The 114959-nt window shown below is 40.2% G+C and carries 130 protein-coding genes, 1 pseudogene, 2 riboswitches and 1 other annotated feature (2 of these 134 running past the window's edge); of the genes and pseudogenes, 31 read left to right on the top strand and 100 right to left on the bottom strand.

The window, feature by feature from the left end; translation table 11 throughout:
• The 4 genes in view from R6U77_RS16450 to comGA are tightly spaced (at most 19 nt apart) and all read right to left on the bottom strand, a layout consistent with a single transcriptional unit that may run on beyond the window.
• Positions 1-362, bottom strand: partial view of a type II secretion system protein gene (locus R6U77_RS16450; protein WP_293920099.1) — the 5' portion only. Its footprint begins 73 nt before the window's first position; only the first 362 of its 435 coding nucleotides appear in the window; it begins with the start codon at positions 360-362; its stop codon lies off the left edge, out of view.
• On the bottom strand, positions 359-676 hold the full coding sequence (gene comGC / locus R6U77_RS16455) for a competence type IV pilus major pilin ComGC (RefSeq protein ID WP_319836486.1): 318 nt from the start codon (positions 674-676) through the stop codon (positions 359-361). The genes R6U77_RS16450 and comGC overlap by 4 nt, the downstream gene beginning before the upstream one ends.
• Positions 677-695: 19 nt before the next feature.
• Positions 696-1766: a competence type IV pilus assembly protein ComGB gene (gene comGB / locus R6U77_RS16460; RefSeq protein WP_319836487.1), complete on the bottom strand. Its 1071-nt coding sequence runs from the start codon at positions 1764-1766 to the stop codon at positions 696-698.
• Positions 1744-2757: a competence type IV pilus ATPase ComGA gene (gene comGA / locus R6U77_RS16465; protein ID WP_319836488.1), complete on the bottom strand. Its 1014-nt coding sequence runs from the start codon at positions 2755-2757 to the stop codon at positions 1744-1746. Before comGA ends, comGB begins: the two co-directional genes overlap by 23 nt.
• Before the next feature lie 356 nt (positions 2758-3113).
• On the opposite strand from comGA, the gene R6U77_RS16470 reads away from it, so the two are divergent.
• Positions 3114-3356 (top strand): DUF2626 family protein, encoded by a 243-nt coding sequence (locus R6U77_RS16470; protein WP_293920104.1) that lies wholly within the window; start codon positions 3114-3116, stop codon positions 3354-3356.
• Positions 3357-3438: 82 nt separating this feature from the next.
• Here the strand turns inward: R6U77_RS16470 and R6U77_RS16475 are convergent, their stop codons facing one another.
• Positions 3439-4086 (bottom strand): MBL fold metallo-hydrolase, encoded by a 648-nt coding sequence (locus R6U77_RS16475; RefSeq protein WP_319836489.1) that lies wholly within the window; start codon positions 4084-4086, stop codon positions 3439-3441.
• A 156-nt stretch (positions 4087-4242) separates the two neighbouring features.
• Here R6U77_RS16475 and R6U77_RS16480 point away from each other — a divergent pair, with 156 nt between their 5' ends.
• Positions 4243-4419 carry a DUF2759 domain-containing protein gene (locus tag R6U77_RS16480; RefSeq protein ID WP_293920107.1) on the top strand — a complete coding sequence of 59 codons (177 nt, stop codon included), beginning with the start codon at positions 4243-4245 and terminating at the stop codon, positions 4417-4419.
• A 102-nt stretch (positions 4420-4521) separates the two neighbouring features.
• Here the strand turns inward: R6U77_RS16480 and R6U77_RS16485 are convergent, their stop codons facing one another.
• The 4 genes and pseudogenes from R6U77_RS16485 to rpmG all read right to left on the bottom strand — a co-directional run bounded on the left by R6U77_RS16485 (position 4522) and on the right by rpmG (position 7664).
• Positions 4522-6420, bottom strand: a complete 1899-nt coding sequence (locus R6U77_RS16485; RefSeq protein ID WP_293920109.1) for an LTA synthase family protein — start codon at positions 6418-6420, stop codon at positions 4522-4524.
• 241 nt (positions 6421-6661) lie between these two features.
• Positions 6662-6868, bottom strand: a complete 207-nt coding sequence (locus tag R6U77_RS16490; RefSeq protein WP_293920111.1) for a YqgQ family protein — start codon at positions 6866-6868, stop codon at positions 6662-6664.
• Positions 6868-7454: pseudogene (locus R6U77_RS16500) on the bottom strand (5-formyltetrahydrofolate cyclo-ligase). Before R6U77_RS16500 ends, R6U77_RS16490 begins: the two are co-directional and overlap by 1 nt.
• Positions 7455-7514: 60 nt before the next feature.
• The gene (gene rpmG, locus R6U77_RS16505) at positions 7515-7664 is read right to left on the bottom strand and encodes a 50S ribosomal protein L33 (RefSeq protein WP_008408521.1); all 150 of its coding nucleotides are present in this window, start codon (positions 7662-7664) and stop codon (positions 7515-7517) included.
• Positions 7665-7825: 161 nt separating this feature from the next.
• Here rpmG and R6U77_RS16510 point away from each other — a divergent pair, with 161 nt between their 5' ends.
• The 5 genes from R6U77_RS16510 to R6U77_RS16530 all read left to right on the top strand — a co-directional run bounded on the left by R6U77_RS16510 (position 7826) and on the right by R6U77_RS16530 (position 10517).
• Positions 7826-8197 carry a hypothetical protein gene (locus R6U77_RS16510; RefSeq protein WP_319836492.1) on the top strand — a complete coding sequence of 124 codons (372 nt, stop codon included), beginning with the start codon at positions 7826-7828 and terminating at the stop codon, positions 8195-8197.
• The gene (locus tag R6U77_RS16515) at positions 8194-8682 is read left to right on the top strand and encodes a hypothetical protein (RefSeq protein WP_319836493.1); all 489 of its coding nucleotides are present in this window, start codon (positions 8194-8196) and stop codon (positions 8680-8682) included. The genes R6U77_RS16510 and R6U77_RS16515 overlap by 4 nt, the downstream gene beginning before the upstream one ends.
• A 16-nt stretch (positions 8683-8698) precedes the next feature.
• Positions 8699-9169, top strand: a complete 471-nt coding sequence (locus R6U77_RS16520) for a glutathione peroxidase (RefSeq protein ID WP_319836494.1) — start codon at positions 8699-8701, stop codon at positions 9167-9169.
• A gap of 222 nt (positions 9170-9391) precedes the next feature.
• Positions 9392-10258, top strand: a complete 867-nt coding sequence (locus R6U77_RS16525; RefSeq protein WP_319836495.1) for a helix-turn-helix domain-containing protein — start codon at positions 9392-9394, stop codon at positions 10256-10258.
• Between the two features lie 82 nt (positions 10259-10340).
• Entirely contained in the window at positions 10341-10517 is a 177-nt protein-coding gene (locus tag R6U77_RS16530) for a hypothetical protein (protein ID WP_319836496.1), read from the top strand.
• A gap of 50 nt (positions 10518-10567) precedes the next feature.
• Here R6U77_RS16530 and R6U77_RS16535 read toward each other — a convergent pair whose 3' ends face one another.
• The 4 genes from R6U77_RS16535 to R6U77_RS16550 form a co-directional block, all read right to left on the bottom strand.
• On the bottom strand, positions 10568-10993 hold the full coding sequence (locus tag R6U77_RS16535; RefSeq protein ID WP_293920178.1) for a universal stress protein: 426 nt from the start codon (positions 10991-10993) through the stop codon (positions 10568-10570).
• A gap of 59 nt (positions 10994-11052) precedes the next feature.
• A complete protein-coding gene (locus tag R6U77_RS16540) occupies positions 11053-11631 on the bottom strand; it encodes an anthranilate synthase component II (protein WP_319836497.1) in 579 nt (192 codons plus the stop codon).
• On the bottom strand, positions 11628-12983 hold the full coding sequence (gene trpE / locus R6U77_RS16545) for an anthranilate synthase component I (RefSeq protein WP_319836498.1): 1356 nt from the start codon (positions 12981-12983) through the stop codon (positions 11628-11630). Before trpE ends, R6U77_RS16540 begins: the two co-directional genes overlap by 4 nt.
• Positions 12984-13035: 52 nt before the next feature.
• Positions 13036-13239 (bottom strand) — a binding site (T-box leader).
• 38 nt (positions 13240-13277) lie between these two features.
• Positions 13278-13820 (bottom strand): biotin transporter BioY, encoded by a 543-nt coding sequence (locus tag R6U77_RS16550; RefSeq protein WP_319836499.1) that lies wholly within the window; start codon positions 13818-13820, stop codon positions 13278-13280.
• Between the two features lie 142 nt (positions 13821-13962).
• Here R6U77_RS16550 and R6U77_RS16555 point away from each other — a divergent pair, with 142 nt between their 5' ends.
• Complete coding sequence (locus R6U77_RS16555) at positions 13963-15510, top strand: amidohydrolase (RefSeq protein WP_319836500.1); 1548 nt, start codon at positions 13963-13965, stop codon at positions 15508-15510.
• 150 nt (positions 15511-15660) lie between these two features.
• Here R6U77_RS16555 and phoU read toward each other — a convergent pair whose 3' ends face one another.
• From phoU to R6U77_RS16605, 10 genes are all read right to left on the bottom strand, one after another.
• The gene (gene phoU, locus R6U77_RS16560) at positions 15661-16320 is read right to left on the bottom strand and encodes a phosphate signaling complex protein PhoU (protein ID WP_293920342.1); all 660 of its coding nucleotides are present in this window, start codon (positions 16318-16320) and stop codon (positions 15661-15663) included.
• Positions 16321-16338: 18 nt separating this feature from the next.
• Positions 16339-17106, bottom strand: coding sequence for a phosphate ABC transporter ATP-binding protein PstB (gene pstB, locus R6U77_RS16565; protein WP_293920344.1), 768 nt, complete (start codon positions 17104-17106; stop codon positions 16339-16341).
• Positions 17107-17172: 66 nt separating this feature from the next.
• Positions 17173-18051, bottom strand: a complete 879-nt coding sequence (gene pstA, locus R6U77_RS16570) for a phosphate ABC transporter permease PstA (protein ID WP_319836501.1) — start codon at positions 18049-18051, stop codon at positions 17173-17175.
• 1 nt (position 18052) lies between these two features.
• Positions 18053-18994 carry a phosphate ABC transporter permease subunit PstC gene (pstC, locus tag R6U77_RS16575; RefSeq protein WP_293920186.1) on the bottom strand — a complete coding sequence of 314 codons (942 nt, stop codon included), beginning with the start codon at positions 18992-18994 and terminating at the stop codon, positions 18053-18055.
• 68 nt (positions 18995-19062) lie between these two features.
• The gene (locus tag R6U77_RS16580; RefSeq protein WP_293920188.1) at positions 19063-20046 is read right to left on the bottom strand and encodes a PstS family phosphate ABC transporter substrate-binding protein; all 984 of its coding nucleotides are present in this window, start codon (positions 20044-20046) and stop codon (positions 19063-19065) included.
• 230 nt (positions 20047-20276) lie between these two features.
• Positions 20277-21116, bottom strand: a complete 840-nt coding sequence (locus tag R6U77_RS16585; RefSeq protein ID WP_319838390.1) for an alpha/beta hydrolase — start codon at positions 21114-21116, stop codon at positions 20277-20279.
• A 138-nt stretch (positions 21117-21254) separates the two neighbouring features.
• Positions 21255-21668, bottom strand: a complete 414-nt coding sequence (locus tag R6U77_RS16590; RefSeq protein ID WP_319836502.1) for a response regulator — start codon at positions 21666-21668, stop codon at positions 21255-21257.
• Positions 21669-21744: 76 nt separating this feature from the next.
• Entirely contained in the window at positions 21745-23961 is a 2217-nt protein-coding gene (locus tag R6U77_RS16595) for a peptidoglycan D,D-transpeptidase FtsI family protein (RefSeq protein ID WP_319836503.1), read from the bottom strand.
• A 159-nt stretch (positions 23962-24120) separates the two neighbouring features.
• The gene (locus tag R6U77_RS16600) at positions 24121-24516 is read right to left on the bottom strand and encodes a VOC family protein (RefSeq protein WP_319836504.1); all 396 of its coding nucleotides are present in this window, start codon (positions 24514-24516) and stop codon (positions 24121-24123) included.
• A gap of 42 nt (positions 24517-24558) precedes the next feature.
• Positions 24559-25830 (bottom strand): MFS transporter, encoded by a 1272-nt coding sequence (locus R6U77_RS16605; protein WP_319836505.1) that lies wholly within the window; start codon positions 25828-25830, stop codon positions 24559-24561.
• A 110-nt stretch (positions 25831-25940) separates the two neighbouring features.
• Here R6U77_RS16605 and R6U77_RS16610 point away from each other — a divergent pair, with 110 nt between their 5' ends.
• Positions 25941-26561 (top strand): FMN-binding negative transcriptional regulator, encoded by a 621-nt coding sequence (locus R6U77_RS16610; protein ID WP_319836506.1) that lies wholly within the window; start codon positions 25941-25943, stop codon positions 26559-26561.
• A gap of 225 nt (positions 26562-26786) precedes the next feature.
• Here the strand turns inward: R6U77_RS16610 and R6U77_RS16615 are convergent, their stop codons facing one another.
• Positions 26787-27392, bottom strand: a complete 606-nt coding sequence (locus R6U77_RS16615) for a superoxide dismutase (protein ID WP_293920195.1) — start codon at positions 27390-27392, stop codon at positions 26787-26789.
• A 115-nt stretch (positions 27393-27507) separates the two neighbouring features.
• Positions 27508-27984 carry a DUF456 domain-containing protein gene (locus R6U77_RS16620; RefSeq protein ID WP_319836507.1) on the bottom strand — a complete coding sequence of 159 codons (477 nt, stop codon included), beginning with the start codon at positions 27982-27984 and terminating at the stop codon, positions 27508-27510.
• A 107-nt stretch (positions 27985-28091) separates the two neighbouring features.
• On the opposite strand from R6U77_RS16620, the gene R6U77_RS16625 reads away from it, so the two are divergent.
• A complete protein-coding gene (locus R6U77_RS16625) occupies positions 28092-28604 on the top strand; it encodes a DUF1189 family protein (protein ID WP_319836508.1) in 513 nt (170 codons plus the stop codon).
• A 32-nt stretch (positions 28605-28636) separates the two neighbouring features.
• Here R6U77_RS16625 and glsA read toward each other — a convergent pair whose 3' ends face one another.
• Positions 28637-29572, bottom strand: a complete 936-nt coding sequence (gene glsA / locus R6U77_RS16630; protein ID WP_319836509.1) for a glutaminase A — start codon at positions 29570-29572, stop codon at positions 28637-28639.
• A 102-nt stretch (positions 29573-29674) separates the two neighbouring features.
• Here glsA and R6U77_RS16635 point away from each other — a divergent pair, with 102 nt between their 5' ends.
• The 3 genes from R6U77_RS16635 to R6U77_RS16645 all read left to right on the top strand — a co-directional run bounded on the left by R6U77_RS16635 (position 29675) and on the right by R6U77_RS16645 (position 31834).
• On the top strand, positions 29675-30004 hold the full coding sequence (locus tag R6U77_RS16635) for a hypothetical protein (RefSeq protein ID WP_293920201.1): 330 nt from the start codon (positions 29675-29677) through the stop codon (positions 30002-30004).
• Between the two features lie 142 nt (positions 30005-30146).
• Entirely contained in the window at positions 30147-31259 is a 1113-nt protein-coding gene (ispG, locus tag R6U77_RS16640) for a flavodoxin-dependent (E)-4-hydroxy-3-methylbut-2-enyl-diphosphate synthase (protein WP_293920203.1), read from the top strand.
• Positions 31256-31834, top strand: coding sequence for a hypothetical protein (locus tag R6U77_RS16645; RefSeq protein ID WP_319836510.1), 579 nt, complete (start codon positions 31256-31258; stop codon positions 31832-31834). The genes ispG and R6U77_RS16645 overlap by 4 nt, the downstream gene beginning before the upstream one ends.
• Positions 31835-31869: 35 nt before the next feature.
• Here R6U77_RS16645 and R6U77_RS16650 read toward each other — a convergent pair whose 3' ends face one another.
• The 6 genes from R6U77_RS16650 to R6U77_RS16675 form a co-directional block, all read right to left on the bottom strand.
• Positions 31870-31998: a hypothetical protein gene (locus R6U77_RS16650; RefSeq protein WP_268807852.1), complete on the bottom strand. Its 129-nt coding sequence runs from the start codon at positions 31996-31998 to the stop codon at positions 31870-31872.
• Between the two features lie 77 nt (positions 31999-32075).
• A complete protein-coding gene (locus R6U77_RS16655) occupies positions 32076-32729 on the bottom strand; it encodes a hypothetical protein (protein WP_319836511.1) in 654 nt (217 codons plus the stop codon).
• Between the two features lie 176 nt (positions 32730-32905).
• A complete protein-coding gene (locus R6U77_RS16660; protein WP_319836512.1) occupies positions 32906-33328 on the bottom strand; it encodes an HIT family protein in 423 nt (140 codons plus the stop codon).
• Complete coding sequence (locus R6U77_RS16665) at positions 33325-33945, bottom strand: alpha/beta hydrolase (protein ID WP_319836513.1); 621 nt, start codon at positions 33943-33945, stop codon at positions 33325-33327. Before R6U77_RS16665 ends, R6U77_RS16660 begins: the two co-directional genes overlap by 4 nt.
• Before the next feature lie 12 nt (positions 33946-33957).
• A complete protein-coding gene (locus R6U77_RS16670; protein WP_319836514.1) occupies positions 33958-34518 on the bottom strand; it encodes a DNA helicase in 561 nt (186 codons plus the stop codon).
• A gap of 21 nt (positions 34519-34539) precedes the next feature.
• Positions 34540-35226, bottom strand: coding sequence for a tetratricopeptide repeat protein (locus tag R6U77_RS16675; protein WP_319836515.1), 687 nt, complete (start codon positions 35224-35226; stop codon positions 34540-34542).
• Between the two features lie 138 nt (positions 35227-35364).
• Here R6U77_RS16675 and R6U77_RS16680 point away from each other — a divergent pair, with 138 nt between their 5' ends.
• The 5 genes from R6U77_RS16680 (at position 35365) to R6U77_RS16700 (ending at position 40443) form a co-directional block, all read left to right on the top strand.
• The gene (locus R6U77_RS16680) at positions 35365-36756 is read left to right on the top strand and encodes an L-cystine transporter (protein ID WP_293920224.1); all 1392 of its coding nucleotides are present in this window, start codon (positions 35365-35367) and stop codon (positions 36754-36756) included.
• Between the two features lie 252 nt (positions 36757-37008).
• The gene (locus tag R6U77_RS16685; protein ID WP_319836516.1) at positions 37009-37611 is read left to right on the top strand and encodes a hypothetical protein; all 603 of its coding nucleotides are present in this window, start codon (positions 37009-37011) and stop codon (positions 37609-37611) included.
• A 640-nt stretch (positions 37612-38251) separates the two neighbouring features.
• Entirely contained in the window at positions 38252-39001 is a 750-nt protein-coding gene (pgeF, locus tag R6U77_RS16690; protein WP_319836517.1) for a peptidoglycan editing factor PgeF, read from the top strand.
• 111 nt (positions 39002-39112) lie between these two features.
• Positions 39113-39451, top strand: a complete 339-nt coding sequence (locus tag R6U77_RS16695) for a PadR family transcriptional regulator (protein WP_293920232.1) — start codon at positions 39113-39115, stop codon at positions 39449-39451.
• A complete protein-coding gene (locus R6U77_RS16700; RefSeq protein WP_319836518.1) occupies positions 39448-40443 on the top strand; it encodes a hypothetical protein in 996 nt (331 codons plus the stop codon). Before R6U77_RS16695 ends, R6U77_RS16700 begins: the two co-directional genes overlap by 4 nt.
• Here R6U77_RS16700 and R6U77_RS16705 read toward each other — a convergent pair.
• The 11 genes from R6U77_RS16705 to R6U77_RS16755 all read right to left on the bottom strand — a co-directional run bounded on the left by R6U77_RS16705 (position 40440) and on the right by R6U77_RS16755 (position 47723).
• Positions 40440-41060, bottom strand: coding sequence for a DUF3298 and DUF4163 domain-containing protein (locus R6U77_RS16705; protein WP_319836519.1), 621 nt, complete (start codon positions 41058-41060; stop codon positions 40440-40442). The two genes, R6U77_RS16700 and R6U77_RS16705, sit on opposite strands and share 4 nt — an antisense overlap.
• A gap of 171 nt (positions 41061-41231) precedes the next feature.
• Positions 41232-41897, bottom strand: coding sequence for a hypothetical protein (locus R6U77_RS16710; protein ID WP_319836520.1), 666 nt, complete (start codon positions 41895-41897; stop codon positions 41232-41234).
• Positions 41898-41901: 4 nt separating this feature from the next.
• The gene (locus tag R6U77_RS16715) at positions 41902-42384 is read right to left on the bottom strand and encodes an ECF transporter S component (protein WP_319836521.1); all 483 of its coding nucleotides are present in this window, start codon (positions 42382-42384) and stop codon (positions 41902-41904) included.
• Position 42385: 1 nt separating this feature from the next.
• Positions 42386-42790, bottom strand: a complete 405-nt coding sequence (locus tag R6U77_RS16720; protein ID WP_319836522.1) for a bifunctional adenosylcobinamide kinase/adenosylcobinamide-phosphate guanylyltransferase — start codon at positions 42788-42790, stop codon at positions 42386-42388.
• A complete protein-coding gene (locus R6U77_RS16725; RefSeq protein WP_319836523.1) occupies positions 42742-43332 on the bottom strand; it encodes a histidine phosphatase family protein in 591 nt (196 codons plus the stop codon). Before R6U77_RS16725 ends, R6U77_RS16720 begins: the two co-directional genes overlap by 49 nt.
• Positions 43305-44072 carry an adenosylcobinamide-GDP ribazoletransferase gene (gene cobS / locus R6U77_RS16730; RefSeq protein ID WP_319836524.1) on the bottom strand — a complete coding sequence of 256 codons (768 nt, stop codon included), beginning with the start codon at positions 44070-44072 and terminating at the stop codon, positions 43305-43307. The genes R6U77_RS16725 and cobS overlap by 28 nt, the downstream gene beginning before the upstream one ends.
• Positions 44073-44085: 13 nt before the next feature.
• The gene (locus R6U77_RS16735; protein WP_319836525.1) at positions 44086-44619 is read right to left on the bottom strand and encodes a bifunctional adenosylcobinamide kinase/adenosylcobinamide-phosphate guanylyltransferase; all 534 of its coding nucleotides are present in this window, start codon (positions 44617-44619) and stop codon (positions 44086-44088) included.
• A 171-nt stretch (positions 44620-44790) separates the two neighbouring features.
• Positions 44791-45345, bottom strand: coding sequence for a hypothetical protein (locus R6U77_RS16740; protein ID WP_319836526.1), 555 nt, complete (start codon positions 45343-45345; stop codon positions 44791-44793).
• Between the two features lie 137 nt (positions 45346-45482).
• Positions 45483-45663, bottom strand: a riboswitch (cobalamin riboswitch).
• Positions 45664-45701: 38 nt separating this feature from the next.
• Entirely contained in the window at positions 45702-46121 is a 420-nt protein-coding gene (locus R6U77_RS16745; RefSeq protein ID WP_319836527.1) for a Fur family transcriptional regulator, read from the bottom strand.
• Complete coding sequence (locus tag R6U77_RS16750) at positions 46118-46963, bottom strand: metal ABC transporter permease (RefSeq protein WP_293920261.1); 846 nt, start codon at positions 46961-46963, stop codon at positions 46118-46120. The genes R6U77_RS16745 and R6U77_RS16750 overlap by 4 nt, the downstream gene beginning before the upstream one ends.
• A 13-nt stretch (positions 46964-46976) precedes the next feature.
• Positions 46977-47723 (bottom strand): metal ABC transporter ATP-binding protein, encoded by a 747-nt coding sequence (locus R6U77_RS16755; protein ID WP_293920263.1) that lies wholly within the window; start codon positions 47721-47723, stop codon positions 46977-46979.
• Between the two features lie 105 nt (positions 47724-47828).
• Between R6U77_RS16755 and R6U77_RS16760 the strand changes: the two genes are divergently transcribed.
• Positions 47829-48068 carry an isopropylmalate synthase gene (locus tag R6U77_RS16760; RefSeq protein ID WP_293920265.1) on the top strand — a complete coding sequence of 80 codons (240 nt, stop codon included), beginning with the start codon at positions 47829-47831 and terminating at the stop codon, positions 48066-48068.
• Positions 48069-48153: 85 nt separating this feature from the next.
• On the opposite strand, the gene dacB is transcribed toward R6U77_RS16760, so the two are convergent.
• The 3 genes from dacB to R6U77_RS16775 form a co-directional block, all read right to left on the bottom strand.
• Positions 48154-49575, bottom strand: a complete 1422-nt coding sequence (gene dacB / locus R6U77_RS16765) for a D-alanyl-D-alanine carboxypeptidase/D-alanyl-D-alanine endopeptidase (protein ID WP_319836528.1) — start codon at positions 49573-49575, stop codon at positions 48154-48156.
• 162 nt (positions 49576-49737) lie between these two features.
• Positions 49738-50625: a deoxyribonuclease IV gene (locus tag R6U77_RS16770; protein ID WP_319836529.1), complete on the bottom strand. Its 888-nt coding sequence runs from the start codon at positions 50623-50625 to the stop codon at positions 49738-49740.
• Positions 50626-50639: 14 nt separating this feature from the next.
• On the bottom strand, positions 50640-51941 hold the full coding sequence (locus tag R6U77_RS16775; protein ID WP_293920274.1) for a DEAD/DEAH box helicase: 1302 nt from the start codon (positions 51939-51941) through the stop codon (positions 50640-50642).
• A 151-nt stretch (positions 51942-52092) separates the two neighbouring features.
• Here R6U77_RS16775 and vrrA point away from each other — a divergent pair, with 151 nt between their 5' ends.
• The 3 genes from vrrA to R6U77_RS16790 all read left to right on the top strand — a co-directional run bounded on the left by vrrA (position 52093) and on the right by R6U77_RS16790 (position 54037).
• Positions 52093-52536, top strand: coding sequence for a VrrA/YqfQ family protein (gene vrrA, locus R6U77_RS16780; RefSeq protein ID WP_319836530.1), 444 nt, complete (start codon positions 52093-52095; stop codon positions 52534-52536).
• A 143-nt stretch (positions 52537-52679) separates the two neighbouring features.
• Entirely contained in the window at positions 52680-53648 is a 969-nt protein-coding gene (locus R6U77_RS16785) for a 4-hydroxy-3-methylbut-2-enyl diphosphate reductase (RefSeq protein WP_293920280.1), read from the top strand.
• A gap of 230 nt (positions 53649-53878) precedes the next feature.
• Positions 53879-54037 (top strand): aspartyl-phosphate phosphatase Spo0E family protein, encoded by a 159-nt coding sequence (locus R6U77_RS16790; RefSeq protein WP_293920282.1) that lies wholly within the window; start codon positions 53879-53881, stop codon positions 54035-54037.
• Between the two features lie 10 nt (positions 54038-54047).
• On the opposite strand, the gene R6U77_RS16795 is transcribed toward R6U77_RS16790, so the two are convergent.
• From R6U77_RS16795 to R6U77_RS16810, 4 genes are all read right to left on the bottom strand, one after another.
• On the bottom strand, positions 54048-54245 hold the full coding sequence (locus R6U77_RS16795; RefSeq protein ID WP_293920285.1) for a hypothetical protein: 198 nt from the start codon (positions 54243-54245) through the stop codon (positions 54048-54050).
• Positions 54246-54414: 169 nt separating this feature from the next.
• Positions 54415-56223, bottom strand: coding sequence for an ABC transporter substrate-binding protein (locus R6U77_RS16800; protein ID WP_319836531.1), 1809 nt, complete (start codon positions 56221-56223; stop codon positions 54415-54417).
• Between the two features lie 18 nt (positions 56224-56241).
• Positions 56242-57738: an ABC transporter permease gene (locus R6U77_RS16805; RefSeq protein ID WP_319836532.1), complete on the bottom strand. Its 1497-nt coding sequence runs from the start codon at positions 57736-57738 to the stop codon at positions 56242-56244.
• A 13-nt stretch (positions 57739-57751) separates the two neighbouring features.
• Positions 57752-59179, bottom strand: a complete 1428-nt coding sequence (locus R6U77_RS16810; protein WP_319836533.1) for an ABC transporter permease — start codon at positions 59177-59179, stop codon at positions 57752-57754.
• Positions 59180-59418: 239 nt separating this feature from the next.
• On the opposite strand from R6U77_RS16810, the gene R6U77_RS16815 reads away from it, so the two are divergent.
• Entirely contained in the window at positions 59419-61170 is a 1752-nt protein-coding gene (locus R6U77_RS16815) for an ABC transporter ATP-binding protein (protein ID WP_319836534.1), read from the top strand.
• 71 nt (positions 61171-61241) lie between these two features.
• Here the strand turns inward: R6U77_RS16815 and R6U77_RS16820 are convergent, their stop codons facing one another.
• The 10 genes from R6U77_RS16820 to R6U77_RS16865 all read right to left on the bottom strand — a co-directional run bounded on the left by R6U77_RS16820 (position 61242) and on the right by R6U77_RS16865 (position 71107).
• The gene (locus tag R6U77_RS16820) at positions 61242-61700 is read right to left on the bottom strand and encodes an NUDIX hydrolase (RefSeq protein WP_319836535.1); all 459 of its coding nucleotides are present in this window, start codon (positions 61698-61700) and stop codon (positions 61242-61244) included.
• 136 nt (positions 61701-61836) lie between these two features.
• Positions 61837-62958, bottom strand: a complete 1122-nt coding sequence (locus R6U77_RS16825) for a Nif3-like dinuclear metal center hexameric protein (protein ID WP_319836536.1) — start codon at positions 62956-62958, stop codon at positions 61837-61839.
• A complete protein-coding gene (locus R6U77_RS16830) occupies positions 62955-63653 on the bottom strand; it encodes a tRNA (adenine(22)-N(1))-methyltransferase (protein ID WP_319836537.1) in 699 nt (232 codons plus the stop codon). Before R6U77_RS16830 ends, R6U77_RS16825 begins: the two co-directional genes overlap by 4 nt.
• 124 nt (positions 63654-63777) lie before the next feature.
• On the bottom strand, positions 63778-64113 hold the full coding sequence (locus tag R6U77_RS16835) for a c-type cytochrome (RefSeq protein WP_293920304.1): 336 nt from the start codon (positions 64111-64113) through the stop codon (positions 63778-63780).
• A gap of 139 nt (positions 64114-64252) precedes the next feature.
• On the bottom strand, positions 64253-65395 hold the full coding sequence (locus R6U77_RS16840) for an acyl-CoA dehydrogenase family protein (protein ID WP_293920305.1): 1143 nt from the start codon (positions 65393-65395) through the stop codon (positions 64253-64255).
• 158 nt (positions 65396-65553) lie between these two features.
• Positions 65554-66102, bottom strand: a complete 549-nt coding sequence (locus R6U77_RS16845) for a hypothetical protein (RefSeq protein WP_293920306.1) — start codon at positions 66100-66102, stop codon at positions 65554-65556.
• Between the two features lie 165 nt (positions 66103-66267).
• Complete coding sequence (gene rpoD, locus R6U77_RS16850; protein ID WP_293920307.1) at positions 66268-67392, bottom strand: RNA polymerase sigma factor RpoD; 1125 nt, start codon at positions 67390-67392, stop codon at positions 66268-66270.
• 31 nt (positions 67393-67423) lie between these two features.
• Positions 67424-69244, bottom strand: coding sequence for a DNA primase (gene dnaG / locus R6U77_RS16855; protein WP_319836538.1), 1821 nt, complete (start codon positions 69242-69244; stop codon positions 67424-67426).
• A 412-nt stretch (positions 69245-69656) separates the two neighbouring features.
• On the bottom strand, positions 69657-70469 hold the full coding sequence (locus R6U77_RS16860; protein ID WP_319836539.1) for a pyruvate, water dikinase regulatory protein: 813 nt from the start codon (positions 70467-70469) through the stop codon (positions 69657-69659).
• Positions 70470-70477: 8 nt separating this feature from the next.
• Entirely contained in the window at positions 70478-71107 is a 630-nt protein-coding gene (locus tag R6U77_RS16865; RefSeq protein WP_293920348.1) for a transcriptional regulator CcpN, read from the bottom strand.
• 381 nt (positions 71108-71488) lie between these two features.
• Here R6U77_RS16865 and R6U77_RS16870 point away from each other — a divergent pair, with 381 nt between their 5' ends.
• A complete protein-coding gene (locus R6U77_RS16870; protein WP_319836540.1) occupies positions 71489-72877 on the top strand; it encodes a glycine--tRNA ligase in 1389 nt (462 codons plus the stop codon).
• A gap of 647 nt (positions 72878-73524) precedes the next feature.
• Here the strand turns inward: R6U77_RS16870 and R6U77_RS16875 are convergent.
• The 3 genes from R6U77_RS16875 to R6U77_RS16885 form a co-directional block, all read right to left on the bottom strand.
• Entirely contained in the window at positions 73525-74040 is a 516-nt protein-coding gene (locus tag R6U77_RS16875; RefSeq protein ID WP_319836541.1) for a GNAT family N-acetyltransferase, read from the bottom strand.
• A 65-nt stretch (positions 74041-74105) separates the two neighbouring features.
• A complete protein-coding gene (locus R6U77_RS16880; RefSeq protein WP_319836542.1) occupies positions 74106-75410 on the bottom strand; it encodes a methyl-accepting chemotaxis protein in 1305 nt (434 codons plus the stop codon).
• Between the two features lie 120 nt (positions 75411-75530).
• Positions 75531-75848, bottom strand: coding sequence for a hypothetical protein (locus tag R6U77_RS16885; protein ID WP_319836543.1), 318 nt, complete (start codon positions 75846-75848; stop codon positions 75531-75533).
• On the opposite strand from R6U77_RS16885, the gene R6U77_RS19890 reads away from it, so the two are divergent.
• A complete protein-coding gene (locus tag R6U77_RS19890; protein WP_406601112.1) occupies positions 75822-75965 on the top strand; it encodes a TetR family transcriptional regulator C-terminal domain-containing protein in 144 nt (47 codons plus the stop codon). The two genes, R6U77_RS16885 and R6U77_RS19890, sit on opposite strands and share 27 nt — an antisense overlap.
• 89 nt (positions 75966-76054) lie before the next feature.
• On the opposite strand, the gene R6U77_RS16890 is transcribed toward R6U77_RS19890, so the two are convergent.
• Positions 76055-76612: a hypothetical protein gene (locus tag R6U77_RS16890; protein WP_319836544.1), complete on the bottom strand. Its 558-nt coding sequence runs from the start codon at positions 76610-76612 to the stop codon at positions 76055-76057.
• A gap of 210 nt (positions 76613-76822) precedes the next feature.
• Positions 76823-76930, top strand: a riboswitch (TPP riboswitch).
• 72 nt (positions 76931-77002) lie between these two features.
• On the opposite strand from R6U77_RS16890, the gene R6U77_RS16895 reads away from it, so the two are divergent.
• The 6 genes from R6U77_RS16895 (at position 77003) to R6U77_RS16920 (ending at position 81300) form a co-directional block, all read left to right on the top strand.
• Entirely contained in the window at positions 77003-77533 is a 531-nt protein-coding gene (locus R6U77_RS16895; RefSeq protein ID WP_319836545.1) for a thiamine phosphate synthase, read from the top strand.
• A gap of 12 nt (positions 77534-77545) precedes the next feature.
• A complete protein-coding gene (gene thiO / locus R6U77_RS16900) occupies positions 77546-78655 on the top strand; it encodes a glycine oxidase ThiO (protein WP_319836546.1) in 1110 nt (369 codons plus the stop codon).
• A gap of 5 nt (positions 78656-78660) precedes the next feature.
• Positions 78661-78873 (top strand): sulfur carrier protein ThiS, encoded by a 213-nt coding sequence (thiS, locus tag R6U77_RS16905; RefSeq protein WP_319836547.1) that lies wholly within the window; start codon positions 78661-78663, stop codon positions 78871-78873.
• 2 nt (positions 78874-78875) lie between these two features.
• On the top strand, positions 78876-79640 hold the full coding sequence (locus R6U77_RS16910) for a thiazole synthase (RefSeq protein ID WP_319838391.1): 765 nt from the start codon (positions 78876-78878) through the stop codon (positions 79638-79640).
• The gene (locus R6U77_RS16915; protein WP_319836548.1) at positions 79637-80653 is read left to right on the top strand and encodes a ThiF family adenylyltransferase; all 1017 of its coding nucleotides are present in this window, start codon (positions 79637-79639) and stop codon (positions 80651-80653) included. Before R6U77_RS16910 ends, R6U77_RS16915 begins: the two co-directional genes overlap by 4 nt.
• Positions 80654-80778: 125 nt before the next feature.
• On the top strand, positions 80779-81300 hold the full coding sequence (locus tag R6U77_RS16920; RefSeq protein ID WP_319836549.1) for an isochorismatase family protein: 522 nt from the start codon (positions 80779-80781) through the stop codon (positions 81298-81300).
• A 137-nt stretch (positions 81301-81437) separates the two neighbouring features.
• Here the strand turns inward: R6U77_RS16920 and R6U77_RS16925 are convergent, their stop codons facing one another.
• The 36 genes from R6U77_RS16925 to R6U77_RS17100 all read right to left on the bottom strand — a co-directional run.
• Positions 81438-82247 (bottom strand): enoyl-CoA hydratase/isomerase family protein, encoded by an 810-nt coding sequence (locus tag R6U77_RS16925; protein WP_319836550.1) that lies wholly within the window; start codon positions 82245-82247, stop codon positions 81438-81440.
• A gap of 12 nt (positions 82248-82259) precedes the next feature.
• Positions 82260-83252 carry an acyl-CoA dehydrogenase family protein gene (locus R6U77_RS16930; protein WP_319836551.1) on the bottom strand — a complete coding sequence of 331 codons (993 nt, stop codon included), beginning with the start codon at positions 83250-83252 and terminating at the stop codon, positions 82260-82262.
• Entirely contained in the window at positions 83249-84394 is a 1146-nt protein-coding gene (locus R6U77_RS16935; RefSeq protein WP_319836552.1) for an acyl-CoA dehydrogenase family protein, read from the bottom strand. The genes R6U77_RS16930 and R6U77_RS16935 overlap by 4 nt, the downstream gene beginning before the upstream one ends.
• An 80-nt stretch (positions 84395-84474) precedes the next feature.
• A complete protein-coding gene (gene recO / locus R6U77_RS16940) occupies positions 84475-85248 on the bottom strand; it encodes a DNA repair protein RecO (protein ID WP_319836553.1) in 774 nt (257 codons plus the stop codon).
• A gap of 148 nt (positions 85249-85396) precedes the next feature.
• On the bottom strand, positions 85397-86314 hold the full coding sequence (gene era / locus R6U77_RS16945; RefSeq protein WP_319836554.1) for a GTPase Era: 918 nt from the start codon (positions 86312-86314) through the stop codon (positions 85397-85399).
• Positions 86289-86708 (bottom strand): cytidine deaminase, encoded by a 420-nt coding sequence (locus R6U77_RS16950; RefSeq protein WP_293920810.1) that lies wholly within the window; start codon positions 86706-86708, stop codon positions 86289-86291. Before R6U77_RS16950 ends, era begins: the two co-directional genes overlap by 26 nt.
• A 23-nt stretch (positions 86709-86731) precedes the next feature.
• Positions 86732-87082 carry a diacylglycerol kinase family protein gene (locus R6U77_RS16955; RefSeq protein ID WP_293920812.1) on the bottom strand — a complete coding sequence of 117 codons (351 nt, stop codon included), beginning with the start codon at positions 87080-87082 and terminating at the stop codon, positions 86732-86734.
• Positions 87082-87558 carry an rRNA maturation RNase YbeY gene (ybeY, locus tag R6U77_RS16960; protein WP_319836555.1) on the bottom strand — a complete coding sequence of 159 codons (477 nt, stop codon included), beginning with the start codon at positions 87556-87558 and terminating at the stop codon, positions 87082-87084. Before ybeY ends, R6U77_RS16955 begins: the two co-directional genes overlap by 1 nt.
• Positions 87559-87569: 11 nt before the next feature.
• Positions 87570-89669: an HD family phosphohydrolase gene (locus tag R6U77_RS16965; RefSeq protein WP_319836556.1), complete on the bottom strand. Its 2100-nt coding sequence runs from the start codon at positions 89667-89669 to the stop codon at positions 87570-87572.
• A 149-nt stretch (positions 89670-89818) separates the two neighbouring features.
• Positions 89819-90778 (bottom strand): PhoH family protein, encoded by a 960-nt coding sequence (locus R6U77_RS16970; protein WP_293920819.1) that lies wholly within the window; start codon positions 90776-90778, stop codon positions 89819-89821.
• Positions 90779-90789: 11 nt separating this feature from the next.
• Positions 90790-91887: a sporulation protein YqfD gene (locus R6U77_RS16975; RefSeq protein ID WP_319836557.1), complete on the bottom strand. Its 1098-nt coding sequence runs from the start codon at positions 91885-91887 to the stop codon at positions 90790-90792.
• Positions 91880-92113 (bottom strand): hypothetical protein, encoded by a 234-nt coding sequence (locus tag R6U77_RS16980; protein WP_293920821.1) that lies wholly within the window; start codon positions 92111-92113, stop codon positions 91880-91882. Before R6U77_RS16980 ends, R6U77_RS16975 begins: the two co-directional genes overlap by 8 nt.
• A gap of 57 nt (positions 92114-92170) precedes the next feature.
• On the bottom strand, positions 92171-92632 hold the full coding sequence (locus R6U77_RS16985) for a hypothetical protein (RefSeq protein WP_319836558.1): 462 nt from the start codon (positions 92630-92632) through the stop codon (positions 92171-92173).
• Between the two features lie 32 nt (positions 92633-92664).
• Positions 92665-93660: a flotillin-like protein FloA gene (gene floA, locus R6U77_RS16990; RefSeq protein ID WP_293920823.1), complete on the bottom strand. Its 996-nt coding sequence runs from the start codon at positions 93658-93660 to the stop codon at positions 92665-92667.
• Position 93661: 1 nt separating this feature from the next.
• Complete coding sequence (locus R6U77_RS16995; RefSeq protein WP_319836559.1) at positions 93662-94987, bottom strand: NfeD family protein; 1326 nt, start codon at positions 94985-94987, stop codon at positions 93662-93664.
• A gap of 188 nt (positions 94988-95175) precedes the next feature.
• Entirely contained in the window at positions 95176-96120 is a 945-nt protein-coding gene (gene mdh, locus R6U77_RS17000) for a malate dehydrogenase (protein ID WP_293920827.1), read from the bottom strand.
• Positions 96120-96473, bottom strand: coding sequence for a BMC domain-containing protein (locus tag R6U77_RS17005; RefSeq protein WP_293920830.1), 354 nt, complete (start codon positions 96471-96473; stop codon positions 96120-96122). The genes mdh and R6U77_RS17005 overlap by 1 nt, the downstream gene beginning before the upstream one ends.
• A complete protein-coding gene (locus R6U77_RS17010; protein WP_319836560.1) occupies positions 96466-96750 on the bottom strand; it encodes a EutN/CcmL family microcompartment protein in 285 nt (94 codons plus the stop codon). The genes R6U77_RS17005 and R6U77_RS17010 overlap by 8 nt, the downstream gene beginning before the upstream one ends.
• Positions 96751-96808: 58 nt before the next feature.
• Positions 96809-97669: a phosphate propanoyltransferase gene (gene pduL, locus R6U77_RS17015; protein WP_319836561.1), complete on the bottom strand. Its 861-nt coding sequence runs from the start codon at positions 97667-97669 to the stop codon at positions 96809-96811.
• Between the two features lie 12 nt (positions 97670-97681).
• Positions 97682-98266, bottom strand: coding sequence for a phosphate propanoyltransferase (locus tag R6U77_RS17020; RefSeq protein ID WP_319836562.1), 585 nt, complete (start codon positions 98264-98266; stop codon positions 97682-97684).
• A gap of 176 nt (positions 98267-98442) precedes the next feature.
• Positions 98443-98730 carry a BMC domain-containing protein gene (locus tag R6U77_RS17025; RefSeq protein WP_293920838.1) on the bottom strand — a complete coding sequence of 96 codons (288 nt, stop codon included), beginning with the start codon at positions 98728-98730 and terminating at the stop codon, positions 98443-98445.
• Positions 98731-98745: 15 nt separating this feature from the next.
• Complete coding sequence (locus R6U77_RS17030; RefSeq protein WP_319836563.1) at positions 98746-100239, bottom strand: aldehyde dehydrogenase family protein; 1494 nt, start codon at positions 100237-100239, stop codon at positions 98746-98748.
• A 16-nt stretch (positions 100240-100255) separates the two neighbouring features.
• Positions 100256-100906, bottom strand: coding sequence for an ethanolamine utilization microcompartment protein EutL (gene eutL / locus R6U77_RS17035; RefSeq protein WP_319836564.1), 651 nt, complete (start codon positions 100904-100906; stop codon positions 100256-100258).
• Positions 100907-100917: 11 nt separating this feature from the next.
• Positions 100918-101871 carry an ethanolamine ammonia-lyase subunit EutC gene (gene eutC, locus R6U77_RS17040; RefSeq protein WP_319836565.1) on the bottom strand — a complete coding sequence of 318 codons (954 nt, stop codon included), beginning with the start codon at positions 101869-101871 and terminating at the stop codon, positions 100918-100920.
• 9 nt (positions 101872-101880) lie between these two features.
• Entirely contained in the window at positions 101881-103248 is a 1368-nt protein-coding gene (locus R6U77_RS17045; protein WP_319836566.1) for an ethanolamine ammonia-lyase subunit EutB, read from the bottom strand.
• Between the two features lie 6 nt (positions 103249-103254).
• On the bottom strand, positions 103255-104670 hold the full coding sequence (locus R6U77_RS17050; protein ID WP_293920844.1) for an ethanolamine ammonia-lyase reactivating factor EutA: 1416 nt from the start codon (positions 104668-104670) through the stop codon (positions 103255-103257).
• A gap of 21 nt (positions 104671-104691) precedes the next feature.
• Complete coding sequence (locus R6U77_RS17055; protein ID WP_293920845.1) at positions 104692-105189, bottom strand: EutP/PduV family microcompartment system protein; 498 nt, start codon at positions 105187-105189, stop codon at positions 104692-104694.
• Positions 105190-105199: 10 nt separating this feature from the next.
• Entirely contained in the window at positions 105200-105541 is a 342-nt protein-coding gene (locus R6U77_RS17060; RefSeq protein ID WP_293920846.1) for an ethanolamine utilization microcompartment protein EutS, read from the bottom strand.
• 50 nt (positions 105542-105591) lie between these two features.
• A complete protein-coding gene (gene eutH, locus R6U77_RS17065) occupies positions 105592-106824 on the bottom strand; it encodes an ethanolamine utilization protein EutH (RefSeq protein ID WP_293920847.1) in 1233 nt (410 codons plus the stop codon).
• An 80-nt stretch (positions 106825-106904) separates the two neighbouring features.
• A complete protein-coding gene (locus R6U77_RS17070; RefSeq protein ID WP_319836567.1) occupies positions 106905-107483 on the bottom strand; it encodes an ANTAR domain-containing response regulator in 579 nt (192 codons plus the stop codon).
• Entirely contained in the window at positions 107476-108900 is a 1425-nt protein-coding gene (locus R6U77_RS17075; protein ID WP_319838392.1) for a sensor histidine kinase, read from the bottom strand. The genes R6U77_RS17070 and R6U77_RS17075 overlap by 8 nt, the downstream gene beginning before the upstream one ends.
• A 268-nt stretch (positions 108901-109168) precedes the next feature.
• Entirely contained in the window at positions 109169-109342 is a 174-nt protein-coding gene (gene rpsU, locus R6U77_RS17080; protein ID WP_004227078.1) for a 30S ribosomal protein S21, read from the bottom strand.
• A gap of 219 nt (positions 109343-109561) precedes the next feature.
• On the bottom strand, positions 109562-110230 hold the full coding sequence (gene deoC, locus R6U77_RS17085; RefSeq protein ID WP_319836568.1) for a deoxyribose-phosphate aldolase: 669 nt from the start codon (positions 110228-110230) through the stop codon (positions 109562-109564).
• Positions 110231-110339: 109 nt separating this feature from the next.
• A complete protein-coding gene (locus R6U77_RS17090; protein ID WP_319836569.1) occupies positions 110340-112592 on the bottom strand; it encodes an excinuclease ABC subunit UvrA in 2253 nt (750 codons plus the stop codon).
• A gap of 303 nt (positions 112593-112895) precedes the next feature.
• The gene (gene mtaB, locus R6U77_RS17095) at positions 112896-114230 is read right to left on the bottom strand and encodes a tRNA (N(6)-L-threonylcarbamoyladenosine(37)-C(2))-methylthiotransferase MtaB (protein WP_319836570.1); all 1335 of its coding nucleotides are present in this window, start codon (positions 114228-114230) and stop codon (positions 112896-112898) included.
• Positions 114231-114250: 20 nt separating this feature from the next.
• Positions 114251-114959, bottom strand: partial view of a 16S rRNA (uracil(1498)-N(3))-methyltransferase gene (locus R6U77_RS17100; RefSeq protein ID WP_319836571.1) — the 3' portion only. Its footprint extends 35 nt past the window's final position; 709 of the gene's 744 nt are visible here — the last part of the coding sequence; its start codon lies beyond the right edge, outside the window; its stop codon occupies positions 114251-114253.

Here is a 114959-nt window from a genome sequence, read left to right on the forward strand (position 1 = left end):
AACTCCACTTTCCCGAAATTAATCACTGAGCCATATCCATTAAACTCAATACGCTTGTTTGTTGTATAAATATTAACACGCATATTTTCTGGCATTTTACGTAAAACAAGTGATTCTCCATAGCGTTGAATACATTCTAGCGTTTCTCCCTGTATCATCCAGCATCGAGAAGTCCCTCCGTTATTCATTGCTAAAGCCTGCATTTCAAGTAAATCTAGCTCAAATTGCTTGATTGCTTGTTCATACATATCGAGCTGCATTTGACGAAAGGAGAATGTTACGATAAAAAAGCTAAGCAATGCAACAACTGCTAATACAAATAGCATTTCAATTAATGAATAGCCCTGCTCATTCCTATTCATTCATCTTCACGAGCTGTTGCTAGCATCACCTTTCCTTCTGCATCAATTGTCACAAGCTCCCCGCTCGGACATTTCGCCTCCTCACTCTCTATATATTTTTCCTGAAATAACTGTTGTACTGTTGGTGTTTTCATATGGTCGATTTTATATGCCTCTACTTGTCCTTGTAGCATCGTCATATAAGCCGCACAGCCTTTGCTGTCGATAGAGGCGAAATGCTTCGTAACATTAGGTATAGAAACCAAGATAAGTACTGAAACAATCAGCAGAACCACAAGCATTTCCACTAATGTAAATCCTTTTTCATTTTTCATAGGCTTATCCCTCCTTTTTTTAAATCACATCAAGCATTTTATACATAGGCAATAAAATACTTAAATAGGCCGCAATAATGCAGGCGGCAATGGCTAAAAATAAGATTGGCTGAATTAGCTGTATCGCACCTTGTAGTATATTTTCGATTTTTTGGTCAAGCAGCTCTGCATAAATTAATAGCTCACGACCGAGTAGCCCACTTTTCTCTCCGTGATCAATAAATTGTTCAAAGCGTGGAAAGAAAAAGCCAATTAATACTATCGTGCGTGCTAAACTATCCCCGTAAATAATGCGTTTATGAATACATTGCGCAATATAGGCGAGCTGACGTTGAAGCTTCTGCTGCTCTAAGTAGGTTAACGCTTGCTGTAATGACATCCCACTAATTAATAAATCACCTAGTGAACGAGCGAATTGTCTCGTCATTAATAAACGCCAAAAATAACGCAATATCGGGATTTTCATAACGATGTATAATTGTAAATCTATTCTTTTTCGGCGGATGTAAATTGCCGTAAAAATCATTAGCACCGCTATAAAAAAAGCAAGTACAATAAAATAATCTGGTACATGAAGAAAAAATTTAGCCCATTGGATTGTCGAATTTTCAGTTCTTGTGACCCTTGAATGTAGCAGTTGTTCGATGGTAGGTAAAAAGTAGAGGCGGAAGGCAATGAATAGTGCAATGATAAAGATAAAAAGAAGAATTGGATATAGTAATACTTTCGTAAAGCGCAGCTTCATCTTTTCTTGAAAGCTCATCTGCTGGGCGACGATTTGCAGCGTGTTAGCTAGCTGTCCTGTCGTTTCGGCTAGCTGGATTGCTAGCAGAAACCTTGCCTTGACATCTAATTGGCGTAAAATTTGCGTCACACTTTGTCCTTGTTGAAAGCAGCTGTCTATTTGCTCCTGCCAATGTTGATAATCACTCACATGATAAGGTAAGAGCATCGTAATACAATCATGAAAAGTGTATCCTTCTACTAAAAGCTGGCTAATTCGCTCAATTAATTCAGGCAAGCGCTTCACTTTAATTTTCCTATGTGTAATCAATTGAGCGATACGATTATGAATGCGTAATATGTGCATAAGCTCGTCCTTCTAATTGATATAGCTGCTGTTCAAGCGTGTGCTTATAGGGAAGTAAATAAACCTCATTACGAGCAATTGCAGCAAATGCCTCGTATAGCTGTACATCACACAGCAGCTCGAATAGCGCTTTACGTTCATCATCAATGGCTGTTTCAACTAAGGTTTGAGCGATAATCCCTACTGTTGCCTGTCGCAATTCGTCTAGCGATATTCCTAAATCCATCAAGCGATACAGGCAATTTACCGTATTTTTAGCATGGATTGTGGAAAGTACTAAATGACCACTTAATGCAGCCTCAACAGCAATCTGGGCAGTTTCAGCATCGCGAATTTCGCCAATCATAATGACATCAGGTGAATGTCGTAAAATGGCTCGTAAGCCCTCTGCATAAGTGACACCTGCCCGTTCATTTATTTGAATTTGTACAATTTGCTCGTAATTTTTTTCGACAGGGTCCTCCAGCGTTATGACATGGCGCTTCAGCTCTGCACAGCAATAATGCATCAAGGAATACAAGGTCGTTGACTTACCAGAGCCTGTTGCTCCACTGAATAATAGAAGTCCCTGTCTATGCTGAACGAGCTGCTCAATTTTCCCCACAGCAGCTGGATCATAGCTTAATTCTGCAAGCGGTACCGCCATATTTTGCTTGAGAATACGAATCACTAAGCTTTCTTTTGCTAAAACTGAGGGCAATGTTGAGATGCGGAAGGCATAAATGAATTGCTCGATTTCCTTTTGGAATGCGCCACTTTGAGGCTTGCGCTTTTCACTAATATCAAGAGCAGATAAAAATTTGTAGTACGTAATCATACGTGTAGCTAATTCCTGTGGCAGCTCGCCTTTTGTGTACATTTTGCCGTACTTTCGAAAAATAACGCTATAACAGCCTTGAGCTGGGGATAAATGAATATCTGATGCCCCAAAGGTCAATGCCTCTTTAATTAATTGTTCACTTTTCTGCACGACAATTGATTCTGTTTCCATACCACACACCTCGCTTTCTATTTTTCACTAACTAATCTATCTTAGCGTCATTATAGAAAGGAAAAAGGGAGCTGAAAAGCCGTTTAAGCAAAATAAATTTTTGCCCTATTTTTAAAAATCGATTTTTAAAATTTCAACAGGTTTTCCCTTTACATTGTCATTTTTCAAACGTATAATTTGAAAATATTGACACAAATTAACTATATGCATTTCTTGAAAAATTTTTTCTATTTGCAAGAAAAATGTACACTTCTTTGTCACAAAGAAAGTGGAAGTTCCAGTTTACTTTCTTTACTGAAATCATTTATAATGTAATGGAGAAGATTGTATCTGTATATAAAGGAGGGGAATTACACATGAGCAATATGTATAAAGTTATGGCATTCTGGACAGGTATTTTCACTGTTTTATTCTATTTAGGTGATATGTATGAGGTTTCGCTATTATTCTTAGGTAATACTGGATTATTCTTATTATTAGGCTTCTTAAACCTTTCAGAGCGCATGTATATGTACATTTTCGGTGCTTATTTAACGATTTTCTTCGCAGGGTTCACATACTACACAACGTTTATGCACGTACCTGGCGCAGGACATTAATCGCTCTGTTAAAACCTCACTATGAATAGTTGAGATGCAAGCGTGGACAAATTTGTCCACGCTTTTTTATTATGATCCAGAGCTAAAAACCATTTAAAAATGGGTTAGCATCCATCTCTACAGCTGGTGTCGTGTAATCTCCATGCCCCGGATAAATAATTGTTTCCTCTGGTAGTGTGAGCAGCTTATCGTGAATCGACTGCAAAAGCACTGGCATGGAGCCACCAATTAAATCTGTACGCCCGATGCTTCCCTCAAATAACGTATCACCAACAATCGCAAAGCCATCCTCTTCAAAAAGGTAAGAAATACTGCCTGGCGAATGTCCTGGCGTAAATACCGCTTTAAATGTGAAGTCTTCGATATTAAACATTTGCTCCTTTTGAATAATATGCTCTGACAACGGCTTCTCTACAATGTAATTAGGCAGCTCTGCATATTTGCCAGAGCCATTTTTCATCGGATCTGCTAGCCATGCTACCTCCTTTTCATGCACATAGACAGGGATATTAAAGGCATCACGCACCGCATTGACTGCGCCAATATGATCAAAGTGCGTATGTGTTAAAAAAATGGCTAATGGCTTTAATTGATTTGCCTTGATTTCATGAATTAAACGTTCGCCCTCTTCACCTGGGTCAAAAATTAAACATTGCTTGCTTCGATTGCTCACGATATAACAATTCGTTTGAATTGGTCCGAGCGGATATGTACGCACACTTAGTTTCATCTATAAAACCTCCATCAACTTTATCTTTTAAATTGTATATGAAGTTCAAACAAACGTCACTTTTTCCGCTCGACAAAAGGCATAATAAGTTTTACAATAGAAGAGGAATATTGTTTGCGACATTCATTTTCTGATGTCGAAAGGAGTGTCTTTTTAATGAACTTATTAATGGTTATTTTCGGTTTAGTGGCTATTTTTGCCGTTGTTGGTACATTCCAAGCAATTAAAGAAAAAAATCTGCTAGGTGTTGTTTTCAACCTAGGTGCAGCAGCAATCTTCGGATGGTTTGTTGTGATGACTGTTCTTAACGCTGGATACCCACCAAAACATTAATAGCAAATAAAAGGACGGGCTCATTCATGTAGCCTGTCCTTTTATTTCGCCTAAAAACAAAGGGCTGTTTGGAAATTTATCCAAACAGCCCTTTTTTCACTTTTACTTCTGTGTATCTTTTATTAAATTACCTGTTTTCGGATCATAGAAGCGCAATAAATCTCCGTTAATAATCGCATCAGAATAACCTAATTCTGTTGCTGCACTTTCAATTAATGGCTCACAGGCAGCAATGTCAATTTGCTCACCAGTAGCTTTATCATAGCATGCATCGCTTGCATAAACGACTTTATCTGTAATAAAGCGACCGTCACGGAAAATCACAAAATCTTCATGGTCTTCTGAGAATAAATCCGCACCAAGCTGCATATCTTTCGATGTATCAACACCTAATAAATGTAAAATTGTAGGGCGCAAATCAATTTGTCCCGCAACTTCCTCTACAACTTGCCCATCATTTGAGCCTGGAATATGGATAAATAATGGAACTGATTGCAATAATGCATTGTCATAAGGCGTAATTTCCTCTTTATCTAAATACATCGCCATCGCTTTATTATGGTTTTCTGAAATACCATAGTGGTCGCCATACATCACGATGATTGAGTTATCATATAGCCCTTTTTCCTTTAAATCCTCAAAGAACACTTTAATTGCTTCATCCATATAACGCACTGTTTGGAAGTAACGATTTAACGTACCTGAATTTGATGTATACTCATCAATCATAATATCCTCTGGATCAAGATAGAACGGATAGTGGTTCGTTAATGTAATCATGCGTGAATAGAACGGCTGTGGCATTTCTGTCATCAGCTGTGCTGACTGTTGGAAGAATGGAACATCCTTCATACCCCAGTTAACAGCCTCTCCTTCGCCAACCTCGTATGAATCCACATCATAAAACTTTTGAATATTTAATGATTGATAGATCATATCACGGTTCCAAAACGACTTATTATTTGGGTGCATCACATTTGTAAAGTAACCATTTTCCCCTAAGCTCTCTGCCATTGAGTTATATGTGTTACCTCCATGTGTAAAGAATACGGCGCCTCGCCCTAAGCCAAATAGCGAGTTTTCTATAATAAACTCTGAGTCAGACGTTTTCCCTAACCCTGTTTGATGATAGAAATTATTAAAGTAATATGTGTCCTTGTCTTTCGTTAATGAATTCAAAAATGGTGTTACTTCTTGACCATTCATATCATTATTAATGACAAAGTTTTGCAATGATTCAAGCGAAATCACAATTAAGTTACGCCCTGCATATTTACCAAACATTTCAACGTTTGGCTCTGCCTGATTTGCACGCACATAGTTATTTACTTCAACAAGCTCACTGCCATCCGCTAATGCTCGTTGTGCGGAAGATTTTGATTGAATATAAATATCATATAAATGATAGTTATACGTACCGATATTTTTTACGAGTAGCTCACGGTCAAAGCTACGTGTTAAAAGCTGTGGTCGCTCTGTTTCTGCAAGTCCTAAATTTAACAATAACATCGCTGCTGCCAATACAAAGTAAGCATGACGCACATCTTTACGAATTGTTAATTGCTCATTCACTTTAGGTGCAAACTTCATCAGAATTACTATAAAAATAACATCAACAAAATAGAAAATATCCCAAACATTAATAATAGCTAATGCAGATGTTCCTAAATCACCAAAGTTGCTCGTCTGGAACAATACTGGCAACGTAATAAAGTCATTGTAGAAACGGTAGAACGCAACGTTTCCATACAAAACAATCGATAACATTAAGCTCACTGTGAAAATATAACGGTTGCGAGCCTTCGATTTTTTGAAAAATAGTGATAATCCATAAGCAATTAATAAAAAGCTTAACGGATTAATAAATAAAATAAAATATTGCATTCCATTTTCAATTTTCATCTCAAAGCTTGTTTGATATACGATAACTGTTTTAATCCATGTTGCAAGTATTGCAAAAGCTAAAATTGAATGTTTAGGCCATTTATTAATAGAACTCATTCCTCAACATCCTTTCTTTTTTTCAGAACCTTTTACCTTAAGAATTTTTATGTTGCAGCCACACCACTGCATAACTAATATCCATTTCCCTATTTCTACTAAATTGAAACAAAATCTATCTTAAGGCTTTTTATAAAATTTAGCAATAAAAAATCACGTATTCGCAAATAGGCAGAATATTGCAGTCATATTGATAATTTTTTATTGTTATCTATTAGTACGCTGCATCCAAAAAAAGGTTTCATCCTTTTTCTTCCTTTTGCAGACGATTTGCCTCTTGACGAATTAATAGCAACGCAGTTTGGAAGTCACGAGGTGCCAGCACATTCGCTTTATATAGCTCACGCAGCTCGTCCTCCATCAACATCAAATCGCCAATGCGGTCGGTCGTATAAATATATGTGCCATATTGCTTTAATAGCTCATAAATATCAAGCATCGATTTCATTACACTCGTCCCCCTCGGTTCGCCACACAATCAATGCAGCCTTTTTCTGTAAGTATCCTATGCACAGGTACATCATGTGACTCAATTGGTACCTGCTCTGCTAGTTGCTCACTAAAAGCAAGCGCCAGCAAAGTCCCTTGATAACCAGTCAAGTAGCGATCATAATAGCCACCACCATAGCCAATGCGGAAGCCTTTTGATCAAAAACGATTCCTGGCACAATCATCGTATCAATCGCTTCTCGTTCAACAAGCTCGGTCATCTCAGGAACGGGCTCTCGTAAATCCATATAAACGGTCTCTAATTGATAAAATCCTTCAATTGCGTAAAATGTCATTTCCCGCGTTTTTGGGTGACATTTCGGTACCGCAACGATTTTGCCTTGCTGCCACAGCGCTTCAATAATTGCAATTGTGTCAACCTCAGGCTTTGAAGAAATTGTAATAGCAATCGTTTTCCCTTCTTTAATAGATGGTTGCTGCATTAATTTTTGGGCAATTTCAAGCGAACGTGCTCGATAATCTGCATATGAAATAGCCTCTAATTGACTGCGCACTTGTTGACGCATCGTTTTTTTATCCATCATTGTTCCCACCTTTTTAAAGTAAAAAGCCAAAACCGCTTGGGGCTTTGGCTAATTGAGCAATTACTTTGTTTCACGGTGAAGAGTGTATTTCTTCTCGCGAGAGCAATATTTTTTAAGTTCAAGACGCTCTGGATTGTTACGCTTGTTCTTTTTAGAAATGTAGTTACGTTCGCCGCAATCTGTGCAAGCTAAAGTAATGTTTACGCGCATTATTAACCCTCCCACTCTAATTAAGAATAAAAATTTTGAGCATGATTTATACGACTTTCCCATTATAACATAAACCGAAAAAAAAGCTAGTATCATTTCATATTAAGTTGCGATATGGTAAAATAAAAGACAATTGCATCAATTCGATTGGAGCGTTCAACATGGAATTATCAATTATTTTAATGATTGTCGGTATATTTTTCATTATCCTTTCTTTATTTTTACGCGATTCGCATAAAAAAGTCGAAAAGGAAGTAGAGGATTTATCGCTGACGATTTTCCAAGAAACAAATCAATTAAAGCGTCGCTTGAAAATTGTAGAGGAAGAATTAATGCTGGAGCCAAATTTCCAAGTTGCAAAAAAGAAACCTCTGCCAGCGCAACCACGAGCTTCACAGCCTGTGAATGGCATTTTAGTGAGTCAGGTGTTAGAGCTTAATAAGCAAGGACTCGCTATCGAAGAAATTAGCAGACTCTCAACATTATCTGAGGAGCAGGTGCGCCAAATCCTTACAACAGGAGGCGCAGTATGAAATCCTTTTTAAGAACGTTCGGCATCGCCCTCTTTCTAGTAGGTGCACTTCTTACTATTGGAAAGCAGCTACATATTCCTATGTTCAGCTACGGTGAAGCAAATGGCGATACAAAAAAGCAAGAGGCACGCATTCAAGAACTGGAACAGCAACTAGTAAAGGCCAATGCACAAGTAGTGGAGCTCCAGCAAGCAAATGAGCAACAAGAAATTTCGAAAGAAGAGCCTGCTGAGAATACGGAACAACCATCCAAGGTAGAAAGCGATGTCGTAAGTGGCGTCGTGGACATATATGAAGGTATCTCTATTTACGATATTGGAAAAAAGGTAGAGGATTTAGGTATTTTAGCAAACGGGCGTGAGTTAGAACTGTTTTTATCCAAGCCTGAATACTCCCGTTCCATTCAAAAGGGACAATTCGAGCTTCATTCCGCAATGACATTGGAACAAATGGCACGCACTTTAACAGGTAAAAAAGTAGAGTAACAAGGAGGCTTTCCCAATGACAATTTACGATATTGATGTAACAACAGATCAAGGTGAAACGTATTCATTAGCCCGCTATGAAGGAAAAGTATTACTAATTGTTAATACTGCCTCAAAATGTGGTTTAACAGGGCAATTTGATGAGCTTCAAGCACTTTATGACAAATATGCCGAGCAAGGACTAGTCATTTTAGGCTTCCCTTCCAATCAATTTAAGCAGGAGCTAACAACGGCACAGGAAGCGTCAGAAGCTTGCCGCCTTACGTATGGTGTCACATTCCCAATGCATGAAATCGTTGCTGTCAACGGCGATGCTGCACACCCTTTATTTAAGCTTCTGACAGAAGAAACGAAAGGTTTACTCGGTAAAAGCGTTAAATGGAACTTCACCAAATTTTTAGTCGACCGCAATGGTCAAATTATTAAACGCTTTGCCCCAACGGATAAGCCATTGAAGTTAGAAGAGGAAATCGCGAGCTATTTATAGAGAAGCACCGTATCATTAGAAACATTTTTGATGATACGGTGTTTTGTTTGTAGGTAAAGTATATACATTAAAACCTTTTTAATAGTGGGGGAAATTTCAAAATTTATTATAAATTGTATTAAAAAAACCCAATAATTAATGTTCATGCATATTAATTATTTAATTATATTATAATAAGGTATAATAATTCTATGCAAAATACAAGATAGGAGTAAATTAACTATGAAACAGAGAATTTCACAAAAAATTAAAGAATTACGAAAAAAGAGAGGGCTTACACAAAAGGATTTAGCTGAAGGTATTTGTACACAGGCAATGGTCAGCAATTTCGAGAAAGGGGAAATGATTCCTTCCAGTCTTACACTGTTTGCAATTGCTCAAAGGCTTGGTGTTGATATGAATTATTTCTTTGATATTTCGAACAGCACTAGCACATCCATTAAGGCAACCGATGCACAACAGATTATTCGTAAGCTCATTCACCAGCATGATTATCAATCCGCTTACTTTATCGTGCAAAACGAGCTACTCCAAGAGGCTCTACTAGCACCAGAGTACCGACAATTTTTATTATGGCATAAAGGAATTTGCTTATGGTTTTTACATAAGGAGCTTGATGCAGCCATTCAAACATTGGAAGATGCTTTACAAATTGACAACCAGCAAAATACCGAACAAACAGCTGCTATTCTAAATAGTATTGCGGTTATTTATGCTGAAGCGACGCTATACGAAAAATCATTAGCCTATTACGAGCAATGCTTGCCATTACTTCAAGGTCAAACATCTATATCTTATTTAGTGAAAATTCGCATTTATTTTGGTGCCTCGCGCACATTTAAATATTTAGAGCGCTATGAGGAAGCTATATTACTGGCTAAGCAGGGCATTCAATTATGTGTAGAAAATGAAACTTTATATTTATTAGGACAGCTACTTTTCCAAGAGGCACATTCTGTAATCCTTTCCTCTGAGGATAAAACAGCAGCGGTACCTTACCTTGAGCACGCAAAAGCTATTTTTACATTACAAAATAAATATGATTATTTAAAAGCAATTGAGAATTTAAAAATAAACCATTTAAATTAAATAACTCCATATTGATTTCCTTTATATTACATGGTAAATTATTAAATGTTATTGCTAAATTTACTAATAAAGGATGATACTAATGCAAAAGAAATTAATTAGTCTTTTACTAGCAGTATGCTTAGTGTTACCACTAGGGCTTAGCTTCGCATCTACAACAGCGGCAGCTGAAGGGACAACTTTAACAGCCATCCATTATGTCTTCACAACAGCTTCTGCTAAAAAGCCTGCATCTGAAGATATTCCTGCTGAGCCATAAAATATAAACAAATCCGTATGACGATATCGCCATACGGATTTTTTATTATACTATCCTCTTACCACCAATACATCGCATTTCGCGTTGCGCACGATACGCTCTGCATTTGAGCCAATAATCATTTTTTCAAAGCGATTTAAACCAGTTGCGCTAATAATGACTAAGTCAATTTCCTTTAAATTTGACAAAATAGCCTTTGGAGAGCCTAGCTCCACAACCACATGAACAGCTTCCACACCAGCGGCAATGGCCTCCTCTTTTAAGGCTTGGATTTGCTTTTCTCGCTCTCCCTTAACTTGCTCTGCATATGTCATATCATATGCTTGCACAGAGCCAAAGGAATGCGTGTCCACTACGCTCACAATATGTAAAGCAGCCTCATTTTGCTTCGCTACTTTGATGGCGCGCTGGAATGCCTGTAATGATTGCTCTGAAAAATCAATTCCAACAGCAATTTGTTTATAATAGGTTTTCATTTTATATTTCCCCTTTTTCTTTTCATTATAACAAAATAGTGCAAGAGAATATCAGTTTTTTATAAGCAATTTGCTGCTTTTAGAAACGCTTCGATCATTACACTACCTGCCTTTGTACCAATAGATTCTGGATGAAATTGCAGCCCATAGAGCGGATATTGTGTATGCTGAATTGCCATAATTTCGCCATCATCTGCTGCATTCGCAGTGACAATAAATTCATCTGGTAGCGTGTCATGTTTGATAACAAGTGAATGGTAACGCATTACTTCCTCAGCATATGCTACATTTTGTAGCAGTCCTTGCTGCAGATGTGTTAGCTGGCTCGTTTTCCCGTGAATAATATGCGCTGCTCGCACCACCTTTGCACCAAATGCTTCACCTATTGCTTGATGCCCTAAACAAATTCCTAAAATAGGAAGTTCTCGATGTAGACCTTGAATAATGTCAATGATATTGCCTGCCTCGCGCGGGATACCTGGCCCTGGTGAAATAACAATTGCCTGTGGCTGTAATGCACGTATTTCATCCACTGTGATTTGGTCATTGCGCACAACCTGTACTTCTTGCTCAAATGCTGCAATTTGATGATATAAGTTATATGTGAACGAATCGTAGTTATCAATTAGTAAAATCATTTTCGCACCTCCAGCAATGCACGCGCTTTATTTAGCGTTTCCTCATATTCCATGCGTGGAATAGAGTCATAAACAATTCCAGCCCCTGCTTGCACATAAGCTTTGCCTTCCTTGACAATCATCGTGCGAATAGCAAGCGTTAAATCCATATTGCCTGAGGCGGAAATATAGCCGACTGCCCCTGCATAAATGCCGCGCTTTTTTTGCTCCAGCGTATGAATAATTTGCATTGCACGTATTTTCGGTGCGCCTGATACGGTACCAGCGGGTAAGCAAGCAGCAAGCACGTCTACAATATGTGCGTCCTCTTTTAGCTGCCCTGTTACCTCTGATACAATATGCATGACATATTTGTATTTTTCGATTTGCATATAACGTTTGACTTGAACCGAGCCTACCTCACAGACGCGCCCGATATCATTACGTCCTAAATCGACAAGCATTCGATGCTCAGCAAGCTCCTTTTCATCGTTCAGCAGACTTTTGGCTAATTGCTCATCCTCCTCCATTGTTGCGCTGCGCGGCTTCGTGCCTGCGATTGGATTCGTCGTCACAACGCCCTGCTGCACCTTAACTAGGCTTTCTGGCGATGTACCGAGCACAATCGCATTGTCAAAATTCATGTAAAACATATAAGGTGACGGATTCGTTGCTCGTAGCTTACGATACAGTGTAAAGGCATCACCCTCAAAGCTTGCTTCAAAGGTTTGCGACAGCACTACTTGGAAAATGTCACCACGTTGAATATGTTGCTGTGCCGTTTCGACCATTTTTGTGAACTGCTCCTCGCTTATCGTTGCAGAAAACTGTATATCAACATTCGTATCGGTCATTTGTGTTACTTGTTGTTCGATTTGCTGTTTAAGGCCTTGGATGGCTTGCTCCATTTGTATCTCTGTACGCTCTCCAAATAAATCAACTGCCACTAATGTCACTATTTGCTCGATATGATCCATAACAATAAACGTATCGTATAAATAAAGATGGATGTCTGGTAGCTGATAAGCATCGTTGACAGGCTGCCCAATCGTTTCAAAATGAAAGGCTGTTTCATAGCTAAAATAGCCTATAGCACCTCCGAAGAAGGCAAAGGGATAGCTTCCTTGATGAATTGGCAGCACCTCTTTTAAACGCTCTGCTACCGCTATATTTTTCACTTCTCCATTAAAGATTGACGCTTGCCCATCTCCTGTTAATTCACCGATTGGGTCTACGGCAATAAATGAATAACGGCCACTTTCGGCATATTTGGCATTTGATTCAAATAGCATTTTATTACGCCCTTGAAGACTTGTATAAATGCCAATTGGGGTATACATATCCCCTTGCAATGTTTTCGTTACAAATTTCATACTCTGCTCTCCTCTTCTCTGCTCATTTGTACACAAAAAGGCCCTCCGCACTGTAAAGGACGGAGAGCCGTGGTACCACCTTCATTGACTAATTGCTTAGCCCACTCGACTGCTTGTAACGTTAGCAATTACGGCAAGGCATTTCCTCCTTGCAGCTAGAAAATCCATTCACCTATGCTGACTGCTAGCTCGCACCACCCGCTAACTCTCTTAGAAAATCAGACATACGTTACTATTTTTTCATGATCGCTTTTATGCTGTAATTGTAACTTGATTTTTCATATAATTCAAATATTAATTTGTTGCTAATAATAATTTTGCTTGCATTAAGCGGTTACGTACATAAATACCGAGCCATGTTGCCAGTGCTGCCTTTACTAAACCAAGTGGAATAAACGGTGTCATACCACCAGCCACCGCCGATGTCCATGATAAGTCACCTGAAATTTTTAGCCAAATCGTTCCGAAAATCAGTGCAACGAACATGCCGATTATATTGGCAACAGCTGCCTGTACATATGTATATGATGTTTTCTCTAAATACAGGCCTGTTAAATACGCAGCTGGTAAAAAGCCAATCAAATAGCCTCCTGTCGGTCCTACTAATTTGGCAAATCCACCTGAAAAGTTTGCAAAAACAGGCACTCCCACTGCGCCAATCAATAAATAAACTCCAACCGACAACGTCCCAAGTCGTGAGCCTAAAATCGTCGCTACTAGCCCAATTGCTAATGTTTGCCCTGTAAACGGTACGGGTGGCACTGGAATGGAAACCTGCGCTAACACCGCAATAATCGCCGCACCAAGTGCAGCTAACACATAATTTTTAACATTCATTTTACTTCCTCCAAACTATAGTTAACCAAATATAAATATAAGTTAACATAAAATATTATACATATTCAATGGTTTTTGTTATTATTTTTTTAACTGTCAGAATTGTTTGTGTGCCTGGCACTCACAAAATGGAGGGATTTCAATGAATTTATGGTATGGTGGCACAATTTACACGATGCAGCAAGAAGGACATACAGTTGAAGCAGTTTTAGAGCAGGACGGCATCATTGGAGCTGTTGGCCATTTTGCTGATTTACGGGCGCGAGCCGAGCGCTTGATTGACTTGCAAGGACATGTTTTATATCCAGGCTTTGTTGATAGTCATTTACATATTATTGGCTATGGAGAAAAGCTGAAGAATTTAGATGCAAGTCAAATAGCCTCTAAAGAGGAATTAATGGTAGCATTGCAGGAGCGCTCTGCTACATTGCAGCAGGATGATTGGCTTGTAGCGATTGGCTATAACGAGGGTACAAATGAGCAACTCGTATTCCCAACGATTGAGGAGCTTGATACATTAGGCTGTCATGTTGTTATTAAACGTAGCTGTCATCATTTGATTATGGTCAATCACCTCGCACTTGCTTATGCGAAAATCGATGAGGCAACACCGCATCCAGCAGGCGGTGTTATTGAACAAAGAGATAGTAAATTAACAGGGATTTTAAAGGATAGTGCTCTTTATTTAGTCGTGAACCAAATGCCGACAACGACACAAAGCTATGTCGATGATGCGCTGCAAAAGTCCATTGCCTCCTTGCATTCATTGGGCATTGTCGGTGGACATTCGGAGGATTTAAGCTACTACGGGCACCCCTCTGTTCCATTACAAAGCTATCAATATATTGTAAAAAATAAAAATTTCAAAGCGCATTTATTACAGCATCATGAGGCATGGGATGCTTTACGTGCAATGGATTTCACAGCATCCACTTGGCTGGAGCTTGGAGCAATGAAAATTTTCATTGATGGTGCCTTTGGTGGTCGCACAGCTGCCCTATCTGCTCCTTATATGGATGACCCTCATAATCGTGGACTATTTATTCATTCACAGGAAGAATTGACAAAGCTTGTCCAAAAAGCTCGAGCAGCTAGTGCAACAATTGCGGTGCATGTTATTGGCGATGCAGCAATTGCAGCAATTGTTGATTTAATTGAACAATATCCACCGTTAGCTGGACAAAAAGATCGTATCATTCATTGCAGCTTAGTCAATGAGGATTTGCTAGCAAAATTAGCAGCACTTCCTATTATTGTTGATGTCCAGCCGCAGTTTATTCAATCTGATATGAGTATTTTACAGGCTAGATTAGGCGAGGAACGCTTACAGTATGCACACCCTATTCAATCATTGCTTACACGTGGCATCATTTGTGCAGGCGGTTCAGATGCACCGATTGAGCACCCGAATCCGTTACATGGCATCTATGCGGCAATTACTCGTCAGCAAATTGGACATACCGCAGTTTTCAATGCAGCTGAGTGTATTTCACGCTATACTGCGGTGTCACTTTACACAACCGAGCCAGCTAAAGTAATCGACAAAGCACATATTCGCGGACAAATTGCGGCTGGTTTTGAGGCAGATTTCACTATATTAAACGATGATATTTTCACAGTTGATGTGGAGCAAATTCCCCATTTACAAGTAGTGAAAACAGTCGTTCATGGGCAAACCGTTTACGGCTGAGCAATGTTGTGAGCGAAATTTAGTGTCTTACGAGCGAATTTAGCTGTCTTGCGGGCGATCTCCAGCATCTCACGGGCGAATTTGTCTGTCTTGCGGGCGAATCAGGACTTTTGACACACAAAAAGCGAGCGTAAATCCGCTCGCTTGTCTCTAATTATTCAACTCGTAATGCTGACCTTTCACTAAATAGAATAGATGCTCTGCAATGTTTGTTGCGTGGTCTGCTGAGCGCTCTAAATAGCGGCTAATGAAGGATAAATACATAATTTGCGAGATGTTTTCAGGCTGCTTGCTTGAAAGCTGCATAAAATGTGTAATTGCTTGACCATATAAACTATCAATTTGGTCATCTAGCTCAGCGATTTCCTTTGCCTGTGCCGTATTTTCATGGATAAAGGCATCCGCAATTTGGCGCAGCATAGATACTGTTTTTCCACACATCTCCTGTAAAATATCTACAGTTGTAATAAAGTCGTCTTTGCCAATGCGAATCGTTTCTTTCGCAATGTTGACAGCATAATCGCCAACACGCTCCATATCGCTAGCCGCTTTAACAATCGTCATTAAGCGACGCAAATCTGTTGCGACAGGCTGCTGCTTGGCAATTAATAAAATGACACGATCATTAATCAGTTCCTCTAAACGGTTCGCATGAATGTCATTATCAATTACCGATAATGCTGTGTCGATATCTTTGTTCAAAAATGCTTTAAACGACACTTCTAATGCATTAATGCTTTTATTACATAAATCTAATAAATCCTCTTGTACTGTTTTCATATCGTGCTCAAAACGTTCACGTACTGCCATCATATTATCAATTCCTCCTTATCCGAAACGACCAGAAATATAATCTTCTGTGCGCTCATCTGCTGGTGTTGAGAAAATTTTATCCGTTTGGTCAAATTCAATCACTTCACCATTTAGGAAAAAGGCAGTTTTGTCAGAAATACGCGCTGCTTGCTGCATATTATGTGTCACGATAATGATAGAATACTGCGTTTTCAGCTCCTGAACAAGCTCCTCTACCTTCAGCGTAGAAATCGGATCAAGCGCAGATGTAGGCTCATCCATTAAAATGACATCGGGCTCAACCGCTAAACAGCGTGCGATACAAATACGCTGCTGCTGACCACCTGATAAGCCGTACGCATTTTGGTGCAGACGGTCCTTGACATCATCCCAAATCGCCGCGCCACGCAATGATTTTTCCACGATTTCATCTAATATCTTTTTATTTTTAATACCATGAATACGTGGGCCATATGCGATGTTGTCATAGATTGATTTCGGGAATGGGTTCGGCTTTTGGAACACCATCCCTACCTTCGTGCGCAATTCCTCTACCTCATAGTTGCCACCAAAAATATTGCGTCCTCGGTAATTGATTTCACCAGATGTACGAACGATTGGTACAAGCTCAATCATACGATTCAATGTTTTGACATATGTCGACTTACCACAGCCTGATGGTCCAATAATGGCCGTTACTTCATTTTCTTTAATATCTAAATTAATATTTTTCAATGCATGGTGCTGACCATACCATAAATCAAAATTTTTCGTTTCAAATACTGTATTTTTCGCTTGTGTCATTTGTGCAGCTGCTTCTTGCTGCACCTTTGACGTCTGCTCTTGAACTTGTATCATAATGTCCCTCCGTTAATAACGCTTTTGGAATTTATTGCGAATATAAATGGCAATTGAATTCATAAATACGAGCAATGTCATTAAGACGATAATGCCTGCTGCTGCAACGTACTGGAATTCCTCTTGCGGACGCTTTGCCCAATCGAAAATCTGCATCGGTAATGCGGTAAATGTGCTTAATAAATTCTCAGGCAAGAACTGTAGAATAACAGGAATACCGATAACAACTAATGGTGCTGTTTCACCAATTGCACGAGATAGCGCTAAAATACTACCTGTTAAAATTCCTGGAATCGCTGCTGGCAAGACAACCTTGACAATCGTTTGCCATTTCGTTGCACCCATACCGTATGAAGCTTCACGCTGCTCCTGTGGTACAGCTCGAATTGCCTCCTGCGCTGATACGATAATGATTGGCAAAATTAGTAAACTCATCGTAAAGCCTGCTGCTAAAATACTTTTTCCTAAATCTAACATACGTACAAAAATCGTTAAGCCAAGTAAACCAAAAACGATAGAAGGAACACCAGCTAAGTTTGAAATATTAATACGAATAAAATCGTTGAAGCGATTTTTTTTCGCATATTCCTCTAAATAAATAGCAGAGCTTACACCTAACAAAATTGAAACTGGCGCAACTACCGCCATTAACCATAATGAACCAATCAGCGCTGCCTTAATCCCTGCTTTTTCAGGCACACGTGAGGCGAAGTTTGATAAAAAATTTAAATTCAAATGGCTTAAACCCTGTGAAAAAATACGTACTAATAAAATAAGCAGTGTAATTAACGCAAAGGTCGTTGCGACGATAAAGATCGCTTTCCACACTTTATTCATTTTTAAGCGTAAATTCATGCGCTTCATGACAGCAGTATCATTTAAATATTTCATATTAATACTCCTCTCTGAAACGTTTTGAAATATATTGTGCAAGTAGGTTCATAATTAAGGTGAAAATAAATAGTGTGAAGCCTACTGCATAAATTGAATAGTAAATCGTTGTTCCATATCCAGCATCACCTGTTGATACTTGCACGATATATGCTGTCATCGTTTGAATTGAATCAGTTACAGCAAAATCAAATTTCGGTGTTGAACCACCTGCAAGTGATACAATCATTGTTTCCCCGATTGCACGTGAAATCGCTAATACAACAGAGGCGATAATTCCTGATAAAGCGGCTGGTAGCACTACTTTAATCGCTACTTCAAACTTTGTTGCGCCAAGTCCAAGTGCCCCCTCACGAATGGAGTTTGGCACAGAGCTCATCGCATCCTCTGATAGTGATGCAATCATTGGCAAGACCATAATCCCTACAACAATCCCGGGACTGAGCGCATTGAATATTTTCAGCGACGGTATCAATTGCTGTAAAATCGGTGTCACAAACGTTAAGGCGAAAAAGCCATAGACAATTGTTGGTACACCCGCAAGTACTTCTAAAATAGGCTTCACGATGCGACGTGTTTTATCTGATGCATACTCACTCAAATAAATGGCTGCCCCAAGACCGAATGGTACTGCTACTAATACAGCGATGCCAGTAACTTTTAATGTTCCGAAAACGAGTGGTAAAATTCCATATAAAGGCTCTTTACCTGAGAATGGTAGCCATTCTGTTCCGAATAAATAATCTGTTATTGATACTCTCTGAAAAAACTCAAACGTTTCAAAAATAAGTGTAAAAACAATCCCAAACGTTGTTAATACAGATAATGCTGCTGCAATAAAAAGCAATTTCGGCATTGTTTTTTCTATTATTTTCTTTCCCTTTCGTGCACGGGATTTTGCAATCATTTGTTGTATGGATTGCTCACTTGCTTTTCCGGCCATTTGTCGATAAACTCCTTTCCGTTTAAGGAAAGAATGTGTGCATAAAGCACACATTCCAGATTAATGCATTACTTTTTTAATGCTTCTAATGCTGCTAAACCTTTTGTATATTCTTCCGCTGGTAAACGCACATAGCCTGTTTCCTCAGCCATATCGCCCGCATTCTCTAATGTAAAGCGAAGGAAGTCATAAGCTGCTTCGTTGTTCGCCATTGCTTCATTTTTCACGTAAACGTATAGAGGACGTGATAATGGTGCATATTCACCAGACTCAATTGTCTCGCTATTCGGCTCTACGCCATTTACTGCTACAGCCTGTAATTTACCTTCATTTGCTACATAGTACGCATAGCCGAAGAATGCAATTGCATTTTTATCTGCTGAAACACCTTGTACTAATACATTATCATCTTCTGATAATGTCGCTGTTTTTACTAAATCTTCCCCATCTAAAATGACTTCATCAAAGTAGTCATACGTACCAGAATCTGTGCCTGGTGCATAGAATACAATTTCCTCTGCTGGCCATGATGGATCGATATCAGACCATTTTTTCGTTGTGCCATCTTCAATCCATAATTTTTTTAATTGATCTACTGTTAAGTCCTTAGCCCAAGTATTTTCTGGGTGGATTACAACAGATAATCCGTCATATGCTATAGCAAGCTCTGTATAGTCAATACCTGCTGCTGTTAATTTTTCAACTTCCTCATCTTTAATTGGACGTGATGCATTTGAGAAGTCTGTTTCACCATTAATGAACTTTTCAAAACCTCCACCAGTACCAGAAACCCCTACAGATACTTGTACTTTCCCTTGTACTGCAGCGTACTCCTCAACAAGTGCTTCAGTAATTGGGGCAACTGTTGATGAACCATCACCAGCAACAACTCCAGTTAATTGTACGTCGCCAGCTTCTGCACCTGAAACTTCTGATTGATCATTGTTCGGTGTTGCTGCTCCATCTTTTTCTGCGTCTTCTCCACCACATGCTGCTAATAATAATGCTGCACTTAATACTGCTGCCTTGCCTGCGTACTTCCATTTACTCATTTGTTTAGTCCTCCAATAACTTTCATAGTCATTTGTTGTTACAATGATAACTATAAAGGCTATTTGTTGAGTGAATTTAAATAGAATGTTAAGCCTATGTAAAGTAGTGTAGATGTTTTGTAAATAGAAAAAACTCCACTATACAAAGGAATTTGTGTAGTGGAGCCTTTTAGCTTACTATTCATCATTTTCTATCAAATTTACAAAATTGTTTGAAAAATAGAGTGTTATTAAATATATTTCCCTATAAATGTCCATACCGTTTGCCAATAGGTCTCTGGGTCTACTTTCACTGCATCACCATGTGCAGCGTTTTCGACAATTAGCATGTCCTTTTCAACAGAAGCTGCATCGTATACCTCCTGTAGCATTTCAAATGGGACAAACGTATCGGCATCACCATGAATAAAGAGCATCGGCGTTGTGCTTTTCTTCACCTGCTCTACTGCCGAAGCCTCATAAATGCTGTAGCCTGCCCGCATTTTTGTTACTGTATTTGCTGCATGCAGCACTGGGAATTCTGGTAAGCCAAATAAATCATCAAGCTGATAAACGAAAACGCCACTAACTGAGCTATAGCCACAATCTTCAACGATGACCTTGACATTTTCAGGCAAGCTTTCACCAGCCGTCATCATCGCTGTTGCTCCACCCATTGATACGCCGAACAAAACGATTTCAGCCTCAGGATCTTGCGCAAGCACCTCATCAATCCACTGCAAAACATCGAAGCGATCATGCCAGCCCATGCCGATATATTCGCCTTCACTTTCACCATGTCCACGTAAATCGGGCGCTAACACATTAAAGCCTTGCTCATAAAAATTACGAATCCATCTCGTCATTTTAGCAGAGCTACTCGTATAGCCATGTAAGACAATTGCCCATTTATGCTGACTGTCTTGTAAATAGACATTTCCTTGCAATTTCAAATTTAGCTTATCATTCGACTCAATCTTCCACTTTTCTGCTTGAACCGCTGCCTTAAAATCATCATCTAGCTGAACAGATTGTGCCTCTGCTTCCGCATTAATAAATGGGCTATCCTCTAAGTTTGGGTTATCTTCCATAAATTCTTTTTCATCCTGTGCATTTAAGGCATAATTATAAAAATAGTTACCTACCCCAAAATACGCGATAATTAATAGAAGTATTACGATAATACCGCTATATAGAAGCTTTTTCTTCAATATGCTCCCTCCCCCCTCCTATAGTATTTTTTTTACGCCTTTAATATGTATTAATAACAGCTCTCGCGTTTCTATCTTCTCAGGCTGTTTTTTCGTTTTCGGCTGCGTAATATCAAGTTTAATTTTAGCAGCATCTTTTGGACTGCTATAGCCATTAAATGAAGCATTGTAAATGATTTCGCCTGTCTTTAATGTAACTGTCGCCTTTTTGGCATCAATTAAATCTTTTAAAAATGGATATGTTGTTAAATTCCGTTTGCGTGCAGCAATAGCTAAGCGCGGCTCTAAAAATAGAAATAAAGCCTCTAATACAACAACATAGACAACCGTTGTTGTAATTAATATGACAGGGGAAACATTTAAGCGTGCCATCATAAAAGCATTACTAATCGCTCCTAAAAATACGATAATATGATATAAAGTTTTTCGCATCGTAAAATCCTTTCTTTCTATATAATAGAGGGAGTTCAAAAAAGCTTCACCTTTTCAAACTCCCTCGCTTCACACATTATTCAGTTGCCGTAGTGTGCTCCTCATCTTCATCCAGACGTTCCTCAGAAAACGGCGGTAGAATTTTTTGTGTCGTTAAGCTTTCAGACATGCCATTTTGCTCATATTTTTTTTGTAGCTCAAAATAATAATCTACCATTTCACGTGCAATCTCATTATTTTGTATTAAGCTTCGGCTGAAGTCTGTTGTCACCCATGGTATAACTACCGCATAAGCGATTTGCGGATTTTCATATGGTGCAAAGCCAACATGTGTTAATGTCGTTGTATTCGTTCTATACTTGTCAGTTTGTGGACCATAATATACTACCTCAGCAGTACCTGTTTTTCCTGCTGCTGTATATGGTGCATCATGGAACGAGCGATAGGCAGTACCTTGTGAGCCCACATAAACTTGTCTCAAGCCCTTTTTAACATGCTCAATTTCTGCATCTGTATTAGAAATGCGATTCAAAATTTTTGGCTCTACCTCCTGTACAAGTGCCCCTAGTGTTTCTCCATCAGCAGAAGGCTTGCGAATTTCCTTCAGCATACGTGGCTGAATGCGGTAACCACCATTGGCAACAGTAGAAATATATTGTGCTAGCTGCAATGGCGTGTACGTATCAAATTGCCCAATCGCTAAGTCAAGAATTTTACCTGGCGTATCCATTACCCCTTGATACCCTGCAAATTCACCAGGTAAATCAATGCCTGTTGGCACGCCTAAGCCGAATTGTGAGTAGCCATTGCGCATTCTTTGTAGTGTATCATCACGCAATCGTAAACCCATATTATAGGAATAACCTGTTCCTCCAATACCTAAGGCAATTTTAAACATATAGGAGTTGGAGGAACGCTCTAATGCTTTTAAATCATTCATCCAAATGCGTCCGCTGCGGTTGAAAATGGAGCTTTTTGGGTCTGTGCTTAAAAGCTTGATTGGCTCATCCATCATTTCTGAGCCTGGCTTAATAACACCCTCAGAATAGCCTGTTAAAACAGTTGCTGCTTTAATGCTAGAGCCTACCTCATAGGCTGTTGTAAATGCCCCATATGAGTAGTCAACAATATAGCTTTCACCTGTTTCAGGGTCCTTCTCGATTTTTTTGCCAACAATGGATAATATTTCGCCAGTATTTGGGTTCATCATAACGAAAAATGCGCGGTCTAGCAGACTTGAAGAACCAAGCCCCTTTAATTCTAGCAAGTATTTTTCAACGACACGCTCCGCCTCTGCCTGCAAATCTATATCAATTGTTGATACTAAATCTTTGCCAGGCTCACCAGGGTATGTCGTTTGTGTTTCCACAACTTGCCCTTTTTTGTTCGTCAGGTTTTTAACGACAGATTTTTCACCTTGCAATATTTCCTCGTATTGTGCCTCAAAATAACTTTCCCCAACGCGGTCATTCCGTGAATACTCGCGCGCTAAATAAAAATCAAGCTTATTTTTAGGAATCCCCTTGCTAGGTACTGTTGTACGACCTAACAGTGCAAATGGCGATAGTCTGACACGCTTCCAGTCCGTTGTCGTATTGACACCTGGCAAATCAGCTAGACGCTCAGAAACACGTGCAAATTCATCATCTGTGACATTTTCACTCTTAATAATTTGCGGCGATAAATTATAGCCTGACATCATCTCTCGGTAGATGGCTAGCACCTCTAAATCGAAGTCTGTAAGCTGCGCTAATTCTTCATCTGTAATACGCTCACGAATACGGCGATCCATTTCCGCATTGACTAGCTTTTCTTCAATGCCTTCATTTTGAGCGCGGTACTCTTTCATTTCCGCTTCTGTAACTTTTGCCAACGCCTCTTTATTTTTTAATAAAATCCAAAAATCGAGCTTGTCACGCTGTGTTACACGATCTGTTGGCTGCTCAATTAACTTCGCTAGCTCAATCGCAATTTCCAGCATTTCTTTTTGCGTTGTCGTCTGCATTCGTGTATATGTAATCGCATTTTCTGGCTGATTATCTACTAAAATACGTCCATAGCGGTCATAAATTCGCCCTCGGGGCACACTAGTATTGACCCGTACTTCCTCTTTTTGCTCAATTTTGCGCACATATTCTTCACCTTTCACAATTTGTAAATAACCTAGTCGGAAAATAAGCGTAGAAAATAAAACAAAAATTGAAAAGAAAAGGACATTCATTCGAAATGTAAGCTTTGCTCGCTGCTTGGCTTTTGGGTTTTGATTATTTTTATTTTTTTGCACCTTTCGCATATGAAGCGCCTCCTCTCCTTGTAATCCATGACATTTAGTATACCACCTGTATGCGTTAGAAAAAAGATAAAGCCGCTATTTTGTGACGACAACGCCGAAAAAAAGTTGCGGGTGTTTAGAAAGATAAACCCCTTCCAAACACCCGCATATTTTGCCTTACTATTTTGCATTTTCATCAGGCTGATGAATGCCAAATATATTGCCCTCTGTATCCAGATAATACCCTTGCCAAGCCATTCCTGGTAAAGCGTGCTTTGCCTTTGCAACTTTACCACCATACGCTAAAATTTTCGCCTCTGTCGCATCATAATCTGCAACACCCATCGTGCTAATATAGCCATTGACCGCTTGATTTGCCTGTGGCTCAGCACCTTGACGCTGCATTAATGCACCATTAATACCCATTTCATCATCGCTGCCTGTTACAGCTCCAAAATAAGGCATTCCCGCGTAATCGCTCCAATCTTGAAACGACCAGCCAAACACCTCACCATAAAACGTTTTCGCTCTTTCCATATCGCTAACATGAATTTCAAAATGAACAGTTCTTCCCATACTTCATCCCTCTTCTCCATTAAAATTAAAGCACGACATTTTCTAAAGCGCTCGATTCGCTTTATATCCCCATAATACAACAGGAATAACAAAGAGCGCAAAGCTCATCCCAATAAAGCCAAGCGTTGCATAGCTAGAAAAGGCTACGACAACCCCTGAAACAACGCTTCCGAAGGAGCCACCTAATGCTACTGCAACATCAACAGAGCCCTGCACCTTTGCTCGATTATGTATTGTTGTTGAATCAATAATAATAGCAGTTCCACTAATTAAGCCAAAATTCCAGCCAAGTCCCAGTAGCATTAGTGCCACGACTAGCCATAGTAAGGAATCACCTGGCGCAAAGGCGGCACATATGCCAGCAATCGCTAATGTCACACTAGCCGCAAGTGCCACAGCAACTCTTCCCACTTTATCTACAAGTACGCCTGTACCTAAAGAGGGCAAATACATCGCTGCTACGTGTAGGCCAATAACAATACCAACTGCGTTTAAATGGCTACCATGCCCTAGCATATGGACAGGTGTCATCGTCATAATGGATGTCATAATGACTTGTGATAACACTAACACAATCGCCCCTACCATAATCCCCATGCGCATTAGCTGGCGCTTATCTACCGCGCCTTCCGCATTTACTGTTTCAGCTGCGGTTTGATGTATTGCAATGGCTCGCGCTACAAGCAATGGGTCAGGTCGTAAAAAGACGAAGAGCACTGTACCAGCTAATGCATAGGCTACTGCCGCTAAAATAAATGGTCCTACTAATGTTGGCAATGTAAAGCTTTCTGCCACCTTGCCCATAGTCGTCGCTAAATTAGGTCCTGCTACCGCACCAAAGGTTGTCGCAACAAGTGCAATGCTTGTTGCCGTTGCCCGCTGCTTACTAGTTGCTAAATCGGTTCCTGCATAGCGTGCCTGTAAATTCGTCGCTGTGCCTGCACCATAAAGGAACAGCGCAATAAATAATAGCGCAATATTATCCATTGCTCCTGCTATCACTACACCAATTGCCCCTATACTTCCTACAAAAAATCCAGAGGCTAAGCCATAGCGTCTGCCATATTTTTGCGACACACGCCCTACAATATAGGCTGCTAAAGCTGAGCCTAATGTAAACAAGGCCGCTGGTAAACCTGTTACACTATCTGTGCCTAACATATCCTTCGCCAATAAGGCCCCTACTGTTATTCCTGCTGCTAACCCTGCACCACCAAAAATTTGCGAGCATAAAATAACGATTAATGTTCGTTTATAAAGCTGCTGCTGTGCAGTTTCTGAGTGCAGGTAAGGGGCTATTTTATCATTTGTCATGCAACCACTTTCCTTTCGATGCGATTATTTCGCCACACTAAGTTATTTCTAATCTACATGTTGTGAGGTTAAATGTAAACATTTACAATGAAAATAAAAGGAGGGCTATGATGTATATTCCAAAATATTTTAAAGTGACAAATAGCCAAGAAATTCAGCAATTTATTCAGTATAACAGCTTTGCAACACTCGTCTCTATGCGTAACAACAGACCGATGGCCGTTCACCTACCTTTACAGCTTGTAGAGAAAGAGGACGGTCATTACTTAACAGGACATGTCGCTTATGGCAATCCCATTTGGCGCTCGTTACAAGGATTGGAGCAGGTGCTTGTTATGTTTCAAGGACCGCATGCTTACATCTCCTCATCATGGTACGAAAAAGAAAATGTACCAACATGGAATTATCAAGCTGTCCACATTTATGGGCAGGCAACAACCTTCTCAGGCGAAGCATTAGAGAAGGACTTAGCTGCATTGCTTGTTAAATATGAAGGGCATCGCGAACGTCCTGTTTTATGGGAAACGTTATCACCTGAATTATTAGAGCGTGAGCTAAAGGGCATTGTTGGCATTCAAATTAAAATAGAGGAAATACAAGCCGCATACAAAATGAGCCAAAACCGCACAGCAGATGACTACGCAGAAATTACCAACAAGCTGGAGCAAGAACGAGATGCTGGTGCACACGCAGTTGCGAAGGAAATGAAGAGAAATTCACCACATTCATAAAATATCAGCGGCTTTTTATCATATATCGGCGTTTTTTGAAATATATCGGTGACTTTTCAGGATATATCGGCGAAATTTGAAATATATCGGCGTTTTACTAAAATTCATTGTAAATAAGAAATACTAACTTAAACAAATCTACAAAAAAAGAATCAGAAGCATACCAAAATGGTATATTTCTGATTCTTTCTATATGCTCTTCAAAATATCGAAGGGCAGCCTATATTATTTCGCTGCTTGGAATTTAGCTTCTACTACATCCCAGTTTACAACGTTCCAGAACGCGCCGATGTAGTCTGGACGACGGTTTTGGTAGTTTAAGTAGTAAGCGTGCTCCCAAACGTCTAAGCCTAGGATTGGTGTTTTGCCTTCCATTACAGGTGAATCTTGGTTTGGTGTAGATGTTACAGCAACGCCGTCACCATCAACGATTAACCAAGCCCAGCCTGAGCCGAAGCGAGTTGTAGCTGCTTTTGCGAACTCTTCTTTGAACGCATCAAATGAACCGAATTTCGCATCGATTGCTGCTGCTACTTCACCAACTGGTGTATTTGAACCGCCTGGAGCGATTACTTCCCAGAATAATGTATGGTTAGCATGTCCACCACCGTTGTTGCGTACAGCTGTTTGTTTGTCAGCTGGTAGTGCATCTAGGTTAGCGATTAGCTCGTTTACATCTTTATCTGCAAACTCTGTACCTTCTAATGCAGCGTTTACATTTGTAATGTAAGTTTGGTGATGTTTTGAATGATGGATTTCCATTGTGCGTGCATCAATATGCGGTTCTAATGCATCGTATGCGTAAGGTAATTTCGGTAGTTCGTAAGCCATTGTAAATTCCTCCTCGAAGTTAAAAAATCTTTGTTCATGTATAAGATTATCAAAATTGGTACAGTCCTTCAACGAAAAAAACTCCAGAACACATATTTCGGTCTTTTGACGGAAACTAAATCGCAATAACAAAGACAAGGATCATAACTGCTTGAATCGTTCCCTTTGCTGCAACAGATGTTAAAAATCCAACAACAGAGCCTACCCCTGTGCGAACCGCCTGCTTAATTGTTGTTCTTTCAACAAGTAATTCCGCAATAACGGCACCTAAAAATGGCCCAATTAAAATACCTGCTAATGGGATGACGAATGGTCCAATCAACAGCCCAATGGTACTTCCCCACATGCCCGCCTTTGAGCCACCGAATTTTTTGACACCAACTAAATTGGCAATCGTATCCGCTGCAAACAATAATACAACGAACAACACTTCAATCACCCAGAACCACCAAGGTAGTGCGAATGTGTAAAACAATCCATAAATAAGAAAGCCTGCCGCAATAAATAATACGGATGGGATAATTGGATAAACTAAACCGACAAAGCTAATAACAAAACAGGCAATAATTAATATCCATGCAATAATATCCATAAAAGTCCACTCCTTTGCCTACTATGTACGTCCCACCAAACAAAAAAGTTTCAAAGCGACATGCCTTCACTTTCATGATAAACTGTCTTGTGGAGGAGAAGATACATATGAAATTAAAACATTCACAGCTTTTTCTTGCTAGCCTATACGAGCCAAAAAAGCTTGCCGCTTATAGAATTATGCCGATTGGCAAAGTGATTCAATATGCCTTTTTACTCATCACCGCAATGACTGTTTTTTCACTCGGCAAATTTTTCAATAATGAAGCTAGTCAAATTTTTGCCTACAAGGAAATAGAGGAATTTGCAAGTGACTTAAAGTGGCTTGTTTATGCCATTTCTATCGTTTTTTTATTCGTCATGAACACCCTTATTTTATTTGCTAAAATTAGCGTTTATGCTTATGTCGGTCAGCTATTTTTAAAGCCGATGAAACGCCGTGGCGAATATCGACAAGTTTGGCGAACAGCTACCTTTGCCATTACATGGGAAGTCATCTTATCAATTATTTTAAGCCTTTTTGCTATCTCATCGACAATCTCCATTTTGCTATTTATCATTGTTACAATGAGCATTTTATTCATGGCATTAAAAAGCTATCCGAAAATGCCTCAGGCTTAGGCAGTCGCACTTTATCGACTGCCTTTTCCTCATTAAAAAATGCTGAGCTGATACTGCCTTGACAATTGCTCTAAAAACTTCATCCCTGCTACGCTATTGCCGACCTCATCAATGGCTGGACCGAAAATACCAATCCCTATCGTACCTTGTAATTCCTCAATTTGTGCATCCATTGCAAGACATAAAATGCCTCCTGACACACCGCTTTTCGCTGGCAGCCCAACAAATGCCGCAAATTTTCCTGAAGCATTATACATGCCACAAGTTAGCATCAAAGCCTTCGCCATTTTTGCTATTTTCGCATCGAACAGCTGCTCCTTTGTTAACGGATGATAGCCATCATTCGCAATGACTAAGGCAATCGTGGCGAGCTGCTGCACATCTACAAGCAATGCACATTGCTTTAAATAAGCTTCCAGTGCGACCTCCACATCACCTTGCAAGTAGCCATTTGCTTTTAAATAATAAGCAATTGCACGATTGCGATAAGCTGTCTCCCATTCAGATGTAAAAACTTCATCACTTACCTCACAGTGCACACCAACCATTTTTGCTATAAAGCTTTGCAAATTGTGCACCTTTTCATCCACTGTTCCACCTGGGAGCATTGACGAAATGGTAATTGCCCCTGCATTAATCATTGGGTTAAAAGGCTTGCCTGGTTGATGACTTTCCAAGCGAATAATGGAATTAAATGGATCACCAGTTGGCTCTACATCCACATATTGCAGCACATGCTCAGTGCCGTAAGTTGCACAAACAAAAATAAAGCTAATAACCTTTGAAATGCTTTGCAATGTAAAAAATTGCTGCGTATCCCCTTCCTGAAAAATATGCCCATTGCCATCGATTAACGATACCGCTAATAGCTTTGGGTCCACCTCGCTTAATGCTGGTATATATGTTGCCACATGTCCGTTCTTATAAAATGGCTGTGCCTCCTGAATAAGCTGCTGTAATTGTTGCATCTCACATTTCCCTCCAAAAATTAATAAATAGCTACGCTCAGGAATAGAATACACCAATTAGACATTCAATAGTATTGTGACTCTATTTTAGGAGGAATATTTATGCGTTACATTATTTTTACCATACTTTTTTTCATTATCGCCGCAGTTATTAAAATAGATTTACAGGAGGGAACACTTTCTCTCGCCTCCTTTTATGCAGAGGAGATTTGCGAGGAGCAAATTACGTATGAATGGCAGCATATCGGCGTTCGTGTACAGCAAAGTGATACCGTGCATAGTCTATTTGCAGCAACACCTACAACGGCTCCTTTTCCTGAGCGTCTTGCTGAATTTTATAAGGCAAATCCCCATTTACAGCAGCAATCACTTGTAGTAGGTGAATTTGTCAAACTACCGATTCGCAAGCAAATAGAAAATAAATGCTTTTAAAATACGCTAATTCCTTGTTCTCTCTTATGTTCACTGCTAAAATAATGACAGTGAGAGCATTTTTCGAGTAGCAATGGCAACATCAAAGTAGGTCATTGCGTCTTATTTAAAAACTCGGAAACAATCGAAGGAGAGAATTTACATGAGTGAAATCGTTCACCGTTCCAATACACGCCCTGTACGCGTAGGAAACTTAACAATTGGTGGCAGCAATGAATTATTTATCCAAAGTATGTGTACAACAAAAACACATGATGTGGAAGCAACAGTAGCAGAAATTTTGCGCTTAGAGGAGGCAGGCTGTCAAATCGTGCGTGTCGCTGTTCCAGATGAGCGCGCAGCGGATGCCATTGCTGACATTAAAAAGCGTATCAATATTCCGCTTGTTGCAGATATTCATTTTGACTATAAACTCGCATTAAAAGCAATTGAAAACGGCATTGATAAAGTGCGTATTAACCCAGGTAATATTGGACGCCGTGAAAAAGTAGAAGCGGTTGTCAATGCAGCTAAGGCAAAAAATATTCCTATTCGTATTGGTGTCAACGCAGGTTCATTAGAGCGCCATATTTTAGAGAAGTACGGCTACCCTACAGCTGACGGGATGGTTGAATCTGCATTACATCATATTAAAATTTTAGAAGACTTGGATTTCCATGATATTATCGTGTCCATGAAGGCTTCTGATGTAAATCTAGCAATTGAAGCCTATGAAAAAGCATCTAAAGCATTCGATTATCCATTGCATTTAGGGATTACGGAGTCTGGGACATTGTTTGCAGGTACAGTTAAATCCGCAGCAGGTCTTGGTGCGATTTTATCTAAAGGAATCGGCAATACATTACGCATTTCGCTGTCAGCAGACCCTGTGGAGGAAATAAAAGTAGCACGTGAGCTATTAAAGTCATTCGGTCTAGCTTCCAACATGGCGACATTAATTTCATGCCCAACATGTGGCCGTATTGAAATCGACTTAATTTCAATTGCCAATGAGGTTGAGGAGTATATTTCAAAGCTAAGCGTACCATTAAAGGTAGCCGTGCTTGGCTGTGCGGTAAATGGTCCTGGTGAAGCACGTGAGGCGGATATCGGCATCGCAGGTGCACGTGGCGAAGGCTTATTGTTTATGAAGGGCAAAACCGTTCGTAAAGTACCTGAGGAAACAATGGTTGAGGAACTGAAAAAGGAAATTGATAAATTGGCTGCTGAAATGCTAGAAAAACGTGCAGCTGAGGAAGCGGCTCAAGCACAATGATGAACAAAAAAGCAAGGTTCGGCATTGATATCGATGGCACAGTAACTTGCCCAGCAACGCTGATTCCACATATTAACGAGGCGTATAATGTCAATATTACACTCGATGATGTCGTAGAATATGATTTTTTAAGTGCCTTCCCGCACCCTGTTGATCGCACAGAGTTTGCCAACTGGTTTACAACGAATGAGCCCCGTCTTTATGCGGCAAGTAAATTAGCAGACAATGCGCAAGCCATTTTAAACGATTGGCAAAATCGCTACGAATTGTTTTATATTTCAGCGCGCGGCGAAAGTGTTTTAGATATTACAAAACATTGGTTTGATGAGCATCAAGTTCCATATGACTATATCGAACTGATTGGCAGTCATAATAAATTAGCAGCAGCTAAACAGCATGCTGTTGATGCCTTCTTTGAAGACAAACATGACAATGCGGTAATGCTAGCAGAGGAATTAGACATCCCTGTTATTTTATTCGATACACCTTACAATAGGCTTGCCACACCGAAGAAAGTCATTCGTGTCAACAACTGGCTTGAAGCAAATGACTGGATTCGCAAAAACTTTGAATAACCTCAAAAGCTGTCGGATTTCACCCCGACAGCTTTTTATATGTCCAATATTCCGCGCAACCACCTGTCCACAAAGCTCTCAAATGTAATGCCATATTGATTATAAATCTCATGATAGACAAAATACACACCGAGCCTTTCTAACAGCTCGTCATCAATGCGCATACATCTCCTCCAATGACCGCGTAATGGACTTGCTTACCCTCATCTTACGCAAATGTTGGAGGAAATATGATATTTACTTAGCCATATAGATAATCTATCAAATGCTGGACATGCTCCTGGTTGTTTAATACGTTCATTAGTTCTTCCGTTAGCACACTAAGAAATTCTCCCTCAATCTCACAAGTCTCTTCATCCATTATTTCTCCTGCAAAGCGCTCATGAAACACTTTCAGTACAACAGTAATCGCCGCAAAAAATTGCGCTAACGAATCCGCTATGGAAAATACTTCGCTCGCATCGTAGCTCGCTAACACTGGTGAATTTCTTTGACTTGTATCCACAATAATTGGATCATCATCCTTATCTGCTATCACTACCCAAGAAGCATTCCACATAGGGTTTTCTTCATACGGAGCGCTACTACCAACCCAGCGAAAGCCTAATTGTCGACGATATAAATTAGCAGGCTCACTTAAATAAAGGTTGCCACTGCCAATGTCGATGCTTATCCTATGTAATTGATGACCATCCTGACGAATAGGTCCATTCATTTTAAAATGTGAATAAAAATATATTAATTCAGGAGACAATGGAATTTGGGCATGTACGTCCTTCACACTGTCGTTCAGACATTCAACAATTTTAGCTTCTTGTCTAAAGAAATTCGGCGTTTCACGATATGTATAATACTGCTGTAGCAAATTCATAATCGCTTGTTTTAACTGCTCCATTTTCAATCACCTCTATGTGGTCTGAGTAGAGCAATTTTATATATTGCATCTCACATCATACCGATATTTAATAGTATAGGTCTCCTTTGCAGAAGGAGCAATTCGTTCCTTCTGCGATCATTGTGACTTAACAACCTAGTGCTCTACTAAAAGTAATATCTTTATCTATACAATTTTCAAGCTATATCTTCTATCACTTTTACCATCTTTCTCTTTGTTTCCTCTAATGCAGCTCCATCTATAGCAGGCGCTTCATCATCTAAGAAAAAATCTGCAAAGCTTTGCCCTTCATATCTTGGTATAACATGCAGGTGAAAATGCCCTAAATCGTCAAAAGCACCTCCATTTTGACAGATGGTGATACCATCAGGCTGGAATAATGCTTTGATTGTTTTTGATACAAGCTGTGCTGCTGTCATTACTGCATTTGCGGTTACAGCATCTAACTTATCCAAATAGCGCACATGCTTTTTGGGCAAAATTAATACATGTCCTTCATTATAAGGATCACGGTCTAAAATACAGCAAACATGCTCGTCCTCAAAGACGGCATAAACCATTGCCTGTTGATTGGCTAGTCGGCATCCTAGACAGCTCATGCAAACCACGCCATTAAATCTTTTAGCTCATCTGGTGTGACACCGTGTCCATCTGGATATGTTTTAAATGTCACATGCGCGCCGTATTCCTCAAAAAACGCTGCGCTCGCCTTGCTCCATGCAAGTGGATAAACATAGTCATATTCACCATGCCCAATAAACATACGCACATTGCTAAGCGGCAGCTTGCGGTATTCATCTATTACAAATTGTGGAGTAAAGCCACTTAATGCCACAGCACCGCGCAATGTTTCTGCCATAATAACAGTCAATGCTTGTGCAATCGCCGCCCCTTGATTAAAGCCTATCACATAGAGCTCGTCCTGTTTCAACGCAAACTCAGCAATTGCTTCTTCAATAAAGAGCTTTGTAAATTGCACCACTTGATCAAAAATGGCTTGATTGGGCTGTCCCTCCTCTTCAAATGTATAAAAGGCATAGCCTGGCGGATGTTCAATCGGTCCACGTAAACTAAAAATGTGACAATCGAACGGTAGCTCCTCTACAAGCTGTAATAAATCCTGCTCGTTGCTTCCTAGACCATGCAATAAAAAGATGGCTGGCTTTTCGCCTGCTTCCTTTGGCGCTTTATGTGTAAATATATACGGTGATTTCATGATGATGCTCTCCTATTCCATTAATTCCATTTGATTAACAAATTGATCTGCATAATAGGCAATGTAGCCTTCTATTATGCGCAATGTTTCCTCAAAGTCTCCATCTAGGATGGTGCTTGCCTGTGGCTGCATTGTTAAATAGGTTAAAAAGTCAAAGCGTAGTGCATGCTCCACAGAGGCATATGCATAATCATAAACAACCGCCTCTTCTGTCACGTTTAGCGCTTTATATTGACTATGGAACATTTTCGTATAATCATCCATTTTTTCTGATACAAATTGGCGAATGCGCATTTGCTGTGCAAGCGATTCACTTTCAATGTACGAAATGGCTGGCACCTTTCTTTGTCCATATGTATCCTTTAAAATTTTGACCCATGCTGCTTTATTTTCGACAAAATAGGTGATGTTTAACATTAGGCGATCAAAAAAGTCTTGCTCATCTGTTGCCGATTGTTTTTTTGTTGCGAGATTTTGCTTAATCGTTTTTTCAAATTGTGCCGCATTTGCTTTTTCTGTTAGCAAAAACATTAATTGCTCAATATAACTGTTGATTTCTTGCTGTGTTTTCACTCTATTTGACACTCCTTTTATTCAAAAAATATATTCTCTCATGTTTTCCACTGTATTTTCAATGGCAGCTCTTAGCGATTTTTGCTCTGTACGGCAAGAGCTTTGCGCCTGCTCTAATGCAATGAGTGCCTGCTCTAAAAAAGCATCCTGCTGCAAGTCTTTGTAGAGCTCCATTAAAACAAGGGCTCGATTCCAATACCAGCGGGCATTTTTATCATCCAAATCAATAGCTCGCTCTAAGTAGCCTAATATTTCAAACGGCGTATAGTCTAAACGTTGCATCGTTTGTGCGGCTAATCCGTAATATAGTGCCTTATTCGGCTGGCATTTGACAGCCTGTAGGAAACAATGCACACTTTCATTATAGTGATGTGCATATAAAAACAGCTGTGCCTGTGTAAAAAATGACTGTGCTCGCTCCTCATCAGTACCTGTACGCGCTATTTCCTCTAGCTGGCGTGTACGCACTGCAAATTGCTGTTCATCTTTTATTGTACGAATGGCTAATACCTCATCCTGCTCCACATACGTTTCATCTGCTCGTTCAAGCGATTGCAGTCCATATGCTGTATAACCAGGAATATCGCCTAGCTGATAGCGCTCATATAGGGCAATCACCTGCTGTGCAAATGGTGAGGCAGCTTGTTGTTGTGCCAATTGAAAGCATGCATGGAGCTGTCCACGATAAAATAATTGCTCAAGCTTCAATACTATTCACTCCCTATGTTCTTAGTATACATGATTGGTGCGAAATTTTTTTAATAAAATTTAAATACCTACTTGACTAATATGTTTTATAAGAATAGAATACAATATGCTAACTACTTATCTAGGAGGATATCATTTATGGATTTCATCGTATTATTGAATGTCATCGTACTTATTGCTTTTATCGGTGTTTTATATGCCTTAAAGAAAAAACATGTTAAATTTTCAACACGCGTCTTTATCGCATTAGGCTTAGGTATTTTATTAGGGGCTGCACTGCAATTTATTTATGGCGCTGGCGCTGAGGAGCTTACTAACACGGTACCTTGGTACAACATTATCGGCACAGGCTATGTGAAGCTATTACAAATGATTGCAATGCCACTTGTGTTCATTTCCATCTTAGTTGCCTTTACGAAAATGAAGGTAGGCAAAAACTTCGGTAAAATGGCAGCTTTAATTTTAGCCATTTTAATTGGTACAACAGCTATTTCGGCTGCAATCGGCATTACAACAACAGCTATTTTTGATTTAGATGCAACACAAATTTTACAAGGTGATGAAGAGCTGGCTCGCGGTGAAGCGTTAGTAGAGCGCTCTGAAACATTAGCTGCGGCATCATTACCACAGCAAATTATCGAGTTATTCCCAGCGAATCCATTTGCTGATTTAACAGGGGCTCGCTCCACTTCAACAATTGCTGTTGTTATTTTCTCAGCATTTTTAGGCTTCGCTTATTTATCTGTTGCACGTAAAGAGCAGGAAATGGCCGCAACGATAAAAAAAGGCATTGACGCAATTTATGCCTTAATTATGGGGGTTGTACGCATTGTGCTTCGCTTAACACCATATGGCATTTTAGCGATTATGGCACGTACAGTAGCAACAAGTGATTATGGTGCAATTTATAATTTAGGAAAGTTCGTTATTGCATCATATGTTGCACTGCTTGTTGTCTTTATCATTCATTTACTTATCATTACATTAACAGGCTTAAATCCTGTCACATATGTGAAAAAATCAGCTGAAACATTATTGTTTGCCTTTACTTCACGTACAAGTGCAGGTGCTTTACCATTAAATATTCAAACACAAACATCGCGTCTAGGTGTACCTGAAGGGATTGCCAATTTCTCCGCTTCATTTGGCTTATCGATTGGGCAAAATGGCTGTGCAGGTGTCTACCCTGCTATGCTTGCGGTTATGATTGCCCCAACTGTCGGCATTAATCCATTAAGTCCTAGCTTTATTGCAACCGTTATTATTGTCGTTGCGATTAGCTCATTCGGTGTAGCAGGTGTTGGTGGTGGTGCAACATTCGCAGCTATTTTAGTGCTATCTGCTCTTGATTTACCGATTGCCCTGGCAGGAGTATTAATTTCTGTGGAGCCATTAATCGATATGGGACGTACAGCATTGAATGTTAGCGGCTCTATGACAGCAGGTGTAACAACAGCTCGTGTGACGGGAGAGCTTGATAAAGAGGTTTATGACACACCTTCTTCAACTAAACAATTAATCGATGCTTAAGCTTTATTAGAATTCAGTAGGTGTTTGAACATTCATTGAGTGAAGGGAATCGTTTTCTACTGAATCATGATAAATAACAGGCTGTCAGAGAAGCATGCTTATGCAGGACTTTTCTGACAGCTTTTCGCATTTTCACGAAAGTATGTCATCATGCTAGGAGTTTTCTACTGATTGTAGATAAATATATTGCATTAAAAATTGGAAACGATACAATAGTGGTAAAGATTAGTAAGTGGAGCGAGGTGAGGAAGGTTGTTTGAGACCATTACAGCAGAGAAAAGCTTATTATTTTTAAAAGATGACGTATTAGTCAATGAATTCAAAGCATTAGCAAATCAATTTTCGCAATTTCACACAGTTCCGCAAATAGGCATCGTAACGCCTAATGATGTTTGCATCAGTGCATTTAATATTTGGCTATTGCTTCAGCCCGATGAATATAATATTTTGGAAGCGGCTGAAAAAACGCTCTATTATTCTAGCAATTTTATTATTTTAAATGAATTAAGAAATGATCATTATTTTAAATTTATTAAAACATATCCAGATGCAGCTGCCGAGCTACACTTTGCAACAGCGATCTATCTTGCAGAGGCTTTAAATCAATGGCTCGCTGACATTTTAATTGCAGAGGCGCGTCAGGATATTATTATTCGCAATCGCCAACGCAGCTATTTTGAAATGCACACAAAAGAGGAAGATGCAGTACGCAAGTTTGTTGAAGATCAGGCAGCTATCGTCAAAATTATGATGCCTATTATTACAAAAGAAAACATATTGGAGCATTTAATTAAAAACAGCTATGATGCTGCAACAGCCCAATTAGCTAAAAAGAATATGACTGTAGAAAACTAAGAAAAGCTCAGGCATTAATCAAAAGCTGAACTATTGAAGAGACCATTGCAAAATGCTCTTTCATAGTTCGGTTTTCTTGATTTATTTGCGACTTCTCTGTTTTATTTGCGGTTTTCTCTAGTTTATTGGCGGTTTTCTCAATTTATTTGCGGCTTTCTCTAGTTTATTTGCGGTTCTCTCGATTTATTTGCGACTTTCTCTAGTTTATTGGCGGTTTTCTCAATTTATTTGCGGCTTTCTCTAGTTTATTGGCGTTTTTCTCAATTTATTTGCGACTTCTCTATTTTATTTGCGGTTCTCTCGATTTATTTGCGACTTTCCCTAGTTTATTGGCATTTTTCTCAATTTATTTGTGACTTCTCTATTTTATTTGCGGTTCTCTCGATTTATTTGCGACTTCTCTATTTTATTTGCGGTTCTCTCGATTTATTTGCGACTTTCTCTAGTTTATTGGCGTTTTTCTCAATTTATTTGCGACTTCTCTATTTTATTTGCGGTTTTCTTTGATTTATTGGCAACTTCTCTGTTTTATTTGCGACTTTTCCTACTTTTATTAGCTAGATTTGATTGATTGAATGATAAAAATAACTAGTCATCACTTATCATTTTCATTACACTAAATATAAGGGGTGACATTACGATGATACAATTTTATATAAATAACGAGCAGTTTTTAGCTGGTATAACATTAAAGGATAGCCATGAAGAATTGAATAATATGGCATTTTACACAACGGATAACCCGCAAGCGGTACTGACTAATCGGCAACGCTTAGCAGCAGAAATCGGCTATGCTATACAAGATTTTGTTTGTCCACAGCAAACACATAGTGCGACCTTCCAAAAGATTACCACACAGCAAAAAGGTAACGGTGCAGACAGTCAAGCTTCAGCCATTCCAGAAACCGACGCTCTTTATACATATGAGCGAGGCATTGTGCTGTCGATTTTCACAGCCGATTGTGTACCTGTCATTATTACAAATGAAGTTACGGGGCTTTGTGCTGTTATTCATAGCGGCTGGCAAGGGACAGTGAAAGAAATTACTGTGAAGCTGCTACAGCAATTAATCGCAGAGGGCAACAATCCATCTGATTTGCGTATACAAATCGGTATGGCGCTAAGCCAGCAACGCTTTGAGGTCGATGCGGATGTTTACGAGCAATTTCAAGCGCTTGGCTATGCGGATGATTTCAGCTACTTCCATGAGCCAACACAGAAATACCATATCGATAATCAATTGACAGTGCAGCAGCAACTATTGCTATCTGGTGTGCCACTTGAAAATATACAAATTGACCGCACTTGTACATACGATGCGGAACAAGGCTTCTCCTACCGCCAGCAAAGGGATTGTGGGCGACATTTAATCTTTGTTGTAAGAAAGTAAATAGATCGCATGGAATGGAATATTCCGTGCGATTTTTATTTTGTAAAGAATCACACATTGACGTACACCATACTATACTGTATTATACACAGTATATAAGGAGTTGATAAGATGAGCTCATTAATCGAGTCTTTTACAACAGAATTAAGACGCGGGACGTTGACATTAGCTGTGTTAAGTCAGCTCGAAACACCTCAGTACGGTTATTCACTTGTTGAACGGCTGGAGCAAGCAGGTGTTAGCATTGAACAAAATACGCTGTATCCTTTATTAAGACGCTTAGAAAAGCAAGAACTGGTGACGAGCAGTTGGGATACAAGTGAAAGCAGACCACGTAAATATTACGTGATTAGCGACTATGGTCGTGAAATTTTCGAACAGCTAAAGCTAGAATGGCTCACTTTAGCTACTGAATTAACTACTTTACTACAGGGAGGACATCAATCATGAGGTTAATTGAGGCTTATGTATATGAAGTAACACGCAGATTACCTAAAAAAGCTCGACATGATATAGCGCTTGAGCTTACATCAACAATTGAGGATATGCTACCAATAAATTATACGAGTGAAGATGTGCAGATTGTTTTAGAGAAGCTCGGCAACCCTGCTGATTTTGCAGCAAATTACCGAGACGAGGAACGCTATTTAATTGGTCCCTCACTTTATGATTCATATATCGATACAATCAAACTCGTATTGCCTTGGGCGCTCGTTATTGCGCTTGTTGTTCAGGCGATTCAAAGCTTTTCCTTGCTAGATGGGGAGCAAGTTATGTTGACAATGCTGTTGGAATTTATTAGCTTCAGCATTCCAGGCTTAATTGGTGTGGCACTACAAGTTTTATTTTGGATTACGATTACCTTTGTTATTTTAGAGCGCAGTGGTGTAAAAAAAATACAGCATGGTGAGGAATGGACAATTGATGCATTACATGCTGTACAAATTATTCCTGATAGCAAACGTATTTCTATTGGTGAAATAGTAGTGGAAGCCGTTTGGATTGTTATTTTAACAGCTGGTTACTTAACAGCGGAGCATTTTATCGGTGTTTATCAAAAAGCTGAAGGCGATCATTTATTGTTAATGACACCTATTTTCCAGCAGCAAACATTGCTTGCCTGTCTGCCACTTTTATTGCTTGCTGTAGCACTAGAAATAGCGCTGCTTTTATATAAACTCAAGCAGCGCGCATGGACGATGAATATAGCCATTGCCAATCTTATCGTTAAGCTTATTACAACGATTATCAGTATCATTATTATTAGTCATGATAATCTAATCAATAACGAGCTAGCCCCCTATTTAGCTACTATTATGCAGACAGCACCCGCAAAAATAGAGCAAGGAATTAGCGCTATTATTTTTGCGACAATCATCATAATCATTATTACAGCTTGTATCGATATCTACAAAGGCTGGCACAAGGCGAAGGAGCATTAATTCCCTGCTATCATTCGCCCAAGTGGCCCATCCTCTACGATGATATCTTCAATGTCGTACACCGAAATTGGGAACATTGGCAAGCCATAATAATACGGTGCTAAGTCATATAATTGGAAAAATAAAACGAGCGTTTTGTCCGCAATATAGAAAAATTGATTCGGCTCAATTGCCGTAAATGGCTCTATAGTTGGGATATCACGCTCTTTAATTTGCGCCTGCACATGCTTCGATAAAACACTTACATAAGCGCTATCAGGCTTAAATAAGTCCTTTAGCTGGCACAGCTGCCCCTTTTTCAAGTCAAATGTCAATGGTTGCACGTATGTCATTCCATGTGCTGCATGATAAAAATAAACGTAGTTTGATAGCGTTAAGCTAAACACATCACGTTGATTATTTTTCAGCTCATATGTGCCAAGCATTTGCTCAATCGTGGACGGCAAATCTCCCGCTTGTTTGTTGATAAGCTGCTGTGTTTCATGTGCAATCGTTTGGTTAATAAAAAATTGCAATGACGGATTGTGCATTTGTACAGCCTGAGGGTAGTAAATAATTTGCTGTGGCGATTTCTGCACAGTATGCGTTTGCGTTGTAATTGGAAATGTAAAAGACAAGAAAACCAACTCTTTCTTTGTTTTTCCACATTGTATGCGTGAGTTATGCTTATGCTACATATGTGGTAAAAGTTTATGAGCGATTTCTTGTCTTATTTGATCACTTTTTGAATCTATTTGATCACTTCCCGAGCCTATTTGATCACTTTTCCCTGTTATTTGATCACTTCTCTACCCTAAGCGATAAATCGGTGTTGAAATTTCCTTATACAATCTGGCAATATCTGCTTCAAGCACCGCAACAAGCACCGCTGTTGCTGGCCCAGCCGAGCTTGCCATATCTAGCTCACAGCTAAGCGCTTGCCCAGTAAATGCAGTGATTTCTGTGCCAATCCCCTTTGAGCCACATGGCCATATTGCTTGAATAATACCAGCTTGCCATAACGTATAAAGCTCATGTAGGCTCGCTATATCCTGCATATGCTCCATCACCTGCTGTCCTACTAGTGGTTGCCCAATGACAAAATAATGGCAGTTCTCTGTCGTTGGTTCCAAAAGCTTTTTCCCTACCATCGTCAAGCTGAAGCCTGACTGCAATGCTGAGAAATTTGATTCTGTTGACCCTGTAATCGGGGGTAAAGCTTTTCCTATTTCATCAAATTGACGCTGACAGCCCTTTACATAGTCATCCCATGCAGCATCACCTGTAAAGTTTGCGAGTAGTAAATGACTTGGCTCTGCACCTGCACACCATTGCTCTAACAGCGTGACACGCGTCGCAAAATAGGCGACAATTTCATTTGGTACTTTTACTATATCCGCCTCTTTTTCACCGATACAGCCTGCATTGTCGATTGTTAAAATAATATTTCCATCAATTTGTATGGCATTTCGCATCGTGCTATCCCTCCACTTTCACGCGCTGTAGAAGTGGGGCACAGAGCCATGCCACAACGATGTTGATAGCTGTCGCAAGCAATAAATTCGGCACTGCAGCTATAAAAAAGGCTGGTGAAATTAAAAAATAAAATGGCAATGTGGCAAGCACACCGTTTGCAACCAACGTCCAAAGCCACTTTATTTTATCAAAGCCCTTCTTATGTAAATAGGCAAACACTAAAATAATCACAAACATTTCCAATGCAATAATTACATGCAAGGGACCAAGTGGCATACCTGAGCTGACTGCTGTCGCTATATGGCCTAAAGTGCCAGTAAAGCCTGCATAAATTGGTGGTAATACAAATGCGGCTAATAGTGCGGGAGCTGAATCGAGCGCCGCTGAAGCCGTCGCTGAAACAGGAATTTTTACAAGTCCACCTATTGCACATAATGCCGCCAATAACGCAGTTAAAACAAGATATCGTAAATTTGCCTTCGTCATTTTATGTCTCCTTTATTACTTGTGGAATGCCATACCAAATACGTGTCACCTGATGGCTATAGGCAAACATCGCTTGATATAGCCTCCCGCATGTATCGCGTAAAAATCGCTGCTCTTTGTCAAGTGGGACAATGCCTCGCCCCATATCTGTGCAAACACAGACAAGTGTTGCCACCTTATCCAGCTGCCCTAGCTTCTCCATCAACTGTTCTACTACTTCATCCTCGGTTAAGTGTATGAGCTGTTGAACAAGCTGCTCGAAGCGTCCAACAATGACAACATCTTGTGTAGTAAAAGCGGAACTTTCAGGGATTTCTCCTTCAAAAACATACTGTCTGTAGCTTTGATAATACTGTTTCACATACTTTCGCTTGCCATTATAGGCACCTCCGATGTAGATGTGCATCGCTCTCCCTCCTTCCATGCAGAAAAATGTGACCACGTACAGCTATATATCGTCGAATGCTCTGCATAAACGCTATTAAATGGATGCTGTAAAAACTTCACAAGCAGCAAACGAATTACCCCTCCGTGCACAACGAATGTATAATCACCTGGCATAATAATAATTTGCTTCATTGCTCTCTCTACACGCGCTGTAAAATCGATAAAGCTTTCCCCATCTGGTGGTGTTACTTGCAATGGATCAGCCAACCACTTTTGATAAAGTGGATAATCCTTCAATTCCTCATATGTTTTCATTTCAAACTGTCCAAAATGCAGCTCTCGTAAATCAGCATTCGCCTTATAAGGCACATATGGGAAATAGCATGCTGCTGTTTGTCGGCATCGCTGCAAATCGCTTCCATAAACAATAGAGGGCCGCACTGTCAGCTGCACTGGCGTTAAAGGTAAGATTGGCTCATCCGTATGCCCAATATATTTGCGTTCAACATTTGCCTTCGTTTTGCCATGTCGAATTAAATGAATAGTAATAGCGTCCCCCATAATAGTAGCTCCATCCCTTCATAAAGAGCTCCAAGCAAATCGCCTGTCATGCCGGCAAAATTTTTCTTGGACCAGTGTCGATAATACAATACACCTAGCAATGCTACACTGTATAAAATAAGTAGTGACCATTCACCTGTGTACAAAGCATAACCAATAACTAGCATGCTATAAATAGCGCAGACAATGCCTACAGTTCTTTGCTGCACACGCTCCTTAAAATAAGCCGCAAGACCTGTCGTTTTAGCGCTGTTCATTGTCATGAAATAGAGTAACATAGCGAGGCGAGCTAGCAATGGAACTGCTATAAAATACAGCATATCCACCTCGCGCAATAGCGCCTCATACAAAAAGGCAATTTTCAATAGTAATAGACTGACAACAGCTAACACACCAAATGCCCCAACACGTGGATCATCTAAAATTGTTAAACGCTTTTCCTGATCACGATATGAAAAAAAGGCATCGCTTGTGTCGATAAAGCCGTCTGTATGTATACCACCAGTGACAGCAATCATTACGATTGTTAAAATAATGGCAACCACTAATGGCGACAAGTGAAGCCAGTGTTGATTGAGCTGCAAAAAGCCAATTGTAGCTGCACCTGTCAGTAAGCTTAAAAGGGGCATAATGGCATACATCGCTGTCACGTTTTGATTTGTTAAAGGCAGCTCTCGTTTAATTGGCACTGCGCTAAAAAACTGTAGGCAAAGCAATATTCCTGTATAAAAATGCTTCAATTGAATCTCCCTCCTACTTCCAGCGCATGCTCCGTTGATGGTCAATTTCATAGGCTTCATCACAGCTTTCAACAATCCATTGATGCAGCTCCCCTAATAGTTGCCTATAGCGCTCTGTTTCTTCATAAATGGATGCTGGCTCATCCAAAACCTCATTGGAAACAAGCAATAACGTCATGCTTTGTTGCTGTGTCGTTGCAACATATTGCTTCCACATTTCGATATGCTCCTCAATATGATGAGGTGCCTTGTATAAAACATTTGCTAGCCATGTCGTTAAACAGTCCCATAAAATAACGGCATCGTGCTCTAGCATTTGTAGCCCCTGTGGTAAAGTATCTGGCACCTCCAACGTGTGCCAAATCACGCCACTCTTTTGACGGTCTGCTTGATGGCGCGCAATTCTTGCCTGCATTTCTCTATCGAATGCGACACCTGATGCAATATATGTAAGTGAGCGCCCTTCAGCAAGCTTTTGTGCGTAGCGTTCTGCAAAGGCACTTTTGCCACTGCGCACACCACCTGTGATAAATATTAATCGTCCCATATATGGTCACCTGCTATATGTGAATTAGAATAGCTGCCAAGCAATGTTGCCTGACAGCTATGTTACATTATATCTTATTTAAAAAGCTCTGGGTATACTGTTTCTTCCTTTGTCCCACATGCTGTTCATAATAAAACTACCGCTAATGGCTTATACCATTAACAGTGAATTTTATGATGCGTCCTCTTTTCGCTTTTTCATTGGATATGATTTCGTAATAAACTCAATTTCCTCGTGTCCGCTCATTTGGTTGACATAAACCGCCATGACGAAAAATACGTTTGCCAGCAGCCCTAAATAGTCAAATAAAATTTCTGGCACATCGCGCTCCTCGCTTACTTTATGTAATGCACGGAAGGATTTTTTCGCTTCGCTACGGCATACATGTAAACGTGCTGCTGCCTCTACTCCTTGCGGTAAAACGAAGCGATCAATTTGCTCTTTTGTATGTGCTACATAAAAATCGTAGCGATCGCTTAAAAACTGCAGGTCCTCTTCTGTAACAGCAAGCTTGCCACGCACAGAACCGTTCACATGATAGGCCATCGGGTGTAGCTTCTCTAAATCTTCACGCACAATTTGTACATTGTCCCCCTCTAATGTAGGAAAAACCGTACCAATACTTGTTGTTAATGAGTCTGTACGAATTTCAAAATCAACTAAACAGCTTGCCTCACGCATAAATGGGTAGCAAATATAGCGCATATCTTTCTTTACCAAGTCCATCTCCTCCTTTTTCGTTTGAATAAGCTTTCATCGGAAATGAAAAAAGCCACCCGTCAGAATGGGTGGCAGAAAATTGTTTACAAAGCAAATGATGCAATATTCTATTGCCGTGCATTCTCTTTAGTTCCGAAGAGTATTATGACGATTAGAAAAAGATAGGTCTCCTGGCTCGTGCTGTTTTCTCCTGCGAAAGCCTTCCCATCTCAAGGACAGTGGCATGATTTCACGTTACAAGCACATACAGTTACGGACATAGCTTCGGCATCTCACCGAATTCCCTTACATCTTTTCCTTGCAAGCATTATTCAATTAGTTAATAATCTATCATATTTTTGAGCATTTTTGTAGTATGACATCTAAATTGTATTCAAACAATCTGGGCACTTTCCATACACTTCAAATTTATGTGCCTCTACTTCAAAGCCTGGCAAGCTGCCACCGAGCAAATCCATCGGGCATAATGACAATTCCTTTACGCTACCACATTCACGGCAAATGAAATGATGGTGGTGGTGCTCTGATTCACAGTGCATGCGGAAATTGCGCTCGCCCTGCATTTCGGTTTCTTCCAAAATATCTAGCTCAACAAATGTCGCTAAATTGCGATAAATCGTATCAAAGCTCATCCCTGGAAAGTCTTTTTTCAACACATCCAATAAATCACGAGCCGTTAAATATTTGTCTGTTTCCTCAAACATTTGTAAAATGAGCTCTCGTTTATCGGTTTTTTTATAGCCATTGTCCTTTAAAATTTCCCATGCTCGTGTTAAATTCATTGCGCAACCTCCTGAACTTTTATTTTCTTTCCAACAATCACGCATAATAAAATGATAATAGACGTTACAACAATTGTTCCACCTGGTGCTAAATTTAAATAAAAGGCACTAACAAGCCCAATAATAACCGCAAGCTCTCCAAAGACAATTGCATAAATGATTGCCTGCTTAAAGCCTTTCGCTAAACGCATTGCTGCTGCAACAGGCAACGTCATCAGGCTCGATACAAGCAAGATCCCAACGATGCGCATGCTTGCTGCAATGACAAGTGCAACGACGACCATAAATAGTAAATGAATCCATTTCGCAGGTAGCCCACTCGCCTTTGCATATTCCTCATCGAAGGATAAGACGAATAGTTCCTTGAAAAATAATAATAAAAAAATAATAACAACGCCTGCAATTGCAAGCACTACCCATAAATCCTGACGCGATACAGCCGAAACAGAGCCAAATAAATAGCTCATTAAATCGGTGTTAAAGCCGCTTGCTAACGAAATAAAGATGGCACTGATGCCGATTCCTCCCGACATAATAATCGGAATCGCAAGCTCCTCATAATGCTTATAAAGACGGCGCAAACGCTCAATTAAAATCGAGCCACTAACCGATGCAAGTATTCCTAAATAAATCGGATTTAATAAAGCCATCGCCGCAAAGCTTTGACTTATATATAAGCTCCCAGCAATTCCCGCTAATGTCACATGTGATAAGGCGTCTGCGATGAGCGACAGCCTGCGTACAACAATAAAGACGCCGAGCAACGGGGCAATGACCCCGATAATCAGCCCTGAAAAAAAGGCATTTTGTAAAAATTCATATCGTAAAATTGCTTCAATCATTTCGCTACATCTCCTAGTGAATCTTTCGTACTTTATGCCCGTACCAAGCATCTAGCGTTTGCTCTGAAATATCATCAAATTCGTTTTTATAGCCATGGAAATGAATCGTTTTATTCAAGCATGCAACATGGCTAATATGCTCTGAGACGATATCGACATCATGTGTGACTAAAATCATCGTAATTTGTCGTTCCTCGTTTAGCTTAACGAGCATATCATAAAACGATTGCACATTTTCGTGGTCAATTCCAACGGTTGGCTCATCTAGTATAAGTAGCTTCGGCTCCGCAATTAAAGCCCGCGCAATGAACACTCGCTGCTGCTGTCCTCCTGATAATTGTCCGATATTGCGTGTTGCAAAGCTTTCCATGCCAACAGCCTGCAGTGCTTCTATGACAAGCTGATCAACATTTTTCGGATAGCGTTTGAATAAGCCGACTTTTTTGGTTAAGCCACTTTTCACAACTTCCTCAACTGTTGCAGGAAAGCCTGAATTAAAGGAGTTGGATTTTTGTGACACATAGCCAATCCACTCATGCTGCTTAAAGGCTTGAATCGGTTCACCAAAAAGCTCTATTTCTCCTTTTGTTGGCTTTAATAAGCCAAGAATAAGCTTTAATAACGTCGATTTGCCAGAGCCGTTTGGACCAAGTAATGCTAAAAAATCCCCCTCCTGCACTTGGAAAGAAATATCGTTTAATGCCTGTGTTTCATCGTATTGAAATGTTACATTTCGTAACTGGATAATTGGTTTTGTCATATTTATTCTCTTCTTTCTAATTCAAAATCATTACGATTTACAATTTGAAAGTATAGTGGATTTTTAGCCATTTGTAAAGGTAATACACCTCGAAAGGATGAATAAATGAGTCAGATGGAGTTAGTTCGTTTCTTTATGTCAGCAAATGATGCCGAGATACAACGGTTTATGAGGAAAAAAACAGGTGTTGAATTATCGCTAAGCGAAATACAGCAGCTTCGCCCACTTCTTGCAAGCGCCAATATGAGCTGGCTATTAAGCGGTGTCCCGAAGGACGTTTTGAAGCGTGTAGATAAAGTGATTGGCAAGGAAAAAAGAAAAGCATTAATGCGCCTGCTTGATTGATGAGCAAATCATTACTTTTTAACTAAATTAAAGAAACAGTTGTCTGAAAAGCAGCGTCATACATTGCTTTTCAGACAGCTCCTCCTTAATAATTTTGAATAATGGATTCTACTAAACGGTCAATTTGCTTGATTGCCTGTGCATTTTTGTGATCCGTCATAATGGCAAAGGCATATTGGCGACCGCTTTTTGCTGTGACGTAGCCCGATAATGTATAGACATTTGTAATGCTACCTGTTTTCGCTACGACACGTCCACGCAATACATTTGTATCAAAGCGTGTGCGTAAAGAACCTCCAACAAGACGACTTGGCTGCCCTCCAATTGGTAAGCCCTGATAAAAGCTTGAATACATTGCCTGCTGCTGCATCGTTGTTAGCAATGCTGTCAATTCATTAGCCGATACACGATTCACATGAGACATACCTGATCCGTCTTCAAAGCGCCATTGTGATACATTTAAGCCTAACGATGCTACATAGTCACGTAAAACTGCTACCCCGTTTTCTGTAGTGCCAATGCCATGTACCTCACGTCCCATCGTTTTGACAAGTATGTCTGCGATACTATTGTTGCTCAGCTTCATAAACACAGGATAGAGCTTATGTAATGGCAACGATTCCTTTGTATATATTTTACGTGCTGTTGCTGGTACTATTTTGCGTCCAACCGATGGATTTGTAACATTTAATGCGGCTGTTTGCCATGTAGTGCGAATAGCATGCAGCGTATTCATTGTTGGATCTTGCAATGTCACCCATTTTTTCACTGTACTTCCTTGCGGGATATTGCCTGTTATCACAACTGTGCTTGAGCCATATTGCCTTTTCACGCTTAACGTATTTTTGCTTGTTTTCGCTCCTGTACGTGCTTGATTGACGAATTTCATGCCACTTGTATTTGGCAGAACAGTAAAGCTCGGTGCTTTTTTCACTGTATTACCTGTTACTTGTACAATGACCGTTCCTGCATCATAATCCGCATTTGGCGACATCGTTAAGGCAGAAATTCTTGCCGCATAATATTCTGTTTCGTCTTGTTTGACAATGCCTGGTGTTAATACGCTACCACTAAATGCACTGTCATCCCCATATAAATGCCCCTGTACTTGGCGAATTCCATAACGTTTCAGCACTTTTGCAAACGTCAAAAAGTCCTGCTGCTGTAATGTCGGGTCTCCCCCACCTTTTATATAAACATCCCCATACAATGTACCATCTATAATATCACCATCAATATAAAGGTCTGTTGTAAACGTATAATCCTTTCCTAATACGTGTAATGCTGCGCTGCCTGTTAATAGCTTTATCGTTGATGCAGGCTTCATTAGCGCTTGCCCATTATGCTCATATAGAATATTGCCCGTTGTTAAGGAACGCAAGGAGACACTTGTGTTAGATTTACCTAAATTTTTTGTGACAGCCTGGTCTAGCACATGTGCATTTGTCGTAAGCGGCAAGCTAATGAACAAAATGAGCACGAGGAAAATTTGCATTAGCTTTTTCATATTATGTAGCTCTCCTATTTAAATTTATTTGCGCTTTTTCATTCATTATCTGCGAATTTTTTTAAAATATCTGCGCTTTTTGGTAACTTATCTGCGAATTCTCTCAACATATCTGCGTTTTATAAAAAAAGCTGCTTGGCAATTGCCAAGCAGCCTCTCTTTTTATCCACGCATTGCATCGATTAATGCTGGACGGAATTCACCATCACGTAGCATCGCAATTTCATGTAAATATGGCGCTGCTTTCGTTTTTGCATCTACACCTACGAAAGGTGTTTCCAGTATTTTAGGTATATGCATTAGCTGGTTATGATGAACAATCGATTTTAATACATCAAAACCAATTTCACCAAAGCCGATATTTTCGTGGCGGTCTTTGGCAGCACCACGCACGTTTTTTGAGTCATTAATATGCAATACCTTTAAACGATCTAACCCAATAATTTTATCGAAGTCATTTAATACACCATCAAAATCCTCAACGATATTATAGCCTGCATCATGCACGTGACAAGTGTCAAAGCAAATCGACAAGCGTTCGTTATTTGTCACACCATCGATAATTTGCGCAAGCTCTTCAAATGTACGACCACATTCGCTGCCTTTGCCAGCCATCGTTTCTAGCGCAATTTGCACAGGATAATCCTGTGTTAGCACTTCATTTAAGCCTTCTACAATTTTCGCAATACCTGCCTCCGCACCTGCCCCAACATGTGCTCCTGGATGCAAGACAATTTGCGTCGCTCCGATTGCGGCCGTTCGTTTAATTTCCTCTTGTAAGAAATCGACGCCAAGACGGAATGTTTCAGGCTTTGTCGTGTTGCCAAGATTAATAATATACGGTGCATGCACGACAATATTTTGCATGCCATGCTCCTGCATATGCGCTAAGCCTGCCTCGATATTGAGCTCCTCGATTGGCTTGCGACGCGTATTTTGCGGTGCACCTGTATAAATCATAAATGTATTCGCATCATAGCTAAGCGCCTCTTCACTAGCACCTAGTAGCATTTTTTTGCCGTTCATCGATACATGTGAACCTAATAACATTTGTTTGTAGCCTCCTATTTCTTACCTCTGTTTTTCAAGCGGCGCTCACGTTTTTTAATTTTTTCCATTTCCCATTTCATGTTGCGCTTATAGCCTGGTTTTACTTTTTTCGGCTTACGCACAAGCGCTTTCGCTTTCACATCAATTTCATTTTCCTGTTTAACGCGGTTTTTACGTTGATGGCGATCCTTTAAATCAATCCATTCACCATTTTTAATATCTTTTTGCTCAAACGGGATGCCCATTTTCTCTACACGTACTAATGCATCCTCATCCTCTGGCTTGAACAAGGTAATCGCTGTCCCTTTATTGCCAGCACGCGCTGTACGACCAACACGGTGAATAAAGAACTCTAAATCCTCAGGAATCTCATAGTTAATAACATGTGAAATACCTTGAATATCGATACCGCGCGCTGCTAAATCAGTCGCTACGATAAATTGGAACTCTAAATCACGAATTTGCTTCATCATTTTTTTACGGTCACGTGGGCTTAAATCACCATGAATTTGTCCTGAACGAATTCCTTGCTCCGCTAAATAGCCTGCTACATGCTCCGCTGTTTTACGCGTATTACAGAAAATAACCGCTAAAAACGGGTTGATGCTTTTAATAACTTCAACTAAGCGTGTATCACGCGATTTTGAACGCACAGGAACAAGATAAAAATCAATATTTTCCGCTACCGGTCGCTTATCGTTCATATGAATATGAACAGGTGAATCCATATATTTCTTTAAAAATGGCTGTAGCTTTTCAGGAATTGTTGCCGAAAAGACAAACATTTCGAGATTTTCAGGCATGTGGCTCGCAAAGCCATCGATATCTTCAATAAAGCCCATATCAAATGCTAAATCTGCCTCATCAACGACAAGCAGGTTCGCTGTATGCACTAACAAAGCATTTTCCTTCACTAAATCTTTGATGCGTCCTGGTGTGCCAACAACGATATGTGGCTGTGTTTTTAATTTGTCGATAGAACGCTGCTTATCCGTCCCACCAATAAATAATTTTGCTTGAATACTTGTACCTTCTACAAGCTGCTGTAGGGCATCGAAAATTTGCTGTGCAAGCTCACGTGTTGGTGATGTAATCACCGCCTGTACTTCTTGCTTTTCCTCATTTAAACGTTGGACGATTGGAATTAAAAAGCTATGCGTTTTTCCCGTACCTGTATGTGCTTGTCCAATTGCACTTTTTCCTTTTAGTACAAGTGGTATCATTTCCTTTTGAATCGGTGTTGGTTCAACAAAGCCTAATTTAGCAACGGCGTCCTGCAAAAAAGGTTTTAATTGATAATCTGTATATTTTGACATAATCGCTCCTCCTTAAATCTTTACTATTGTAACATGAAACAGGTCCTTACGTGTTGTATCAAGTGGATTTTTTTCAAGTCGAACCGATACAATCGCCTTTGCATATGATAAGATATCATCTATTTTATGTGCAGATAGAAAGGAGAGTTTTATGCGCCCGTTCCCGTATTTCCAAATGCCAACGCCTTACCCTGCTGCACCTCCCTATGCTTTTATGCCGAGAGGGTTCTCACCGATGATGCGCATGCCATCAGCTATACCAATGGGGATGCCGATGCAGGCTGCTCGTATGGCTCAGGCTGCACAAACAGCCGCTTCAGCACCAAAATGGGAAACCTTCTTACAAACGGCTAATAGCTTTATGGATAATGCACAAAAATTTACCCCTTACGTGCAGCAAGCAGCGCCAATGATTAAAAATTTACCTGCGCTTTGGCGAATGTACCGCGGCTTCCGCAGCCAGCCAAGTGAGTCGAGCACCATTCGTGCACCGCGTGAGGAAATGAACTTTAGCCTAGACAGCTCAAGCAAACCGATTGAACGTCAAACACGCCCTTCTGTACCAAGAATTTATCAACCACCATTTGAGTTTTAACAATGCCAATATTTAAAATTGTTCCTAACAGAGAGGTGATGCAGATGCTCGCTTTTCTGTTAGCTCTCTTTTAAAACGAACTTTTGTATTCACTAGACGTCATTTGCTATAATAGGACTAGTAAAGCGAAAGGAGTTTGAACAATGAAAGTAATTAAAATAAATCCACGTGGTTATTGCTATGGCGTTGTTGATGCAATGGTCATCGCTCGCAATGCTGCATTAGATAAATCATTGCCTCGCCCTATTTATATTTTGGGTATGATTGTTCATAATAAACATGTAACAGATGCTTTTGAAAAAGATGGCATTATTACGCTTGATGGGGAAAATCGGAAGGAAATTATTGAAAAGGTGGACAAAGGTACGGTTATTTTTACCGCACATGGCGTATCACCTGAAATACGTGAAATTGCGAAGCGCAAAGGACTTATCTCCATTGATGCTACTTGCCCAGACGTAACGGTTACACACGATTTAATTCGCGAAAAGTCCGCAGAGGGCTACGATATTATTTATATTGGTAAAAAGGGCCATCCAGAGCCTGAAGGGGCAATTGGTGTGGCACCTGAGCACGTTCACCTTGTTCAGTCTGTTCAAGATGTAGAGCATTTAAATTTAACAAACGAAAAATTATTAGTAACAAATCAAACGACGATGAGTCAATGGGATGTTGCTACGCTAATGGAGCATTTGCAAAAAAAATTCCCACATATCGAAGTGCATAAGGAAATTTGCCTTGCAACACAGGTGCGTCAAGAGGCTGTCGCTGAACAAGCAGGTGTGGCCGATTTACTAATCGTTGTTGGCGACCCAATGTCAAATAACTCAAATCGCTTGACACAAGTATCAGAAGAAATTGCACATACAAAGTCATATCGTATCGCCGATATTAGCGAGCTTAAGCTAGAATGGCTTGAGGGTATTGATACAGTTGCTGTAACAGCAGGTGCTTCAACACCAACGCCCATTGTGAAGGAGGTCATTGTCTTTTTAGAAAAATATGACCCAAATGATGCAGCGACACATGAGATCATACGAACTGTTACACTTGATAAAATTTTACCAAAAATTAAAGAGCCAAAGCCTGTAGAAAAAATTATGCCATATTAAAAATAAGCTGTTGAAGGAAATAAAAACCACCTTCAACAGCTTTTTTGTATATTCGACAAAACGCTTCGACATTTCTTGCAATCACTTACCTAAAAAGCTATGTAGTTATTCAACCACTCCATATTTGTGACAAATTTGTGAACTTATAATTCTGCCCACAATGCGACATTATTTTTACCAATTGTGATATACAATACAGGTATCAATCAAAATTAAGGAGTTCCATCATCATGTTGAAACACTTTTTCCAAAAAATCATCTTAAAATGTAGAATCGAATTTAAAAGAAAACAAATGTATAAAATTGCAAAAGACCTAGGCTATACACACCCAAAAGTTGTTGAATCAAGCCAGCAGTTAGATACATTGCTCAATAGCTACTCCAAATAACGGATTATGCTTACTGCTGTGCTCGTTTGCGCTCTTTTCGATATTCTGTAAAACGCAGCACACTACCACCAATTGCAAACGCCATGCCAATCGCAATAAAAATAACGCGCATTGTTGTCGATGTCGTTGGCAATATATTAAAGATGGTTGCTAACACAACAAATAAACCAGAGATTGATACTAAATAACCAGCTAAACCTACACTCATATATTTCACCTCACGTCAAATTTTATCGTGCTCTACTAGAAATTGCAAACATACTAATAATTCATCGCGACCTATACAGAGGTTTGAATAAGCCTCTTCTCATATGAATACAAAAAGGCTGTGGAAAAATTAGATGTACTAACTTTTCCAACAGCCTTTCACTTACATTTTATTTCGTTGCTTGGTATGCCTGTATAAATTCCTTCACTTTTGCGCTATCTGCCTCTAGCTTTAAGCCTGTATCCACAAGTGGTGAAACAGTTGATACTGCTGGCTTTTTATTACCTTGGTAGTAGCTAATAAATTCATCTTGATTAATTGAATAAAGAATCGCTTTACGTAAATCAACAGATGTTGATACATCTCGCCCTTTTGGATTCATTAATAAATAAGAAACGGCGTTGCTATCTGCTGTTTTTAATGTTAAATTCGCATCACCCTCTACAACATCAAGCTTCGTTTCTGGCACAGCTTGTAGTACGTGGATTTCTCCGTTACGTAGAGCTGATAATGCGCTATCGTTATCTTGGATAAAGCGCACGTTCACTTTATCTATTTTCGGCTCATTTTCAGTGCCTGCTTGATATGCTGGATTTTTTACGAACGTTGCCTCATAATCATTTTTTTGTACAAGTACGTACGGGCCTGATGCAGCTAAATGGTTAGCATATGTTGCCCCTTCTGTTACTGTTGCTTGATCTCCATAAGCTACATGAACGTTTGGATCATAGCTTTCAACATCAAATGTATTGACCGCTGTAACCGCAGCCTCTGACACGATACCACCCGATTGATGCGCTAAATAGTTTAACACTTGTGGGAATGGTGTTGGTGTCGTAATTTTTACAACCTGATATTTACCTGCTGCATTATCGACATCTGCCTCGCTCGCCACTACCTCTGCAATCGCCGCTGGTAATTGCTGTGATAACACGTCTAAAACTGTGTCGCCATTAGCTGTTTGTACAGATTCCAATGCTGTAATATCTGTTACGATCTCCACTGTCTCGATGTTTTCATGAATTGAGTATGTGCGGTGATCTGGCACTGCTTTCTCATCCTTTGCACGCTCTAATGAAAAGACTACATCCTCCGCTGATACTAAATCACCTGTATCTACCGCTTGGTTATTTTCCACTTTTGCAAAGTTAATATCATCGCGCAATACGAAGTAATACGATTGGTTATCCTCTGCAATAGCATAGTTATACGATAACGAGCCATCTGCAACGACTTCATCCGTATCAGATAAATTCACTAAACGCACATACATATTCGTATTTAATGTATTAATAGAGCCATCATTTCCTTTAACTGGGTCTAATGATGTTAATGATGAAATAGCTTGGTGTAAAATAAGCGGTTCTGTTGTATTTTTTGCTGTATCATTAAATGAAATTGTTTCCCACGCCTGTGCACGTGATTTTGGTAAACGAACTGTATCTGGGTTTACTTCTTTAGAATAAATACCTTGGAATTTCTTTGAAATGTATAATGGTGCAATATATGCTTTATCGAAAACAAGTGCTTGCTCTAGCTCTGCATATTTCTCCTTCGCCTCATCGCCAATTAATGTGCTTGCCTCATCGATTAATGTATCGATTTGCTCGTCTGCTGTATTGCTATAATCTCCACCTGTTTTAAACAGACCACGCACCGCATAATCTGGGTTCCCTGTTACTGTCGTCCAGCTTGATAATGCTAAATCATAGTTCCCTGCATCTCGTTGTGCTGAAAAGGAACCGAAATCTGGTTGAATGTTTAATTTCACCTCAAAGCCATTTTTCGTTAATTGGTCACGCACGATATTTACATCTTGCTCCTGTGATGCCATTCCTAGTACTTCAATAACAGGCTTGTCACCTGTTGGGCTCGTTGTGCTTTCTTTTTCTACATCGGATTTTGTTTCTACACAGCCTGTTAACGCTACGGCTGCCGCTGTTGTTGCTGCTGCAAAAGCTAAATATTTTTTGTTCATCTTTAAATTCCTCCAATATTAATTTGATTTCGGGTCTAATGCGTCACGTAAGCCATCACCAAAGAAATTAAATGATAGCACGAGCAGCATAATACAAATCCCTGGGAAAATCGCTACATAAGAATGTGTTTCTAAATATGTGCTTCCTACTTTTAAAATATTGCCCCATTCAGGAATATGTGGCTCAACACCTAGCCCAAGGAAGCTCAAGCTACTCGTTGAAATAACCGCGCCACCAATTGTTAAGGTTGCCTTGACAATCATCGGTGCTAAAGAGTTTGGTACGATATGCTTAAAAATAATCGCCCCATCAGACACACCCAAGGCACGTGCGGACTCGACAAACTCGTAATTGGCAATTTGCATGACATTGGCACGCATCGTTCGAGCATATGTCGGAATCGCTCCAACGCTTAGTGCGATAATTAAGTTCACTGTATTGGCGCCAAATGCGGCAATAATCGCAATTGCTAACAGAATACCTGGAATCGCATATAAAATATCAAGCAAACGCATAATGATATTATCTGTATGTCGACCGTAATAGCCTGAAAATGCCCCAAGTGCCCCACCAATAATTGCGGGAATAATTGTTGAGAAAAAGCCGACAATTAACGAGATTTGTGCACCGAAGACGATGCGGGAGAATAAATCACGCCCAAAATCATCTGTGCCTAATGGATATTCAAATGATGGTCCTTGCAATAGGGCACTATAATTATTTTGTGTCGCAAAGTCATAATCAAACGTCCATGAGCTGACAATAGACAATGAAAACATTGTAATAATAAAGAACATGCCGAACACAGCCATCGTATTGCGCAAAATTTTGTCCCATGTTTTTTGCCACTTCTCTATTGCAGAAGGATCTGCATTTCTCGCCTTACGAATCAATGTAAAGCCGAGCAATGTGGCAAACAAATTACCTGTCACTGTTGCAAGCAACAGCACAATACCTAGCACTTGCATCCATTTCGGTGCAGAGGTAGCTGTGACATAGCGTGCAACAAGCACTGCTGTTACTGCATAAACAAGTGCCAATGCTATAAATGCAGTCATTGCCATAACGAAGCTATCGACAACATAAGGCTTAAATATATTGAGTGCCGAAAGCATAAAAATAACAATTTGTGTCATCAGTGCATAAACCGCAAACGTATACTCCGTCGTTTTATTTTTCGTCACAAGCATAAAGCCATAGCCTGCCGCAAAAACATTGCCAGCAAAAATCGTCAGCATTAATGGATAGCCTAGCCAGCGTGTTCTACGTTCAATTTGATGCACCTTTGCTAAATCTTTTTTTATAAGCAGTGAAGTGAGCCAAACATAAAGTGTTATCACAGCGTAAATAATAAAGCCATACAACACATATGGTCGCCACACACCTTCACTAAAATTAAAGCTATAAAGTAAAAGCAATACTGAAAAAATCGCAGAAAAGGCAATGGTAAATTGTGCATTGACATATTCCTGTGTAATTTTCAAAAGTAGCTTCACATTTGATATGAATTTCACAAAAAATCCTCTCCTAAGATTGCTTCATTTTTGAGCGGATACGTGGATCAAAGAAAGCATACAACACATCAATGACCATATTGACAATCGAAATGGTAATAGCGATGTAAACAACGCCACCCAAAATCGCAGGAATATCGGGTATAAACTGCTTATCGACAATATAACTACCGATACCGCTAATATTGAATACTTTTTCTGTTACCGCTGCCCCGCCAAGCATGCCACCGAACAATAACCCAATCACTGTAATAATTGGAATCATCGCATTGCGAATTGCATGTTTGACAATGACGTTTTTCTCACTTAAGCCCTTTGCCTTTGCTGTAATAATATAATCCTCATGAATGACCTCTAGCATGCTGGAGCGCGTCATCCTTGCAATCGATGCTGTAATGGATGTCCCTAATACAACAATCGGCATTACAATGGATAGCCAATTACTTGGATTATATGTTGCAGGTAGCCATTGTAGCTTTAACGAGAATGTTAAAATAAAAATTAGACCTTGCCAGAAGCTCGGAATGGATAAGCCAATTAATGCTAATAGCATAAATGCATAATCTAAAAAGGAATTAGGTCGAACAGCTGAAATAATGCCGACAGGTATCGCAATAATCACAGCCATAATTAAAGAAAATAATGCTATCTTTAATGTTACTGGGAATTTATTCATAATACTTTGCGTAATATCCTCTTTCCCCGCAAAGGAATTCCCTAAATCAAAGGTAAATAGCCCTGATAAAGAATGCCATAGCTGCACCAAGTACGGCTGATCCAAGCCATGTAGCTTATTAAAATTCGCAATTTGTGCTGGTGTCGCCTCAACGCCTAACAGGTTGCGTGCTGGGTCAAATGGTGAAATATATAAAATCGAAAACACCAATATCGCCACACCGACAATAACAAACAAGCTTTGAATAATACGTTCAACGATAAAGCGTGCAAATGGATTGCTACATAAAATAAGTATGATATACATGATAATACTAGGTATAAAGCTTAATGCTAAAAATGCAGGCTTCATTAGTAGTTGACTAAAATATGCTGTATAGGTCTGTTGTGCCACATCTTGTGCGAAAAGCTGCTGCTCAACTTCCTTATTCATCCTTTGTTCAACTAATTGTTGGACTGTTGCTTGTAGCTTTTGCTCATCTATTTTTTGATGAAAGAAGCTTGCTTTGGATAATTCCTGCTCTCTATATTCCGCTGCCCACTCCTTTTCTATGCCTGAAGCAATTAATTGCGCTTTTTGCTGCGCATATTTTTCGGAATATGCATTGTTATTTTTTTTATAGAAAAACAATACAGTAGCAACGATATGAACGAGCAAGCCCGTTATATATAAAATCCATGCATAGCTTTTTTTGGCACTTAATTTTTGATAGCTTCTTGCAAAATATGCATTGATGCCTCGCCCAAAAATTTCATTATTGGACATATTGCTTCTCCCTTCATAACAATTTTAAAATACTTGATAAGTTTCACAAAACGGTTATTGTATAATTCCTATCTGTATAGTACATTATGTATTAGCGATATCATTTCGTCAATAAAAATATTTATTATTTTGTCCAAAAGCAAAATACTTAACGAAAAGCTTTATCAAATTGAATAAATAGCGTAACTTTCAGCATTTGAGCTGAGACATAATTGATAATAGATAGGTGGATATTTATAATGGAAAAATTATTAGAAGTAAATGATTTGCGCGTTTCCTTTATTACAGGGGAAAGCGAATTTGAAGCAGTAAAGGGCGTTAGCTTTCATGTCAATAAAGGGGAAACAGTTGGTATTGTAGGAGAATCTGGTAGCGGTAAAAGCGTAACAGCTCGTTCGATTATGCGCTTGCTGCCATCACCTCCCTCCTTTTTAAAATCAGGTGAGATTCACTTTCAAGGACAAAATTTAGTCGAGCAAACAGAAAAACATATGGAGTCTATTCGCGGGAAGGATATTAGCATGATTTTCCAAGACCCAATGACCTCCACTAACCCAACAATTCGTATCGGTGAGCAAATTGCAGAAGGCTTAATGAAGCATCAAAAGCTTTCGAAGCAAGAGGCATATACACAAACGATTGAGCTATTAAAATTAGTTGGTATTAACAATTGCGAGGAGCGCTATAAGCAGTATCCACATGAATTTAGTGGTGGAATGCGCCAGCGTGTAATGATTGCGATGGCATTGGCGTGTAATCCTTCTTTATTAATTGCAGATGAGCCAACAACCGCCCTTGATGTAACGATTCAAGCACAAATTTTAAGCTTGATGAAGCGCATGCAGGAGCGACTAGGCACAGCCATTATTTTAATTACCCATGATTTAGGCGTTGTCGCAGGGATGTGTGACCGTGTCGTTGTGATGAAGGAGGGCGAAATCGTTGAGCAAGGAACAACGGAGGAAATTTTCGCAAATCCGCAGCACAGCTATACGAAGCGTTTATTAAATGCCTTGCCAAGGCTACACGAAAAAAAGGAAGCAAAAGTACAGCCAAACTTGCCAGCGGACCTTGACCCCAACGTGCCATTAGTAGAAATACGCCATTTGCAAAAGCATTTTGATTTAGGTAAAGGTGATGTTGTCAAGGCTGTTAATGATTTATCATTTCATATTTACCCTGGTGAAACGCTTGGACTTGTAGGAGAATCTGGCTCAGGTAAATCAACAACAGGACGTACTATTTTGCAGCTACACCAGCCAACTGATGGAGAGGTGCTATATAAAGGTGTGCCTGTGACACGCTTATCGAAAAATGAGTTAAAGAGTATGCGCCGCCATTTACAAATGATTTTCCAAGACCCATACTCGTCTTTGAACCCTCGCAAAAAAGTGCTCGATATTATTGGCGAGGCATTGGATGTTCATAAGCTTACGACATCGAAGGAGCAGCGTCGTGCACGTGTCGAGGAATTATTAGAGCTTGTTGGCTTAAATAAGGAGCATGCGCTACGTTATCCACATGAATTTAGCGGTGGACAGCGCCAGCGCATTGGTATTGCAAGAGCATTAGCGGTTGAGCCGAACTTCATTGTTTGTGATGAACCATTGTCTGCCTTGGATGTATCAATTCAAAAGCAAATTGTTGACTTATTAAAGGATTTACAGCAGCGCTTTGGCTTAACCTATTTATTTATTGCCCATGATTTATCGATGGTCAAGCATATTAGTGACCGAGTAGCTGTTATGTATGGCGGAAAAATTGTCGAGCTAGCTGAGAGCGAGGAGCTTTATTCCAACCCGCAGCATCCTTATACGAAAATGCTACTGCAATCGATTCCAATTCCTGACCCAGCGATCGAAAAACAGAAGCAGCAGGAAAGACATGTGTTAACAGAAGATGAGCTACGTGCTAAACGCTTTGACGTCGACAACACAGAGCTTGTCGAAATTTCCAAAGGACATTGGGTTGCTTTAGCTAAGGGCGAGTAAAAACAGCATTTCTCAAAAATGGCCACGAATGAACGTTTCGTGGTTATTTTTTTTCGAATAAATTATATAACTTAAATTCTTAAATACTTCAAAGGCTCTTTCTTAACGAAATGATTTTCAATCGATTGAAGGACTACCTCATTGCCAGGTAAACTTACCATTTCTTTCGCTTTTTCAAAAGGAAGCCATTGATATTCGCTATGCTCGCTGTTTAATATGACAGATTGCTCTTTATGAACAAAGCCTACAAAAACAGGTGCCATGTAAATAAAATTGTCTTGTGGAGAGAAAATTTGGTCAAATTGATTGGATGAATATAAGGCAAGCTCTGTAATGCCTGTTTCTTCTCTAATTTCTCGATACACTGCTTCTATAGCAGTCTCACCATTTTCAATGGCACCTCCAATATAGCACCAAATGTTATTTAAAATAGGAGATGCTCTTTTTAATAATAGAACATGATATGTATCATTAATTTTTTTCAATAACACCACAGCAACACCATTAGATTTGATAGGAATCATAGCCATCTCTTATGCCTTCTTTCTCCATTTTGTGTATAGTAGACATTTTTGAATAGAAAAGGTTCCATAAGCCATTAAAAAAAGTGTTTGAAAGCGGTCAAACATACCGTTTTCAAACACCCTACTTTACCGATGCAAGGAGTTAAATAAACTTAAATGGCTCTGTATGAATTTGTGATTCAATAAATTGTACAGGTAATTTCTTCTTTGCACATAGTACCTTCATTTTCTCCGCAACACCTTTAATCATCACCTTTTCCACATGATGTCCAGGGTCGACAATGCTTAAGCCATTGACTTCTGCATCCTGTGCCATATGGAAGCCGATATCCCCTGTTACGAAAACATCTGCACCAGCTCTTCTTGCCGCTGCAATATAGCTATTGCCGTCTCCACCGATAACCGCTACCTTCGAAACAGTGCGCTGTAAATCACCTACAACACGCAAGCATGGTACATCAAGCTGTACCTTGACGAATTCTGCAAATTGCTGCAATGTCATTGGTTGCTGCAATGTTCCAATACGCCCTAAGCCTTCTTCTTTGGCAGTTAACGCTAGCTCCCATACGTCATATGCAGGCTCCTCATACGGGTGCGTATTCAGCATTGCTTTTAAAATACGATTTTTTTGGCTGCTTGGGAAAACGACCTCTACTTTTTGCTCAGGTTCGACATTGACCTCACCGATTTGACCGACAAAAGGATTGGCTCCATCTAATGCACGAAAACGCCCTTCTCCAGCCGTCGTAAAGCTACACGTATCATAATCGCCTATTTGTCCTGCCCCCGCATTAGCGAGTGCAATACGCAGCGTTTCTGCATATTCCGTTGGCACATAAACGGCTAGCTTCATCAGCTGCTCGCTATATGTGTGCTCCAAAATTTTTCGATTTTCAAGCTGCAAGGCATCCGCTAGTAAATCATTGACACCACCTTGTGCCACATCTAAGTTCGTATGTGCTGCATAGACCGCAATATCATGCTTTAAGCATTTTTCATAAAGCTTGCCAGCAGGTGTATCTGTCCGCAAATTGCTCAGCTTGCGGAAAATGGGTGGGTGATGTGCAATAATAAGCTCACAGCCCTGTGCTATTGCCTCTTCCACTACCTCCAGCGTCACATCAAGCGTGACGAGCACTTTCGTCACCTCTTTATTGACTGTGCCAATCGCAAGCCCTATCGGATCATTGGGCATACAGGCAAGCTTTTTCGGCGACCAGCTTTCGAATAATTGAATAATTTCATTGCCATTTACAGATTTCATTTTGCTAGCACTCCTTCAACTAATTGAATTAATTGCTGTAACTCCTCTCGCTTCGCTTGAATATCAGGTGTTGCCTCTGCTCTATTCAAGTCCTGTAAAATTCTTTGCCAATTGTCAATTTCCTTCGTCCATTTTTTCACAAAAACAGCTGTGTGCTGTGCAATTAAATGCGTACCAAGCAAAATCTCTGCCTCTGTCAGCTGCATTGCCCCTTTTTGTAAAACAAGGATTTCATAAATTTTATCATCTTCTTCTAAAATAACCTCATCTAAAACAGCCCAGCCATGTGCCAATGCCCATTCACGTATCACCTTCGCATGAATATTTGGCTGTAAAATTAAACGTGTAACAGAAGTAAGCACCTCTGGATGTTTTTCCAATATCGACACAATTAAAGGTCCACCCATTCCTGCAATCGTAACTGTATCGACACGATCATCCTGTTCAATAGCAGCAAGACCGTCCGCCAATCTTACTTGAATATGGTCAAGTAAGCCTTCTGCTCGTACTTGACGCAGTGCAGATTCATACGGACCTTTCACAACTTCACCTGCAACCGCCTGTGAAACAATGCCTTGCTGTACTAAATAACATGGTAAATAGGCATGATCGCTCCCGATATCCGCTACAACTGCTCCTGTTGGCACAAAGGATGCAACTGTTTCTAATCGTTTCGATAATTTTTGTGCATTCATCAAAATTCCTCTTTTCTGCAATATCTCCATTCTATTATAGTAGAAAATGGTGCACTAGCCGAGCGAAAAAAATAATCGGCTTCAACCACCCATGAAATGAGCGGTTAAGCCGATTAAGTCGTTACTATTCTAAAGATAAAATGTAGTCAGCTACTGCTTCCTCGTTGCCTTTTGCAGCACCTGCAGGCATTGCACCTTTACCATTTACTAAAACGTCGATGATTTCTTCTTTAGATAGTGCGATACCATGTAAGTTTGGTCCCATACCACCTGTTAAGTCACCACCGTGACAGCCGATACAGCCTTGTACTAGTGCTGCGCCATCAGCTTGTTCAGATGTTTCGCCGCCTTCTTCATGCGCTTCTTCACTTTTTCCAGCACCGTTAATTGACATGAAGAAAATAAGTCCGATACCGAATGCTAAAATTAAGATGTAAGGAAAAACTGGATTGTTTTTCATACGATTGCCCTCCCTCATTTATTTTGCTTCTATATGATAGAATCTATTCAACAATAATTATTGTACTGCATTCAGTTGAAAACGGAAAGACCTAAAGCATAAGTTTTACTTTGTTTGTAACAATTTCGTCACTTATCGATCACGCATCCAAAATATGTCTTGCAATAACGAGCTTTTGTACCTCAGATGTACCTTCTCCAATTTCCAATAATTTCGCATCACGCATATAGCGTTCCACTTCATATTCACGCATATAGCCATAGCCACCATGTATTTGAATTGCCTCATCGCAAACTTCCATTGCCATTTCAGATGCATAGTATTTAGCAATGGCTGCCTCTTTGCTAAACGGGCGTCCTTGATCTTTGAGCCACGCTGCTTTATAGACATACGTTCGCGCTATCTCAATTTTTACCGCCATATCAGCTAGCTTAAATTGTGTTGCTTGGAACTCCGCAAGCGCTTTACCGAATTGCTTGCGCTCCTTTGCATATTGCACCGCCTTATTCATCGCTCCTTGCGCAATACCTACAGCCATCGCTGCGATGCCGATGCGTCCACCATCTAATGTTTGTAAAAATTGCTTGAAGCCATTGCCTTTTGTGCCGAGCAGATTTTCCTCTGGCACAACAACATTTTCTAAAATAAGCTCTGTCGTATTCGATGCGTTTAAGCCCATCTTTTCATACTCGTCTATAATCGTAAAGCCCTTTGCATTTGTTGGCACGATAATTGCACTAATTTCTTTTTTGCCATCTTTTATATCCGTAATCGCCGTTAATGCTAAATGCTTAGCATAGCTTGCATTCGTAATAAACATTTTTGAGCCATTAATCGTAAATTGATTGTTTTCTAATACTGCTCTCGTCTCAGTTCCCCCTGCATCAGAGCCTGCATTTGCCTCCGTTAAACCGAAGGCACCAAAAGATTCCCCTGTGCAAATTGGCGTTAAGTAGCGCTCTTTTTGCTCCTTTGTGCCAAATAAATTCAGCGGTGCGCCGCCAAGTGAAATATGCGCTGAATATGTAATGCCTGTTGAAGCACATACGCGACTTAATTCCTCTGTTACAATGGCAAAGCTAATCGTATCTGCACCAGCCCCACCGTATTCCTCTGGAAAAGGCAATCCCATCATGCCCATTTCAGCTAATTGTTGAAAGATTTCTTTTGGAAACGCTTTCTTTTTATCGCGCTCAATTGCCCCTGGCGCCACAACCTCGTCAGCAAATTCCTTCATTGTACGTTGAATCATGCGTTGCTCATCCGTTAAATCAAAAAACATTTTGCCCACCCCTTTGTCTGTTTACACTTTTATTCTATAAGAAAAAAATGTATTTTAACAGCATTTTCGTCACAAAAAGAAGAAAAAGCAAAGAAGTTCCCCTCTTTGCAAGTAAAAGATGACAGCTTGCTTATGTAAAAACATAGCCGTCAGCCTTGTTACATAAAAAAGTAAAGCGCTATTGCTAGCATCCCTAATATGCCTGATATTGTAAGGTAAATAATTTTCAACGCCAGCCCCGAAATAAACCAGAGCAGGCAATTTAATAGTAATCCTACATAGAGCAGTGTTAAATTGTTTGCAAAATAGGTCATAGAAATTTGCACTGTTACTGCTAGTAATAATAATGCTCCCGTTAAATGTAAAATAGGTGACAGCAGTTGATTTTTTTTAGCGACATAAAAGGCAGCAATTAAACAGCCAATGGCTAAAATTGCTGTTACAATTCCAACGAGCCAGACCGCATCAATCGTGAACAAGAGCACAATAAAAATAATCGCAATAATTGGCATAGCGGCGTATTTGCGTAACGTTTTACGCTTTTGCTGTGCCATCACTGATTGAGAAGCTTTTCCTTGTATTTCGTTTTGCTCGCCTCCCTCAGTATATAACGTCGTTAAAAAATCACAATAATGCTCAGGCAGCAGCTTATTTTGCTTCCAAAATGTAATTTCATTAAGTATAATTTGTTTTTTCTGGTTCGACATCTGTTTTCTCTCCAAACCATTTAATATATGTATAGTACTATCATAAGAAATATAGCAACATTCTAACATATGAAAAAAGTAGCATATATAGTAATTTATCATTTGTATTATATCAAATTTTTGGCATGCTAAAAAAGCTGTAGGCTCCCCTACAGCTTTTAGAATTTATTCTAAAAAGTCTTTTAAACGTTTTGAGCGAGACGGGTGGCGTAATTTGCGCAATGCTTTCGCCTCAATTTGACGAATACGTTCACGTGTAACGCCAAATACCTTCCCTACTTCTTCCAATGTTCTTGTGCGACCATCATCCAATCCGAAGCGTAAACGCAAGACGTTTTCTTCACGATCTGTCAATGTATCAAGCACATCTTCAAGCTGTTCCTTCAATAGCTCATATGCCGCATGATCTGACGGTGATTGCGCTTCAGAATCCTCAATGAAATCACCTAAATGCGAATCGTCCTCTTCACCAATCGGTGTTTCAAGCGATACAGGCTCTTGTGCAATTTTTAAAATTTCACGTACTTTTTCAGGTGTTAAATCCATTTCCTCACCGATTTCCTCTGGAGATGGCTCACGACCTAAGTCCTGCAGTAATTGACGCTGTACGCGGATTAATTTATTGATTGTTTCCACCATATGCACAGGGATACGGATTGTACGCGCTTGGTCTGCAATAGCGCGCGTAATTGCTTGACGAATCCACCATGTTGCATAAGTAGAGAATTTGAAGCCTTTGCGATGGTCGAATTTTTCAACCGCTTTAATAAGCCCCATATTTCCTTCTTGAATCAAATCAAGGAATAGCATACCGCGACCAACATAGCGCTTTGCAATCGATACAACAAGTCGCAAGTTTGCCTCAGCCAAACGTTTACGTGCTTCTTCATCACCTTGCTCAATTCGCTCTGCTAAACGAATCTCTTCCTCAGCAGAAAGTAAATCAACACGACCAATTTCCTTTAAGTACATACGCACAGGGTCATTAATTTTCACTCCTGGTGGTACACTTAAATCGTTTAAGTCAAATGTTTCTTCATTCGCCTCTTGCTTAGACAACGCGTCTTCCTCGAACTCCTCTTTACCCTCTACTGTTACTCCTTGGCTTTCGATATTTTCTGCAAAATGGAAGATTTCTTCGCTTTCTAGCTCAAAAGTAGCTAGTTTTTCCGAAATTTCTTTCATCGAAATTTCGCCCTCTGTCTTTGCTTTATTTTGAAGAAGCACCTTTACTTCCTCTAACGATAGTTCATTTACTGTTTCTTTTGAGCGTTCTGATTTGTCCGCCATAAACCTTCCTCCTTCTAAAAAACGAATCGAGTTACATCGTCGCTAAAGTTCTTCTTAAATGGATAATTTTTTGCACAATCTCCATTGCCTGTTTGTATTCATGCATTTTCTCTGCCTCTGTTTGCTGTTGACGCAGTGCATCAATTTCAAGCTGAATGCGATGTTTTTTTAGATGCTTTAAGCAATCTGCTATTTCTGCCTCTGCATGCTCAGGATCCCGCTCAGCTAACGCGGCCTCCATCACAATTTTCCGTAACTCAGAATCTTCAATTACCTCTACAAATCGCTGATAATCCGCTGTACTGTATTCCTCGTAAAAGCCGATTAATCGAACGAAAACAGCCATATACTCATCTCTTACAAAGGGCTCCTCGCCCCTTTGCAATACTTTATCCACTACATGCACATTATGCAGCATATGTGATAGCAATAATCGTTCTGCACGCTCCGCTGCGGTCAATGGCTTTTGCGCTGTCGGTAACGGAGCGACTTCTTGCACTTGTAGCTGTTCACTTTTATAGTGCTTCGATTTTGTTGCTTCTAATTTTCGATATTGTGCATAAATTGCTTCTTGAGAAATAGATGTTTCATTCGCAAGCTGTGTTATATATAAATCACGCTCGATTGGTGAAGATACCCCAATAAGCTCTTCTAGCACTTCTTGTACATATTGCAGCACATCATTTTCAAATTGGAAATTTTTATTGCGTCTTGCATACATCATCATAAAAGCAAGATATGCTTGAGGCTTTTCAATGATTTGCGTTTTAAATGCTTCCGCACCATATTGACGGATATAATCATCTGGATCAAGCTTGTCCGGTAAAACCGCAACCTCTACTTTTAAGCGTTCCGCCTTTAGCAACTGTGCTGAGCGTCTTGCTCCCTCCATACCAGCAGAATCCCCATCATAGCAAACCGTAATTTGCTCCACTAAGCGCTTGAGCCTTTGGATATGCTGTGGTGTGAGCGAGGTACCCATTGTTGCGACGGCATTTGTTACGCCTGCATTTGTTGCGGCTAACACATCGACAAATCCCTCCATCAAGACGACTTGACGCGTTTTGCGAATCGTAGCCCTTGCCCTATCTAAATTGTATAAAACTTCGCTTTTATGAAAGATTGGTGTTTCAGGACTGTTCATATACTTTGCTTCTTCAGCATCTGTATTTAAAATTCGCCCTGAAAACGCAATTACCTTCCCATTATCGTCACGGATTGGAAACATAATACGTCCCCTAAAGCGATCGAAATAGGAGCCATCACTTTCCCTTTGAATCACAAGTCCACATTCCGCCATTTCTTCCATTGAAAACTCTTTGCGTTCGAGAAATGCTGTAAGGGAATCCCATGAGGGTAGTGCCCAGCCAATTTTTTGACTTTCGATAAGCTCCTGTGTGAAGCCGCGATTCAATAAATATTGTAGCGCTTCTTCTCCATCCTCCGTGTTCATCAATAAATGATGGTAAAACTCCATCGCAACATCATGAGCTTGCCGCATATTTGCCTCAGCCTTCGATATCGCTTTTACTGGCTGCGAACTAGCCGTTAGCTCTACATCTAATTGGACGCCTGCTCGCTCGCCGAGTTTCACAACCGCATCTGGAAAAGGGATGTTTTCAATATCCATCACAAATGTAATCGCATTACCACCTGCTCCACAACCGAAGCAATGGAATATTTGCTTGTCCTGTGAAACGGAGAAGGAAGGCGTTTGCTCCCCATGGAACGGACATAAGCCAAACCAGTTACGTCCCCTTTTCGTCAATTGCATATAATCGCTAATGACATCAACGATATCTGATTGTGAACGAATTTGTTCGATTAATTCTTCAGGTATTTTTTTGGTCATTCCATCACCATTTTCAGTTGTACATCATTTACGCCTCGGCATAAATGCGTCCAGATTTTTTCGAGTTTGCTCGCAGTAGAAGTTAACCTAAAATCGTCACAATACGCGCCAACTGTTAACTGACCTGCATCGTGCAGGCCTCCTCTTCAAAATCTGTGACATCCGCCAGGGGCTATATCAGGATTCAACAATTTGTTGAATCCTGATATAAACATAATTCGAGATTTATATTGAAAATCCTCTATTATCCGACAAAAAATAATCAAAAATGTCTCTACTTCTAAATATTTTTACCACAATTTTATTATTATAAAACAATAAATATAATTTAGCTACATATTTCGCCTTGATTTTGCAATTTTATTTTGCTTTGCACATGAAAAAAACCCTATCCTAATCGGATAGAGGTAGCTTATGCTTGTGCGCGTATTTTATCCAAAATGACATTCGCTGTTTCTTCTACTGCTGTATTTGTCACATCAATTACTTCACAGCCAATAAGGCTAGCAATACGGTGGAAGTGCTCAATTTCCTGCTGGATTCGCTGATGCTGTGCGTAAATGGCGTCATCATTCAATCCAAGCGTCTTTAAACGCTCTCGACGTATACTATTTAAATTTTCTGGTGAAATAATTAAACCGAAGCATTTTTTTGGATCAACTGCAAAAAGCTCAGCTGGTGGTTCAACTTCTGGTACAAGTGGCACGTTGGCTACTTTTAAGCTTTTATGTGCTAAATATTGCGATAGTGGCGTTTTTGACGTACGAGAAACACCTATTAACACAACATCCGCAAGCAAAACCCCACGCGGGTCTCGTCCATCATCGTATTTTACTGCAAATTCAATTGCTTCAATTCGCTTAAAATAATCATCATCTAATTTATGCGTGAGCCCGGGTCGCTCTAGCGGCGCCTGCTTCATCGAATTCTCTAAAAGCTCTATCATTGGACCAAGCAAGTCAATCGCAGCAACATGCTGCTCTAACGTTGTCGTATAAAGCTTTTGACGCATTTCCTTTTCCACTAATGTATAAATAATAATAGCCTTTTCCTGCATTGCGAGCTGTACGACTCCTTGAAGCTCCTCAAAATTTTTAATATGAGGAAAACGACGAATTTCTACATTTTGAAAGGTTGGCCTAAATTGGCTGACAGCTGCTCTAACTGCTAACTCGCCCGTCTCACCTACCGAATCGGATACGACAAAAAACATCAAGTTATCCAAAACATCACCTACAGTTCATGAATTTGTGCGAGTGAAATAAATGCCTTTGTCACATTTGTTTTCGTTAGCCGCCCAATAATTTCAACCCCGCCAACCGTTTCATTGACAACTGGCATTGAATCAATTTCACGATCGATAAGTTTTTTTGCTGCTTCAATTAAAAAATCATTTTTCGTACAGTATGCAATATTCGGCATGCGCGTCATAATAATATGTACAGGAATTTTATTTAAATCCTGCGTGCCAATGCTCGTACGCAATAAATCTTTTCTCGACAATACCCCTTGTAAATAATTGTGTTGATCTGCGACAAATAATGTCCCAACATCCTCTAAAAACATATGACAAATAGCGTCATAAACCGTCATATTTTCAGAAACAATAACAGGCACTGATTGAAAATCCTTCACCTTTAAATTCGTAAGGGCATCCGTTAGTGACATCGTATTCTTTTTCCCTGCATAAAAATAACCAACACGCGGTCTTGCATCTAAAAAGCCTGCCATCGTTAAAATTGCCAAGTCTGGTCTCAATGTGGCTCTTGTTAAATTTAAACGCTCTGCAATATGCTCTCCTGTAATCGGTCCGTTTTCTTTAACGATTTGCAAAATAGCGTCTTGACGTTTATTGAGTTCGATTTTAACTCACCTGCTTTTAATAATGTTATACTGATTATGCTATTATTATATACTATTTCACTTTAGATTGCGAAGAAAAGAATTAAGGCTATAGCACTTGCATAAAAAAATTTTTGTTGTATACTAATCCATATATAAAAAGCGATGAATGAGCAATAAGTATCTTTTCACCACAGCGAGTAGGGATTGGTGCAAGCCTACACCTGAAAAGAGAAACGGCACTCAGGAGCTATTTTTTCGAAAGAGGTTCAAACAGTGATGTTTGAGCAATCAGGGTGGAACCGCGGATTCTGTACATACAGCATTCGTCCCTGGGCATATTACGCCCAGAGACGAGTGCTTTTTTCGTTGCAATGGGCATACAAATAAGGAGGAATTTTCATGACACAAAAATCAATGGAAACAATCGTATCACTGGCAAAGCATCGTGGATTTGTCTTCCCAGGCTCTGAAATCTATGGTGGTTTAGCAAACACATGGGATTACGGTCCACTTGGTGTAGAATTAAAAAACAATGTAAAAAAAGCTTGGTGGCAAAAATTCGTGCAAGAATCTGAGCACAATGTCGGCTTAGATGCAGCAATTTTAATGAATCCAAAAGCATGGGTTGCTTCAGGTCACGTTGGCAACTTCAACGACCCAATGATTGACTGTAAAGCATGTAAAGCGCGTCATCGTGCAGACAAATTAATTGAGGACGCTTCTTTAGAAAAAACAGGTAAAGAAATTATCGTTGATGGTATGTCCTTTGATCAAATGAAAGCAAAAATGGAAGAGCTTGAAGTAGCTTGTCCAGATTGTGGTAAAATCGACTTCACAGATATTCGTCAATTTAACTTAATGTTTAAAACATTCCAAGGTGTAACAGAATCTTCGACAAATGAAATTTATTTACGCCCTGAAACAGCACAAGGTATTTTCGTCAACTTTAAAAACGTACAACGCTCTATGCGTAAACGTACACCATTTGGTATCGCACAGGTCGGTAAATCATTCCGTAACGAAATTACACCAGGTAACTTCACATTCCGTACACGTGAATTTGAGCAAATGGAGCTTGAATTTTTCTGCAAGCCAGGTGAAGATTTGGAATGGCACGCTTATTGGAAGGAGTTCTGTAAAAACTGGTTATTAAACCTTGGTATGAAGCAAGAATCCATGCGTTTACGCGACCATGAGGACGATGAGCTATCTCACTACTCAAACGCAACAACAGACATCGAATTCCGCTTCCCATTCGGCTGGGGCGAGCTATGGGGTATCGCTGATCGCACAGACTACGACTTAAAGCAGCATATGGAGCACTCAGGTGAAGACTTCACATACATCGATCCTGTAACAAACGAGCGCTATGTGCCATACTGTATCGAGCCATCATTAGGCGCTGACCGTGTCACATTAGCATTCCTATGCGACGCATACGATGAGGAGCAGCTAGAGGGCGATGACAAACGTACAGTATTACGTTTCCACCCTGCACTAGCACCATTCAAGGCAGCGGTACTACCTTTATCAAAAAAATTATCAGAAGAAGCAAGTGACGTATGGGCAGACTTACGCAAAGCCTTCCCTGTCGACTTCGATGAGTCACAATCTATCGGCAAACGCTACCGCCGCCAAGATGAAATCGGCACACCATTCTGCATCACATACGACTTCGACTCAAAAGAAGACGGCCAAGTGACAGTACGTCATAGAGATAGCATGGACCAAATCCGTATGCCGATATCGGAAGTTAAAGATTATATTTCAAAGCACTTACAATTTTAATATGGGTTGGGGGATGCCTATGCATCCCCTCTCTCTGTTTTACTCGGCATACGGATTTGCGACGAGGATTGTGATGCGCTAGCATGACAACCGCAGAAGCAAGTCACCGTATGCCGATAACAGAAGTTAAAGATTATATTTCAAAACACTTACAATTTTAATATGGGTTGAGGGGATGCCTATGCATCCCCTCTCTCTGTTTTACTCGGCATACGAATCTGCGCCGAGGATTGTGATGCGCTAGCATGACAACCACAGAAGCACGCATATGGCGGATTACATAAGCTAACACTTATATTGAAAAGCACTTACAATGCTAATTATGGGTTGAGGGGATGCAATATGCTTCCCCTCTCTCCGTTTTTCCCGCCATATGCATCTGCGCCGAGGATTGTGATGCGCTAGCATGACAACCACAGAAGCACGCATATGGCGGATTACATAAGCTAACACTTATATTGAAAAGCACTTACAATGCTAATTATGGGTTGAGGGGATGCAATATGCTTCCCCTCTCTCCGTTTTTCCCGCCATATGCATCTGCGCCGAGGATTGTGACGCGCTAGCGTGACAACCGCAGAAGCACTCCCCATGTTCCATACCTTCTCTCTTAACAGAAAAAAGCCCGCAGGAAAGCATAACACTTCCTACAAGCCGCTAATTTTTGGTAGCGTACGCCAGCCATAAACAGCCTCACGCAAACGCTCGCCACCAATTTCAACATCGATCACATCAATTTTTTCGCCACCTATTGCCTCATAAAATGCTGTGGAAGGATTATTTTCTAACACAAGCACAAGCATTGACGTAAAGCCTTTTTCCTGCAAATGCTGTACCGCCTGTCGCATTAAAGCTTTGCCAATTCCATGTCCTTGGTATTCTGCTAAAATATAAATTGCATTTAGCTCCCCTTGATACGCTGGATAATGACCACTTCTCTCCTTACCAGCGGTTGCAAAGCCAACGATTTTACCTTGCTCATTTTCAGCGACAAATACATGCCCATATGGAATCGCTGTAAGCCAAAGCTCCTCGCGCTCACTATAGGATAAGCTATCTAAATAGCTTTGTGCTACAATGCCTTGATAGGTTGAGCGCCAGCTATCTACATGCACAGCCGCAATCCCTGCCGCATCCTCTATTTTCGCTTGTCGAATTTTCATGACATAACTCCCCTTTGTAAGCTTATATGCTAGAAAGAGCGCTCAGATGGCGCCCTTTCCTATTATTACTTCACTTTAAATTGATTAATTTCCGCTTGTAAATCATTCGCCATCGTCTCTAAAACATTGGCTGAGCTTGCAATTTCTTCATTGGATGCTGCTTGTTGCTCAGCAGAAAGCCCGATCCCATGTAGGCTTGCTGTGATGCCATGGGCAATTTCTGCGATTTCATTTGCTTCGTGACTTGTTTCATTCGTCTTTTCATTGACCCTGCGAACAATGCTCGTTACTTCATTTGTGCGCTGACTAATATTAGATACATAGTCTACAATGTTTTTAAATGCTTCGCCTGTTTGCTCCACTGACTCACGGCCTTCATCTACAAATCGCGTACCGCTATTAATTGCTGTAACTGCGCTAGATGTTTGGCTTAAAATATCATCTACTAATGTGCGAATATCATCAGCGGCTCTTCCTGATTCCTCTGCTAGCTTTCTAACTTCCTCCGCCACAACTGCAAAGCCTTTACCTGCTTCACCCGCACGTGCAGCTTCAATAGAAGCATTTAAAGCAAGCAAATTGGTTTGATCTGTAATGCTTGTAATTAATGCTAAAATCGAGCTAATTTCCTTTGTTTTTTCACCTAAAGCATTGACAACCTCTGTCGATTCATGCACAGATTGATTAATTGTATTCATTTTATCAATCGTTTGTTCAATTAATTGTAAGCCTGAATCTGCCTTTTGGCTTGTTTCTGTTGCAACGTCCGCCACACCTTGTACAACAGCTGTTACCTCTTCCATTTCTTGATTGATTAAATCCGATAATTCGGACATTTTTTTCATCTTGTCCAGCTGTCCTGCAGTCCCCGTGACCATTTCTTGAATTGAGTTGGAAATTGTTTCAACAGATGTACTGCTTTGCTCTGTAATTGCAGCGAATTCCTTTGTATAGGAAGTGACATCTGTTGATGCTTTATTTGCTTTGTCAACGACTGCCCCAATTTGCTCTAACATATGATTAAATTCGGATGATAATTGACCAATCTCATCTTTATAACGATCATTAGTGCGCACAGTTAAATCGCCATCTGCCGCTTGTGTCATTGCCTTTAATACACTTTTAAGACGCTTTAATACAATATAGCGGGTACATAGCGCAATAATTACCGTACCGATAAATAAAGAAATAAATGTATTAATTACAACACCTGCGACACCATCTAACTCAATGATTTCCCCGACTCGCTTACTAACGAACTCTGAAATATGTGAGCTAATAAATAAACTTACCGCCACTGCTAAAATCATTTTGAAAATTAAACTTTTCCAAATTTTAATTTCCCGTGAAATTGCTCTTTCTCTATTCATAATGGCTCCCCATTTCTATGTAAATCTACTATGATTGTAAAATAAATATCAAAATTAGTAAAATAGTTTCTATATCTTTTCATCAAGTAATGATTTAGCACTAATATATTTGAGCCTTATTCACAATTTTTTTGTAATATCTAACGATTTAGGGATTAAAATATAAACAATAAGTGATACAAATAACATAATGATGCCGCCAATTAAAGCAACTGCTACAAAGGAATCATTAAAGGCTTCCATCCCTTTTGCTGCAAGCTCTGTTAAATTTGTGAGACTTGCTACTTCAACAGCTCCCATTACCGATTCATTCGCTATATTTGCTAATTCACCAACAACGTTATTTGATGCAAACGTCTCGATATTTACTATGACATATTCAAGACTGGTAATGAAACAAACGAATGGCATATTGAGGACATAGAAGCCGCTAGTCAAATGGCATATACCTCAATCAATGGTATAATTACTTTCACATACCGAGCCGATATGAAGACAAGAAAAGAGCGACTCATGCACTTTTCGCAACTATTTTTAAAAGGTATTGACAAGTAAGAAAAATATTGCTCAGGAAATATTAAGAAAATTCCACAAAATAAAAGCTCGAATCATTTTGTTGCCCTATCAAACAAAATGATTCAAGCTTATTTAGCATAATAAGTTTGCCAAAATTGCACATATAGATTCAATGAAGTTGCTATATCACTATGTAAATTACGCAGTGATGTTTCAATATGCTTTCTTGTATGACCATTTGTGTGTTGCAATACAGTCCCCTCTATTTCCATAATAGCTTCAATCATTTGCTGTAAATATACTTTTGCCTCATCCGAAAAATTATCCTCTTGTAAGCTTAGACGAATAAGCTCTTTTTTCACTGATTGTACATTTGTCAAAAGTGGCTCCCAATCACTACGCCACATATGATGGTTAGCTTCTGTTAGCCATTCCATTTGGTACAATAACAGTACAGAAATGGAATATGTTACAACATGATCAGGTTGGCCCATCCGCCCTTCAAACAATGAGCGTAATACAGCAAAATCCTCATTATATTTTTGTTGCTCAGCTGTATCTATCTTCACTTGAACCGCAGGATAAACACTCAAAATTGAATAAGGAAAGACAATTGTCAGAAATAGTACAACAGCGAGTATAGCAATTAAAATAATCTTGCGTTTTTGCATCATACTTCTTTTCATTTAGCTTCATACTCCTATTCTTTCAAATATAGCTTTTCATCTATAGCATTTTTCACAATGAATATATTGAAAAACATCCTCTATGTACTGTTCATTAATTCCTTATTTCTCCTATAATAACATATATCGATAAATTACTAGCTATCCTTATTAATAATTTTCATGATGACAGCTTAAAAAACATATGCTATATTGTTAACTAATTACATAGCTATCCACTGGAGGTGCCGTTGTGAACGGCTGAGATCAAAGTAAACTTTGGGATTCCTGGAACCTGATCTAGTTCATACTAGCGTAGGAAAGTGGTCGCCTATTCGTCATTACGATGTTTAAGTATGCGTTACTTTTCCTATAGGAGAGGTAACGCTTTTTTTATTGGAGGAAAGCAAAATGATTCATGCCATCACGAGCGGTAAAGGTCTAACAGCACAAGTAATCACTCAAATAAAGGCAATCACTCCTGCTGTGGATGCGATTGTTATACGTGAAAAACAGCTCACCTTTGCAGAAATTGATAACGGGATTGCTGCGCTTCTACAAGCAGGTGTTAATGCAAAACAATTGATTGTTCATACGCATATAGAGCTCGCTTACAAATATGGCTTACTCGGTTGCCATTTTGCAGCAAATCAGACAATCAATGCGCCACAGTACCCTTTCTTATGTGGACAATCTGCACATACAAAGGAGGAAGCTCACCAAAGTGTGGCAATGGGTATGGATTATATTTATTTCTCTCCCGTTTTCCAGACTACTTGTAAGCTCGATGTACCTGCTAAAGGGCTTCAAGCGCTCGCTGATATATGTCAAGCAATTGAAATACCTGTGTTGGCACTAGGTGGCGTGACACATAGCAATATCCAAAAGGTGCTGCAAGCTGGTGCACAAGGCTATGCGGCAATCTCAATGTTTTTTGATTAAGGGGGGCAATGTATGAAGTGTGAAGGCTTTACGATTATCGGTGGCGGTGTCATCGGACTATCCATTGCTTATCAATTATTAAAGCAACAGCAACAGGTAACGCTTTTCCATGCAGAAAAAACAACAACAGCATCACTTGCAGCTGGTGGTATGCTCGGTGGTCAAAATGAATTTTATGCCCCTTCTCCGCTTTATAATTTAGCACTGGAAAGCCGGACATTGCATAAAAAAATTGCACAGGAGCTGTTTGAATTAACAGGACAAGATGTAGGGTTACTGCCTTCAGGGCTTATTAAAATTGCGACAAACAAACAAGGCTTGCAAGATTTACAGCAGCAATACGACTTTTTGCATAACGACCGCCCTGCATCTATTCATTGGTTAAATCAAAGCGATTTACAGCACTACGAGCCATTATTAGGGCGAGTCATTGCAGGCAGCTTCCATATTTACGAAGATCATCAAGTAAATGCAAGAGCTTTAACAAAAGCATTATTTCTCGCCATACAGCAGCTTGGGGCAAATATCATCGACGAGGAAGTAATCGCAATTGAAAAGGAGCAACAGCAAATTACATATGTGCAAACAGCTTGTGCCCGCTATGCCGTTTCACAGGTAGTTTTAGCAGCAGGTGCTTGGACACCAAGGCTGGCAGCTACATTAAACATTAATTGCCCAATGCAGCCTGTCAAAGGCGAATGCTTAATGCTAAAAGCGGATCAACTACCAAAGGCAACTATTTTTTCAACAGATGGCTGCTATATCGTACCAAAACAGCAGCAAATGATATTAATTGGCGCGACAAGCTACCCTTTACAAGAAGACGATGCCGTGACAGCTGGTGGCATCCATTCTTTATTAACACGTGCAATTCAAATACTGCCCTCATTAACGAAGGCAGAAATTATTGAAACATGGTGTGGGGTGCGACCACAAACAATGGATGGGCTACCAATTATGGGAGAGACGCCATATAGCAATTTATTTTTATGCACAGGGCATTATCGCAATGGCATTTTATTAAGTGCTATTACAGGGCTTTTATGTAGCCAAGCATTATTAGGCGACAATACAGCGAAACAGCGTTTAGCCCCATTTGCATTGCAGCGCTTTACGATTTAAAGGAGGTGTTTATTTTGCACTTATATATAAACGGTCATCGTATGGAAGTGCCACAGTCGATTACAACTGTCGTGCAGTTACTTGACCATTTACAGCTCAATAAGGAGCTTGCCATCGTAGAAATAAATGCCGAAATTTTACAGCCTTCGGAACGTGATGGCAAAAAAATTCAAGCAAATGATCATATTGAAATTGTACAGTTTGTAGGAGGAGGATAATGATGTTACACATTGGACCATACCATTTTAACTCACGTTTATTATTAGGGACAGGGAAATTTACAGATTTCGATATACAGAAGGAAGCTATAAAAATATCAGAAACTGAAATTTTAACATTTGCTGTGCGTCGCATGAATATTTTCGAGCCAACACAGCCAAATTTTTTAGAAAAAATCGATGTGCAAAACTATACGCTCTTGCCGAATACAGCAGGTGCTAAAAACGCGGAGGAAGCTGTGCGTATTGCTAATTTAGCAAAAGCCTCTGGTTTATGTGATATGGTGAAAGTAGAAATTATCGGATGCCCTCAAACATTGCTACCAGACCCAGTAGAAACGTTGCGTGCAACAGAGCTATTACTTGAACAAGGCTTTATCGTCTTACCATACACTTCGGATGATGTATTGCTAGCAAAACGACTGCAGGATTTAGGCTGTCATGCAATCATGCCAGGTGCTTCCCCAATCGGCTCTGGTATGGGCATTGTCAACCCACTTAATTTATCGTTTATTATCGAGCAAGCAAAGGTGCCTGTTATCGTTGATGCAGGAATTGGCTCTGCGGTAGATGCCGCACAGGCAATGGAGCTTGGTGCAGATGCGGTATTATTAAATACAGCCGTATCAGGTGCTAAAGATCCTGTAAAAATGGCTTCTGCCATGAAGCATGCCATCATTGCAGGGCGTGAAAGCTTTGAGGCTGGACGTATAGCGAAAAAAACCTATGCCACTGCCTCTAGCCCATTAGAAGGAATTAGCAAGTGAGCCGTTACTCAAGGCAGGAACGCTTTTTCGCTATAGGGACAAACGGACAGGCGCTCCTTGCCAACAAGCATGTTCTCATCGTGGGTGTTGGTGCACTCGGTGCAACAATTGCTGATTTGCTAGCGCGAGCAGGCATCGGTGAAATTTCACTTGTTGACCGTGATTTCGTCGATTTATCAAATTTACAGCGCCAAATGCTTTACAGCGAAACAGATGTTACAGCACGTTTACCAAAGGCAGCTGCCGCTAAAAGGCGCTTGCAGGAAATTAATCATACAACAACGATTCATGCCTACAATGAGGAAGCAAACGTTGAATTTTTTGAGCAACTACTAGCAACCCATTCTATTGACTTAATGATTGATGGCACAGATCATTTCGATATTCGCTTTATTATGAACGATATTGCACATAAATATAAAATTCCTTGGATTTACGGCGCATGTGTTGCCTCAAGCAGCCTTTCCCTTTTCATCAAACCAGGAGAAACAGCTTGCCTGCATTGCATAATGGGTGGCTTACCCTCTTCAGGACCGACCTGTGACACAGCGGGCATTTTAGCCTCTGCCTCACAAATAACAGCTGCTATGCAGGTTGCAGAAGCATTGAAATATTTAACGAATAATGAAAACGCAATGCGTGGTACCGTTTTTTCTATCGATGTGTGGCAAAATACATTTTCCTCTGTCAATGTTGAGGCATTGCGCAAACCAACCTGTCCTACATGCGGAGAAAAGCCAACATATCCATTTTTACAGCCAAACGCTACCACAAAATTTGCTTCATTGTGCGGGCGAGATACAGTGCAAATTCGCCCTACCTATAAAATGCGTGATTTATTCGCTTTAAAAGAGCAGCTACCGGCAGAGGCGATCACCCATTGCAATGATTTTCTTATTAGCTTTCAGGTAAAAGAGTATCAGCTTACCGCATTTAAAGATGGCCGTGTCTTCGTACATGGCACTGCCGATATACAACAGGCAAAAAGCATCTATTATCAATATTTTGCTTAATAAAGGAAAAACAAGAATCAAATAGAATATATTAATATAGATAACTTAAAGGAGCAAATAACTAGATGAAAACACCACCATTTACAGCGTCCTCAATTTAAATTCAAATTGGAGGAGGAAGCTTCATGCAAGCTTTATTAATTATCGATGTACAAAATGGCTTAGTTGATTTAACACAATGTGACGATATATTAACAAAAATCGAGCAATGTATTCAAACATTTCAGGCACAGGAAAAGCCCATTATTTTTATCCAGCATTTCGACGAGGCACAGGAAAGCGTGCTTCATCCTACTAACAAAGGCGCACAAATTATCGAACGCTTTCAACCATATATAGAGCATCTTGTTATCAAAAAAACACCAAGTGCCTTCTATCAAACAAACTTGCAGGAGCTGTTAGCGAATTTTGGTGTTGAGCATGTCTATATTACAGGCTTTAATACAGAGTTTTGCTGTCAATTTACAGCGATTGCTGCCTATGATCGCGGCTTCCGCACAACCTTTATTGAGGACGCAACAAATACAGTGAATAATGCTGACACCTATGAAATGACAGGCTTAGATATCCGGGATTTTGTTGGCACTGTACTGCATTGGTCGAATGTCATTGAAGTGCTGGATATGGAAGAGTATTTAGAGAGTTAACAGTAAAAAAGCAACCTTCCTTTTGTGGTGGTTGCTTTTTCACATTAACTAGTTACTGAAACTTGTTTATTTTTTAAATTCTAATAGATCTTTTATTCCATGTAAAAAGGCTATAGGAATTACCTACAGCCAATCTCTTATTTTGTAAACCTTGGCTTACGCTTCTCTACCACTGCTTGCACCCCTTCATGAAAATCAGCAAGCTCTGTGACAAGCCCCATTTGTGAGGATATATAGTCAAGCGATGAACGTAAAGACATCGTTTGACTTTGATAAACGGCGCGTTTAATAAACTGAATCGCCGTTGTTGGTCCATTTGCTAACTTTTCTGCATAGGCTTGTGTGTATTGCGCTAACTCCTCATCTGGTACAACAAATGTGACAAGCCCTGCCTCTTTCGCCTCATCCGCAGATAATATACGTGCTGTCCATAGCATATCAAGTGCTTTATCAATGCCAACAAGCTTCGGTAAAAAGTATGCGCCACCGTCGCCTGGCACAATACCAACATTAACATAGCTCTCGGAAAATTTCGTAGACTGTGCAACAATGCGAATATCGCACATTAACGCCATATCAAGCCCTGCACCAAAGGCAAAGCCGTGCACTTGTGCAAGAACTGGCTTATCGATTTCCTCCAGTAACAAAGGTACACGTTGAACACGCTTCCATAGAGAATTTTTGCGGGCAAGGGCCGTTGATGTAATATCAGCCTTGCTTTCAAAAAAGCCTTTACCTGCCGCCATCGCTTTAATATCGCCACCTGCACAAAAACATTTACCATTCCCTTTGACGATTAGTACACGAATTGCATCATCATCGCGTACCGTTTCAAGTGCTTGAATCCACCTTGTAAGCATATCCTCGCTAAATGCGTTCATTGCTTCAGGGCGATTGAGCGTAATTGTTGCAATTCCGTCCTGTACATCGAATAATAAGTCAGCCATTCAAAGTCCCCCTTATTTCGTCGTCATCCATGCCCATAGGTCTTCTATTTGTAGCAATTCTTGCGCTAACTGGTTTTGCCAGTAATGTGCAGTGAAGCCTTCATCGCGCCATGCCCATAGGCGGCGTGTGTAGTGCTGTAAGCTATGCTCATAGGTCACACCGATTGCAGCATGCACTTGGTGTGCAGAGGTTGCCACGATTTTACTTGCTTCATCTAGACGGATGCTGGCGAATGCTATTTCAGATCGTTCCATTCCATGCGCTATATTTTCAATTGCTGCTGTTGCAATCGCAGCTTCCCCTGCAAGAATCGCTATGTGTTGCTGGATGAGCTGGAAGCGATGAATAGGACGACCAAATTGCTCACGTTCCTTTGAATAACGCACTGTCAGCTGGAATGCTTTATCGAGTGCACCACTCATTGCAGCTAGCTTCGCTGCAGTGCTATAGCTAATAAGTTGTTGCAGTTGCTGCTTAGATAAAGCTACCTGTGCGATAATCCCAGCTTGTTGGAAGCTGACCGTATCGCGCGGTTCAGCTGCTAAATTCGTTGCTTGTGTAATGGTTGCCTGTGATAAATCAATGACCATTAGCTGCTTTTTTGCCACAAGGACAAGCTGTTGTGCAACCCTTGCCCATGGAACATGATGCATGGTACCATCCGCCTTGTCATACTGCTCATCAAATAAAATTGTTGTTACTGTTGAATAAGGGGTAAGTCCCACCGCTTCCAATATAAAGTTAGCAAGTGTATGCTCAAGCACTGGTGCTGGCACAGAATAGTAGCCTACTAGCTGATAGAGCGCTAATAAATCTGCAATATCGCCATTTGCTCCACCGTGTTGCTCTGTTACAGCGACTTTCAACAGCTCATTGTCCTCTAGCTGCTGCCAAAGTGCACTTGCCCATTGTCCTTCCTCTAGTAAATCTACTGTCTCCTTTGTAACGAAGTCTTTGCACATTTTTTCAAACACATCTGAAACGATTTCTAGCATTTCACTCATTGCGCGACAACCCCTTTCGCTACAATGCCATACAACACCTCTGATGTGCCACCTCTTATTGTAAAGCCTGGCGCATGCAAAATGGATTGTGCCATATAGCGGTCAAATGCACGCTCCGCTTGCAGGCTCGGATATGCTCGCACGAGGAGCCTTGCGATTTCAGGTATTTTTTGTTCAAATTTTGTACCGATGCTTTTGACGAGCGCTGCTGGAATTGCTACTTCGCCACCTTCTTCTAGCACCTGTGCAACGCCGAGCGATAAATTGCGTAAGCTCCACATTTCGGCTAATAGTTTAGAGGCAGTTGCTAAGCCAGCTATATCGTGTGCCTTTTTTAACTCAACAATTAATTCATTTAATAATGGAAATGTGCTTAAAATACGCTCAGGTCCGCTACGCTCAAAGGCAAGCTCTGCCAAGCCTTGCGCCCAGCCATTGCCAAGTGTCCCAACAACCATACTATCAGGCACGAAAACATTATCAAAAAACACATCGTTAAAATGACGCTCACCTGTTAAATAAGGAATCGGCGTAATCGTTACACCAGGTGCATGCAAATCAATGATTAATTGACTTAAACCTTTATGCTTATGCTGCTCATCATAAGGCGCTGTGCGCACAAGTGTCACCATATAGTGCGCATCATGTGCGTTACTCGTCCACGTTTTTGCGCCATTGACAAGCCAGCCCCCCTCCACCTTTTCGGCCTTCGTTCGTACAGACGCCAAATCAGAGCCGCTATTTGGCTCACTTAAGCCAATTGCAAAAAAACATTCCCCTTGAATGATTTTCGCTAAGAAAAATTGGCGCTGCTCCTCTGTGCCAAAACGCAACAACAAAGGCCCTGTTTGCCGATCCGCAAACCAATGTGCTGCAACAGGCGCACCAGCTGCCAAAAATTCCTCCGTTAAAATATAGCGCTCAATCGTGCTGCGCTCTGCCCCACCATAGTGCTTCGGCCAAGTCATTCCAATCCAGCCCTGTGCTGCGATTAACTTCGAAAAGGCTGAATCACTTCCACTTAACCATGAATCACATTTCGTTTGAAATGTCCCCGCTTTAAGATGCTGCTGTAAAAAAGCACGTACCTTTAAACGAAATGCTTGCTGCTCTCTCGTAAACTGCACAACTGGTAATTTCATTTCTCCCATCCCCTTTTGTCATGCTTCTACTTTATTTTATCGCTTGCCAAGTATGGATGTCTAATAATTTCGAATTGTCCTTAATTTTCAGAATTGTTTGTGTGCCAGGCACCTTCCATTTTGTCTAGCTGCTCGATAAAGCTTCTGGACTTCAAACGAATCCCTGTTTGCTCCTCATAAATTGTTGTCACAATTTTTTTAATAAACATCTTCGTTTGCGGCTTTAAATCAAGCTTCCCTACTTGCTCAATTGGCATCATATAAAACATCCGAATCAGCTTAAGCTGGGTTGGTGATAAGCGAATGATATATGGATCATGGTGGAAGCAGCGATGGCATAAAAAGCCTCCCTGTGCAAAGGAGAAGGCGAATTCTCCATCTGAGGAGCCGCAGCTTGCACACGCATGTAAAATTGGTTGTACTCCTGCGAACGGCAGCATTTTCCAGTCTACAAATAAGGCAATCGCTTCTGGGTCATAGCCTTCATCGATGGCCAGTAGTGCTTGTCTAACTACTTCAAAGGCGAAGGGCTGTGGTTCACCTTCTTCTACTAAGCGGTCGACAAGCTCTCCGATATAGCTTGCATAAGCTGTTGCACGGATATCCGTTTGCAGCGTACGCATTGCATTTAAATGCTCTCCTTGCTGCAATGTGCCCATTCCTGTTGTACGTTGCACTAAATACAAGCCATACATGAAGGGCTGTGTAATACCTGCTAAGCGACTTGTTGGCTTTTTTGCCCCACGTGCCATCACAGCGATTTTCCCTGCCTCACGCGTTAGCAATGTGACGATTTTGTTGGACTCACCATAGGCTCTTGCCTTGAGGACGATTCCCTCCCATTTGTGTAGCATTTTGATTGCACCTCCCTTTTATTCCACATTTTTCGAGATTTATTCCACGTTTTCGAAAGTTTATTCCACGTTTTTTCAGTTTTATTCCACGTTTCCCCCAATGTAAGCAAAAGAAACTCCCACATTGCAGCGGGAGTTTTCATTTTCCTTAATATTCATCCTCGCGGAAGCCAAAGTCACGTAAATGTGTTTGCTTGTTGCGCCAGTCTTTTTGTACCTTTACCCAAAGCTCTAAATAAACTTTTGAGCCAAGTAGCATCTCGATATCTTTGCGTGCTAATGTGCCGACTTCCTTCAACAATGCACCACGTTTGCCGATAACGATGCCCTTTTGCGAATCGCGCTCAACCATGATTGTTGCTTGTACACGAATCATATTTTCATTTTCTTCATCGCGCTTAATTTTATCAATGACTACTGCAATTGAATGTGGAATTTCCTCACGTGTTAAATGCAATACTTTTTCGCGAATCAGCTCGGAAATAATAAAACGCTCTGGATGGTCTGTCACTTGGTCTGCTGGATAATATTGCGGCCCCTCTGGTAAGTACTCCTCCAGCTTCGTTAGTAAGTTTTCAACATTGTTCCCTTGTAATGCGGAAATTGGCACGATTTCGCTGAAAGGGTATTTATCTTTATACGATTCAATAATCGTAATAAGCTCATCTGGGTGGACTTGGTCGATTTTATTAATTACTAAAAAGACAGGCGTTTGATTGCCCGCTAAAAGCTCTAAAATAAATTCGTCCCCTTTGCCGATTTTTTGCTCAGCATTGACCATAAATAAAATAACATCGACTTCACGCAATGTATTTTTTGATACTTTTAACATAAATTCGCCTAGCTTATGCTTTGGCTTATGAATGCCTGGTGTATCGATAAAAATCATTTGCGAATCGTCCTGTGTCAGCACGCCTTGCACTTTATTGCGCGTCGTTTGTGGCTTATCTGACATAATTGCGATTTTCTGCCCAATTACACGATTTAAAAATGTTGATTTCCCTACATTTGGTCGGCCAATAATGGAAATAAAGCCCGATTTATAGGGATTGTTTGCTTGCTGCATAATCTAAATCCTCCGTTGTGAATGCACCTGGTAACAGCTCACCAACTGTTGTTTCTTGTACATCACCTTTTAAGTTGGTTAAATAAACAGGCATGTCTGGTGCAAAAAATTCGCTCATTACTTGGCGACATGCACCACATGGAGAGCAAGGCTTATCCGTATCTGCAACGATTGCAATTGCTTTGAATTTTTTAACGCCTTCTGATACCGCTTTAAAAATAGCTGTTCGCTCTGCACAGTTTGCCATGCTATATGCTGCATTTTCAATGTTGCAGCCTAAATAAACTGTGCCATCCTCCGCTAATAGCGCTGCACCTACTGGGAATTTTGAATAAGGTACATACGCCTTTTGACGTGCTACCTTTGATTGTTCCATTAATGTATTTTTATCCATTCCTTTTGCCTCCTCTAACTACATTAAAACCATTTTGGGAAAAAAATGAGTACTCCGATTATAACACTGCCAATTGCAAATACAAGTACCGCGCCTGCTGCTATATCTTTTGCAGCCTTTGCCAATGGATGAAGCTCTGCTGTAGCTAAATCAACGACGCGCTCAATGGCACTATTTATCATCTCCGCTCCAATGACAAGCATTATTGCCACCACAATCGCTATCCATTCCATTGTCGTTAAGCCTGTGAAAAAGCCCGCAATGCTGACGATACATGCACTTATTAAATGAAAGCGCATATTTTGCTCCTTTGTTGCCGCTATCATTCCTTGAAATGCGTAAACAAAGGAGCGCATAAACTTGCGGATATCCATTATACCTCGCGTCCTAAGCCAAAGGAAGTTAAAATCGCATTTTGTTTAGCGAACATTTCTTTTTCATCTTGCTCATTCATATGATCATAGCCTAGTAAATGTAAAAAGCCATGTACAGCTAAAAAGCCTAGTTCTCGTTCAAATGAATGACCGTAGTCATCTGCCTGCTCCTGTGTGCGCTCCACCGAAATAATAATATCGCCTAAAACACGTGGTATACCTTCGCCAACAATTTCAATTTCTCCTTCTCCTAGCTCCTCCAGTGCAAAGGAAATCACATCTGTTGGTTGATCTTTATCACGGTACGTTCGATTAATTTCATGAATGGCTTCATTTGTCACAAATGTAACAGATAGCTCACTGCCATCATCTAGCTGCTCTTCGCCTGCTGCATGCTGTAGCAAACGCTCTACTAAGTTAATATGTGCCTCTTGCACAGTGTTTGTTTCATCTAAAAAGTCAATTATTAATGCCATCAATGGTCCTCCTATTTTGGATATTCAATGCGAGAATGGAATGTCCCATTTAATGTTGTACATAATACATCTTCAATTAATTTTAATTCCTTTAATGAAATATCACATTCATCAAATTGGTCATCCTGTACACGGTCCTGAATAATAGACTGTATAAGTTTTTTAATTTTTTCAGCAGTAGGCTCCTTCATTGAACGGACCGCTGCCTCCACACTATCTGCAATGCTAATCACCGCCGCTTCCTTCGTTTGCGGCTTCGGACCTGGATAACGGAATGCTGACTCATCAACATTCATGCCCTCTTCCTTCGCTTTATAAACGAAAAACTTTAATAAGCTTGTACCATGGTGCTGCAAAGCAATATCAATAATTTCCTGCGGCATTTTATGCTTGCGCAATAGTGCTGCCCCATCTGTTGTATGCGCAATAATAATATCTGCGCTCGATTGTGGCGGCAATGTGTCATGTGGATTAATGCCCGACATTTGATTTTCAATAAAGAAAGTAGGTCTTCTCGTCTTGCCAAGGTCATGGTAATAACAGCCGACACGCGCTAATAGTCCATCAGCACCAATCGCTTCACATGCTGCCTCTGCTAAGTTCGCTACCATAATGCTATGATGATAAGTCCCTGGCGTTTCTGTTAATAGTTTTCTAAGCAACGGATGGTTCGGATTTGATAGCTCAATTAAGCGCATTGTGGATAAAATACCAAATGCTGACTCAAAGAACGGTAGTAGCCCCATTGTCAACGCGCCAGAAAGCACTGCTGAAATGACTGCTGCTGTAAAGTAGAAGCCAACCTCTGTTAAACCGTAGCCTGTTTGCGACATTAGTAAATAGAAGCTAATAAATAAAATGTTCATAATCGCTAAAATGCCACATGCCTGCAACAAAGCAGAACGCTTTTCAAGGTTGCGCATAAAGTACAACATTGCGAAGCCTCCAAACAAAATGTACAAGGCAATATCCATTTGCAACACGGCTGCATAGCCACTATGGAATATAATACCTGCTGATGTTGCCGTCATTACAGTAATAATTGCCGCAATGCGATCATCTACAAGCAAGCGAATCAGCATTGTTGCAAGAGCTGTTGGGAATAAAAAGGCAATGATCACATCGAAATTAACTGCCACAATGCTCATTAATTTCATCATAACAATGCATAGTGTGTAAACAATTGTTGTCACAAGCAGTTCGTTTCGACGCTTAGCTATCGGTTTTTTTGAGCGATCAAAAACGACGTAAATAAAGGACATTTGCAGGAAAATTAAAATAAGCAAGCCGAAAACAGGCTTTAATGACTCCTTCGTATCAAGCATGCCTAATAGCTCTAATTGTCGATATACCTCTCGATCAATGAGTTCACCCTCTTGCACGATAATTTGTCCTTGTAAAATACGCGTTGGCTCCACCATTTCGCGGGCCTGTCGCACACGTAAAGCGGTCTTTTCCTCATCCAACACTTCCGTTTCAATAATTGCTGCTCGCCCAAGCGTAATCGCTGTGTTGAGGAGTGGTTCCGCGATTGTTGATTGCTGGCGTATTTTACTATCAATTTCATTGCGGATTGTTAATATTTGATCTTTACGAAACGGACGATCTAACGCATTTGTGACAATTTGCGCTAAGCTTTCCTTCGTATGAATTAATAGCTCCTCATCGATTGTTAACAATGCTTCAAGCTGCGTATTGCTAATGCTTAAGGAATTTTGAGCTTCTGTAATATCCTTCAAGCCCTCTTTTAGCTCTTCAATCTTTTTTTCTATTGTATCATCTTTTGTTTCTCTTCGTACATCTAGCACAATATCAAAAACGGATGTAACAATGGCTGTCCGATGGTCTGCCACCTCTTCGTTAAAAACATACACAGGCTCGACAGATTTTTCTGCATTATCACGCTCTCTTTCTGTTTTCACTGTATCTTCTACCGTTTTCACCGAGCGGATTGTTTCGGGTGCAAGTTGCAGTAATTGTATATCATATGTAATACCTCTTACATTACCTGTCATAAATAGAAATTGAATCGTCGCTGTAATGAAGAGGACTACGATTAAAAAATAACGAAATTGAACGATTTGCATTATGTTTTTTAATTGTTTTTTCATTGCACACCTCCACTTCTTATTTTACCAATTTTTGAGCGTGATTTCATGTTTATTTCATGTCATTTTCGTGGACTAGGAAAAATGCTTTATTGAATAGCAACAAAGGCTGCTTGAAAAGTATAGCTCTTTTCAAACAGCCTCCATGTTCACTATAGCTCTTGTTCTGAGTATGCTTGGATTACTTTTGCTACAAGTGGGTGACGCACGACATCGCCCTGCTCAAGAATTTGGAAATGAATATCCTTCACATATTTCAATGTGCGCTCTGCGATAATCAAACCTGATTCTGTATTTTTCGGCAAGTCAATTTGTGTTTTATCACCTGTAATGACCATTTTCGATCCGAAGCCTAAACGCGTTAAAAACATTTTCATTTGTTGATGTGTTGTATTTTGCGCCTCGTCTAAAATAACGAATGCATCATCCAACGTACGACCACGCATATAGGCTAACGGTGCGATTTCGATTGTCCCGCGCTCGATTAAACGCTGCGTTTGCTCCACGCCATAAATATCATGTAGTGCATCGTACAGTGGGCGCAAGTACGGATCGACCTTCTCTTTTAAATCCCCTGGTAAAAAGCCTAGTGATTCACCCGCTTCTACAGCAGGTCGCGTTAAAATAATGCGCTTCACATGCCCATTTTTTAATGCCTGTGTTGCCATCACGACCGCCAAATACGTTTTACCTGTACCCGCAGGACCGATGCCAAAAATTAAATCACGATGGCGGATGGCACGTATATACTCACGCTGCCCAATCGTTTTTGCACGAATCGGCTTACCTTTCGTATTGCGTGCAATCTCTTCCTCATAAAGTGCAGGGAAGTATTCAATCGTTCCTTTATTAGCCATTTCAATCGCTGTCGACACATCACGTTGGTCAACGTTAATATTTTTTCGAATAACTTGCAATAAAGCATATAAAACAGATGTCGCCTGCTCCTTCTTTGCTTCATTATCACCTGCGATTTGCACAACTTCTCCACGTGTAATCACTTGTACATTATACGTTTCTTCAATTAATTTAATATTTGCATCCGACATGCCTAATAGCATCACGGCTTCATTCGGATTATCTAGCTGTAACTGTGAAATTTTTTCTGACATTCCAACGCTCCTTAATGAATAGGATAAGGTTTTGCAATATTTTCATTTATTAAATAAAGAACCTTCCCCTTTACTTTACCACCTTCAAATTGAATGTGTAAAAGGTTTTCTTTCTTAATTCTACTTTTCATTGGCAATGATTGACTCATTTTTTCATGCAGCAATGGCAAAATACGTGATTCAATATGTTCCTCTGTCAATGTTTCAACAACTTTTTTTCTTGTCTCTACCTTTACGACACGCACATAACGCGCTAGCCACTTAGGCAATGCCAGCGATTTTACTTCGGTTGGTAGTCCGTCCTTCGCAAAAGCAATATGCCATGCTTCCTCTGTCACGACTTCATATTGCACTTTTTGCGGAATAACAAAATCACTTTCAAGCCAATAATCGGCATAGACATCCCCAACTGCACCAATTAACAGCTGCTTCTCTCCTACGACCATAAGTCCGGATACGAGCGTATCTCCTTTATAGACAGTCATATTTGGCGTTACTTTGCGTTCACCACTTTTTATATCAAAGTGTGTAATCACACCGCTGTTTCTCGCAATGAGATGATAGTAGTCATCTTTATTTTCCTGCACTTCATTTTTTGGTGCTAGCTGTGGCTGAATCGTCATTTTACTGCCTACTTTTGCGACGTGCACCCACGAATATTCACGAAACTTTTGCATAATAAGCTCCCGCACCTCTTGGTCTGCTGGTAAACGATTTTTTAAAATAGGTGCAGCAAACTCCTCCTGCACTAAGCTTTCAATGGCAAGCTTCTCCTCAGGTGTTGTTGCTTGTATGTCAATTTCCCAAATCCAATAATTGCAAAATATCGGTATTAGCCAAAGACAAAGCAAGCTAATTAGCGTGATGAAACGTCTTGGCAGAAGCTCGTCTGTTGTTAAATAATCTAGCTTTACTTTGACGCCATATTTGCTGCGAGCTTTGCGCAATATGCTAATATGCTGTCGGGCTATCTCAAATTGTAGCGCATCCTTCGTTGTTCGCACATGATGAATGGCGATATGATGGCTATGTAAATATTGTAGTAAATCATTTGTTTTTGGATTTTTCGCCACCGATACACGAACGCGTCGATAATCGATTTTATGCATGTTTTTCAATTTGTAGTGCATGTAATTTTTCACAGGAAACGGTGAAGCCATTTGTCGCTAAAACCGTTACAATAATGCGTTCTCCCATAATATGCACGACATAATCTTCAATCATACATGAGCAGCTCGCCTCTGATGCAGCTAAAATGCGATAGTTGCCCTGCCATTTAAATAATTGAAAATTGGTCATTTCAAATATAGCAGCCATTTGAAATAATTTTTTCATAAAAACAGCCTCCCTTTCTCGTACTATATGCATTAGAAAAAGGAGGCATGTATAAGTTTAACGTACTTGACGCTGTTTTGCTTTTGGTGGACCTAAAATTTCTGCAGCAACAATCGCTTGCACGAGCGCTTTTTTCGTTGTTGGTGGTGTGAATACAGCTGCTTCACGCTCCTTCATCTGCACAACGCGTGTTGACTTTTCAATATTTGGTCGCGTTGTTATTGGCTTTTGAGCTTCTTTCGGGAGTTCTACCTTTTCCACTACAGCTCGCTCCACTTGCACAGGCTTAGGCGCTTCCCATTGCTGCTGTACCTCCGCCTTTTTTTGCTCAAGCTGCCCAAAAATTTCATTAGCGAAATCCTCTAGAGATCGAGCTTGCTTTGGTTTAGGCTGACGCTGCTCCTGTTGAGATTGTGATTGATTAAATGGTGGCATGCTTTTCGTGTTTTTAGACTTCTCCTTTTTACCAAATAAAGAGGAGATAATCGCAATAACCGCAAAAATAATTAACGATTCCATTTAAGCAACCTCCCTTCTAAATGATGCGATACTTATTTATTTTGCGTATTGTCATCATTTGTTGATTTCGCAATAGAATCACGCATCATCGTATCCGCTTGAATGTTTTTATAGTTCATATAATCCATAATACCAAGATTGCCTGAGCGTAAAGCTTCCGCCATTGCCATTGGTACTTCCGCCTCTGCTTCAACAACTTTCGCCTTCATCTCTTGAACTTTCGCAACCATTTCCTGCTCTGTTGCTACTGCCATCGCACGACGTTCCTCAGCTTTTGCCTGTGCAATGTTTTTATCTGCCTGTGCCTGCTCAATTTGTAGCTCTGCACCAATATTTTTACCAACATCTACATCTGCAATATCAATGGATAAAATTTCGAACGCTGTACCTGAGTCTAAGCCTTTGGATAACACTGTTTGTGAAATTAAATCTGGGTTTTCTAATACAACTGAGTGTGATTTAGAGGAACCAATTGTCGAGACAATCCCCTCACCAACACGTGCAATAATTGTATCCTCGCCTGCACCACCGACTAAGCGGTCTAAGTTTGTACGTACTGTAATACGTGCTTTCGCTTTTACTTCAATCCCGTTAATTGCTACACCTGCAATAAATGGCGTTTCAATTACTTTTGGGTTAACCGACATTTGTACTGCCTCTAATACGTCACGACCTGCTAAATCGATTGCAGCCGCACGCTCAAATGATAATTCAATATTAGCTCGGTGTGCAGCGATTAATGCGTTGACTACGCGGTCTACGTTACCACCTGCTAAATAATGTGATTCTAATTGATTAATCGTTACTTCAATTCCCGCCTTATGCGCCTTAATTAAAGGGTTAACAATGCGCGATGGAATTACCCGACGTAAGCGCATCCCGATTAATGTGAAAATACTTACACGAACACCTGCTGCTAATGCACTAATCCACAACGTTACTGGAACGAATGTGAAGAAGATTGCTAAAACGATAAAAATAGCAATGATAATAATTGTTAAACCAACTACTCCTGCTGTTTCAAACATACTATAACTCCTCCATTTCTTCTATTGCTCGCACAACAATGCGTGAGCCTTCTACCTTAATAATTTCTACTTGCTTACCAGCATCAATATAACTGCCATCTGACACAGCATCAATGCGCTCTCCATCAACGGAAACAACACCTGCTGGTCTAAATGGCGTCATCGTTTTCCCTTTTTTGCCAATAAGCTCAATTCGATTGACGTTGGATACATAGCCTTCCTCCGTCGTCGTTGCATCCTTTAACACAAGCTTGTTAAACATATGCAACTTTTTGCCAAAGAATTTCATAAGAATCACCATTCCTACAACTGCGATGAACATCGCAATTAAAATTGAATAGCCCATTTGGACAAAATTAGCGCCTGCTAAAAGCAAGCTTAATATAACTAGTGCACCACCTATAATGCCGACAATGCCACCTGGGACGAAAAATTCTGCAATGATTAGAATGATACCAATAAACAGTAATAATATTGATTCATACCCTGCAAATCCCGCAATTAAATGTCCAAAGAAGAATAGCCCAAGTGCCGATAAGCCCATAATGCCAGAAACCCCGAAGCCTGGTGAATATAGCTCAATAACTAAGCCGAGGCTGGCAATCGATAATAAAATCGGGATAACGATTGGATTCGTCACAATGCGCGTAATGTGCTCCGCAATTGTTGGCTCCATATCAATGATTTTGCTACCTGCTAAATTCTCCATTGCCAATACGTCCTGCAAGTTTTTCACTGTGCCATTGGAGTAATCCACTGCCAATGCTTCTGTTGCAGATAACGTTAAGTAGTCGCCTATTGGTGCTCGGTATTCACTCATATCAATGGATGGATCAGCCATCGCTTGCGCAAATTGCGAATCACGTCCTGTGCTTTCTGCCGCAGCCATCATTTGCGCAGTCCAAGCGCTTTGTGCCTTAAGCTCCGCTGCATTGCCAGCCCCATCCACAACACCTGCTGCACCGATTGTCGCATCTGGTGTCATATAAATTTTATCTGCATTCAATGCGATAAATGCTCCTGCTGAATGCGCTTTCGTATTGATAAAGGCAATGACAGGTATATCGGATTGCTTGATGATTTTTGCGATATTATCTGCTGCATCTGTGAAGCCACCGGGAGTATGTATTTCAAGCACGATTGCTTCCGCTCCATGACTTTCTGCATCCTGAAATGCACGTTGTAAAAATGCTTCTAACCCTTTTTCTACATTATTTTCAATCGGTACATGGTAAACTTTGCTTTCGGCAAATGCTTGTGTAGGAAAAGCTAAGGCAATGGATAGCATCAGCAAGAAGAGCCAACTAAGTATTCTCATCCTTTTCATCTCGTCTCCCCTTTCTATAAATTCGATTACCTGTTTATACGAAGCAAATGTCTAAAAGTTTCAAAAAAAGTATAAAAACTTTTCTTGCACTTTAAAGTATAGCCTATTTATTTGTGTAACAATAATGATATGCTGACAAACAACAGAAAAAGCAGTGAAGAAATAAAAATTTTCCTCACTGCTTTTTATTAAATATTACGGCAAATTTCAATGACTTGCTGTACCGCTTGCGCGGAATGCTGTAGCGCTTGCTTTTCCTCTGCTGTTAGCTGTAATTCAATGACAGACTCAATGCCGTTACCACCTAATATCGTTGGTACGCCTAAAAATAAATCATTATAGCCGTACTCGCCCTCTAATAAAGCAATTGATGGGATGATTTTACGCTGGTCTTTCATAATGATTTCCACCATCTGTGCACAGGCTGCTGCCGGTGCATAGTAGGCGCTACCATTGCCAAGAAGACCAACGATTTCACCGCCACCTTTGCGCGTGCGCTCAACGATTTGCTCTAGTCGTTGCTGAGGAATAAGCTTTTCTAAAGGAATACCGCCTGCATAGGAATAGCGGATTAATGGAACCATTTCGTCTCCATGTCCACCTAATACGAAGCCTGATACGTCCTCAGGCGCAATCTGTAATTCCTGTGCGACAAACGTATTGAAGCGTGCTGTATCTAATACACCTGACTGACCAATGACACGGTTTTTCGGAAAGCCTGTTTCCTTATAGCACACATATGTCATGGCATCTACTGGATTGCTTAAAATCAGCACAATGCTATCCGGTGCATACCTTTTAATTTGCGCAGATACTTGCTTAATAATATTGGCATTTGTCGTTACTAAATCATCGCGACTCATCCCTGGCTTACGAGGAATACCTGCTGTAATCACCACGATACTAGCGCCTGCAATGTCTTCGTAATTGCTAGTCCCTTTTACAGAAACATTAAACTTCTCAATTGGACCTGTTTGCAATAAATCCAGCGCCTTCCCTTTTGTTGGGTTTTCTGCATCTGGAATATCAAGTAGCACAACATCGCCTAGCTCCTTTTGCGCTAAAAATAAGCTCAGTGTTGCCCCTGTATGCCCTGCACCAATAACTGCAATTTTATGCTTTTGAAATGACATTATGCTTCACCGCCACTTTCTGTTGGAGCTGTTTCTGTCACTTTCTTTCCACGTGCTGGAGCTGGCTTTTTCTTTGGTGGCTCTTGGCCTTTAATCATTTGATAGACATCGCCATCAGGTCGAGGAATAACATGTGCGGATAATAATTCACCTACACGTGTCGCCGCCGCTTTCCCTGCCTCAACTGCTGCTTGTACAGAGCCAACATCGCCTTGAACAACGACCGTCACAATACCACCATCTACAAACTCCTGCTTCACAATTGTTACATCGGAAGCTTTAATCATTGCATCTGCTGCTTCGATAGAGCCTACTAGCCCTTTTGTTTCAATCATACCGATTGCACTACTCATCGTCTTCACCTCGCATTACTTCTGTAGAATCTATAATTCCTATGATGACCGCATCAATTGGTAGCGGATTATCCTTCATAATATAGCGTGAAGATCCACCACTTGTAACTAGAACGTCATCGCCTATCCCTGCACCGATACGATCGGCAGCAACAAGCTCAGTTCGTATCGGCTGTTGATTGGAATCGATTGGTTGAACAATTAATAATTTTAAGCCGTTCAAGCCATCCTCTTTACGAGTTGCCCAAACATTGCCAATCACTCTTCCCATCTGCATTTGCTTCACCCTCTATTCTGCATTCATGAATTGTCAGAATTGTTTGTGTGCCTGGCACTCACACTATTGTTAATGTTTTATTCAATTCTCGAATTTTATCATGTGCTAATGCTGTCACAATCGTCTTTTTTGATACGACGATTTCTTGCTCTTCAATCGCCGCTACTTGCACTTGTGAAAGTAGTTTTTTTGTAAAGTGATACACCGATTTTTGCTCAGGTGATGGTATTGTAGGCTGCATGACTGGCTGTGGCGCTTGCTCGATAGACTGTGCTTGCACAATTTCAGCGAAAGCCCCTTGCTTAATTAAGCCGGCATTTGCTTCGTCTGTATCAATATGCATCTCTAAGCGATAGCGCTCTGATACACGAATAATGACATCTGATAAAATAATTGGTCTTATACCACTTAGCTTTACTTGTACGCTTTGTCCATCTTTTACTTGTAGGCGAGCGCTGTCAGCTGGCGTCATATGAATATGTGCCTTTGCTACAATAAGCCCTTCCTTCAACACCACACTACCTTTTGGTCCAATTAAGGTGATAGGGCTTGAGCCTTTTACATCACCAGAAATGCGAAGTGGTGGTGCTACGCCTAGCTTAATAGCATCTGTGAAGCTAACTTCCACTTGGGATAAAGAGCGTGCTGGTCCTAAAATTCGTACTCGCTCAATAGAGCCTTTTGGACCAGCAATAACAACCGTTTCCTCTGCAGCAAATTGACCAGGCTGTGAAAGCTCAAATTTCGGTGTTAGTTGGTAGTTTTGCCCAAATAGCTGCTCTACCTCTGTTTGTGCTAAGTGAACATGACGTGCTGAGACGCCGACTGGAATTTGATGATCATGCTGAAGGGAAGGCTGATTTTTCAACACTTGCTGTAGCACTTCTTCTACAATTTTTTGTACTAGGTTCTCTTGCATCAAACCTCCTCCTTACTTTGTTGTTTTAAAAATCGTACCTTTAGCCTGCTGCTCAATAAAGCCAGCATTCGCTTCATCTGTATCGATATGCATTTCTAAGCTGAAGTTGTTAGATACGCGCACAACGACACCACGCAATGTAACAGGACGCTCACTTTCCACTTCAACTGAAACAATCTCATTGTTTTCTACATTGAATTGTTTTGCGTCTTCTTCCGTCATATGGATGTGCGCTTGTGCAATAATGGCACCTTGCTTAATTGTAATCGCTTTATCACCATTGATAATTTTAATGCTTGCTGAGTTTTCAACATCACCTGATTGTCTTAATGGTGGATTGATACCAAGCTTTAGCGCATCTGTTTTGCTTACTTCTACTTGTGTTGCAGGTCTTGCTGGTCCTAATATACGCACATTATGAATAATACCTTTTGGTCCTTCAATCGATACGCGTTCCTTTGCTGCATATTGCCCTGGCTGTGAAAGGTCAAAATCCTTTGTTAAGCTCGCATTTGGACCAAAAAGCGCTTGCAAATCTTCTTCATTTACATGAATATGTCGCGCTGAAATCGCAACAGGAATTGTTTTTGTGCTCATGCGAGTCACCTCTGATTTGAATTTGTATAGTTCCAAAGTAATAATTCGCTCAACCAAAGCCAAAATTTGCTCATCGAACGTGGAAAATCGCTCAACCACCAACTAAATTCGCTCAACGAAAATAAAGCATGGGGCTTGTTGCTAGATTTTAGACAAGCCCCGTTTTAGCTACTTAATTATCCTTCATACTTTGGTAAAATTAATTCTAACTCGTTATGTGGGCGTGGGATTACGTGTACAGATAATAATTCGCCTACGCGCTCTGCTGCTGCTGCACCTGCATCTGTTGCTGCCTTTACTGCACCTACATCACCACGTACTAATACTGTTACAATACCGCCACCAACATGTACTTTACCTACTAAGTTTACACTAGCTGCCTTTACCATTGCATCAGCTGCTTCAATTGCTCCTACAAGACCTTTTGTTTCTACCATTCCTAAAGCTGTACCTTCTCTGTTCATTTTTCATTCCTCCAATTATTTGTTTTGTAATGTAATTTGTTTTAATACTTGATCTACAATTTGCTGCACCATATCAGCATCGACTGCTTCTGTCTGAGCAACTTGCTTTTCTACAATCGCCTCTAACGGCTCGTATTCTGGCTCTGGCACTGTTACATTTTTCGTGCCATATGCCATGCGCTTAATATTGATTAAATGTCTTGCTGTCACATTATCAGATGTAATGTTGCCACCGAATGTACCACAGCCAAGTGTGAAGGATGGTGCTAAACCAGTTGTGCCACCAACTGCACCAATCGATGATAATGTGTTAATGACAATACGTGATACCGGTAAATCCACTGCAAATTGCTCCGCTAATGCCGCATTTTCAGTATGGATTGAGCACGTATGTCCACGCCCACCGATATTGAGTAAATCCGTGATGACTTTCTTCGCCTCTACACTGTCCTTCACTGTGTAAAGAGCGAAAATTGGTGATAGCTTTTCAAGTGAGAATGGAATTTCCTTTCCTACTTTTGTTTCTAAGCCAATCAGTACCTTCGTTCCCTGCGGTACTGTCAAGCCAACTAAATCCGCTAGACAGGCAGCCGATTTCCCAACAATTTTTGGATTCACTTTACCTGGTGTAGGAGAAATGAGCTTTTCCATTTTTTTCTTTTCTTCAGCTGATAAAATGTAGGCACCGTTTTTTTGTAGCTCAGCCATTAATTTTTCTGAAACAGCTTCATCCACTATAATGGACTGCTCTGTTGCACAAATTGTACCATTATCAAATGATTTACTTTGCACTAAATGCTGCGCAGCCTTTATGATGTTCGCTGATTTCTCAACATATGCTGGTACATTCCCTGGACCGACACCGTACGCTGGCTTACCAGAGCTATAGGCAGCTTTAACGAGCGCCCCACCACCTGTTGCTAAAATCAAGTTCACCTGTGGGTGCTTCAGCAATTGCTGTGTCGCATCCATTGAAGCCATTGTTAAACATTGTAACAAGCCTTCTGGTGCACCTGCTTGCTCTGCGGCGATACGACAAACGTTTAACGCTTCCTCCGTACATTTTACCGCATATGGGTGTGGACTAACAACAAGCGCATTGCGTGTTTTCAATGAAATCATCGCTTTAAAAATCGCTGTTGATGTTGGGTTTGTTGTTGGGATGATGCCTGCAACAACACCGAATGGGCTAGCAATTTCTGTTACCTTTGCAGCGCGGTCATAGCCAACGATACCTACTGTTTTTAAGTCTTTAATATCTTCATATAAATCTCGTGAAGCTACTTCATTTTTTATTTTTTTATGATTAGGAACGCCCATGCCAGTTTCTTTTACAGCCATTTTTGCTAATCTATCGGCTTCCTTAAAAGCTGCATCTGCTACCGCTTTGACAATTTTGTCAACTTGCTGCTGTGAAAATTGCATATAAGCCGCTTGGGCTTCGCTTGCTTTTTTCACCGCATCACGCATCTCCTGTATTGCTAATAAATCTCGATCTAATGTAGGCACTTGCGTCGCCTCCTTTCTAAATGATTGGGTTTCTTGCCAAGTTTTCGATTGCTTCTCTAAATGCGTCCGCAGCCGCTTGGCAAGAGGATTGCGAGCCACTCAATAGTCCACCACCAAAGTTCGTTTCAGATGGCGGTCCGAAAAATGCTTTTAGCTCAACATCTGCTGCCTTTAATGCAGCATCCAAACCGACAATTGCTTCAAGCGGCGGAGCAATTAAGTAAGCGATTGCTGTTCCAACTGGTACGCTCGCTTGCTGTGCAAGATATGTGCCACAGCTAGCAACAGTATGTGCAAATAATGCATGTCCATCGTTGCCAAGAATCGCTTCAAAATACGTATCGAACTGCACCTTTTGCTCAATTGCCTCTAAGCCACTGCGCACTTCATCGGGAGAGCTACCTGCAATAATGCCAATTACTTCACCTGATAATGGGCCAGAAGCATGCGCAGCGCCCGCATAAAAGCTTTTTGCATAAACGACATCGACATCGGCTTTTTTCGTTGCTTCATCCAAGGCCACATAGCCTACATCATCAATCGTTAATGTCACAAGCCCTAAGCTTGTATGATGTGGCTGCAATGATAGCTGCTCCGCAAGCTCGTTATTGACACGAGGAATAATTTGCATCGCCAAAATTTCTGCCATTATTTTTTGAGGATTCATATGATAGCCCCCTAGCTTTCTTTCTCTACAAGTGCGACACCGCTCGCCTTGTGTTGTAAAATTCTTTGTACAACGGTTCCTAAATAAGCGCCAGCCTCTAATGGTGGAATACCGCCTTTATGGATATTAGAAATAACCATACGCTCCGCCTCCACTGTGCCAATGCGTGGCTTATAACATAAATAAGCACTCATTGATTCAGCAGAAACAAGTCCTGGACGCTCTCCAATTAAGTAAACAACGACTTCAGGCTGTAAAATTTCACCGATTTCATCCATCAATGCGACACGCCCTTTATCAATATAAAACGTTGTTCCCATTTCAATATTCAAATTGCTTAAGCTTTGCTGTAACGATAAGTAAACATCCATTATGTTTTCTTCAATTGCACTTGCACTTAAGCCGTTCGAAATAATAATTTGCACTTGCGGGTTGCTTTTGCAATTCGCTTGAATAAATTCCTTGGATTCATCCGATAAGCGTCGCCCTAAATCTGGTCGTGTAATGTATTCCTCTTTATCCGTTACACGCGTCGTTACCGTTGAAACATTAAGCTTTTGTAGTAGCTCTTCGGATACTTCGCCATATACCGCATCTACCGCTGCCGCATGGTCAAGTCGGAATTGCAACCATGTTTTTGTTTTCGGTCTTGTGCCCGCTCGTCCTACACCGATTCTTGCTGGTGTATTTTTACGTGCTGCTTGTACACTTTCAGAAAGGTTGTCCTCTTCAAATCGGAAGGCTTTTGCGTTAGGCTCTGCATAGCTTGTTTGCTCGCTTGCTGGCGCACTGCTATATAGCTTAATTAACGTATTGGATTCGTCAGCTACTACTGTATCTGGCGTTTCAAGAATGCGCAATGTCGTGTTGCTTTGCTGTGTTTCTGCTGTCTGCTGTGGCTCAGCCTGTCCATTCATTTTTTCCATTACTAGCTGTGTAATTTTCGCTACTAATTCTTCATTCACATCATCCACCTACCTTTCAAACAGCGATAAATCGCCAGCTCTCGAAGAAAGACGACCATTTTCATAAATGCCCATTTTTTCTAGCCAAGCTAAATAGGCTGGTGCTGGTGTTTTCCCTAAAGTTTGCAGCAATGTTGCTACATCATGATAGCTCATTGATTGATAGTTGAGCATAACATCATCACCCATTGGCGCAGCGATAATGAAATTAACACCAGCGGCGGTTAATAGCACGCCTAAATCTTCAATATCATTTTGATCTGCTTTAATATGGTTCGTGTAGCAAATATCTACTCCCATTGGTAGGCAGTGCATTTTCCCCATAAAATGATCTTCAAGACCTGCACGAATTACTTGCTTATTATTGTATAAATACTCTGGTCCAATAAATCCAACAACCGTATTCACGATGTATGGATTAAAATGTCTAGCAAAGCCATAGTTGCGCGACTCTAGTGTTAATTGGTCAACACCATAATGCGCTTCAGCAGATAGCTCTGAGCCTTGCCCTGTTTCAAAGTAAAATAAATTTGGTCCAGTGCCTGTGCCCTGCTTTTTAATAAGCTCTTCAGCTTCTCGAATTAAATCGGCTGAAATACCGAACGAGCGGTTTGCAACTTCTGTACCTGCGATACTTTGGAAAATCATATCTGCTGGCGCACCTTGCTGAATGGCCTTCATCTGTGTCGTAATATGCGCTAGCACACAGTTTTGCGTTGGAATATCCCATTCATTAATAAAGTTTTTTGTTGCATGTAGCACTCTTTTTACGCTTTCTACTGAGTCATCTACAGGGTTAATGCCAATAACAGCATCCCCAATACCGTAAGATAAGCCTTCTTTTAGCGAGGCGATAATTCCATCGATATTATCTGTAGGGTGATTCGGCTGTAAGCGTGAAGATAGCGTGCCTTTTTGTCCAATGGTAATATTGCATGTCGATAAAATTTCCACTTTATTTGCAGCATGCACAAGATCTAAATTGGACATGAGCTTTGTAACAGCAGCGATAATTTCAGAGTTCATCCCTTTGCTAAGGCGCTTTAGCTCTCGATCGCCAGTCGTGTTGGATAAAATATATTCACGTAGCTGCTCAATGCTCCAGTTTTTAATTTCTCCATAAATTTGTTCATTAACATCTTTTTCAATGATGCGTGATACTTCATCATCCTCTGGAATAAGTGGGTTTTCACGAATGTCTTTTACTAATAATTCACTTAATACAGCCTTTGCTGCGATGCGCTCCTGCACCGTTTCTGCTGCGATTCCTGCGAGGCGATCGCCTGATTTTTCTTCATTCGCTTTCGCCATTACTTCTTTCAGTGATTTAAAATTGTATTTTTCTCCACCCAATATAACTGATAAGTTCACGTTCATCCTCCTTTACTGTGAGTGGAATGCAAGTGTTTTCACAACAACGGGCACAACGCCTGATGGCAATACTTCACCGATGTCGATATAGTCACCTGTTTCTACCTTAATTTGATCAATACAAATGATTGGCTTCGTTGCATCAATTGCTTGAATCGTTTGCCCAATGACCTTCGCATAATCCGCTTGCAATATTAAAATAAGCGGTACGTTATTTGTAGTAAATTGCTGCAAAAGTATCTCGCATAGCTTATGCACATCTTGAAAGCTCAAGTAAGGTAATTGACTAAAATACAACGCGAAGGGTGTGTCATTTTCTTGCACAGAAAATAGCGTATTTGCTTGCTTTACAGCATTTGCAATAATTTGCTCAATATGCGCCATTGACGCGTTCATATTACATTGAAAAACAGGGACATTTTTCAATGGTAAAACTTCCGCATCCACTTGAATTGTGGCACCGCTAATATCGGTTGTTTGTGTACCGGCTCCTGTGACAGTTGCGCGTGCCGTTTCCTCTGGTGTTATCCATAAAAACGATTGCAGCGATTCATGCTGTTGCAGTGCTTTCGCCAGCCTTTCACCGATATCATCATATTGACGCATCGAGCAATTATCTTCATAAATACAAGCTGCGACTCCGCCAGAAAAAACGACTGCCTCCACTTGCTTTGTCCAATTTGGCAAATGCCCTAATAATAAAGGATGCTGTGCATCATGCAATTGATTGTTGAGCACATCAGCAAGCACTGTCACCATTTCCTCTATACATTTATCAATGCGCAAATCATTTGCGGCATCGCCCACTTTGAGTGGATTATCCCAGCGCTGCATTAAGCGCGCTAAAGGTGGTGAAATGGAATGAATGACACCATTGTGAAACTCGATTAATCGACCACCGATATGCAATGTACAAGTACCAATGACTTCACCATATTGCACAACAGCAATATTTGCTGTCCCTCCACCAATATCAATATTGGCAATAATTTTTCCCGTTTGCTTGGATTTTTTGACAGTACCAGAGCCTTTCGCCGCAATGATGCCCTCTAAGTCAGGGCCTGCCGTCGCTACGAGGAAATTACCTGCGCTATTGGAAATCGTATGAATAACTTCACTTGCGTTATGCTTTGTGGCGGATTCACCCGTAATAATAATGGCACCAGTCGCAATATTTTCTGGTAAAACATTCGCCAATTGATATTGCTCAAAAATAAATTGTTCTATTTTCGCCATATCAATGACTTCTTTGCTCGTAAAGGGTGTTTTAATAATCGGACTTTGGTGTATGAGCTTTTTCTCAATAATTTCAATACGTGGCACATGCGTTAAGCCAGCTACATTGCGTAGCACAAAGCGACTTACAACCATCTTCGTTGTACTCGTACCAATATCGATTCCTGCACTCAAAATTTCTTCTGTTGTCACCTCACCCTTCCCCTCCATTCATTATTCGCGATATTCAAGATACGGGCTTGCACTTTCTTGCACAAATTGCTTAATAGCGGCTATGTCATTAAGCTCAATTAACGGTGCGATAAATTCGATTCCGCGTTTTTCTAACGCAGAGGTTTTAACAATTGGACCTTGCATCATCACATTTTTCAACAAGCTTGCCGCTCGCTCCACATCCGCTTGCGGGTGATCAATTTTTGTAATGACGCCGATTTGTATTTTCGGAATGCCAAGACTGAATTGTGGTGGAAAGACGCTACGTGAAGATGTTGCATCCTGTAAATAAATGACATGTGTCACTTCTAGTGATGTCGCCATAATATTACGGTAATACATCGGGTTTTCAATATATTCGCCTGGTGTATCGACAATCCAATCCTCATATACAAGCGCCTGTGTTTTATTGGCAGTGCTTTCTTTGCCTAGTAAAGCATTCATTAACGTCGATTTGCCTGTTTGAACTCCGCCGATGATCATGACACGATTTTTCATATCGGCACCTCTATGACTTCGTTATTTGTGATGGTGTATAGCCTAGGTTTTCAGATAAAAATCGATTAATTTCAAGCATTGCCATTTCCACTTCTGACACGCTTCCTACAATGACTAGACTACCTGTAAAGCGATCAAGGAAGCCGAGGCGAACATTGGCAGATTTTGTTGCTAAATCACCTGCAATAATTACTGTCTCACTCGGTGTACATGTCATAATGCCTAACGCCCCTGCCTCCTGTATTCCTAATTTTTGAAACATATCTGGATCTGGGTTTGCAATCAAATGACTTAATGTTAATTGTTTACCAGGAACGAATTCCTGTATAAATCGTTTTTTCTCCTCGCCCACACCATCAACTCCTAACTTTTTCTATATTTTTGAAGCGGACTGCTACTAGCTTAAGATAAGTATTCGCCCTCTTTAATAATGCCAGCTTTGCGATCCTCTGCCTCAAGCTTTAAAGCAGTTGGTACAGATAACTTATAAGCTAAGTATATCGCAATAACGCCCGCTAAAAACTTCCCTGCGATTACTGGTAAAATAATCGTTGGTTGGAAATTTGCTGTAAATGATAAATGATCTCCTAATAAGAAGGCTGAACACACACCAAATGCGATATTGATTACTTTATCTTTTGGTGGCATATCACGTACGAGTGTAAACATCGCTAAAATATTGGCAACTGTTGCTAAAAGACCCGCACTTCCTGCTGCTGATAAACCAAGTTTTCCACCCATTGCCTCTAATGGCTTTGAAGCATATTTACGAATTAAGTACACCATTGGGAACGCACCTGCTAGCATAATCCCGATATAACCAGCCGTTTCTAATGCACGGAATTGGTCAATTTCATCTGCCATGATTGGATCAAAGCCCCATGCGCCAAATATCTTTGTGAAAAGCCCTGTGAAAATTTCGACAATTGAAAGTACTAATACAATTTTAATCCCTGCATCCATAAGGCGTCCAAATAGCATAAATCCTGTAATCATCATATTTGGAATCAATTTTAAACCAAGTGCAATTAAAATAACAAAAATAAATAGCGGTAATAAATTAATTAAAATTTGCAAAACGGAAATGGCAAATACATATGTAGGTGCCTCTGTCGTGCTAATTACTTCGCGAACTTCCGTGTTAAATGCCACAATCATAATAGATGAAATGAATGCACCAATCGGAATTGTTAGTACCCCAGCCATAATACCTAACGACATATATTTATGGTCGCGCTTGTCCAACATCGCAAGTCCCATTGGAATAGAGAAAACGATCGTTGCTCCCGACATAAAGCCAACTACTAACGCCATAACCCAGCCTTCATAGGAAGTTTTTAATGCGTTTGCTAGCTGATAACCACCCATGTCTGAGGCTAAAATTGTTGTTGCAGCAATTGCTGGGTCAGCCCCGATCACTTCAAAAATTGGGCTTATAAAATTACTTATAAACCAAGTTAAATATGGAATAGCTGCCATAATACCCGCAGCAGGTACGAAAATATGACCTACTGTATGTAAACCATTCATGAACTCTTTCCCAATTCCATATTCAGCATCTCGGATTGCACCGATTGCTCCTAAAACTGCACAAATCATAATAATATAAACAATGACTGTTCCTATCATTTCCATAGATTTACACACCCCTTTTTTGTTTTATCTATATAAAAAAGGCGCATTAAAGAAAATATTTTTTCTTTAAGCGCCTTTGCTTAGCTATTTACTTGTTGTGTATTAAGTATTTGTTGTGCGATTTGCACCATTTCCTGCTGTGTCCGCATGCTTTCATTACGGATTTTTTTATAAGCCTGGTCTTCGCTAATATTTTCTAACTGCATTAGGAGCCCCTTTGCTCGCTCAATGACTTTACGTTTTTCCATTTGATGTTGTGCTTGTAGCAATTTGCCATTTAAACGGTCAAATTTCTCAATTTGATGAAAAGCGACTTCCAACGCTGGCAGCACATTTTTCTCCGAGAATGGCTTCATTACATAACCGAGCACATTATCCTGCTTCATATAGGATAGCAGCTCTTTTTCACTATAAGCTGAAATGAAAAGAATCGGTATGCCAAACTGCTGTTCAATAATTTTACTTGCTTTCAAGCCGTCTAATTTAGGCATTTTAATATCCATTAATATTAGCTGCGGACGATAGAGATGTGCTAGTTCAATTGCCGTTTCTCCATTTTTTGCATGTGCTACAACCTCGTAGCCGTTATCTTCCAAAATAAATTGCAAATCAATTGCAATAAGCGATTCATCTTCAACAATCATTACTTTCCTAGTCATTTAGAATAAATACCTCCTCACATACAGGGAACTGAATTTGAGTATGTGTACCTCTATCGCTAGGGATAATCGTAAAAGTACCCGCTAGATCATATTCAACAAGCCGTGTAACAATTTCCATACCTAATGATGGCTTTGCTTCATGCATACCAACACCGTTGTCGGAAATATGAAGCGATACAGCCGCATTTTCTTGGCAAAAATGAATGCTGATTAAACCTTCTTGATGACTTGTAAAAGCATATTTTAATGCATTTTGCACTAATTCACAAATGATAATCGCAAGCGACACCGCTTTTTTAGAATGACAAAACAGCTGCAAATTATCGTGTTGAACGTGTAATTGAACATTTGCTGTATGTGCTGTATCCATCATTTTGTTGCCAATTTTTTTCGCTAATGCAATAACATCTACCTTTTCCTCTGCGTTATCCTCATTTTCTAAAATAAGCTCATATACGGAAGAAATGCTATAAATTCGATTTAGTGCTTCTTGGAAAGCCGCTGTGTGTGATGCTGACACAGCGTTACGCATTTGCAGGCGTAGTAAGCTTGTTACCGTTTGCAAATTATTTTTCACACGATGATGAATTTCACGAATGGCGAAGGTTTTCATCATCAGCTCATTTTCTTTCAATTTCAGCTCTGTCAAATCATGAATAATAAGCAATGTCACCTTGTCGCTTTGATTGCGAATCGGTATCTTTTTAACGATAAATGATTTTCCATCTACAGTAATTTCTAAAAAAAAGACATCGTCGTCTTGATTATAAACTTGCTGTAAAAATGGAAAAATTTCATCTAGTGCTATATTATCAAATGAATCTCGTCCTGATAGCTCAGATATAAAGCGGTAGCCAGCAGGATTCGTATAAATCACTTTATTTTCATGATTTGTTAAAATAATCGACTCTACTAATAAATCAGAAACAACAGGCACTGGCTGAAAATCAGGCTTTACGATATGCTCAATCAATGCAAATGGCATTTGTTGAACAACTTCATCGCTCTTCTCTTGTGCTTCCATCCGCTTTTCCTTAATTAACACAGCAATCACTTGTTCATCGTCATTAAAAATAGGGATGACATGCTGCTCAACTGTAATTCCTTCTTGTGTGATTGCCCTAGAAACAGAAGCCTTCTCCCCTTTTCGAAAAGCAGAAAATACAGCTGGTTCAAAGCTTTCAAAAACAATTTTGCCAATTACAGATTGTTCGTATAAATGATTTTGCCCTTTAGGAAATGCTTCAGCTACGACAATCGCATGAGATTGGTTGTCCACCATACAGTCAATAAACATATAGCATTCTGCCAATTCAGCATAATATGCAAGTGTAGTTTCTAGTTGTTGCAGCTTTGCAATATCTGATATAGATAGATTCGTATATTTTCTACAAAGCTTTTCTATTTTTGACAGGCCAAATACCCCCTGTTACAAAATACACAAATTTGTACTGAATTTTTGTCATTATTATACCCATAACATTATTCAATTTTCAATAGCAATTTGTTTTTTATGAACAAAAATTATGCATTTTTAAGAATTTTATCGATTTAACTAACTATAAAGCAATAAAACGCAAAACACCCCGATTTTTACAATGTAAAAATCGGGGTGTATCATTGTTGTCTGCTCAGTGAATCATCAAATTGCGTGTTTTGAACGTAGGGATTTTAGGAAAAAATTACCACTTACGTTTACGTGCAGCTTCTGATTTCTTTTTACGTTTTACGCTAGGTTTTTCGTAGAACTCGCGCTTTCTAACTTCTTGAATTGTACCACTTTTTGATACAGTACGTTTGAAGCGGCGAAGAGCATCTTCAAGCGATTCGTTTTTGCGAACGACAGTTTTTGACATCTCTCTTTCCCTCCCTCCGAACACACGTCAATACAACACTAACAACTTCGTTAGTGTGTACTAGAGAATTATAACTTAATATATGCTTTCAGTCAACAGAAACTATATAAATCAATTATACCTCCGTGTCACTATATTCAGATTTTCTTCAAGCAAGCTTGTAAAATCTGCGATAGCTAACGGAGGCTGAATTATACTTTCATAAAAATCGTGCCAGTATTAATAATTAGATTCAGAAGTTAAACCATTCATAATTGCTACACCTGAGCTTGCGCCAATACGTGTTGCTCCGTGCTCCACCATTTTTTTCATATCGTCTAAATTACGAACACCACCAGATGCTTTTACACCTAGCTCTGGCCCTACAGTTTTGCGCATTAATGCGATATCCTCAGCTGTTGCACCACCTGTCGAAAAGCCTGTAGAAGTTTTTACGAAGTCCGCACCAGCTTCAACAGATAATTGACATGCTTTTATCTTTTCTTCCTCTGTCAGTAGGCATGTTTCAATAATTACCTTTACAAGCGTTCCGTTTGCAGCCTCTACAACCGCCTTAATATCCTCACGTACAAGCTCATATTCACCATTTTTTAATGCGCCAATATTAATAACCATATCAATTTCACCCGCACCGTTTGCAATCGCATCTTTTGTTTCAAATGCTTTTGTTGCAGAAGTAGATGCACCTAATGGGAAGCCGATTACCGTACATACTTTCACATCCGTGCCTGTTAAAAGCTCTGTACTATATTTCACCCATGTTGGATTCACACAAACAGAGGCAAAATCATATTGCTTTGCTTCTTCACAAATTTTCGCAATTTGCTCGCGTGTCGCATCTGCCTTTAATAAAGTGTGGTCAATCATTTTTGCATAATTTTGAGTCATCATGATCGCTCCTTAAAAATATTAGTTGTCCGTACAACTATATCATAGTTTGTCTATAAATGCGTTATTTTATATAAAAAAGCGAGGATTTCTCCTCACTTTTCTAAAACTAGCTTATTGCAGTTAAATGCTTCGCTGTAATTGAACGCTCACAATTTATGATATTTGCTGGTGGTCCTTCATATAAAATTTCACCGCCACCAATTCCACCTTCTGGACCCATATCAATAATCCAGTCGCTATGGCGAATTACATCTAAATTATGTTCAATAACAATAACCGTGTTTCCTTTGTCAACAAGTGTATTCATAATATTTAAAATTGTCGCTACATCTGACATATGTAAGCCTGTTGTTGGCTCATCTAAAATATATAAATTGCCCTTCGTTGACATTTCCTTCGCGAGCTTTAAACGCTGGCATTCCCCGCCTGACAAAGTGTTAAGTGGTTGTCCTAGCGTTAAATAGGATAAGCCTACCGTATTTAAGCTTGTTAATTTGCGCTTAATATCCTTCGCCTCGAAAAATTCTACCGCCTCTGCTACAGTCATATCCATTACATCGACAATATTTTTATCTTTATACGTGTATTGTAGCACTTCTTGTTTATAGCGTGTTCCATTACATTGTGTACATACAACCTCAGCTTTATCCATAAACGATAAATTTAATTCTACCGTTCCTGTACCACCACAGCTTTCACAGCCACCCGTTGAATTATAGCTAAACAGCCCTGCATCTACCCCATTGGCATCAGAAAAGGCTTTGCGAATGGAATTCATCACGCCTGTATAGGTCAATGGGTTTGAGCGACTATTTGCATGGACAGCACTTTGATCGATGCGAATGGCCTCAGGATATTTTTTTGCAAACACTTCATGTACAAGCGTGCTTTTTCCTGAGCCAGCTACACCAGTAACCGCCGTCAATACACCTGTTGGCACTCGCAAGCTAACATTTTTCAAATTGTGCAATGTGCTTTTGTCACTCTCTAAAAATTCGGTAGCAGGACGTGGATTCGCTTTGATTGTTGCTTCCGATTTTAAATATTGTGCCGTTAGCGTATCTGCTTTTAACAGCTCCTCGTAGCTACCACTAAACATAATTTGCCCACCATGTGAACCAGCAGCTGGACCAACATCAATCACATGATCTGCAATTTGAATGACATCTGGGTCATGCTCTACAACTAAAACCGTATTACCTTTATCGCGTAGCTTAATAAGCAAATCATTTAAGCGATAGACATCGTGTGGATGCAAGCCTGTACTCGGCTCATCAAAAATATAGATTAAGCCTGTTAAATTGCTTGATAAATATTTGACCATTTTTACACGCTGCGATTCCCCACCTGATAATGTTGGCATTTCGCGCGTTAACGTCATATAGCCAAGCCCGATATCGCATAAGCTTTGCAGTCTTTCTGTAATTCCTACAACTAGCTCCTTTGCTAAAGGCTCTTCAATTTTTTGCAAAACTGCCATCAATTCATCTAGCTGCATCGCCGTCATATCATAAATCGAATGACCTAAAATTTTTGAAGAAAGCACTTGCTCATTATAGCGTTTACCATCGCATGTTGGGCAGCTACACATCGTTGTAAATTGCTCTAATTTACTTGCGGCCGCCTTTGTTGTATCTTTATCCGTTTTGACATTTTGGCGCATAAACTTTACTGCAATACCTTCATAAGTGGCATTTATTTCGCTGTTTTGATACGTTACTGTTACTTTTTGCGGCTCTGCATACATTAATTGATGCAGCTCTTGCTCGGTGTAATCTTGTATTTTTTTGTCATTGTCGAAGAAGCCTGATTCTGCATATGCCTTCCATTGCCACGTGCCTACACCAAAGCCTGGTAGCAAAATAGCTCCGTCATTTAATGATTTTTCTTTATTTAATGTTGTGTCGATGTTCAATGTGATAATTTTACCAATGCCTTCACATTGCAAACACATGCCGCTCGGATCATTAAAGGAATAAGCATTTCCATAGCCGATGCTCGGCGTAGCAAAGCGTGAAAATAATAGTCTTAACAGTGAATTGATATCTGTTGCAGTGCCTAATGTTGAACGTGCATTACCACCGAAGCGCTTTTGGTCAACGACAATCGCTGTCGATAAATTATGAATTGCATCCGCCTCAGGTCTGCGGTATTTTGGCAAAAATGTGCGGACAAAGCTACTATACGTTTCATTCAATTGACGCCCTGCTTCTTGCGCCACTGTATCAAAAACGATAGATGATTTTCCTGAACCTGATACCCCTGCGAAAACAGTGAGTTTCCCTTTCGGAATTTGCAGGCTAACATTTTTCAAATTGTTTTCTCTCGCATTGACAATTTCAATATACGTTTGCTCCATGGAAGTTCCTCCTTTAAAAGTGATGCTTTCTAACTTTAGCGTAAGTTGAAAGAGATGGCAAGAATGAGCTAGAGAAAAGCTGCGTGAATTTTTAGAGGGATTATTTATCTGCGATTTTTAAAAATATATCTGCGTTTTACGTAGAGTTATCTGCGAAAATTGCTAGGTTATCTGCGAATTTCTAGCACTTATCTGCGTTTCACAAAATATCAAGGGCTTGCTGCGATACATCGGCGCTTTTTAGAAATATATCAGTACCTTGCAAAAAAAACACAGCCTACGCAATGTAGACTGTGCTTTCTCTTAACTCATTTGCTCCTCTAATACACGAACGAATTGCCCTTCATTGTATGGGTAGCCTGCTTTTGTGATTTTTACTTTGACTAATTTGCCAATCATGTCTTCCGTGCCTTCAAAGACTACTTTTAAATAGTTGTCTGTGTAGCCAACATATAGATTTGCGTTGTCGCCTTCTTTGAAGCGCTCCTCTGGAATCACTTCCATCACTTCATTTTCAAAGCGAGCTGCGTATTCCTTCGCTAACTGGTCGTTTAAGGCAATTAAGCGATGCACGCGCTCATTTTTAATTTCCTCATCAACTTGGTCTTCCATACGTGCAGCTGGTGTGCCTGTACGCTTCGAATATGGGAAGACATGTAACTCAGAAAACTTATGGTCGCGGATGAAGTTATATGTTTCCATAAACTCCTCCTCTGTTTCACCTGGGAAGCCAACGATCACATCAGATGTTACCGCTAAATTTGGCAACGCTTCTGCCAATTTCGTAATGCGCTCAGAGAAAAACTCCATCGTATATTTACGACGCATACGTTTTAATACCGTATCTGAGCCTGATTGAATCGGAATATGCAAATGATTTACAACAATATTTGAATTGCGTAATACATCAATCACTTCATCTGTTAATTGCGATGCTTCAATTGACGAAATACGCAGGCGCTTTAAGCCTTTTACTTGCGCCTCTAAATCACGCAATAATTGCGCTAAGTTGTAATCTTTAAAATCTTGCCCGTAACCACCTGTATGAATACCAGTCAAGACGATTTCTAAATAACCTGCGTCAACTAATTGCTGCGCTTGACGAATCACTTCCTGTGGATCGCGTGAGCGCATTAAGCCACGTGCCCAAGGAATAATACAGAATGTACAGAAGTTATTACAGCCTTCTTGAATTTTTAAAGATGCACGTGTACGGTCTGTGAATGCAGGTACATCCAATTCCTCATAAACGCGATTTTTCATAATGTTGCGCACCGCATTGATTGGCTCACGCTCCTCACGGTATTGCTCAATTAAGCCAAGCAGCTTATGACGATCTTGTGTACCAACTACAATATCGACACCTGGAATTGCCATAATTTCTGCTGGTGATGTTTGCGCATAGCAGCCTGTTACACAAATAACAGCCTCTGGATTGCGACGCACTGCGCGGCGAATCACTTGACGCGATTTTTTGTCTCCCGTATTCGTTACCGTACATGTATTAATGACATAGACATCTGCCTGCTGTTCAAAGTCGATACGGTCGTATTGTTGCTCTTTAAATAATTGCCAAATTGCCTCAGTTTCGTAGTGATTTACTTTGCAGCCCAGCGTTTGGAATGCTACTGTTCCCAAGACTTCGACACCTCTTTCTTTCATTCAAATTCATATGAAATGGCAGAAAGCGCATATAATGGTGCGGTTTCTGCGCGTAAAATTCTAGGACCAAGCGACATCGTTTCAGCACCTACCTGTAATAAGCTTGCTGCTTCTTGACGAGAGATGCCACCTTCTGGACCAAAAATACATAAGATTGATTCCGATTTACTATCATACACTTTTTTTAGCTTGTCCGCAAACTTTGTGCGTTCGATTTGCTTTGCATCTTCTTCATCGGCAATAAAAACAGCGTCGTATTGTGGCACAAGCGCTAACAATTGCTTAAATGAAATAGGCTGCTGAATTTCAGGGACATATGTACGATGTGATTGCTCTGCTGCCTCCTGTGCAATCTTTTGCAGACGCTCCGTTTTTTTCTCACCTTTTTTGTCATCCCATTTCACGATGGAGCGCTCTGCTGCAAATGGAATTAATGCATGCATACCTAACTCCGTCGCCTTTTGTGCAATTAACTCTAGCTTATCGCCCTTTGGTAAGCCACAGGCAATATCAACCTTAATCGGCATTTCTGGTGACGGCACTGTGCGACCTGTGTTACGAACAATGACGGCTAAATCAATTTCTACAATTTCGCTAATATAGGCTTGTCCATTTGTGACAACAATGATTTCATCACCGCTTTGCATGCGCATTACTTTGCTTATATGTTTGGCGTTTTCTCCAACCATTTCGAGCTGCAGTTGT

Source organism: Lysinibacillus louembei, from assembly GCF_033880585.1.
GTDB lineage: Bacteria > Bacillota > Bacilli > Bacillales_A > Planococcaceae > Metasolibacillus > Metasolibacillus louembei.

Bases quoted from the DNA above. Each gene is read 5' to 3' on its own strand.
- R6U77_RS16710 (WP_319836520.1), bottom strand. From the start codon at position 41,897: ATGCGAAATGCCATACAAATTGATGGAAATATTATTTTAACAATCGAC.
- R6U77_RS16490 (WP_293920111.1), bottom strand. From the start codon at position 6,868: ATGAAATCGATGCTTGATATTTATGAGCTATTAAAGCAATATGGCACA.
- comGA (WP_319836488.1), bottom strand. From the start codon at position 2,757: ATGGAAACAGAATCAATTGTCGTGCAGAAAAGTGAACAATTAATTAAA.
- R6U77_RS16715 (WP_319836521.1), bottom strand. From the start codon at position 42,384: ATGACGAAGGCAAATTTACGATATCTTGTTTTAACTGCGTTATTGGCG.
- R6U77_RS16790 (WP_293920282.1), top strand. From the start codon at position 53,879: ATGTTGAAACACTTTTTCCAAAAAATCATCTTAAAATGTAGAATCGAA.
- mdh (WP_293920827.1), bottom strand. From the start codon at position 96,120: ATGTCATTTCAAAAGCATAAAATTGCAGTTATTGGTGCAGGGCATACA.
- R6U77_RS16815 (WP_319836534.1), top strand. From the start codon at position 59,419: ATGGAAAAATTATTAGAAGTAAATGATTTGCGCGTTTCCTTTATTACA.
- R6U77_RS16610 (WP_319836506.1), top strand. From the start codon at position 25,941: ATGTATATTCCAAAATATTTTAAAGTGACAAATAGCCAAGAAATTCAG.
- R6U77_RS16910 (WP_319838391.1), top strand. From the start codon at position 78,876: ATGTTACACATTGGACCATACCATTTTAACTCACGTTTATTATTAGGG.
- R6U77_RS16770 (WP_319836529.1), bottom strand. From the start codon at position 50,625: ATGTTATTAGGTTCACATGTATCGATGAACGGCAAAAAAATGCTACTA.
- R6U77_RS16590 (WP_319836502.1), bottom strand. From the start codon at position 21,668: ATGCGAAAAACTTTATATCATATTATCGTATTTTTAGGAGCGATTAGT.
- rpmG (WP_008408521.1), bottom strand. From the start codon at position 7,664: ATGCGCGTAAACATTACTTTAGCTTGCACAGATTGCGGCGAACGTAAC.
- pstC (WP_293920186.1), bottom strand. From the start codon at position 18,994: ATGGCCGGAAAAGCAAGTGAGCAATCCATACAACAAATGATTGCAAAA.
- deoC (WP_319836568.1), bottom strand. From the start codon at position 110,230: ATGACTCAAAATTATGCAAAAATGATTGACCACACTTTATTAAAGGCA.
- R6U77_RS16550 (WP_319836499.1), bottom strand. From the start codon at position 13,820: ATGAATGTTAAAAATTATGTGTTAGCTGCACTTGGTGCGGCGATTATT.
- R6U77_RS16635 (WP_293920201.1), top strand. From the start codon at position 29,675: ATGCGTTACATTATTTTTACCATACTTTTTTTCATTATCGCCGCAGTT.
- vrrA (WP_319836530.1), top strand. From the start codon at position 52,093: ATGCGCCCGTTCCCGTATTTCCAAATGCCAACGCCTTACCCTGCTGCA.
- R6U77_RS16985 (WP_319836558.1), bottom strand. From the start codon at position 92,632: ATGGAATCGTTAATTATTTTTGCGGTTATTGCGATTATCTCCTCTTTA.
- R6U77_RS16725 (WP_319836523.1), bottom strand. From the start codon at position 43,332: ATGGGGGACGCTATTACTATTCATTTAATTCGACATGGCAAAACGAAG.
- R6U77_RS16695 (WP_293920232.1), top strand. From the start codon at position 39,113: ATGAGCTCATTAATCGAGTCTTTTACAACAGAATTAAGACGCGGGACG.
- R6U77_RS16585 (WP_319838390.1), bottom strand. From the start codon at position 21,116: ATGGAAGATAACCCAAACTTAGAGGATAGCCCATTTATTAATGCGGAA.
- R6U77_RS16875 (WP_319836541.1), bottom strand. From the start codon at position 74,040: ATGAAAATTCGACAAGCGAAAATAGAGGATGCGGCAGGGATTGCGGCT.
- dacB (WP_319836528.1), bottom strand. From the start codon at position 49,575: ATGAAAAAGCTAATGCAAATTTTCCTCGTGCTCATTTTGTTCATTAGC.
- R6U77_RS17055 (WP_293920845.1), bottom strand. From the start codon at position 105,189: ATGAAAAATCGTGTCATGATCATCGGCGGAGTTCAAACAGGCAAATCG.
- R6U77_RS17070 (WP_319836567.1), bottom strand. From the start codon at position 107,483: ATGACTAGGAAAGTAATGATTGTTGAAGATGAATCGCTTATTGCAATT.
- R6U77_RS16955 (WP_293920812.1), bottom strand. From the start codon at position 87,082: ATGGATATCCGCAAGTTTATGCGCTCCTTTGTTTACGCATTTCAAGGA.
- R6U77_RS16995 (WP_319836559.1), bottom strand. From the start codon at position 94,987: ATGAAAAGGATGAGAATACTTAGTTGGCTCTTCTTGCTGATGCTATCC.
- comGB (WP_319836487.1), bottom strand. From the start codon at position 1,766: ATGCACATATTACGCATTCATAATCGTATCGCTCAATTGATTACACAT.
- R6U77_RS16615 (WP_293920195.1), bottom strand. From the start codon at position 27,392: ATGGCTTACGAACTACCGAAATTACCTTACGCATACGATGCATTAGAA.
- R6U77_RS16760 (WP_293920265.1), top strand. From the start codon at position 47,829: ATGAGTCAGATGGAGTTAGTTCGTTTCTTTATGTCAGCAAATGATGCC.
- R6U77_RS16510 (WP_319836492.1), top strand. From the start codon at position 7,826: ATGGAATTATCAATTATTTTAATGATTGTCGGTATATTTTTCATTATC.
- R6U77_RS16740 (WP_319836526.1), bottom strand. From the start codon at position 45,345: ATGGACTTGGTAAAGAAAGATATGCGCTATATTTGCTACCCATTTATG.
- R6U77_RS16485 (WP_293920109.1), bottom strand. From the start codon at position 6,420: ATGAGTTCTATTAATAAATGGCCTAAACATTCAATTTTAGCTTTTGCA.
- R6U77_RS16965 (WP_319836556.1), bottom strand. From the start codon at position 89,669: ATGAAAAAACAATTAAAAAACATAATGCAAATCGTTCAATTTCGTTAT.
- R6U77_RS16595 (WP_319836503.1), bottom strand. From the start codon at position 23,961: ATGCGAAAGGTGCAAAAAAATAAAAATAATCAAAACCCAAAAGCCAAG.
- R6U77_RS16775 (WP_293920274.1), bottom strand. From the start codon at position 51,941: ATGTCAAAATATACAGATTATCAATTAAAACCTTTTTTGCAGGACGCC.
- dnaG (WP_319836538.1), bottom strand. From the start codon at position 69,244: ATGACCAAAAAAATACCTGAAGAATTAATCGAACAAATTCGTTCACAA.
- R6U77_RS16645 (WP_319836510.1), top strand. From the start codon at position 31,256: ATGATGAACAAAAAAGCAAGGTTCGGCATTGATATCGATGGCACAGTA.
- R6U77_RS16800 (WP_319836531.1), bottom strand. From the start codon at position 56,223: ATGAACAAAAAATATTTAGCTTTTGCAGCAGCAACAACAGCGGCAGCC.
- thiO (WP_319836546.1), top strand. From the start codon at position 77,546: ATGAAGTGTGAAGGCTTTACGATTATCGGTGGCGGTGTCATCGGACTA.
- trpE (WP_319836498.1), bottom strand. From the start codon at position 12,983: ATGAAATTTGTAACGAAAACATTGCAAGGGGATATGTATACCCCAATT.
- ispG (WP_293920203.1), top strand. From the start codon at position 30,147: ATGAGTGAAATCGTTCACCGTTCCAATACACGCCCTGTACGCGTAGGA.
- R6U77_RS16950 (WP_293920810.1), bottom strand. From the start codon at position 86,708: ATGGATAAAAATACATTAATGGAACAATCAAAGGTAGCACGTCAAAAG.
- pduL (WP_319836561.1), bottom strand. From the start codon at position 97,669: ATGCAAGAGAACCTAGTACAAAAAATTGTAGAAGAAGTGCTACAGCAA.
- R6U77_RS16980 (WP_293920821.1), bottom strand. From the start codon at position 92,113: ATGAAAAAATTATTTCAAATGGCTGCTATATTTGAAATGACCAATTTT.
- R6U77_RS17090 (WP_319836569.1), bottom strand. From the start codon at position 112,592: ATGGAGCAAACGTATATTGAAATTGTCAATGCGAGAGAAAACAATTTG.
- R6U77_RS16890 (WP_319836544.1), bottom strand. From the start codon at position 76,612: ATGAAAAGAAGTATGATGCAAAAACGCAAGATTATTTTAATTGCTATA.
- R6U77_RS16810 (WP_319836533.1), bottom strand. From the start codon at position 59,179: ATGTCCAATAATGAAATTTTTGGGCGAGGCATCAATGCATATTTTGCA.
- pstB (WP_293920344.1), bottom strand. From the start codon at position 17,106: ATGACACAAGCGAAAAATACAGTATTTGAAACGAAAAATTTTGATTTA.
- R6U77_RS16655 (WP_319836511.1), bottom strand. From the start codon at position 32,729: ATGGAGCAGTTAAAACAAGCGATTATGAATTTGCTACAGCAGTATTAT.
- R6U77_RS16795 (WP_293920285.1), bottom strand. From the start codon at position 54,245: ATGAGTGTAGGTTTAGCTGGTTATTTAGTATCAATCTCTGGTTTATTT.
- R6U77_RS16920 (WP_319836549.1), top strand. From the start codon at position 80,779: ATGCAAGCTTTATTAATTATCGATGTACAAAATGGCTTAGTTGATTTA.
- R6U77_RS16870 (WP_319836540.1), top strand. From the start codon at position 71,489: ATGACACAAAAATCAATGGAAACAATCGTATCACTGGCAAAGCATCGT.
- eutL (WP_319836564.1), bottom strand. From the start codon at position 100,906: ATGAATCCTCAAAAAATAATGGCAGAAATTTTGGCGATGCAAATTATT.
- R6U77_RS16520 (WP_319836494.1), top strand. From the start codon at position 8,699: ATGACAATTTACGATATTGATGTAACAACAGATCAAGGTGAAACGTAT.
- floA (WP_293920823.1), bottom strand. From the start codon at position 93,660: ATGTTTGAAACAGCAGGAGTAGTTGGTTTAACAATTATTATCATTGCT.
- R6U77_RS16700 (WP_319836518.1), top strand. From the start codon at position 39,448: ATGAGGTTAATTGAGGCTTATGTATATGAAGTAACACGCAGATTACCT.
- R6U77_RS16720 (WP_319836522.1), bottom strand. From the start codon at position 42,790: ATGCACATCTACATCGGAGGTGCCTATAATGGCAAGCGAAAGTATGTG.
- R6U77_RS16525 (WP_319836495.1), top strand. From the start codon at position 9,392: ATGAAACAGAGAATTTCACAAAAAATTAAAGAATTACGAAAAAAGAGA.
- R6U77_RS16835 (WP_293920304.1), bottom strand. From the start codon at position 64,113: ATGAAAAACAATCCAGTTTTTCCTTACATCTTAATTTTAGCATTCGGT.
- R6U77_RS16845 (WP_293920306.1), bottom strand. From the start codon at position 66,102: ATGTCGAACCAGAAAAAACAAATTATACTTAATGAAATTACATTTTGG.
- phoU (WP_293920342.1), bottom strand. From the start codon at position 16,320: ATGGCAGTACGTGAACGTTTTGAGCACGATATGAAAACAGTACAAGAG.
- eutH (WP_293920847.1), bottom strand. From the start codon at position 106,824: ATGGAAATGATAGGAACAGTCATTGTTTATATTATTATGATTTGTGCA.
- R6U77_RS16680 (WP_293920224.1), top strand. From the start codon at position 35,365: ATGGATTTCATCGTATTATTGAATGTCATCGTACTTATTGCTTTTATC.
- R6U77_RS16785 (WP_293920280.1), top strand. From the start codon at position 52,680: ATGAAAGTAATTAAAATAAATCCACGTGGTTATTGCTATGGCGTTGTT.
- pstA (WP_319836501.1), bottom strand. From the start codon at position 18,051: ATGAAATATTTAAATGATACTGCTGTCATGAAGCGCATGAATTTACGC.
- R6U77_RS16620 (WP_319836507.1), bottom strand. From the start codon at position 27,984: ATGGATATTATTGCATGGATATTAATTATTGCCTGTTTTGTTATTAGC.
- R6U77_RS16750 (WP_293920261.1), bottom strand. From the start codon at position 46,963: ATGATTGAAGCAATTTTACGATATGAATTTTTACAAAATGCCTTTTTT.
- R6U77_RS16660 (WP_319836512.1), bottom strand. From the start codon at position 33,328: ATGAGCTGTCTAGGATGCCGACTAGCCAATCAACAGGCAATGGTTTAT.
- R6U77_RS16935 (WP_319836552.1), bottom strand. From the start codon at position 84,394: ATGAAATTACCAGTTGTGCAGTTTACGAGAGAGCAGCAAGCATTTCGT.
- R6U77_RS16535 (WP_293920178.1), bottom strand. From the start codon at position 10,993: ATGAAAACCTATTATAAACAAATTGCTGTTGGAATTGATTTTTCAGAG.
- R6U77_RS16830 (WP_319836537.1), bottom strand. From the start codon at position 63,653: ATGAATGCACAAAAATTATCGAAACGATTAGAAACAGTTGCATCCTTT.
- R6U77_RS16480 (WP_293920107.1), top strand. From the start codon at position 4,243: ATGAACTTATTAATGGTTATTTTCGGTTTAGTGGCTATTTTTGCCGTT.
- era (WP_319836554.1), bottom strand. From the start codon at position 86,314: ATGCAGCAAGCAAACAATCCCTATAAATCGGGCTTTATTTCCATTATT.
- R6U77_RS16625 (WP_319836508.1), top strand. From the start codon at position 28,092: ATGAAATTAAAACATTCACAGCTTTTTCTTGCTAGCCTATACGAGCCA.
- R6U77_RS16600 (WP_319836504.1), bottom strand. From the start codon at position 24,516: ATGGGAAGAACTGTTCATTTTGAAATTCATGTTAGCGATATGGAAAGA.
- R6U77_RS16895 (WP_319836545.1), top strand. From the start codon at position 77,003: ATGATTCATGCCATCACGAGCGGTAAAGGTCTAACAGCACAAGTAATC.
- R6U77_RS16735 (WP_319836525.1), bottom strand. From the start codon at position 44,619: ATGGGACGATTAATATTTATCACAGGTGGTGTGCGCAGTGGCAAAAGT.
- R6U77_RS16555 (WP_319836500.1), top strand. From the start codon at position 13,963: ATGAATTTATGGTATGGTGGCACAATTTACACGATGCAGCAAGAAGGA.
- rpoD (WP_293920307.1), bottom strand. From the start codon at position 67,392: ATGGCGGACAAATCAGAACGCTCAAAAGAAACAGTAAATGAACTATCG.
- recO (WP_319836553.1), bottom strand. From the start codon at position 85,248: ATGCTACACAAATGGGAGGGAATCGTCCTCAAGGCAAGAGCCTATGGT.
- R6U77_RS16540 (WP_319836497.1), bottom strand. From the start codon at position 11,631: ATGATTTTACTAATTGATAACTACGATTCGTTCACATATAACTTATAT.
- R6U77_RS16650 (WP_268807852.1), bottom strand. From the start codon at position 31,998: ATGCGCATTGATGACGAGCTGTTAGAAAGGCTCGGTGTGTATTTTGTC.
- R6U77_RS17005 (WP_293920830.1), bottom strand. From the start codon at position 96,473: ATGAGTAGTGCAATCGGTATGATTGAAACAAAAGGGCTAGTAGGCTCT.
- R6U77_RS16930 (WP_319836551.1), bottom strand. From the start codon at position 83,252: ATGAGTGAAATGCTAGAAATCGTTTCAGATGTGTTTGAAAAAATGTGC.
- R6U77_RS16755 (WP_293920263.1), bottom strand. From the start codon at position 47,723: ATGACAAAACCAATTATCCAGTTACGAAATGTAACATTTCAATACGAT.
- R6U77_RS17045 (WP_319836566.1), bottom strand. From the start codon at position 103,248: ATGAACGTGAACTTATCAGTTATATTGGGTGGAGAAAAATACAATTTT.
- ybeY (WP_319836555.1), bottom strand. From the start codon at position 87,558: ATGGCATTAATAATTGACTTTTTAGATGAAACAAACACTGTGCAAGAG.
- R6U77_RS16470 (WP_293920104.1), top strand. From the start codon at position 3,114: ATGAGCAATATGTATAAAGTTATGGCATTCTGGACAGGTATTTTCACT.
- R6U77_RS16975 (WP_319836557.1), bottom strand. From the start codon at position 91,887: ATGCATAAAATCGATTATCGACGCGTTCGTGTATCGGTGGCGAAAAAT.
- R6U77_RS16820 (WP_319836535.1), bottom strand. From the start codon at position 61,700: ATGGCTATGATTCCTATCAAATCTAATGGTGTTGCTGTGGTGTTATTG.
- R6U77_RS16515 (WP_319836493.1), top strand. From the start codon at position 8,194: ATGAAATCCTTTTTAAGAACGTTCGGCATCGCCCTCTTTCTAGTAGGT.
- R6U77_RS16580 (WP_293920188.1), bottom strand. From the start codon at position 20,046: ATGAGTAAATGGAAGTACGCAGGCAAGGCAGCAGTATTAAGTGCAGCA.
- pgeF (WP_319836517.1), top strand. From the start codon at position 38,252: ATGATACAATTTTATATAAATAACGAGCAGTTTTTAGCTGGTATAACA.
- R6U77_RS16880 (WP_319836542.1), bottom strand. From the start codon at position 75,410: ATGAATAGAGAAAGAGCAATTTCACGGGAAATTAAAATTTGGAAAAGT.
- R6U77_RS16745 (WP_319836527.1), bottom strand. From the start codon at position 46,121: ATGAATTTAACACGAGCATGGGAAATTTTAAAGGACAATGGCTATAAA.
- R6U77_RS17020 (WP_319836562.1), bottom strand. From the start codon at position 98,266: ATGAGCACAAAAACAATTCCTGTTGCGATTTCAGCGCGACATATTCAT.
- R6U77_RS16665 (WP_319836513.1), bottom strand. From the start codon at position 33,945: ATGAAATCACCGTATATATTTACACATAAAGCGCCAAAGGAAGCAGGC.
- R6U77_RS17025 (WP_293920838.1), bottom strand. From the start codon at position 98,730: ATGAACAGAGAAGGTACAGCTTTAGGAATGGTAGAAACAAAAGGTCTT.
- R6U77_RS16925 (WP_319836550.1), bottom strand. From the start codon at position 82,247: ATGGCTGACTTATTATTCGATGTACAGGACGGAATTGCAACAATTACG.
- R6U77_RS16970 (WP_293920819.1), bottom strand. From the start codon at position 90,778: ATGTCAGAAAAAATTTCACAGTTACAGCTAGATAATCCGAATGAAGCC.
- R6U77_RS16605 (WP_319836505.1), bottom strand. From the start codon at position 25,830: ATGACAAATGATAAAATAGCCCCTTACCTGCACTCAGAAACTGCACAG.
- rpsU (WP_004227078.1), bottom strand. From the start codon at position 109,342: ATGTCAAAAACTGTCGTTCGCAAAAACGAATCGCTTGAAGATGCTCTT.
- R6U77_RS16530 (WP_319836496.1), top strand. From the start codon at position 10,341: ATGCAAAAGAAATTAATTAGTCTTTTACTAGCAGTATGCTTAGTGTTA.
- R6U77_RS16825 (WP_319836536.1), bottom strand. From the start codon at position 62,958: ATGAAATCTGTAAATGGCAATGAAATTATTCAATTATTCGAAAGCTGG.
- R6U77_RS17010 (WP_319836560.1), bottom strand. From the start codon at position 96,750: ATGCAGATGGGAAGAGTGATTGGCAATGTTTGGGCAACTCGTAAAGAG.
- glsA (WP_319836509.1), bottom strand. From the start codon at position 29,572: ATGCAACAATTACAGCAGCTTATTCAGGAGGCACAGCCATTTTATAAG.
- R6U77_RS16840 (WP_293920305.1), bottom strand. From the start codon at position 65,395: ATGTTTTTTGATTTAACGGATGAGCAACGCATGATTCAACGTACAATG.
- comGC (WP_319836486.1), bottom strand. From the start codon at position 676: ATGAAAAATGAAAAAGGATTTACATTAGTGGAAATGCTTGTGGTTCTG.
- R6U77_RS16475 (WP_319836489.1), bottom strand. From the start codon at position 4,086: ATGAAACTAAGTGTGCGTACATATCCGCTCGGACCAATTCAAACGAAT.